Source organism: Streptomyces sp. NPDC041135, from assembly GCF_055592085.1.
The window spans coordinates 1-115,343 of record NZ_JBVIYZ010000003.1 but is presented as its reverse complement, the minus strand read 5'-3'; the positions used below and the strand labels follow the sequence as shown (position 1 = coordinate 115,343).

Below are 115,343 nucleotides of genomic sequence, written 5' to 3'. Positions count from 1 at the left end.
GCCGCGCGTGCCGGGCGTAGGCCCAGGTCAGGAGGAACGTGGTGAGGAACTGGCCCAGGCCTGCCAGCATCCCCACGTTCACCGCGCCGGCCACCGGCCTCGCCATCAGCCCGGGTGCCGTGGTCGCCGTGATCACGTACGCCACGTACCAGGTGAAGAAGAGGGCGACCCCCGGCACCACGAACCTCCGGTACCGGCCGCGCACTTCCTGGAAGGCCGCACTCCGCTGCACCTCGAGATACACGTCCCGGGCCCGCACAGCCGCCCCGTCCCGCTCTCCCCGCGCGGCCGGCACGGCCGCAGCCGGCACACCCGTACCGTCCAGCTCGCCCCAGCCGGACGCCAGCGCGTCGTACCAGGGGTCCTCGTACCTCACCTCGCGGCGGGCCCCGCCGGGATCTTCCTCATGCTCCGCCGACCTCTCGGGACCGTCCCCGACGCCTCGAGCACGACCGTTGCTTGACTGCATGCCCAAGGATGGACAGATCGGGAACATCCGTGACTCTTCTTCCCTCTCCTCTTCACCCCATCAGGTGACTCATCCTGCCGGTGGTCTTACCAGCCCTTTCGCATACGCGTACCGCACGGCCTGCGCACGGTCCTTGAGACCCGTCTTGGCGAAGAGGTTGTTGATGTGTGTCTTCACGGTCGCGGTGGAAACGTGCAGCGCGCGGGCGATCTCCTGGTTGCTGAGGCCCTCGCCGATGAGCACCAGGACCTCGGTCTCCCGCGTGGTCAGCCCGTCGGGCGCTGCGTCGGCCGCCGGTCGCGGTCCGGGCTCCGACAGTCTCTCGAGCAGCCGCCGCTGGATGCTGGGCGACAGGCCGGCCTCCCCCGACAGCACGCTCTCCACGGCCCGCACGATCTCGTCCCCGCCCGCGTCCTTGGTCAGATAACCCCGGGCTCCCGCTCGCAGCGCCGGGAACAGCGACTCGTCGTCCGCGAACGTGGTGAGCACGACCACCTGGGTGCCGGGGTACTCCGACCGGATCCGCCGTGTGGCCTCCACACCGTCGCACCGGGGCATCCGCAGATCCATCAGCACCACGTCGGGGCTGAGTTCGGCGACCAGCCGCACCGCTTCCTCCCCGTCACCGGCCGCCCCGACGACCTCCAGGCCCGGCAGCAGCCCGAGCAGCATCACGATGCCCTCCCGGACCACGGTCTGATCATCGGCGACCACCACTCGCGCCGGCTTCTTCGCCTCCTGGGTCATACCGGCACCCGCAACGTGACCACGAACCCCTCCTCGTCCGGTCCGGCCTCCAGCGAACCTCCCAGCAGTTCGGCCCGCTCCCGCATACCCAGCAGACCGTATCCGGCGCCGGCCCCCGTCAGCTCGCCCGGTCTGCCCCCCGAGTCCCGCACGGCGAGCGTCACATGGTGCTCGGCGTAGTCCAGCCGCAGCTGGACCTTGGCGCCCTGGGCGTGCTTGCGGACGTTCGTCAGTGCCTCCTGCGCCACCCGGCGCACGGCCTGGGACGCCTCGGCGCGCAGAGGCCTGCGCTCACCCGTGACGGTGACCTCGGCACCGGCGGCGCCGCTGACGAGTTCGCTCAGGAAATCCTCCAGGGGCGTCAGCTCACCGCGCAGGGCGGACAGCGCCTGCCGGGTCTCGGCGAGACCGTCGCGGGCCATCCCCCGGGCCGCCACCACCCGGTCGAGGATCTGCTCCCGGTCGGCGCCGCGCTCGATCAGCAGCCGGGCCGCCTCCAGGTGCACGAGCTGTGCCGAGAGGCTGTGGGCCAGCACGTCATGGATCTCCCTGGCGATCCTGGCGCGCTCGGCCAGCGCCGCCGACTCCGCCTCCGCGACGCGCGCGGCCCGTTCCTGGGCGAGGAGTCTTTGGGCGCCGCCCCTCGCCTCGGCGTCCAGCCGCAGGACGTATCCCGCGAGCACCAGCCCGGTGACGGTGGCCGCGGTGGTCAGCCACACCTCGTGGTTGTAGACGGAGAAGCAGGCGAGGGACACGGACGTCACGGGCACCGCCGCGGCGAGAGGCAGCCGCTCCAGCGCCGAGATCCCGCAGCCGCACCACAGCACCAGGGCCGGCGCTCTGAAACCCGTGCTCTGGGCGACAGCGGCGATCACCAGGAGCAGGCTGACGAGTGCCATCGAGGGCAGCAGCCGGTGCGCGAGAGTGGTCCGGAAGAAGGCCCAGGAGACGAAGGCGGCCAGGAGGACTCCGGCACCGGCCGCGATCCCGCCCAGGACACCGACATGAGTGCGGCTGAGAGCAGCCCACAGCAGCATGCCGAGCACCAGCGACCTGACGACCCGGGTGAGCAGCTGCCGGGCGCGGGTGCTCCCCGCGCGTCCGAGTGCCTCGCGGGACGGCCAGCGTGTCCAGGCGGTCACCATCACACCCGCTCCTTCCCGGTCGGGCAGGGCAGGGCGTCACCGTATGTCCAGGCCGGTCCGGCTGCGGGCCTTCCGGCCGGGGCACCTCCGCGGGTGTCGGTGAAGCTGCGCGAGGGGGCGCCCGCGGAGGTACGCACGGGCCCGAGGGAGCGCGCCCGCCAGGTGACGACCCCCGACCGGACCAGCAGAGTGGCCGCGAGCCCGAGCATGAGGGAGGAGCTGTCCTGGCGCACACCGAGCACCACGCCGAGACCGAAGGTGGCCGCGCGCAGTCCCAGGCCCGCGCCCCACACCGCGACGCTCGCCTTGGTGCCCTTGGTCCACACCACACCGTCCGGCGCCGTCCAGACTCGGGTGGTCCACGCCCAGCCGGCTCCCACGGCCAGACCGGTGATCAGCTCGACCGCCAGAAGCAGGGCCGACTCGATGGGGTGACGGTCGTCGAGTATGCCGGGTTCACGCAGGGCCACCACCGCGACGATCAGCGGCAGCAACCACCAGCGACGGTCGGTGTCGACGGGCGCCGCGCGGAACTGCCGCGCGATCACCACGGCGACGACCACGACGATCACCAACGCGTTGACGAGCCCGGGCATCGGAGCCTCCTTGAGCGGAAGGGACGAGCCGGGAGCGAGCGCTTCCGACGCCTTCGAATCTACGGAGATTCGCAGCTCGGCTGATCGGCGCGGGGGTGGATCAAGGGTGGAAAGACAGAGCCGGGAGCGTCCACCCCAGGGTGGAGCAGCACCGCAGTGGAGGAGCACCACTGCGCAAGGGGCGGGGCCCGCCGGGAGCGAGGCCGGCTGACGGCCTGTGCCCAGCACCGCACTCGGCGGCCACCCCTGCCCGGCCTTCAGCGGCAACGCCGCCGCACCGCGCCGCCCTCCCCCGCGCACATCCCGGCCGGGGTGTGCGCGGGACAGCGGCTAGGCGTCGATCCGTGACCGGTCCAGCGTTGCCGCCGAGTTGGAGATGAACTCCTTGCGGGGCGCCACGTCGTTGCCCATCAGCAGGTCGAACACCTGCTCGGCGGCTTCCAGGTCGGAGAGGTTGATCCGCCGCAGGGTGCGGTGGCGCGGGTCCATGGTCGTCTCGGCCAGCTGGTCGGCGTCCATCTCCCCCAGGCCCTTATAACGCTGGATGGAGTCCTTGTACCGGATGTTCTTGCTCTGCAGCTCCATCAGCTTGTCGCGCAGCTCGCGGTCGGAGTAGGTGTAGACGTACTTGTCCTGCCCCTTCTTCGGCTGGGTCAGCTCGATGCGGTGCAGCGGCGGCACGGCGGCGAAGACCCGGCCCGCCTCGACCATCGGCCGCATGTACCGCTGGAACAGCGTCAGCAGCAGACAGCGGATGTGGGAGCCGTCCACATCGGCGTCCGTCATCATGATGATCTTGCCGTAGCGCGCCGCGTCGATGTCGAAGGTGCGGCCGGAGCCGGCTCCTATGACCTGGATGATCGCGCCGCACTCGGCGTTCTTGAGCATGTCGGTGACCGACGACCGCTGCACGTTGAGGATCTTGCCGCGGATCGGCAGGAGTGCCTGGAACTCCGAGTTGCGGGCCAGCTTCGCCGTGCCGAGCGCGGAGTCGCCCTCGACGATGAACAGCTCGCTGCGGTCCACGTCGTCGCTGCGGCAGTCGGCGAGCTTGGCCGGCAGGGACGAGGACTCCAGGGCGGTCTTCCGGCGCTGGGCGTCCTTGTGCTGGCGGGCCGCGATGCGCGTACGGGCGGCGGCGACGGCCTTCTCCATGACGACCCTGGCCTGGGCCGCCGCGTCCCGCTTGGTGGAGGTGAGGAAGGCCTTCAGCTCCTTGGAGACGACGTTGTTCACGATGCGGCGGGCCGCCGAGGTGCCGAGCACCTCCTTCGTCTGCCCTTCGAACTGCGGCTCGGCCAGTCGCACGGTGACGACCGCGGTGAGGCCTTCCAGGGCGTCGTCCTTGACGATGTTGTCCTCGGCGACGCGCAGCAGCTTCTTGGCGCGCAGCACCTCGTTCATCGTCTGGGTGACGGCGCCCTCGAAGCCGGCGACATGGGTGCCGCCCTTGGGGGTGGCGATGATGTTGACGAACGACTTCAGGGTCGTGTCGTAGCCGGTTCCCCAGCGCAGCGCGACGTCCACGCCGAGTTCACGGGTGACCTCGGTGGGGGTCATCTGGCCGTGCTCGTCCAGGACGGGGACGGTCTCCTTGAAGGTGCCCTGACCGGAGAGGCGCAGGACGTCGCAGACCGCCTTGTCGGTGGCCAGGTACTCGCAGAACTCGCTGATGCCGCCGTCGAAGCGGAAGGACTCCTCGCCCTTGCTGCCGCCCTCACCGAGGCCGTACTCGTCGCGGACGACGATGGTGAGCCCGGGCACCAGGAACGCGGTCTGGCGGGCGCGCTGGTGCAGCGTCTCCAGGGAGAGCTTGGCGTCCTTGAGGAAGATCTGGCGGTCGGCCCAGTAGCGCACGCGCGTGCCCGTGCGGTTCTTCGGGATCTTCTTGGGCTTGCGCAGGCCGCTCTTGGCCTCGAACGCGGCGTCCGGGCCGGCCGACGCGAACGCGCCCGGCACTCCGCGCCGGAAGCTGATGGCGTGGGTGTGGCCGCTGCGGTCCACCTCGACGTCCAGCCGGGCGGAGAGGGCGTTGACCACGGAGGCACCGACGCCGTGCAGACCGCCGGAGGCGGCGTACGACCCGCCGCCGAACTTTCCGCCGGCGTGCAGCTTGGTCATGACGACCTCGACCCCGGAGAGGCCGGTCTTCGGCTCGACGTCCACGGGGATGCCGCGGCCGTTGTCCCGCACCTCGACCGAGCCGTCGTCGTGGAGGAGTACCTCGATGTGGTCGCAGTAACCACCGAGGGCCTCGTCCACCGAGTTGTCGATGATCTCCCACAGGCAGTGCATCAGGCCGCGGCTGTCTGTCGACCCGATGTACATGCCAGGGCGCTTGCGCACGGCTTCGAGGCCCTCGAGGACGAGCAGGTGCCGCGCGGTGTAGTTGGAACCGTCCCGGTCTGCTCCTGCCAGCAGCGCTGTGGACGGCACGGACGTATCGGCGGTCACGCGGTTCGCTCCTCGCTGAATTTCAGATGGGCCCCTTTTGGGTAAGGGGCAGGCTTCGGTTGCCGCTCAGAGGGTACCGAGGCCTGGTAGAGCCGTTGTCACGCCACCCTCGTCGGGAACTCAGACTAGTCCAGCCTCGTATGAGTGTTCGATCCTTCGATGGAGTGAAACACACATCACGTTCCCTTCGAGGCATGAACCATTTAGGCTCCGGGCACGTCCTCATGCACAACCGGCAACCCAGCCGGGAGGACAAGACCCGACAGACAGCGCGAAACCGTAAGTACACAAGAGACGCACTACGGCACATTCGCCGCCAACCGGCAGCAGACAGCCGCCCCGAGAAATTTTTTTCGAGGAAATGCCACGAGCGGGAACGTTTTCGGGCTGGTTGGATGTTGACCCTGGTACGACAGCTCGTCGAGCTAGAGAAGAGGCGACGTGACTACTGTTCTGACCCCTGCGAGCCCGCTGACCGCGGCCGATCGCTGCGACCGGTGCGGCGCCCAGGCCTACCTGCGCGTCGTCCTGCTGAGCGGCGGAGAACTGCTCTTCTGCGCCCACCACGGCCGCAAGTTCGAGCCGGAACTCAAGAAGATCGCCGCTGAGATACAGGACGAGTCGGAGCGGCTGACGTCCTCGCCGGCGTCCGAAGCCGCCGAAGAAGAGCGCTGATATCTCGCACCCACGACGAGCCAGCTCCTCCGGCACAGGCCGGTCGACGGGCGGCCACTCCTCCCAGGAGCGGCCGCCCGTCCTCGTACATCCCCCTGGGCCCCGCGTCCGCCGTGGGCCCGCAGAGGGCCTGTCAGGGCTCTTGTGGGCCGCTTTCCACCATGGGCGCCCCCAGCGTCGGCGCGATGGCCGATACGCGGGTGTAGACCCCGGGGCTGCCGGGCTGTCCGCAGCCGTCCCCCCACGAGACCAGCCCGATCAGCCGGCCCCCGGCCACCAGCGGGCCTCCGCTGTCGCCCTGGCAGGCGTCCGGGCCTCCCGCGGTTTCACCGGCACACAGCATGGAGTCGGCGCGGTAGGTGCCCTGAGGACCGCCTGGGTAGGCGCGGGCGCACTGATCGTCGGACAGCACGCGTACGCGTGCGGCGTGCAGCCGACGCGCATAGGCCCCGTCGCCGGTCGTGTCACCCCATCCGGAGACCAGCGCACTCGTCCCGGGCGCGTACGCCGGGTCGCCCGCATCCGCCATGCCGATCACGGCGCCCTGCGGCAGAGGGCCGGCGAGCGTGATCACGGCGAAGTCGCCGGTGTCGCGGACCGCGTCGTAGGCCGGGTTCACCCGGACCTCACGCACGGCGACCTCCTCACCCCGGGCCGACAACAGGTCTGTGCGGCCCGCGATGACCTTGAGGTCGCGCAGCCGTTCCGCAGGCCCGCCCAGCAGCTCCTCGGCCAGGCAGTGGGCCGCGGTCAGCACGGTCGTCCTGCCGACGGCCACACCGCCGCAGAACTGGCCCGCCCGTACTCCCCCGAACCGGTCACGGCTGGCCAGTGCCACCGTCCACGGGGCTTGTGACACGTCGATCGGAAACCCCCCGACGACGATGCCGTCGGCGGCTGCGGGGGCCGCTCCGGTCAGCGGTATCACGGCCATGGTGGCCGCCATGACCAGCGGCCGGACCAGCGCACGGCCAGAGAAACGACGCATGCGGGCTCCTCACTCTCGGGTGGAATCGGAACACCCACAGTCATGCAGAGCGCCGCACGCCGCAGCCCGAAGGCCCGGGTGCCTGGGAGGTACCGGGCCACCTGGGGGGACTGGGCCGCCTGGGGATGCCGCGCCAGGGGGTTACCCGCTCGAGTCGCCAACAGATCACGGCCCTAACCGAGTGGCGGCATCTCGAACGAGCCGAAGGGCCCCGGATTCCCAGATCGACCACCAAGAGGGCGCCGGCGCGGAAGCCACGGGCTCTTTCGTCGGCTCGTCGGCATGCAAAAGCGCCCCTCAACCCGCAGAACAGCAGGTCAAGGGGCGCCTTCGACGCAACGGCCTAGTCGAGGTAGTCGCGCAGCACCTGCGAACGCGAGGGGTGACGCAGCTTCGACATGGTCTTGGACTCGATCTGACGGATGCGCTCGCGCGTGACGCCGTACACCTTGCCGATCTCGTCGAGGGTCTTCGGCTGACCGTCGGTGAGACCGAACCGCATGGAGACGACGCCGGCCTCGCGCTCGGACAGGGTGTCCAGGACCGAGTGCAGCTGCTCCTGCAGGAGGGTGAAGCTGACGGCGTCGGCCGGGACGACGGCCTCGGAGTCCTCGATGAGGTCACCGAACTCGCTGTCACCGTCCTCACCGAGCGGCGTGTGCAGGGAGATCGGCTCGCGGCCGTACTTCTGGACCTCGATGACCTTCTCCGGGGTCATGTCGAGTTCCTTGGCCAGCTCCTCCGGGGTGGGCTCGCGGCCCAGGTCCTGGAGCATCTGGCGCTGCACGCGCGCGAGCTTGTTGATGACCTCGACCATGTGCACCGGGATACGGATGGTGCGGGCCTGGTCGGCCATGGCGCGGGTGATCGCCTGACGGATCCACCAGGTGGCGTACGTGGAGAACTTGTAGCCCTTGGTGTAGTCGAACTTCTCGACCGCGCGGATCAAACCGAGGTTGCCCTCCTGGATCAGGTCCAGGAAGAGCATGCCGCGGCCGGTGTAGCGCTTGGCCAGGGAGACCACCAGACGGAGGTTGGCCTCGAGGAGGTGGTTCTTGGCCCGGCGGCCGTCCTCGGCGATGATCTCCAGCTCGCGCTTGAGCTTCGGCGCCAGCTTGTCGGAGTTCGCCAGCTTGTCCTCGGCGAACAGGCCCGCCTCGATGCGCTTGGCCAGCTCGACCTCCTGCTCGGCGTTGAGCAGGGGGACCTTGCCGATCTGCTTGAGGTAGTCCTTGACCGGGTCGGCGGTGGCACCCGCAGCGGCGACCTGCTGCGCGGGCGCGTCGTCCTCGTCGTCGTCGGAGAGTACGAAGCCGGCGCTCTCGGTGACGGCCTCCGGCTCCTCGCCGGGCTTGACCTCCTCGAGCACCTCCTCCTCGAGGACCTCGCCGTCGTCCTTCTTGCCGGCCGTCTTCTTGGCCGCGACCTTCTTGGCGGTGGCCTTCTTGGCCGGCGCCGCCTTCTTGGCCACCGCCTTCTTGGCGACGGCCTTCTTGGCGGGCGCGGCTTCCTCGGCGGGGTCGACGGCGACCGGCTCGGCGGGGGCGGCCGGGGCTTCGGTGCCGACGGTGGCCTTCCGAGTGGTCACGGTCTTGGCCGGGACCGCCTTGGTGGCGGTGCGCTTGGCCGGACTCTTCGCTGCGACGCTCTTACGGGTGCGCTTGGGCTCCGCGGCACTGACCATCAGCGTCACACCCTCTTCCTCAAGGATCTGGTTGAGGCTGCGCAGTACGTTCTTCCACTGAGTGGCCGGAATCTGGTCAGCTTCGAAGGCCCGACGCACATCGTCGCCGGCGATCTGCCCCTCAGCCTTTCCCCGCTCAATGAGAGCCATGACAGAGACGGACTCGGCGATCTCCGGCGGGAGCGTACGGGATGTGCTGGCCGACACGAACAACCTCTCGGAACGTTGGAAAACGGCTTCCGGCCCCGTCCACGACGGACAGGAACCGACCACCGGCCTTGGGGATGGGCCGACGGCGCGGGCGGGGGCCGGGAAGATGCACAGCGCCTTCTGGGGCGTCCGTATTCCTTCCGCGGCTGTCACCTCTTAGGTCATCGCGCTGCCCCCGCGAGCGTTACGCCCAATCTGCGTGGCCCGAGTCACACCCCGTAAGCGGTCAAAAAATGTCAAACACAAACAGATCGGACAGAACACATCACCTCAACCCTGATCAGAGACCCCCGGGCGGCCTGGCCCTGTCGCACCGTCGGACCCCGCCGGACCTCACTGGTCCGGCAGGGTCCGACGACGCCCGACGAAAGCCGGTTGCCGGGTCCGGCACCGCCACGCGGACGCGACACGTGCCGATCGCACGGTCCTCGGCGCGACTCAGTGCTCGCGCGGCGCGGGAACCACGCGCTCGACCTCGGGGTGGATGGTGAGCAGGTGGCGCATGGCCGACTCGGCCGCCGTCCCGTCACCGGTGCCGAGGGCGTCGACGATGCGCGCGTGCTGCGCCACGGAGGCCTCACTCGGGCGGTCGCAGCCCGTGACCGGGCCCCCGGAGACCTGAAGGGCGGCAGACACGATGCCGGAGAGGTGTTCGAGCATACGGTTGCCCGCCATCTGGATGAGCATGGCGTGGAACTCGGAGTCGGCACGCGAGAAGGTGAGCGCGTCCCCCTGGGCCAGGGCGTGGCTCATGATCTCGACCATGTCGGAGAGGCGCTGCTGCACATCCTCGCGCCCGTGCCCGGCGGCGAGGCGGGCGGCGAGCGGCTCGATGGTCCAGCGCAGCTCGCTCAGCTCCCGGCGCTGGTCGTCGCGCTGCGGCCCGAAGGCCCGCCATTCGATGATGTCCGGGTCGAGGAGGTTCCAGTCGCTCACCGGACGCACGCGCGTGCCGACGTTCGGACGGGCGCTGACCAGGCCCTTGGCCTCCAGGACCCGGAGCGACTCACGGACGACGGTGCGGGAGACCTCGAAACGCTGGCCGATCTCCTCGGGCACCAGCGGACGGTCCGCCCCCAGGTCACCCGAGACAATCATCTGACCCAGCTGCTGGACGAGCTGGCCGTGCAGTCCGCGGCCACGGCTGCCGGCGGTCCGCCGGCCGACACGGCCCAGCTCCGGGTCCGCCGTCTCCCAGGCGGGCGCTCCGACACGGTCGACCATCGGGGCCTCCGCGAAGGGGTAGCGGTCGAGTTCGCCCGGTCCGACCAGACCAGAGTCTGAGGAGCGGGCGGCGGTCATCATGGTGTGCGCAAGGGTACTCACGGATCCTTTGTCGGCGCCGTCTCCAACTCCCTTGAGGTCTTTGGTGAAAAGCACACGAAAGGGTGATCGCTCACCGCGCCGCAATTGACGCCTTATCGGAAAGAAATGGGCGTTCCCCGGGGAGTTGTGCGCACAGAGGGATCGGAATCGCACGGACGGTCGTCATCGGACCCTGGCCCGCAAGATCGTGAACACGTACGCGCACAACAGCGCGGCCAGCGTCAACGCCAGTGCCCCTCCCACGGGTTGGGCCACGACGCGGGCCAGGCCGACCAGGTAGCGCTCTCCTCCGAAGGGCCACTGGAGCAGGAACAGCTGTCGCATGCGCAACGGGAACCCGGCTGCGGCCCGCACCGCTTGACCTCGCAGTGCCTTCTCCGCGAGGGGGACGAGGACCACGGGGACGGCGAGCACCGCGGCGAGCCCGCCCGTGGTCGACCGGAACACACCCGCCGCCAGTACGCCGGCCCATGCGCACCCGACCGTCAGACCGAACCAGCTCGCGACGGCCGGCAGCCAGTCGGCGGGAACGTGCGTGAGTTCCCGTCCGTAGACGAGGTAGAGCGCTTCGGCGTCGCAGCCCAGGGTGAGGAAGGCGAGCAGCGCTGCGGTGGCGCCGGAGACGACGAGTTTCGCGGCGAGCAGCGCCAGCCGGCGGGGCACGGTGCCGCGGTCCGCGGCCAGGGCGGGGTGGCGGAACTCGTCCCCGAACGCCAGCGCGCCGAGCAGTCCCGCCGCCAGTGCCGCCGGCGGCAGCGGTAGCTCCCGCGGCCAGGCGGCGAACAGCCGCGCCGGTGGCGTGTGTCCGTGGCGGGCCAGCAGTACGGCGGTGATCGCGGACAGCGCCAGTACGGCCCCGCAGGTCAGGAAGCCGGTGCTGATGCCGGCGGCGCGCCTGACTTCGTAGCGCAGGGGGCGCAGGGGGCTGCGCGCGATGCGTACGGAGATGGGGGGCGGGAGGGGGGAAGCGGCTCCGAGGGTGGTTACGTCGGCGCGGGGGGACGGCGCGGGCCGGGGCGTGCCGTTGCCCGCGGAGGCGCCGGGCGGTGTGGTCGCCACGGCGGGGGCGGAAGTCTTTCGCGACGCGCCGGGAGGGAACGAGGACGCGCCGGTGCCCGATGCGGCCGGGCAGGTCTCGGGGGCTCGGGCCCCCTCGAGGGTGCGCTCGCCCGCGGAGGTCTGGGATTCCGCGGGCGTGGTCAGGTCCGCGACGCCGTCCGCGACGTCGTCGGACGCCGGGGCCTTCGCGCTCCGCGCGACGCTCGTGTCGTCGAGGTCGTCGAGGTCGTCGGCGGCGTCGGCGGCGTCGGCGGCGTGTTGGAACAGGGCTTGCGGGTCGGCCTGGGCCGGGTCCGTGTCGGCCGCGGCATCGGCGTCCCGTGTCGGCAGCGACTCGGACGACTTTCCGGAACGCGGTCGCCCGGGTGCCGGTCGTACGCCGCCGGCAGGGGCCGGGTCCGCCTGGTCGGTGTCGGCCGCCGCCCGGGGAAGTCGGTCCCCGGCGAGGGACTCGACCGCGATGCGTTCCGCCTCGGCACCGGCCTGCTGATCACCGATCAGCGCCACGCCGCCGGCCCGTACCGCCTCCGTAGTCTGGGAGCCGGCGGCGATCCGCTGCCGGCCGACCAGTGCCGGCTCGCCGGCCTGCCGCTGACCGTCCACCGGGGCGCCGTCCGCGTCTGCCCTCATATCGCCTACCTCGTCGGCGAGTTGGTGGATGAGGACGCCGTGCCGGAACGCGGTCTCGCCGATGTCGGCGGTCGTACTGCCGTACACCGACAGGCGGTTGCCGCCCTCCTGGACGACTTCCACGGAGCGGCGGTCGGCGCGGGCCTCCTTCGTGAGCAGCGCGGCGAGGCGGGCCGCGTGCGGGCTGCGGACGGCCACCCGCGGGCGCAGCCGGGTACGCGCGAACTCCGCGGCCTCCTGATCCGCGACGAGCCGGCCGTGGTCCAGGCTGACGACCCGGTCGGCGGTCCGGGCGGCCTCCTTCGGGTCGGCCGTGGTGAACAGCACCGTGCCGCCCTGCGCCGCGTGCGCCCGCAGCACCCCGTGCAGCCAACGGCTTTCGGAGACGGAGAGCCCGTCGGTGGGTTCGTCCAGGACGAGCGTGTGCGGGTCGGGCAGCAGGGCGCAGGCCAGTCCGAGGCGGCGGTCCATGCCGCGGGAGAGCGTCCCGAGCCGTTCCTCGCGCAGGCTGACCAGGCCGACCACTTCGAGGACTTCGTCGGCACGCCTGGCCGGGACTCCCGCCGCGGCGCACAGCATGCGCAGATGCCCGCGGACCGTGCGCGCCGGATGTCCGGGCACGTCCCCGAGGAGCACGCCGACCTCGCGTGCCGGGTGGGCGACGCGGTGCAGGGGCCGCCCTCTGAAGTAGGTGATGCCCCGCCCCGGTTGGAGTTCGAGCATCAGCCTGAGCACCGTTGTCTTGCCCGCGCCCGCCGCTGCCAGGAGCGCGGTGACATGACCCGCGCGCGCTGCGAAGGAGACGTCGTCGACGGCGGGCGGGTGCGCCTTGCGGGGATTGCTGGTCAGTCCGAAGGCCTCGATCACCTGCAGCAAGATAGCGTGCGATGTCCTATTTTTCTGGTATCACCCGAACTGTACCTTTGTGGCGCCCTTCTGCGTCGTCGGCGTCACACCTCCGGGCGCAGCATCGGCGGGTTGAGCAACGTGGCGCCCCCGGCCCGGAAGAGCTGGGCCGGCCGCCCGCCCTGGCGGGTCGTCGTACCGCCCGTGGGAACGAGGAAACCGGGCGTTCCGGTCACCTTCCGGTGGAAGTTGCGCGGGTCGAGTGCCACGCCCCACACCGCCTCGTAGACCCGGCGCAGCTCGCCGACGGTGAACTCGGCCGGACAGAAGGCGGTGGCCAGGGAGGAGTACTCGATCTTGGAACGGGCCCGCTCCACCCCGTCGGCGAGGATCCGGGCATGGTCGAAGGCGAGCGGCGCCACGGGCTCTCCGTCGGCGCCCGCGCCACCCTGTTGGAGCAGTTCCTCGACGGGAGCCCAGCGCGCGTTGCTGGCGTCGCCGCCCGCGCGGGGTGCCGGCAGATCGGGAGCCAGAGCGAGATGGGCGACGCTGACCACGCGCATGCGCGGATCGCGCTCGGGGTCGCCGTAGGTGGCGAGCTGTTCGAGGTGGGCGCCGTTGTCCTGGGCCGGAGCCGAGGGGTCATGAGCACACAGCCCCGTCTCCTCGGCCAGCTCGCGCGCCGCGGCCTGTGTCAGATCCTCGTCGGCCCGTACGAAGCCACCCGGCAGCGCCCAGCGTCCCTGGAACGGCGGCTCGCCCCTGCGCACCGCCAGCGCGCACAGGGCGTGGCGGCGCACGGTCAGCACGACCAGGTCCACGGTGACGGCGAAGGGCGGGAAGGCTGACGGGTCGTAGGGCATGCGGCGATCATAGTCGTCTGCCTGACGATAAACACTCCCCTCACCGGTCGCAGCGACAGCTGATCCACTGCACCCGGACCGCGGTCCGGCGGTCGGCTCCCCTCCGTCCCGCCGGTCACGTCCGGCCAGGTCACAGTCCCAGCTGGAGGCCGTCCGCGGCCTCCTGGTCACGCATCCCCTCGTTGAAGCCGACCGAATGAGGGCCCGACGGTGCCGGCGCCGGGGTTCCGAGGCCTGGTCGCGGTCGTCGTGACCGGCACGCCTGGGGGCCGGCGGGGCACGGACGGGTCGTGGGGAGTGGGCGGCGTCCTGGTTCCCGCGTGCGGGCAAGGCCGCTGCCGTTCCCCCGGCCGTCGGCGCTCACGTCTCGTCCTCGCCGGCGACCCGGCCGGAGGCCGTGTCCTCGGCGGAGGCACCGCCGCTTCGGGGGTCGGCCGCATCCGCCGTCCGCGGACGGGAGCCGCCCGGTCCCGGGACTCCGGGGCGGGTACGGCCGGACGCCGATGGACGCGGGCGGGAATCGGCCGGTCGCCGACTGCGGTCCGCGCGCGCCGGCCGGGGGTTTCCCGGCTGTCCGTGCCCCGGTCGGGGGTGGCGGCGCCGACGAGCGCGCCAGCCGGGGTTGTGTTCCCGCTCGGACTCTGCGGGCGCACCAGCCACTTCTCCGGCCACTGAGGCCGTCTCCTCCACCGATGCGGTTTCCCGGGCCGCGGCCGCTTGCCCGTGCGGTGCCGCTTGCGCAGCGAGTCCTGTCCCTTCTTCCGGTACCGCTTCCGCGGTGAGCGCCGCTTCCCCGTCCGCTACCGCTACCCGGACGGTGGCCGCCCCACCTTCCCGCACCGCTTCCGCAGCGGGATCCGCTTCTCCACCCGGAGCCCCTTCTCCGCGTCCCTGTCCCGGAGCCCCTTCTCCATCCCGTGCCGTTGTCCTGTCCGGTGCCGTGCCCCCGTCCGGTGCCGGTTCCCGCTCCGCCGTCCGCGCCTGCGCGGGTCCCGGTCGCTCCGCGCGGAGGCAGCGGCGAATCGCCTCCGGGTCAAGGCCCTCGTTGCACGCTTGATGCAACAGGCGGGCGAAGAGGTAGTCGGGGTCGGCGGCCAGGGCCATCGCCAGGGCCTCCCGGGCCTCCAGTTCGTCGTCGATCGACCAGGCCACCCAGCCGGCCAGTGTGAGCGGTGCGGCGGCATGCTCGCCGTACGGGCCCACGCAGCGACGGGCCAGGGCGCGCCACAGCCGCAGAGCGGGACCGGCTTCCTCGCCCTCCATCCAGGCGGCCGCACGGTCCCGGGTCGTACGGTCCTGCAGGCCGAGGATCAGCGTGGCCGCCTCCTCATGTGCGAGCAGTTCGTCGTCGCGCAGGTCCGCGCGGAGGGCGCCGGTCAGGGGCGGGGCGGCGGCGAACCGGCGCATGACCCGCTCGGCGAGGTCGAGGGTCTCCGCGGCGACGCCAGCTCGGCTCGCGTCGTCCAGGATCCGGGGCACCAGGTTCATGCCGGCCGTGTCCAGGGCGACCTCCTGCTCCAGGGCGGCACCGGTCTCCCACGGCAGCAGCCTCGTCCGCAGCTCACGCAGTGTCCCGCGCACCTGGATCCCGGCGTAGGTCGCGGCGGCGGCCAGCACGGACGTGCCGGGCAGGCCCATCGGCGACCCGTCGGCGGGGCAGCAGCCGTCGGTCGGGCAGCAGTAGGACCAGTAACGCCCGTCGGAGATGCAGAGTGCCTCGATCACCGGCACGTCGAGCTGGCCGCACTGGGTGCGCAGCAGCTGGGCGAGCGGCCGCAGCCGGCGCATGACGTCCCGGCCGGTCTCGCCGGCCTCCGGTTCCTGGCAGACGTAGGCGACCATCCGCTCGGGCCGGGTGCCCCTGCGTTCACCGCCCGCGACCAGGCCCTGTGCCAGCTGCCGGGCCGCGGCCTCCCAGTCGTCCGCATTGGCCGGGATACCGAGCCTGGCCCGCCCGCCGAACCGTCCTCGGCCGTCCCGGTCGTGGAGTCCGACCAGGACGATGCTGTCCTCCGGCCGGTATCCCAGCAGGTAGGGCAGGGCGTCGGCCAGTTCCGCGGGGGTTCGCAGGGTGACCTGGGCGTCGGGCCCGATCTGCCCTCCCGGTGACTTGATGCCCTCGATGTCCCTGTTTTCGAAGGGTCCGGTGGTTTCGCTGTGATTCGTCATGCGCCGACGATCTCGCGGATCGCAAAATTCCGCTTGGACCTGTGGATAAGTCGAATCAGGGACACGACAAGGGCACTCCGCGTGTCCACAGCCCCGCACGATTGTCAGCGCCGTCCTGTTGTATGGGAGGCATGGAGCACACGAACAACGCGGATCTGCGGACCCAGGCCGACGCCGTCCTGGCCCGTCTCGTCGGTGACGCCTCGGGCACCGCCCGGCTGCGCGAGGACCAGTGGCGGGCGATCGAGGCCCTGGTCGCCGACCGGCGCCGGGCCCTGGTCGTGCAGCGCACGGGCTGGGGCAAGTCCGCCGTGTACTTCGTCGCCACCTCGCTGCTGCGGGCAGCGGGCAGCGGTCCGACCGTCATCGTCTCCCCACTCCTCGCGCTCATGCGAAACCAGGTGGACGCCGCGGCCCGCGCCGGCATCAGCGCCCGGACGATCAACTCCTCGAACACGGAGGACTGGGACACCATCCAGGCCGAGATCGCGGCGGGTGAGGTCGACGTCCTGCTCGTCAGTCCCGAACGTCTCAACAACCCCGACTTCCGCGACCAGGTGCTGCCCAAGCTGGCCGCGGCCACCGGTCTGCTGGTCGTCGACGAGGCCCACTGCATCTCCGACTGGGGGCACGACTTCCGGCCCGACTACCGGCGGCTGCGCACCATGCTCGCGGACCTGCCGCCGGGCGTACCCGTGCTGGCCACCACCGCCACGGCCAACGCACGCGTCACCGCGGACGTCGCGGAGCAGCTCGGCACCGGTGGCGCGTCGGACGCCCTGGTGCTGCGCGGCCCACTGGACCGGGAGAGCCTGAGTCTGAACGTGCTGCGGCTGCCGGACGCCGCGCACCGCATGGCCTGGCTCGCCGAGCACCTCGACGACCTGCCGGGCTCCGGGATCGTCTACACGCTCACCGTGGCCGCCGCCGAGGAGGTCACCGCCTTCCTGCGGCAGCGCGGGCACACCGTGGCGTCGTACACGGGCAAGACCGAGAACGCCGACCGGCAGCAGGCCGAGGACGACCTGCTGGGCAACCGGGTCAAGGCGCTCATCGCCACCTCCGCGCTCGGCATGGGCTTCGACAAGCCGGATCTGGGATTCGTCGTCCACCTCGGGTCGCCCTCGTCCCCCATCGCCTACTACCAGCAGGTCGGCCGGGCCGGCCGCGGCGTCGACCACGCCGAGGTGCTCCTGCTCCCGGGCAAGGAGGACGAGGCGATCTGGGAGTACTTCGCCTCGCTCGCCTTCCCCTCCGAGGAACTGGTGCGCCGCACGCTGGACGTCCTGGCCCGGGCGGAGGGCCCCCTCTCCCTGCCCGCGCTGGAACCGCTGGTGGAGCTTCGCCGTTCACGGCTGGAGACCATGCTGAAGGTCCTCGACGTGGACGGGGCGGTCAAGCGCGTCAAGGGGGGCTGGATCGCCACGGGGCAGCCCTGGGAGTACGACACCGAGCGGTACGCCTGGGTGGCCCGACAGCGGAAGGCCGAGCAGCAGGCGATGCGTGAGTACGCGGCCACCACCGAGTGCCGGATGGAGTTCCTGCAGCGCCAGCTGGACGACGAGGGCGCCAAGCCCTGCGGCCGCTGCGACACCTGTGCGGGGCCGCGCTTCACCGCCGACACCACCACCGCGGCCGTGGACGCGGCGCGGACCGACCTGGGCCGCGCGGGCGTGGAGGTGGAGCCGCGTCGCATGTGGCCGACCGGACTCCCGGCGATCGGCATCGACCTCAAGGGGCGCATCGCGGCCGGTGAACAGGCCTCCGCCGGACGGGCGCTGGGGCGTTTGTCGGACATCGGGTGGGGCAACCGGCTGCGGCCCCTGCTCGCTCCCCAGGCACCGGACGGGCCCGTGCCGGACGACGTGGCGCGGGCGGTGGTGGGCGTACTGGCCGACTGGGCGAAGGGACCCGGTGGGTGGGCTTCCGGTGGTGAGGGCGGGCAGTCCCGTCCGGTCGGCGTGGTCACCGTGGCGTCGCGAACGCGGCCGCAGCTGATCCACTCGCTCGGCGCGCGGATCGCCGAGGTGGGCCGGCTGCCCCTGCTGGGCTCCGTGGAGTACGCGGGGGACGCGCCACGCGTGTCCCGCAGCAACAGTGCCCAGCGCCTCAAGGCCCTCGACGGCGCCCTGACCGTACCGGCCGCGCTGACCGCCACGCTCGGCGAGGCCGCGGGTCCGGTGCTGCTCGTGGACGACTACACCGAGACCGGCTGGACGCTCGCGGTCGCCGCGCGCATGCTCCGCAGGGCCGGCGCGGGCGCGGTGCTGCCGCTGGTGCTCGCCGTCCAGGGCTGAGCGCCGCCGCCGATGGCCGCCGGACACTGAACACCGCTGCCGGCCGCCCCGTCGCCGCCAAGGGCGGTACGGAGGACGTCCGCGAGCCTTCCAGGGGTCAGGAGGCCGGCCTGTGGGTAGGGATATAAGCCACGCACCCACAGATAACAGCCGGTGGCCCCAATTGCTCGTTGCCGCATCCAAGTTCGGCAGGAAGAATTGAGGTCCGCTCCCCGCACGCCTCGTCCGTGATCCGGTTGGGCTTCTGCTGCGGTGCGCGCCCCCCGAATCCGACCCCGCCCGCAGTGTGGGCGCGTAGCCGAAGGGAGGAACGTGACCTTCGGATTCGCTCCGTCGTCGGCGGCATCGCTGTCGACCTCCGTGTCCACCGCGTCCGCCAGCCGTCTGCTCGAGCCCGCAGAGTGGGCCGCCGCCGGAATTCCGCTGCTGCGCAACCCGCGTGAGGTCGTCAGCGGGCTGCACGCCCGGCATCGGCCGCGGCCGGCGACCGCTGTCGTCGCCGTCCTCGATCCGGACGACCGGCTGCGGGCCAGCGCTTCGTTCACCCGCCGGCCGGCACCGGCCGACGGGTGGATGTTCCGCAACGCGCTGCTGGCACAGCTGCGCCGGGTCATCCCGCACGATCTGCGCCGCCGCACGCCCGTGCGCACCGCCGTGCTGCTCTACTGCCGTGAGGGCGAGGCGCGTTGGACGGAGGAGGACGGCGCCTGGATGTGGGGGCTCCGCGATGCCTGCACCCTGCACGGGTTGCGCTGCGGTGCGTACATCACGCTGACCCGTGACGGCTGGCAGGTGCTCGGCGAAGGCCGCGGTGGGCGCCGCCCCAGCGCCGACTCGGCGCCGGAGCCTTTCGCCACCTCGGAGGTTCCACCCCTGATACCCCGCACCGGCGGCCCGGTGTCGGACGTCCTGCGCCGCGCGGCGGCCCGCTGAACACCGGCCGGCCGGGGTGACGCGGGTACCGCGTACGGGAAGCCTCGCCGCGCGAGCCGTCCGCGCCGGACGCGCCACGCGGTGACGCGGGCAGGGGTGGCGGAGGGTCGAACGCCACGGAAGGCCGGTACAGCCCAGCACCGCCGGAACGGGGGCCTCCCCCGCCCGGGTTCACCGCTCGCCGTCCTGAACGTGCCGCTGGTGGACGCCTCGTACCCGTGTGCGTGACGACGTACCGCGCCTGGGGACGCGTCACGCCGGGGCAGGGTTTCCGGGGCGCATGCGCACGCCCGCTGCTCGGCACCGACCGCCCGGCGGCGGGCGCCTGTCGGGCGACCGGATCGATCCGCAGGGAGCGGTGCGGTGAACGGCCCGGGGCCCCTGTCTCCGCGCGTACGTCGCGTCACGGCGGGATCTCGCGAGCCCGTGCGCCGCGAACTTCCCTGTGCCCCGGGCTCCCTCCGTCCGGCGAGCGGCCGCCCCGCCGTCGGGAACGGCCACCGTCGGTCGTCAGGGCACGCCGAAGGGCGCGCTGTGCACCCGACTCGCGCCCACGGTTGTCTCGGTCACCTCCGCCGCCCGCGAGGGCGCCGGAGGTGGCTCAGACGCCCGCGCCCAGCACCGAGTTGATCTGCTGCGGGTCACCGCAGACGATCAGCAGGGCGCCGGCCCGCGAGAGGGCCAGCGGGAGCGCGGTCCCCGCGACGGAGGCCGCGCCGCCGTTGACGGCGACGACGACCACGGGGCGGGACGCGGCACGGGCGGCCACGGAGGCGTCCGCGTAGAACACGTCGTCACCCGCGTCGTGCTGCGCCCAGTAGGAGGCGTCACCGAACGACAACTCGTGCTCGGCCCACGGGTGCTGAGGTCCGGTGGTGATCACCAGCACGTCACCGGGAGCGCGACCGGCGTCCAGGAGCAGGTCGACTGCTTCCTCGGCGGCGTCGAGCGCACCCTCGGCCGAGGCCGGGATCAGCTGGATCTGGGGAGCCGTCGCCGGAGCGGCGGCAGTGGCCTGACCCGATGGGCCGGGCTTGGCCGGGGCCACGTCACGGGGCGTGCGCTGCACCGGCGCCGTCGGCCGCGGGGGGCCGGGGCGACCGGGACGCGACGGAGCCGCGGGACGGGGGCCGGGTACGGGGCGGGGGGTCGGCGCGGTGCGGCCACTGGCCGGAGTGACGCGGGGACCCTGGGCACTCTCGTGAATCTGAGGCTCCTCGGGAATGAGAGGCATGAGCGATATTTATCAAACGTTGGTGCGACTCGCGTGACCGGGTGGCACGTCAGTGCGAGCGGAACCGTCAGAAGTCGAAGCCGAGCTGACCCTCGATCTCCGGAACGCTTCCGTCCGCCCAGCCGCGGGCCTTCTTGAGGTGCCGCCACCGGGGCAGCGCATCAAGATACGCCCACGACAAGCGGTGGTACGGGGTGGGCCCCCGCTCCGCCAGTGCGGCCTTGTGCACGGGCGACGGATACCCGGCGTTGTCCGCAAATCCGAAGTCTGCATGGTCGGCACCCAGTTCGGCCATCATTTTGTCGCGCTGAACCTTCGCGATCACCGACGCCGCCGCGACGGCCACGCACGACTGATCACCCTTGATCACCGTGCGCACCTTCCAGGGGGCGCCGAGATAGTCGTGTTTCCCGTCGAGGATGACGGCCTCGGGTCGAACGGGCAGCGACTCCAGGGCACGGGATGCGGCGAGCCGCAGCGCGGCCGTCATCCCCAGGTCGTCGATCTCCTCGGGGGAAGCATGCCCCAGGGCGAAGGCCGTCACCCACGTGTGCAGGATCTCGGCCAGTTCAGTACGCCGCTTCAGGGTCAGCAGCTTGGAGTCCGTCAGGCCCTGGGGCGGTCGGCGCAGACCGGTGATCGCGGCGCAGACGGTGACGGGGCCGGCCCAGGCGCCGCGCCCCACCTCGTCGACACCGGCTATGACCCTGGCCCCGGTCGTGGCGCGCAAGGAGCGCTCGACGGTGTGAGTAGGTGGTTCGTACGGCATGGCGCCCTTAGCGTACGCCGCCGGGAAGGCCGGGCGACACCCCGGTTCCCCGGCCGGCGGCACGATCCTGTGCGCGCCTCGTCAGGCACCGCCGGGACGCAGCAGCGGAAGCATGAACTGGTCGATCATCTCGTCGAGATCCCTGTCGTTCCATTCGCTGGTGCACATCTTCGATCGGTACATCATCATCGCCGGGATGGCGTCGAGGACGTAGCCGTTGACCGCTTCGGGACGTGCCTCACCTCGCTCGATGGCTCGCGTGATGACCTCGCGCAGCAGCCTTATGGTCGGCTCGACAACTCCGTCGAAGATCACGTTGTGGAAGCGCTCGGCCTGCGTGGGATCGCATTCGTGAATCACCGCGCGCAGGGCGACGCCAGGGCGCGAGAACATGGCCTGCCGCGCCTGGCGGCACAGCATCAGCAGTTCCTCGCGGACGCTTCCGAGGTCGGGCGCCTGGGCCATCGTCGGCAGGCCGGCCTGCAGCGCGTCGGCCACGAGGTCCTCCTTGGACGGCCAGCGGCGGTAGACGGCGGCCTTGCCGGTCTGGGCGCCGGCGGCCACGCCCTCCATCGTGAGGCCCTTCCAGCCGACCGTGCTGAGCTGCTCCAGCGCCGCGTCCAGGATCGCGCGTTCGAGCACCGCACCACGTCGGCGGGGGGTGGCCGCCGGAGCGGGGGCGGCCGTGCGGTGTGAGGTCATCATTCGCAAAGTCTCCAGCGAGCAGGGGAGGTGGGGATTCCTCATAGCGGTCGCAGCGCGCGCCGACCAAGGGGGACGCGACACGCGTTGCGGGTTTCAGTGAACGCTTGCGTTCACTGTCGGGGACTCACTACCGTTGGCGCGACAGTGAACGCGAGCGTTCACTAACGTCTTCGTGGGGGAACATAGTGACAACCTCTCAACTGCTTCCGGACAACAAACCGGGTTCGGCCCGCAGGCAGGGCCACCCCGGGATCGCGCTCACCGTCATCGCCGCCTGTCAGCTCATGGTGGTACTCGACGCGACGATTGTGAACATCGCGCTCCCGCACATTCAAGAAGCGCTCGCGTTCAGCACAACGGACCTCACCTGGGTGGTCAGCGCGTACACGCTCACCTTCGGCGGGCTGCTGCTCCTCGGTGCGCGAGCCGGTGACATCCTCGGCCGACGCCGCGTGTTCATGACCGGCATCCTGCTGTTCACCTTCGCCTCGCTGCTCGGCGGCTTCGCCCAGGAACCCTGGCAACTGCTCGCCGCGCGGGCCCTGCAGGGCATGGGCGGGGCGATCGCGTCGCCGACCTCGCTGGCCCTGATCACCACCACCTTCCCCGAAGGTCCCGAGCGCAACAGGGCCTTCGGTGTCTTCGCCGCGGTGTCCGCCGGCGGCGGCGCGATCGGGCTGCTGGCCGGCGGCATGCTCACCGACTGGCTGGACTGGCGGTGGGTGTTCTTCGTGAACGTGCCCATCGGCGTGCTGATCGCGGTGCTCGCGCCGCTCTACATCAACGAGTCCGAGCGTCACCCGGGCAGGTTCGACATCGCCGGCGCGCTGACCTCGACGGTCGGCATGGCTTCCCTGGTGTACGGCTTCATCCGCGCTGCCGAGGAAGGCTGGCGCGACAGTCTGACGGTCGGCTCGTTCGCCGCGGCGGTGGTGCTGCTGGTGAGCTTCGTCTTCATCGAGACACGGGCGAAAGAACCGATCACCCCGCTGAAGATGTTCGCCGACCGCAACCGGTCCGGCACCTACGTGATCATGCTCTGCCTGGCCGCGGCGATGTTCGGGATGTTCTTCTACATCGTGCTGTTCGTCCAGAACGTGCTCGGCTACAGCGCGATCGAGGCGGGCCTCGCCTTCCTCCCGGTGACGGTCGCCATCGCCGTGGGCGCGGGTCTGTCGCAGCGCTTCCTGCCGGTGCTCGGCCCCAAGCCGTTCATGACGGCCGGGTCGGCGCTCGTGGTGGTCGGACTCGTCTGGCAGACCTTCATCACCCCGGACAGCTCCTATGTCGGCGGAGTGCTCGGCCCGATGGTGGTGTTCGGTTTCGGCATGGGGCTGAACTTCGTGACGGTGACCGTCACGGCGGTCTCCGGTGTCGCCCCGCACGAGGCCGGTGCGGCCTCCGGGCTGCTCAACGCGACCCAGCAGGTGGGTGGTTCGCTGGGCCTGTCCATCCTGACGACCGTCTTCGGCTCGGCCGCGAAGGACGAGGCGAAGAAGCAGCTTCCGCGGTTCCTCGCGAACGGCACGCCGGAGCAGAAGGCGGAGTTCGCCAAGACCCGGCAGTTGCCCGCTCCCTGGGGACACGAAGTTCTGGCACACGGCATCTCCACTGCGTTCATCCCGGCTGCCGCCATGGCAGTGTGCGCCCTGCTCACCGCCTGGTGGGTGATCAAGGTCCGCAAGAGCGACCTCGAAGCCCTCGCCGGTACGGCCGCCCCGGGGCTCGGCTGACTCGTCCCGCGCCGGGCGGGAGCGGACGGCCGGACCGTTTCCTGGGAACAGGTGGCAGGAGCGCGGGTCCGGTCGCCACAGGTCCCGTCGGGGGCCGTGCGGCCTCCGGCAAGGCCGCCAGGCCCGCGCCGTGTCCCACCCGAAGACGCTCGGGCGGGACACGGCGCGGATACCCGGACAACGGCCACTCCTCACGCAGAGTTCCCGACGGGCGCAGAAAAACTACGGACAGTTTCCGTACGTCGAGGTTGCCGATGGAGGACCGGAGGACCGGCAGGAACGTCGTCAGGCGCCGCCCGGGAGCCAGTCGGGCAGCGTCTCGGTCCGCCGCAGCCACTCGGCGGGCGGGGTGCCGCCCTTGGCCGAGGCGAGTACGCCACCGACGATGGCACACGTGGTGTCCACGTCCCCGCCCACCTGGGCGGTCGTCCAGAAGGCGGTCTCGTAGTCGCCGAGAGCGCGCGCGGCCGACCAGAGCGCGAAGGGAACCGTGTCGTGGGCGGACGTACGGCGTCCGCAGCCCAGCACGGCGGCGACGGTGCCCGCGTCCGCGTAGTCGAGCATGTCCCGGGCGCGCCGCAGGCCGGCGCCGACCGCGCTCTTCGGCACCAGGGCCACCACGCCGTCCAGCAGCGCCTCCGGACCGGGCGGGCCGTCCGGTGAGGCGGCCAGGGCGGCTGCCGCGGCGACGGCCATGGCGCCGACCACGGCCTCACGGTGCTGATGAGTGGGGTAGGCCGAGATCTCAGCCTGGTGGGTGGCCTGCTCCGGGTCGTCCGCGTACCAGGCGCCCAGCGGCGCGATCCGCATGGCCGCCCCGTTGCCCCAGGACCCCTGCCCCTTGAACAGCGCGGAAGCCAGCTCCCGCCAGTCCTCGCCCTCCCGCACCAGCCGCAGCAGCCGGTTGACCGCGGGGCCGTAACCGCGGTCGAAGTCGTGGTGCTCGGCGAAGGAACGGGCCAGCGCGTCCTGGTCGATGCGGTGGTGGGCGGCCAGCACGGCGACGACCGAGCAGGCCATCTCCGTGTCGTCCGTCCACTGCCAGGGACCGGCCGGAATCTCGCGCCGCTTCAGCAGCGGGTAGTTCACCGGGACGAAGAACTGTGAGCCCAGCGCGTCCCCCACGGACAGGCCGCGCAGGCTGGCCAGCGCGCGGTCGAAGCGCTCGGCGGGAGAGGAGTCAGCGGTCATCGCCCTGTCACTTTATCCGTTCATCCAGTACCGCTCCGGGTCCCGCCAGCGTGCGAAGGGCCGGTCGAGTGTGTATCTGCCGTTGTCCCCGAGAACGAGCATCCGCATCTCCGCGTTCCCGGGATTCGACAGGGACTCGAATTCCGCGACCGTCCAGTGGAACCAGCGCATGCAGAACAGCCTCATCGCCAGCCCGTGCGTGACGAGGAGCACGTTGGGCGGATGGTCCGGGGCCTCGAAACTGCGGAACAGGCTCTCCAGGAAGCCGCCGACCCGGTCGTAGACGTCGGCGCCGGACTCCCCCTGGGGAAACCGGAAGAAGAAGTGCCCGTAGGCGTCCCGGTAGGCCTTCTGCAGGCGTACGTCGTCGCGGTCCTGCCAGTTGCCCCAGTCCTGCTCGCGCAGCCGGGGCTCCTCGCGTATCCGTATGAGGTCGGGATCGAGGTGGAAGGCGCGCAGCGTCTCGTGCGTGCGCCGGTACGGGGAGACGTACACGCTCACGCGCTCCCGCCCGAAGACCTCGCGGAGCGTCTTGCCGGTCTCCTCGGCCTGCCGCCGGCCGCGCTCGGTCAGTGCCAGCGCGTGGTCCGGCTGCCGCTCGTACACGGAGTCGTCGATGTTGCCCGTGGACTCGCCGTGCCGGACAAGGACGATGCGCCGTGGTCGTGCCATGTCAGAACCCTAGATCGAGCGACGGGCGGCCGAGCACCCGTACGGCCTCCATACGGCGTAGGTCACACGAATCACACGAATTCCGCACCCGGGTGGACCGAAGACGCCGATCTCCGCGTTGGACATTCAAACTATCCAGGAGGGTTCCAGCTCCACGATGTCCCCCGAGAGCGCCGCGATGTCGGCCTCGGTCTGCGCCCGCAGCGCCAGGCGCTCCACCCGCTCGGTGCGGTACTTCCCGTGCTCCGCGGCCGACCGCCACATCGACAGCACCAGGAACTCGTGTTCGGCCGCCTCGCCGAACATGCCGCGGATCATGCCGGGCGAGCCCGCCATCGCGGGGTTCCAGACCTTCTCCTGCATCAGGGTGAAGTGCTCGACGCGCTCCTCGTGGACCCGGCAGAGGGCCACCCGGACGAGGTCACTGTCCGTGAAGCGCGGCTCGAATCCGGTCTTCACGTCGAACCGGTACTCGAACAGCTTGGCCTGGGCGTCCTTGAAGGTGCCCGACTGGGCGGCCGCCAGGCGGTCGTGCGAGCGGGCCATGAAGGAGTCGTAGAAGGCGCGGCTCTCCCAGAAGGCGAAGATGTGCGCGACACCCGGGCGCTGCCGGCTCCAGCCTCCGCCCTGCCCCCGGAAACCCGGCTCCCCCAGAAGCCCCGCCCATTTCCGCTGCCCGCGTTCGAAACCGCGGCGGTCCACCACGGTGCAGCGAATCCACTTGACCAGCACCGCGCCATCGTAAGGCCATGGGGCGTGGCGGCGGTCACGCTCCGGTGAAGATCGCCCGCGCACGCGCGCGCATGGCACGATGGACAAGCAGCCCTTGCTCGCCGGAAGTTGGGGCTCATGCACCGCTAGGGGGAGGGGACGCCTGGTGAACGGCTTCAGCAAGGGGATCCGCAAGGCCGAGGTCTCGGTGAAGTGGGACCCCAGTCCGGCTGGGCAGCCGCCCACCGACCTGGACGTGATCGCCGCGACGTACGAGACGGGCGATCCCTACGGAACGCCCGCCTACCTGGTGCACTTCGACAGCCGTTCACCGGACGGCACGATCTTCCTCAACCGGGACAGCACGGACGGCAAGGGCTTCGGCTGGGACGAAGTCATGATCCTGGAGCTCGAGCGGCTCGCCGACCGCTACGCACGCGTGGTGGTCGGTGTCGTCATCCAGCAGCAGCCCGCGGAGCGCACGTTCGTGAACGTCCTGAACCCGGCCGTCCGGGTGCGGGAGGGCTACACCGTGCTGGCGGAGGACGACTTCGGCTCCGTCCTGGGGGCCACGGCGGCCACGGTCGCGGAGTTCGCGCGCGACGACGCCGGCGGCTGGAACTTCCATCCCGGCATCCACGGCTTCGAGGACGACCCCGCGGCCTTCACCCGGGTCATGGGCCGCTCCCGCCGGGCCTGACGGCCGGCCGCTGACGGGCCCGGTGACCGCCCGCCCGGCGCGACGTCCCGTCCGCACGCCGTCGGCGCATCCTCAGCCGGCGGTCCAGCCCGGGACCGTCGGCATCACCTGTTCGGCGACGCGCAGGAGCGCCGTGTCGTCGGGCAGTACGTCGTCCTGGCGCCAGATGGAGATCTCGAAGCAGGCCCCGCGGTCCTTGGGGTCCGCGGCGACCAGGACCGTACGGGCGACGCCGCCGGGGCCGGTGCCGACCTTGCCGTCGTGGAGGGTGAAGCCGATGGTCCGGTCCGAGTAGAGGACCGCCGGGTGCCCGGCGACCGTCTTCGGCTGCGCCTCCCGCACGAAGTGGGTCATCTCGGCCACCGACAGGTCCTCGGAGGCGGCGAGCTTCACGGAGTACGTCGCCAGCGTGACCTGGGCCTCCGGGCTCGAGATCTTGGTGCCGCCGGCGAGCGTGATCGCGCTCTCGTTGCCGTCGGCGGTCTGCGCGATCTCCTGCGGCGTGCCCAGCAGCGCCGGCAGATCACTGCGGTTGAGCACGGTGCACAGCCGCGCCCCGGAGACGCGCTTCGCGGGCGCAGCGGTGTGATCGCTGGAGCACACCGCCGGCTCGTCGGTCCGGTTGGCCTGATCCGCGAAGTGCGACTGCGCCCACAGGACGCCGGCCACCCCGGCGAACACGAGCACCGCCGCGGCCGCCTGCGCGCCCGCGTTGATGCTCTTCTCGGTCTCGACGGTTCCCTCGGTCATGTCCCCCACCCCCGGTGTGCGCGCCGGTGCGCGCGCTGCGGGAGCCTAACCGGTGATCGTTTCGACGGAAAAGCTGTTGAAGGACAGGAGAGACGGGGAAACGCCGGGGGCGGCGGGTCCGGATGTCCGGCCCCGCCGCCCCCCGCGGCTGTCTCTCATGCCCAGCGGGCGTACGTGATCAGCTGCAGCCGCTGGTCGAGCCGCAGCCCTCGCAGATGTAGCAGGAACCGGCCCGCTGCATCTTCGTACCGCAGGAGAAGCACAGCGGGGCGTCGGCCTGGATGCCCAGCTGCATCTCCACCAGCTCGGCACTGGTGTGCGCCTGCTTCGGGGCGGGCTCGGCCGCCTCGATCGCGGCCTTCGGGGTGGCGACGGCCTTCAGGTCGGTCTGGCGCGGCGCCGACTGGGCCAGTCCCTCGACGTCGACCTCGTCGTCGGTGGGCTCGTAGGAGCCCGTCTCCAGGTGGCGCTGGCGCTCATCGGCGGAGTGGATGCCGAGCGCCGAACGCGTCTCGAAGGGCAGGAAGTCCAGCGCCAGGCGGCGGAAGATGTAGTCGACGATCGACTGCGCCATCCGCACGTCCGGGTCGTCGGTCATACCGGCCGGCTCGAAGCGCATGTTCGTGAACTTGGAGACGTACGTCTCCAGCGGCACGCCGTACTGCAGGCCCACCGAGACCGCGATGGAGAAGGCGTCCATCATGCCCGCGAGGGTCGAGCCCTGCTTGGACATCTTGAGGAAGACCTCGCCGAGACCGTCGTCCGGGTAGGAGTTGGCGGTCATGTAGCCCTCGGCGCCACCGACCGTGAAGGACGTGGTGATACCGGGACGGCCCTTGGGCAGGCGCTTGCGGACCGGACGGTACTCGACGACCTTCTCGACCTTGGCCGGGACTTCCTTGGCCTTCGCCTCGGGCTTCTTGCCGTCGTCCTTCGTCTTGGCGGACAGCGGCTGGCCGACCTTGCAGTTGTCGCGGTAGATCGCGAGCGCCTTGATGCCCATCTTCCAGGCCTCGAAGTAGATCTCCTCGACCTCCTCGACGGTCGCCGACTCCGGCATGTTGACCGTCTTGGACAGGGCGCCGGAGATCCACGGCTGGATCGCGGCCATCATGCGGACGTGGCCCATCGGGGAGATGGCGCGCTCGCCCATGGCGCAGTCGAACACCTCGTAGTGCTCGGGCTTGAGGCTCGGGGCGTCGATCACATTGCCGTGCTCGGCGATGTGGGCGACGATCGCCTCGATCTGCTCCTCCTGGTAACCCAGGCGGCGCAGGGCCTGCGGGACGGTGCCGTTGACGATCTGCATCGAGCCGCCGCCGACCAGCTTCTTGAACTTGACCAGGGCGAGGTCGGGCTCGAGGCCGGTGGTGTCGCAGGACATCGCCAGGCCGATGGTGCCGGTGGGAGCGATGACGGACGCCTGGGCGTTACGGAAACCGTTCTCCTCGCCGAGGCGCACGACGTCCTGCCAGGACTCCGTGGCGGCGGCCCAGATCGGCGTGTCCAGGTCGTCCACCCGGACGGCCGTGGTGTTGGCGTCGGCGTGCTGCTTCATGACGCGCTTGTGGGCGTCGGCGTTGCGGGCGTAGCCGTCGTACGGACCGACGACCGCGGCCAGCTCGGCGGAGCGCCGGTACGCGGTGCCGGTCATCAGGGAGGTCACGGCACCGGCGAGGGCGCGGCCGCCGTCGGAGTCGTAGGCGTGGCCGGTCGCCATCAGCAGGGCGCCGAGGTTGGCGTAGCCGATGCCGAGCTGACGGAAGGCGCGGGTGTTCTCGCCGATCTTCTGGGTCGGGAAGTCAGCGAAGCAGATGGAGATGTCCATCGCGGTGATGACCAGCTCGACGACCTTGGCGAAGCGCTCGACCTCGAAGGACTGGGTGCCCTTGCCGTCGTCCTTGAGGAACTTCATCAGGTTCAGCGAGGCGAGGTTGCAGGACGTGTTGTCCAGGTGCATGTACTCGCTGCACGGGTTCGAGCCGTTGATGCGGCCGGACTCCGGGCACGTGTGCCAGTGGTTGATCGTGTCGTCGTACTGGATGCCCGGGTCGGCGCAGGCCCAGGCGGCCTCGGCCATCTTGCGGAACAGGGACTTGGCGTCGACCTGCTCGATGACCTCGCCGGTCATCCGCGCGCGCAGACCGAACTTCCCGCCCTGCTCGACCGCCTTCATGAACTCGTCGTTCACGCGGACCGAGTTGTTGGCGTTCTGGTACTGGACGGAGGTGATGTCATCGCCGCCCAGGTCCATGTCGAAGCCCGCGTCGCGCAGGGCGCGGATCTTCTCCTCCTCCTTCACCTTGGTCTCGATGAAGTCCTCGATGTCGGGGTGGTCGACGTCGAGGATGACCATCTTGGCCGCGCGGCGGGTGGCACCGCCGGACTTGATGGTGCCCGCGGAGGCGTCGGCACCCCGCATGAAGGAGACGGGGCCGGAGGCGTTGCCGCCGGAGGACAGCAGTTCCTTGGAGGACCGGATGCGGGAGAGGTTCAGGCCGGCGCCGGAGCCGCCCTTGAAGATCATGCCCTCTTCCTTGTACCAGTCGAGGATCGACTCCATGGAGTCGTCGACGGACAGGATGAAGCAGGCGGACACCTGCTGCGGCTGCGGGGTTCCGACGTTGAACCAGACGGGGCTGTTGAAGCTGAAGATCTGGTGCAGGAGGGCGTACGCCAGCTCGTGCTCGAAGATCTCGGCGTCGGCGGGCGAAGCGAAGTACCGGTAGTCCTCGCCGGCCTTGCGGTACGTCTTCACGATGCGGTCGATCAGCTGCCTGAGGCTGGTCTCGCGCTGCGGAGTGCCGACGGCACCCCGGAAGTACTTGCTGGTGACGATGTTGACCGCGTTCACCGACCAGAAGCCGGGGAACTCGACGCCACGCTGCTCGAAGTTGACCGAGCCGTCGCGCCAGTTGGTCATGACGACGTCACGGCGCTCCCAGCTCACCTCGTCGTACGGGTGCACGCCGGGGGTGGTGTGGATGCGCTCGATGCGCAGTCCCTTGGTCGCCTTGGCACCCTTCGCCCGGGAACCCCGTGCCGGACCGCTCGCCGTCTCTGTCATGCCGCCTCCCTGTACCGGGCAAAAACGCCCTGAAGTGCCCCGATTGTTCCCGTGGCACGGTGTTCTGTATGTGTTGCGGGCGTCTTCACGCTGCCGCCCGCAACAGGTCTCGGTCGCCGCCTACTCGCCGGAACCGGGGACTCCGCCCGGTTTCGGCCTGCCGTCAGTCGGCGGCCTGGGCGGGCACGGGAACCGGAGTGGTCCCACCATGCCCGCGGTCGTCCTGCCGGCTTCCCGCTGCCGCGGTCCCGCGGTCGCCGTCGTCCGCGGCGGGGCAGCGCGTCGCCTCCCTCAGCTCCGCGATGGCGGTCTCGAAGTCCTCCAGCGAGTCGAAGGCCCGGTAGACCGAGGCGAACCGCAGATAGGCGACGAGGTCCAGCTCCTGCAGCGGGCCCAGTATGGCCAGGCCCACGTCATGGGTGGTCAGCTCGGCGCTTCCGGTGGCCCGCACCGCCTCCTCGACCCGCTGGCCGAGCTGGGCGAGCGCGTCCTCGGTGACCGGCCGCCCCTGGCACGCCTTGCGCACACCGTTGATGACCTTGGTGCGGCTGAAGGGCTCGGTGACCCCGGACCGCTTCACCACCATCAGCGAGCACGTCTCCACGGTCGTGAAACGACGGGAGCAGTCGGGACACTGGCGGCGCCTGCGGATCGCCGTGCCGTCGTCGGTCGTACGACTGTCGACGACGCGGCTGTCGGGGTGCCTGCAGAAGGGGCAGTGCATGATCTCCAACCCTCCTCACAGCAGACTCAAGAGCCCCGGGAACCTCAGGGGCCCCTCGAAGCAGCCCCCAGCATAGGCGATGACGGAGCCGCCGCCGACCCGGGTCACCACAACTTGTGGGCCGCTGTGACGATCCAACCACTACATGTGGGACTTGGGAGATACATCTGCGCTACGCGCGTGTCACTGTGGGACAGACCCGCAGGCAGGGCCGTACGGCAGCGCGCGACACACCTGGGCGCGCACGGGCGTGTCGCCGAAGCGATTACGGGGATACCGTGAGCGCCGCACGCAGGGCGCGCGGGGCTCCGGTGCGGAAAGGGGCCCGCATCCAGGACGGCGGGGTTCCGGATGGCAGACTGAGCAACCCCGAAGGCCGCCACCGCGCTTTCCCGGCGGTGAACAGTACAGCAAAGTCCAGCAATGGGCTTTTTGTCCGCAGGTGCAGCGTCAGCTATACACCCAGACACATGATCACGACAGGTTAAGCACGTTTTTTCACTCGAACGTGTGTTTGGCGCAACCTTTCGAAAGCTACTACCGTTGTCCAGCAGGGAGACCATCGAGAGGGGCCGACGTGACCACCACCGCTGACAGTGCCACCATCACTGCCCAGGACCGCTCCCAGGGCCGAGTCGAGCCGGTACATGCGATGAACGAAGCCATGAATCCCGAGGGGCACAAGCGCTCCCTGCCGGGCCGACCTCCGGGCATCCGCGCGGACAGTTCAGGACTCACCGACCGGCAGCGCCGGGTGATCGAGGTCATCCGGGACTCGGTGCAGCGGCGCGGCTACCCGCCGTCGATGCGGGAGATCGGCCAGGCCGTCGGCCTTTCCAGCACCTCCTCGGTCGCCCACCAGCTGATGGCACTGGAGCGCAAGGGCTTCCTGCGGCGCGACCCGCACCGCCCGCGCGCCTACGAGGTACGCGGCTCGGACCAGGCCGTGACGGTGCAGCCCACGGACACCGCGGGCAAGCCCGCCGCGTCGTACGTCCCGCTGGTCGGCCGCATCGCCGCCGGTGGGCCGATCCTGGCCGAGGAGTCCGTGGAGGACGTCTTCCCGCTCCCCCGGCAGCTGGTCGGCGACGGCGAGCTGTTCGTCCTCAAGGTCGTCGGTGACTCCATGATCGAGGCCGCGATCTGCGACGGCGACTGGGTCACCGTCCGCCGCCAGCCGGTCGCCGAGAACGGCGACATCGTCGCCGCCATGCTCGACGGCGAAGCCACGGTCAAGCGCTTCAAGCGCGAGGACGGCCACGTCTGGCTCCTCCCGCACAACTCCGCCTACGAGCCGATCCCCGGTGACGACGCCACCATCCTGGGCAAGGTGGTCGCGGTGCTGCGGCGCGTGTGACGGCCGCGGCGGACGGGCCGGACGGTCTGTCTCCCTGACCGGGCCCCGGAACCACTGCGCCGGTTCCGGGGTCCCGTGCTGTCCGCGCCCGCGCAGCCCCGGGTGCGGCACGGCCGGCGCCGAGTCCGCGCTCAGGCCTCCTCGGTCTGCTTCGCCATCGCGTCGATCGCCGCGAGCGACTTGCGGACCTGGTTGCGGTCGGTGGTGTACCAGAAGTCGGGCAGTGACGTCTTGAGGTAACCGCCGTACCGAGCGGTGGCCAGCCGCTGGTCCAGTACGGCCACCACGCCCCGGTCACCCGAGGCGCGGACGAGACGGCCGGCGCCCTGCGCCATCAGCAGGGCCGCGTGCGTCGCGGCCACCGCCATGAAGCCGTTGCCGCCGGCGTCCTCCACCGCCTTCTGCCGGGCGCTCATGAGCGGGTCGTCGGGGCGCGGGAACGGGATCTTGTCCATGACGACCAGCTGGCAGCTGGGACCGGGCACGTCGACGCCCTGCCACAGGGACAGCGTGCCGAAGAGACAGGTCCTGGGATCGGCCGCGAAGTTCTTGATCAGCTCACCCAGGGTCTCCTCACCCTGGAGCAGGATGGGGTACTCCGGGATGCGGGAGCGCAGCTCCTCCGCGGCGAGCTGGGCGCCGCGCATCGAGGAGAACAGGCCCAGCGTGCGGCCGCCGGCGGCCTGGATCAGCTCGGTCAGCTCGTCGAGCATGTCGGCCCGGTCACCGTCCCGGGCGGGGCGTGACAGGTGCCGTGCGACGTAGAGGATGCCCTGCTTGCGGTAGTCGAAGGGCGAGCCGACGTCGATGCCCTTCCACTTCGGGAGGTCGTCGCCCTCCGCGCCTTCGGGAGCCAGTCCCAGGGAGGCGCCGACGCCGTTGAAGTCCCCGCCCAGTTTCAGCGTCGCGGACGTCAGGACGACCGAGCGGTCCGTGAAGAGCTTCTCCCTGAGGAGGCCCGACACGGACATGGGGGCCACGCGGAGCGAGGCGCCGAAGCGGTCGTGCCGTTCGTACCAGACGACGTCCCACTCGGAGCCGTTCACGATGCGCTCGGCCACGTCGTGCACGGTCTCCACGGAGGCCAGGGCCTGCTTGCGGACCGCGTCCTCGTCCTGGACCGACTTGTCGCGGGTGGCGCCGATCCCGGAGATGACCGTGCGGGCGGCGTCCCGCAGCGCCATCAGGGCGTACCCGAGATCTTCCGGGACCTCTTCCAGGCGGCCCGGCAGGGCCAGCTCCATCAGCCGCTCGAAGCCCTCGGCAGCGGTCTGGAGCTGGTCGGCGGCCTTCTCGTTCACCAGTTTCGCGGCGCGGCGCACCGCGCGGTTGACCTGGCCGGGCGTGAGTTCGCCGGTGGCGACCCCGGTGACGCGGGAGACGAGTTCGTGGGCCTCGTCCACGATCAGCACCTCGTGCTGCGGGAGCACCGGAGCGCCCTCGATGGCGTCGATGGCGAGCAGGGCGTGGTTGGTGACGACGACCTCGGCGAGCTTGGCGCGCTCACGGGCCATCTCCGCGAAGCACTCGGCTCCGTACGCGCACTTCGACGCGCCCAGGCACTCCCGGGAGGACACCGACACCTGGCCCCAGGCCCGGTCGGAGACTCCGGGAGTGAGGTCGTCCCGGTCACCGGTCTCGGTGTCGTCCGCCCAGTCGCGCAGCCGCAGCAGGTCCTGACCCAGTTTGCTGGTGGGCGCGGCGGCCTCGAACTGGTCGAAGAGGCCCTCTTCCTCGTCCTGCGGTACGCCCTCGTGGAGACGGTGCAGACACAGGTAGTTCGACCTGCCCTTGAGCATGGCGAAGTCCGGGCGGCGGCGCAGCAGCGGGTGCAGGGCGTCGACGGTGCGCGGCAGGTCGCGCTCCACGAGCTGGCGCTGCAGGGCCAGGGTGGCCGTCGCGACCACCACACGCTCTCCATGGGCCAGCGCGGGCACGAGGTAGCCCAGCGACTTTCCGGTGCCGGTGCCGGCCTGGACCAGCAGGTGGGAACCGTCGTCGATCGCCTGGGCGACCGACTCGGCCATGGTGACCTGGCCGGGGCGCTCCGTGCCGCCGACGGCTGCGACGGCGGCATGCAGGAGTTCGGGGAGTGAGGGCTTCGTCATAGCGCGACCACCCTACGGCCCGGCACTGACAAACGGGTGAGCAAGGCGGTGGCGGGAGGTGGGCTCACGGCCGGGGACTCCAGGGCGGTAAGGCGGGCCGAGCGGCTCACGCGCCGACGGCGGACGGTTCGGAGAAGGGGATGGGAGGACGAGTCGGTGCGAGGTCGGTGCGGGGTCGGTGCCGCGATCAGCGGGGAGACCGGCGGCGGGACAGCGGCGGAAAAAACTTCTGATGGGTCGGGAACCGGAGCGGATCGCCCTCCGTTCTCACTGTGAACGGCTGATCACTCAGAGCTACATATGAGGGCGTGAGGTCCGGTCCCGGATCATGAGGGCGGCCCGCTTGGCGGGCAGGTCGACCTCGGCGGCGAACCGGAAACCCGCGCTCAGGAAAGCGGACACAGAGGGGGTGTTGCGAAGGTCGGGTTCCGCCACGACCCGTGCGCAGGCGGGTCGCCGGTCGAGGACGAGATCGGCCACGGACCTGAGCAGCGCGGAACCCAGCCCGCGGCCCCGGTCGGCGACGGCGCCGATCAGGAGGTGGACGCCGGTGTCGTGCGGGCGGGCCGGATAGTGGCGGGCGAGCGGGTCGAGGTCCGCCCGGTAGATCTCCCAGTAACTCATCGGCGTGCCGTCCAGCACACCGAGGCACGGCACGCTGCGCCCGTCCCCGTCGAGCTGTGCCCGCAGGTGGTCCTGCGTACGGATCTCGGGTCCGGCCAGTTCCCAGAACGCGGACACGGCGGGGTCGTTCATCCAGCGGTGCACGATCGGCAGGTCGCGCTCGACCCGCACGGGCACCAGCTGGAAGAGACCGGCGGACGTGGCGACCGGCCCCCAGGCACCGACGTCGTCGAGCAGGTCGTCCTGCAGCAGGTCGTCGTCGGCCACGCTCAGGCGGCCGCGGCTGCCCGCGCCGGCCGGCTGTCCGGTGAGGAGAGCGAGGAGTTCTTCGGGCAGCCGCAGGTCCAGCGTGTCCTCGCTGTCCCCGGTGCCCATCGTGTCCGTGCGGAAGCCGGACTCCGCTCCGGTCGCGGGGCGGGCGGAGGCGGAGCGGGCGGAGCCGGCGTCGGCGTCGGCGCTCGCGTCGGTGGGAGGCACGGTGCGCTCCTTTCAGCAGGGAAGGTCGGTTGGGTGGGAGAGGTCGGTCGTGGTCCCCGGAGATGACATGCGGGCGCGGCGAAGGGCGGGGGCGATTGTGCTCAGGAGTAGAGGGGGTTGGCGATGGTGACGTAGACGGACTGGGTGTCGACCGGGCCGACGAGTTCGTCGAGGCCGTGCAGCCGGGTCAGCAGGTTGGCCTTGCAGCGCAGTACAGGTGAGTCGAGCAGGAGGGCGGGCAGGGGCGTGCGCAGTGCGGTGGGACCGGTGGCGATGTCGGTGAGAAAGCGGCGGAAGGCCGCGAGCAGCAGTCGTTCGTCGGCGAGGTGCTGGGAGCCGAGAGCGCCGATCAGACCGAGGACGTTGTTGACGGCGAGGTAGTACGCGAAGCGTTCGTCGGTGACGTCGTCGGGGACGAAGGTGTCGCTGTGGTCACCGATGCCGGGCAGTCGGGCGTCGAGTCCGGCGCGGCGGGACTCGCGGAAGTAGTAGCCCTGGTTGTCGCGGTAGCGGCCGCCGGCCGGCCAGCCGTCGGCGTCCAGGAGGAGCAGCGTGTTCTGCTGATGGGCCTCCAGCGCGATCCCGGCTTCGCTGTCCAGCCACAGCACGGGGCGTACGACGTGCTCCAGGTAGCGCAGGAACCACTCGGTGGCGACGGCGGCGAGCGGGCGGCCGGACCGCTCGGCGAGCCGGGTGAGGATCTGGGCGAGACGCGAGCGGAAGGGGGCTGCGCCGGGCTGCGCGGAGAAGCCGAGGTCCCGTTCGGGCAGGGGCCGGGGCGAGAGGAGCCCGGCGACGCAGGAGACGTCGTCGGCGGGGGTGAACGGGTTGTGCCTGATGACGACGTCGAGCCCGGGCACCGGCTCACCCTCGGGATCGTCGACGGCGAGCCAGGCGGGGTCGCGGACGATGTCGAAGCCGGGGTGTGCGGCCTGCCATTCCTTGCCCAGGCCACCGCGCAGGAGGCGGTGCACCTCGAGGCCGCGGTGCAGTTCCTTGCGGAGGTTCTCCCGGCGGGAGTTGGTGATCCGCAGAGCCAGCGACAGCTTGAGCATCGCGGGGGCGCCGGTCCGGTGGACGGTGCGAACGGAGGATGTGGGGTGCCAGTCGGGACCGCAGGGGCCGAGGTCGCGCAGCAGGCCGGAGCCGAGGAGGGCCGCGGTCCGCGGCCGGTGCCGGACCTCGCGGGCCTGCCAGGGGTGCAGGGGCAGGGCGGCGTATCCGTCGGGCAGGTCCGGTCCGGCACCGGCGAGTCGGCGGATGAGCCGGTCCGCGGGGACGGGGCGGCCGCGCTCGGTCCAGGCCGAGTCGGCCGCGAGGAGGGAGGGGGCGACGGCCATCCAGTGCAGGGGGAAACAGCCGCGCAACTCCGGTGAGTACAGGCGGGCCTCGGACTCGGTCAGGCCTTCGCGGCTCTTCGGGGCCGGGTGCAGGGGGTGGCCGAGGAGGAGCGCCTGTTCGGCGGCGAGGAAGAGATCGGGGCCGTCGGCCGGGTGAGCACGCCGGTCGGTGATGAAGGTGGCGGTGCGGTGCACGGAGTCGGCCACCCTGGCGACGAGGTCGGCGCCGCCGTCCGGGCCGGTGGTCTCCGGGATGGGCGTGGAGCCGTGAGCCGTCGTGGTCGCCTCCCGGGCCAGCAGGGCCGCGAGGGTGACGGCGTCGACCGGTGGGGCGGTCGTGGGGGCGTCGGCCAGGCGTGGCGGCCCGAAGCGGTGCCAGCCGGTCGGCGACCAGTGGTGGACCGGCACGTCCAGGACCGTGCCGGTGGCGGGCAGCGGGATGCGGAGGGTGTCGGCGGCGGGTGCGGGGAGGTTCTTCTCCCGCGCCCAGCAGCGGAGCAGGTTGTCCACGGCGGCGGCCTGGGCGGCCGCGTGGGGGGCGGGCTGCTCCAGGAGGTCGTCGGCAGGTTCGTAGGGCTGTGGCGACGCCGGGATGCGCCGCTTCTGCTGGGGAACCGACTCGGTCGGCGACACGGAGGACGGGTGGGTGCCGTGGTCTCCGTGGTCGTCGGGGTTGTGGGAACTGCCGTGGGGGCTGGGGATGGCGTTCAAACCGGTTCCTCGGGAGCTGGGATCGGGAGGTTCGCTGCCGGCTGCGGCGAACGGAGGTGGCGGGTGACGGACTTGGTGGTCCGCGGGCGAGGCGTGGGTGTCGGTGCAGGGGTCCTGATGGGGAGGTGGCGCGGTGAAGGGTGGGGGGACTGAGATGAGTTGTGCCGCGGAGGGAGCGCACCGATCCGGACACCGGCGTCCGAACCGGAATCGGCACCGGTACCGGAATGGGCACTCGTATCGGCTTCGGTGCCGGTGCCGGGCCGGGAGCCTCGGCGGCGGGGCGCTGCGTGTCCGCGGGCTGTGGTGGCGCCCGGTGTGCCGGCCTGGCGGGGTGGGCGGGGCACCTGGCCTAGGGCGTACCTTCCGCACGGCGGCCCTGCTGCCGGTGTTGCCGCGGCTCGCTCGGCGGTCCGGGCCGGCCTGGCTCCCTCGGCCGTATGGGCTGTTGGGGCTTGGCGGCTTGGGGGGTCTGCTGCCGGGGCCGTGGAGGCTGCGGGCGGTGGTCCGTCCGGTCCCGGGCGACCGCTGCCACCGCGTCGGCCAGGCGGTCCAGTACGGCATCCGCCTGCTCGTCGCTGATCGTGAGGGGCGGCAGCAGGCGTACGACTCCGGCGTGGCGGCCGCCGAGTTCCACGATCAGGCCGCGGCGCAGGCACTCCCGCTGGACGGCGGCGGCGAGTTCCGGGGCGGCGGGGAGCGGGACGCGCGCGGGCTCCATCCCCGGCACCGGCGCACCGGATCCGCCGGGCGGGGCCCCGGTGTCCCCCGGTTGCCGTTCGCCGCCCGGACACCGTTCCCGTTCCTCCTCCCGGTGGTGTTCCTTCGCCGGGTGATGTTGTCCGCCCTCCGGATCGACCAGTTCCACGCCGATCATCAGTCCCCGTCCGCGCACCTCACCCACGCAGGCGAAGTCGTCCTGGAGTGTCCGCAGTTGAGCGAGCATGCGGGCGCCGAGGTCGGCCGCGCGGGCGGCCAGGCCGTTCTCGCGGACGTGAGCGAGGGTGGCGGTGCCCGCGGCCATGGCGAGTTGGTTGCCGCGGAAGGTGCCGGCGTGGGCGCCGGGTTCCCAGACGTCCAGGTCGTCGCGGTAGACGATGACGGCCAGCGGGAGGCTGCCGCCGATGGCCTTGGACAGGACCATCACGTCGGGGGTGACGCCGCTGTGCTCCACGGCCCAGAAGGCACCGGTCCGCCCGACGCCGGTCTGGACCTCGTCGGCGATCAGCGGGACGGACCGGTCCGCCGTGATCCGGCGCATGCGGCGCAGCCAGGCGTCCGGAGCGGGGATCACGCCGCCTTCGCCCTGGACGGGTTCCAGGATCATCCCGGCGGGCAGCGGGACGCCGGACTTGGGGTCGTCGAGGAGGGACTCGGTCAGACGGGCGGCGAGTTCGGCGCCGTGCGGGCCGCCGACACCGAAGGGACAGCGGTAGTCCTGCGGGTAGGGGGCCCGGGCGACCCGTGTGTCGGGGGCGCCGCCGGACGCGGCCAGGGCGTCGGCGGTCATCCCGTGGTAGGCGCCGGTGAAAGCCAGGATGCCGGTGCGCCCGGTCGCGGCTCTGACCAGTTTGAACGCGGCCTCGACGGCGTCCGTGCCGGCCGGTCCGCAGAACTGGACGCGGGCCCGGCCGGCGAGACCCGGGGGCAGGGTGCGGAACAGTTCGGTGATGAAGGCGTCCTTGACCGGGGTGGCCAGGTCGAGGACGGAGAGGGGGGCGCCCGAGTCGAGCACCTTGCGGATGGCCTCGAGGACCACCGGGTGGTTGTGGCCGAGGGCGAGGGCTCCGGCGCCGGAGAGGCAGTCCAGGTAGCGGCGGCCGTCGGCGCCCTCGATGGTCAGGCCGCGCGCCCGCACGGGCACGATCGGCAGGGACCGGGCATAGGTGCGCGCCGCGGACTCACGGGCCGACTGCCGCCTGAGGATGCCCTCGTACGCGGCGCCCGTTCCCCCGCACGTCTCCCCAGCCACCGATTCGGTCACGGCCACGGCTCGCTGTCCTCCCCGCTGTCCGGTGTCCAGAGGCGATCTGATCCGCGGGGACCGGGCACAGGCAGCAGGCCCCCCACCGCTACCAACCGCGTGCCGCTCCTCCGGTTACGGGTTGCACCAAGATCCTTGCCGTCCCAGCGGGGCCCGGCACGCGCGGCGCGGTCCGCGGGCATTCCCTCGCCACCAGGTCGTCGCCGGGCGCCGCCGCGCCCGCGGCACCGGCCCGCAATGCCTCGCCGCCTCCGCTACGGCCTCTGTTGGACGGGTCGTATCGGGGAACCCGGAAGCCCGTTCGGCACCACCACACAGGTTCCACTGGCCTCACACGCAAGGGAGTGCCGCTGATGCACTCGGTGACCAAGGGTCTGCTGGCCGGAGCGGCGGGCACCCTCGCACTGGACGTGATCACGTACACGGACATGGTGATCAGGGGCCGGCCCTCCAGCGGGACCCCCGCCCAGGTCGCGGAGCGGCTCGCCGAACGGGTCGGCGTCGACCCGGGCGACGAGGAGACGGGTCCGCCCCGGATGCAGGGGGCGGGGGCGCTGCTCGGCTACCTGACCGGGCTGGGGGTCGGTGCGGCGTACGGGTTGTGGCGCCGCCGGGGAGGCCCGCTGCCGGTGTGGGCGGCCGGACCGCTGCTCGGGGCGGCGGCGATGGCCGGCAGCGACGTACCCGCCACCGCGCTGCGCGTCACCGACCCCACCACGTGGGACGCGACGTCATGGGTGTCCGACATCGTCCCCCATCTGGGGTACGGGCTGACCACGGCCGCGGTGTACCGGGCGCTGCGCTGAACGGGCGTCCGGCGCATCCGGACCCGGGGGCATCCCCGGCGCTTTTCGGGGCACCCAGTGCCTCGCGACGCCGCCGCGTGATCCGTTCCTCGCCCCGCATCCCGGCGGACCGGCCCCTCGCGGACGCGGCCGCGCGACCAGCACGAGCCCTGCGCCGAGGGGTCGGCGAGTGCTGCCCGAGGCGCTCATCTGTCGGTCATGTGACTCACATGTGGAGACGGTGAGGCTTGTGAACGTCTCAAAAGGGCACTCGGTAGGCCCGGAGCTGCGAAGTGTCCCGTGCGAACCCGACGCGGCACCGGACCGGTCAGGAGGCAAGGGGAGATCGTGACGTTGCGCATCGGTGTAGAAGAAGAGTTCCACGTGCTGGACGTGGAGAGCGGCAGGCTGGTCCCACGGGGCCGAGCCGTGCTCGACCGGCTCGACAGACCGGGATTCACCACCGAGCTGCAGCAGTCGGTGGTGGAGAGCAACAGCCGGGTGCACGACACCCTGGACGGTCTGTACGCGGACCTGTCTGGGGCCCGGCGGGACCTGGACGCGGCGGCCTCCTCGCTGGGCCTCGCCGCGGTCGCGGCCGGCACCGTTCCCCTGGCACGGGTCACCTCCCGGGACGTCACGGCCGACCCGCGTTACCGGCACATGGTCGACGAGTACCGCAGGGTCGCCGACGAGCAGCTGATCTGCAGTGCGCAGGTCCACGTCGACGTGCCGGACCGGGACACCGCCGTACGGGCCATGTGCCTGGTGTCGCCGTGGCTGCCGCCGCTGCTCGCACTGTCCGCCAGCTCACCGTTCTGGCTGGGCTCGGACACCGGGTACGCGAGCTGGCGGACCATGCTCTGGCAGCGCTGGCCCACCGCGGGACCCGCGGGCTGCCACCCCGACGCCGCCTCCTACGACGCGACGCTGGAGGAGCTGATCCGCTCGGGCGTCATCACTGACGCCGGGATGGTCTACCACGACGTCCGGCCCTCCGCCCATCAGCGCACCCTCGAACTGCGGATCTGCGACGCGAGCCCGCGGGTGGAGACGGTCGTCCTGGTCGCCGGCCTCTTCCGGGCGCTGGTGCGGGACGCGTGCGACCGGCTGGCCCGCCGGGACGGGCCGCTGTGCGACGGCCGCCACGAGTGGCTGCGGGCCGCCACCTGGCGGGCCGCCCGGTCCGGCCTCGAGGGACCGCTGGTCCACCCGATCACCCGCCGGGCCGTGCCCGCCCGCGTGGCCCTGCACGGGATGCTGGCCCGGCTGCGCCCGGCGCTGGAGGCGTCCGGCGACTGGGAGACCGTGCGCGAGCTGCTCGGGGAGGCCCTGGCCGTCGGCAGTGCCGCGCACCGGTTGCGCCGCGCGGCCGAGGACGAGGATCTGCTCGCGGCCATCGACCTCATGGTCGCGGAGACCCGTGGCGACGGCCGGTCCGCGGCCGCGCTGTCGCCGAGTCGCGGCACCCGCCGTCCGCGCCCGGTCGCCCGAAGCGCCTGAGCGGCGAGCGGTCCGGCCCGCGCGCCGCCCGAGCAGCACGCGCTGCCCGTACCGGCCCCTCGCACCGGCCGTCACCGCCGCCCCCCGGCGCGGCCGCCACCGCCATCGCCACCGCGCCCCGCGGCCTACGCCATCCGACACCATCGAAGTGCCTTTCCAGGAGAGTCACAGAGCCATGTGTTACGACCCCGCCAGCCCGGCCGCCGCCGCGCCGCCCGTCACCGTTGTCACCGCTGTCACAGCGGCCTCGTCGACCGCCGCCGCCTCACCGACCGCCCCGTCCTCCGCCGCGGACCGGCCGCTGCCGTCGGGCGGCCGAGCGGAGCACGAGGAAGGGAGGTCCGTGCGATGTGCGGGTTGAGCGGCGAAATACGCTTCGACGGCGGACGGCCCGACCTCGCCGCGGTCGAGCGTATGACGGACCGGCTGGCGCCGCGGGGGCCCGACGGGCGCGGACTGTGGTCACAGGGCGCGGCCGCCCTGGGGCACCGCCGGCTGAAGATCATCGACCTGTCCGAGAACGGCGGCCAGCCGATGGCCGACCCGCGGGCGCGCATCGTCGGCGTCTTCAACGGCTGCATCTACAACTACCGTGAGCTGCGCGCCGAGCTGGTGGGTCGCGGTCACGAGTTCTACTCGGACTCCGACACCGAGGTGGTGCTGAAGGCGTACATGGAGTGGGGGACGGCCTGCGTCGAGCGGTTCCTCGGCATGTTCGCCTTCGTGATCGTCGAGCAGGACAGCGGGCGCGTGGTGCTGGCCCGCGACCGGCTCGGCATCAAGCCGCTGTACCTCACGGAGGCACCCGGCCGGCTCCGGTTCGCCTCCTCGCTGCCCGCGCTGCTGGCGGCGGGCGGCGTGGACACGACGCCGGATCCGGTCGCCCTGCACCACTACCTGAGCTGGCACGCCACCGTGCCGGCGCCGCGCACGATCCTCACCGGTGTGCGCAAGCTGCCGCCGGCCACCGTCCGCGTGGTCGAGCCGGACGGCACCCAGCAGGAACACTGCTACTGGCAGCCGGAGTACCTCCGGCGTCCCGAGTACGCGGGGCTGTCGGCGGAGGACTGGACGGACGCGGTGCTGGAGTCGCTGCGCAGCGCCGTACGCCGCCGGATGGTCGCCGACGTGCCGGTCGGCGTGCTGCTGTCGGGCGGCCTGGACTCCAGCCTCATCGTGGCGCTGCTGGCCGAGGAGGGGCAGACGGACCTGGCCACCTTCAGCGTGGGCTTCGAGTCCGAGGGCGGCGAGGAGGGCGACGAGTTCCACTACTCCGACCTGGTCGCGCGGCATTTCGGTACCGACCACCACCAGCTCATGGTGCCCTCCGACCGGGTCTCCACGGCTCTGGACGCCTCGGTGCACGCGATGAGCGAGCCCATGATGAGCCACGACGTGGTCGCCTTCCACCTGCTGTCCGAGCAGGTGGCCAAGGAGGTCAAGGTCGTCCAGAGCGGGCAGGGTGCCGACGAGGTGTTCGCGGGTTACCACTGGTACCCGGACATGGCGCGGGCGCCCCGGCAGCGGGCGGCCGAGGCGTACGCCGGCACCTACTTCGACCGGTCGCACGCCGATCTCGCGCGGATGCTCGAACCCGACGTGCTGCCCGGCCGCGACGTCTCCGGTGACTTCGTGCGCGCCCATATGGCGCTGCCGGGCGCGGAGACCGCTCTGGACGCGGATCTGCGGCTGGACACGCACGTGCTGATGCCCGACGACCCGGTCAAGCGGGTCGACAACATGACCATGGACTGGGGTCTGGAGGCCCGGGTGCCGTTCCTCGACCACGAACTGGTCGAGCTGGCCGCCGCCTGCCCGCCGGAGCTCAAGCTCGCGGACGGCGGCAAGGGCGTGCTGAAGGCCGCGGGCCGCAAGGTGCTGCCGCGCGAGGTGGTGGACCGGCCCAAGGGGTACTTCCCCGTTCCGGCGATCAAGCACATGGCCGGACCGGTCCTGGAGCGGGTCCGTGAGGCCCTCGGCGCTCCGGAGGCCAAGGCACGGGGCATCTTCCGCCAGGAGTACGTGGCCGAGCTGCTCGAGGCGCCCGATGCCCACCGCACCAGGCGAGGGGCGAACACGCTGTGGCAGGTAGCTTTGCTGGAGATATGGCTGCAGACGCACGGAATCCGCTGACCGGCCGCTGGGCGCCCGTCCCCTGGGCGCCCCGGCCGACCGGCCCGCGGCAGGCACAGGAACCCGGCCCCGCCCCGGGGCCCTCCGTCACGCCGCCAGCCGGGACCACCACCCCGGACATGACCGAGGCCGGGCGGCCCTGCCCAGAGGCGGCACACCGCCCGCCGGCCCCGGACGCGGCGCCGCAGGCCCCGTCCGGGCCTGGTCCGGGTCCGGCGCATCACCCGTTCGGCCCAGATCGGCCGCACGCCGCACCTGATGCGGACGCGACGCCGCACACCCCGAGCGCGGGCCCGGCATCCCACCCGCCCGGCACGGGCGCGGCGCTCCGCCCGTCCGGCCCGGGCGGATCCCTCGACCCGTCCGGACTCCCGGACGCGGCGCACCGCCCGTCGGACCTGGACTCGGCACTGCGGCCTATAGGCGCGGACCCGGTGCTGCGCCCGTCCGGCCAGGACTCCCGGCCGCGCCCGGCCCACGCGGCGTCCGAGACCCACCCGACCGGCCCCGACTCCGGGACCCGTCCGGTCGGCGCGGAGGCCGCGCACCGGTCCTTCGGGGCGGACGCGCCGTCCCGGCCGCTCGGCGTCGACGCGGCGCCCCGGGTGCGGACCGTCTCCGCCGTCGGGTTGCCGGACGGCTCGGATGCGGTGCGCGGGCCCGTGACCGGGCTGGGTGCCGGTTCCCGCTCCGGACCGGGCAGCGCCCGTCCCGCGCCGGCGCTGATGATCCTGCCGGACGCGGCGTCCCGGCACGACATGCCGGACCTCGTGACCGCGCACGGCTGCTGGTATCCCTCGATGGACCCCGGCGGCCGGCAGGTGGCCTTCATCTGCGACCGCACCGGCGTGCCGCAGCTGTGGGCGGGACCCGTCGACGGTGACGAGGTGCGTCTGCTGGACACCGATCCGCATCCGGTCAGCGAGGTCTCCTGGTCCCCCGACGGCCGGTGGATCGCCTACACCGTCGCCCCGGGCGGCGGGGAGCACACCCGGGTGCTGTGCGTGCGGCCCGACGGCACGGGCCGGCGCGTCCTGGCGGGCGGGGAGCCGGACACCTCCGCCCACCTGGGCTGCTGGCAGCACGACGGCTCGGCCCTCGCGGTCACCGTCGCCGAGGCACCGGCGACCGCCCGTCCGGGGGACCAGGGTTCCGACCCGCTGCACCTGGCCTTCGACCCGCCGCACCTGGGTTTCGGCGAAGGCGCCGCGACCCCGCCGGCCGGCTGGACCAACCGGGACGGCGCCGCGTACCCGCTGACCGGGCCGTCGGACCGTACAGGACCGTCGGACCGTACGGGGCCGTCGGCGCGGCGCTTCGTGAGCGACTTCGTGGAGGACGTCGCCGCGGAGGGCGGCCTGGCCCGTTCCGGGGAGCCCTCGGCCAAGACGCTGTCCGTGTACCTGCTCGACCCGGAGGGCATCGCCTCCCCCGCCCGGCTGGCGAGTGAGCCCGGCGCGGCGAGCCTGCGGGCGTGCGACCTCAGCCACGACGGCCGGTTCGTCCTGCTGCGCCGGGGACCGCGCGGCCGCCGCGAGGCCGTGGTCGTGCGCACCCGCGATCTGCGGGCCACCTGCGCGCTGCCGGTCGCCGACGGTGATCCGTACATCGGCGCGTTCGCGCCGGACGGCCGGACGGTGTGGCTGCGCAGCGATCACGACCGTGAGTACGCGGCCCTGTGCGCCCTGCGGCTCGGCCCGGAGGGGGAGCGGCTCGGTGTCACGGCCGCCGTCCACCGCGACGGCGCCGGCCTGGAGCTGCTGGCGCTGGACCGGCACGGCGGCGGCGCCGTGCTGTCCTGGAACGTCCGGGGCGTCAGCGAACTGGAGGTCGTCCGGCTGTCCCCGGCCGAGGCACTCGCCCCCACCGCCCCCCACGCCATGGCGACCGCGGCGCCGGAGGACCGAACGGGCACGGGCACGGTCCCGCCGCCCGAAGGCACCGGTACGCCCGCGGCCGGCGCCGGCGTCACGCCCTCACCCCCGCCTCCTTCCTCGCCCTGGTCCGACGGCGTACTGACCGGCTCCGCCCGTTCCGTGTCGCTGCCGCACGAGGTGGTCACCCGGGTGGCCGTCACCGACGACCCGGACGCGCCGGTGGTGGCGCTCTCCGGGTCGCAGCGCCGGCCCGGCGTGTGGTGGCTGCCGCAGGGGGCCGCCCTGCGCACGCCCTGGTCCTCCCGGGACCAGGACGTGACCGGCGGCGGCCGCCCGCCCGTGCGACCGGTGCCGCTGCGGCCGGTGGCGCGCGACGGGCTGCACCTGGGCGGCTGGTACTACCGCTCGCCCGGCCGGGCCTCCCGGGAGGCCGCACCCTGTGTGCTGCACCTGCACGGCGGCCCCGAGGAGCAGGCACGGCCGGAGTTCGACCCGCTGTACCACGAGCTGCTGGGCCGGGGGCTGGACGTCTTCACCCCGGATGTGCGCGGCTCCTCCGGCTACGGCCGCTCCTTCGTGGACGCGGACCTGGGCCGGGGCAGGTTCGCCGCCATCGAGGACGTGGCGGACTGCGCCGCCCACGTCGTCCTGGCCGGTCTGGCCGACCCGCGGCGGCTGGCCGTGATGGGCCACTCCTACGGCGGCTACCTCGTGATGGCGTCCTTGGTCTGGCACCCGGAGCTGTTCCGCACCGGTGTCGCGGTCTGCGGGATGTCGGACTTCTCCACCTTCTTCGCCGGCACCGAACCCTGGCTCGCGCAGTCGGCGGCGCACAAGTACGGGCATCCGGAGCACGACCGCGACCTGCTGCGCGAGCTGTCCCCGATGAGCCGTACGGAGGCGCTGCGCGCGCCGGTGCTGGCGGTGCACGGCGAGCACGACACGAACGTGCCGCCCGGTGAGTCCCGGCAGTTCGTCCGGGCCGCCCGCGAGCACGGGGTGGAGGCGGAGCTGCTGCTCCTGCGCGACGAGGGGCACTACTTCCAGCGGGCGGACAGCCGTCGCACCTTCCGCAGGGCGGCCGCCGACTGGATCGAACGGCACCTCGCGGGCTGACCCCGCCCCGCCGGACGCGGGCGCCCCGGGCGGCGCCGAGCCGCGGACACGGGCGCCGAGTCGTGGACGGGGTGCCAAGTCGCGGACGCAGGCGCTGAGTCGGCAGAGATGATGGCTGGTCAGCCGCTTGTGGCCGAACCGTTGCCGTTCCGTCGGAAGTCCCCCACAGCGACCGCATAGTGTGTGATGCCGTTCCGTCAACGCCGTGAGCCAGGCATGAACTCCCCATGAGTGCGCGCCGGTCGCGCGGCCGCAGCGCCGAGTTCCTTCACAGCAGGGGGAGTCACCACCATGCGATCCATACGGCCGTCCTTCACCGTCCGCCGAGGGAGGGGCGCCGGGCGCGGGACCTTCCCCGCGCTGGCCGCGGTCGCGCTCGCCTCCGCGCTGGCACTCACCGCGACCGCCTGCGACGGGGACGGCGGTGACGACGCCGACGCCAGGCCGACCGCCACCGTGACGGGTGCGGACGGCGGCATCAAGATCCCCGACGACCTCAGGGACAAGCTCAAAGAGCACGGCATCGACATCGACAAGTGGAAGCACGGCGCCTGGAAGAACTGGAACCGGGACGACTGGCTGCGCGAGGCCAACGACTTCGTCAACCCCATCATCAAGGGCCTGTGGGACCCGGACCGCATGCGCGGCGCCGACGACCCCGACCGGGGCGTGGACACCGCCGACATCTCCGGTGACCAGGGCGTGACCGACCCGGCGCCGGCGCCGGTGGAGGCACAGAAGGTGCGGGCGCCGTACCACAGCGCCGCGGCCACGGCCGGCAAGCTGTTCTTCGACTCCCCCGAGGGCACGATGGTCTGCTCGGCGACGGTCGTCGAGGACCCGGCGCACCCGGGCAGGTCCAACCTGGTGTGGACGGCGGGCCACTGCGTGCACGCGGGCAGGAAGGGCGGCTGGTACCGCAACGTCGCGTTCGTGCCGTCGTACAACGACGCGGGCCGTTCGGCCGCCGGACTGCAGGACGCGACCCGGGAAGAGGTCGCTCCGTACGGCGTCTGGTGGGGCGACGGGGCGCAGACCTCGCAGCAGTGGATCGAGCAGGGCGGCGAGACGGGCGGGGAGGGCGCCTCGTATGACTTCGCGGTCATCCATGTGACGCCGGAGCAGGGCAACGGCGGCAAGTCGCTGGAGGAGACGGTCGGTTCGGCGCTGCCGGTGAACTTCGACGCCCCGGCCGTGCCGGACGTGCGCTCCCTCACGGCGACCGGGTACCCGGCGGCGCCGCCGTACGACGGCCAGCTGCTGTACCGCTGCCAGGACGCGCCCCGGCGGCTGTCGATCAGTGACTCCGACCCCACGATGTACCGCATCGGCTGCTCGATGACCGGCGGGTCCTCCGGCGGTGGCTGGGTGGAGACGGGCTCGGACGGCAAGCCGGCGCTGGTGTCCAACACGTCCATCGGCCCGGTGACCGCGGGCTGGCTGGCGGGCCCGCGCCTGGGTGACGTCGCCGAGGGTGTCTACGAGTCGGTCAGCAAGAAGTTCGCCGGCCGGTAGCACGAAGGCCCCGCCCCCTCGGCCGAGGGGGCGGGGCCTTCGCCGTGCGCGGGCCTTCGGCCCGGATCAGGTCGCCGAGGCGGCGGGCGTGTACGGCGTCAGTTCCGCCGCCAGTTCCGCGTGCACCCGGAGCTTGAGCAGGGTGCCCTCCGCGGTGTGCTCCTCGGAGATCACCTCGCCCTCGGTGTGGGCGCGGGCGACCAGCTTGCCCTGGGTGTAGGGCACGAGCGCCTCGATCTCGACCGAGGGCCGGGGCAGCTCGGCGTCGATCAGCGCCAGCAGCTCGGCCATGCCCTGGCCGGTGCGGGCCGAGACCGCCAGGGAGCGCTTCTCGTTGCGCAGCAGCCGCTGGAGCACCAGCGGGTCGGCCGCGTCCGCCTTGTTGATCACGACGATCTCGGGCACGCCGGTGGCGCCGACGTCCCGGATGACCTCGCGCACGGCGGCCAGCTGCTCCTCGGGGGTCGGGTGCGAGCCGTCGACCACGTGCAGGATCAGGTCGGAGTCGCCGACCTCCTCCATCGTGGAGCGGAACGCCTCGACCAGGTGGTGCGGCAGGTGCCGTACGAAGCCGACCGTGTCGGTCAGCGTGTACAGCCGGCCGCTCGGGGACTCCGCCCGGCGGACGGTGGGGTCCAGGGTTGCGAACAGGGCGTTCTCGACCAGGACGCCCGCGCCCGTGAGGCGGTTGAGCAGCGAGGACTTGCCGGCGTTGGTGTAGCCCGCGATGGCGACGGAGGGCACCTTGTTGCGCTTGCGCTCCTGCCGCTTGACCTCGCGGCCGGTCTTCATCTCCGCGATCTCCCGGCGCATCTTCGCCATCTTCTCGCGGATCCGCCGCCGGTCCGTCTCGATCTTGGTCTCACCGGGACCACGGGTGGCGAGGCCGCCGCCCTTGCCGCCGCCCATCTGGCGGGACAGCGACTGACCCCAGCCGCGCAGCCTCGGCAGCATGTACTGCATCTGCGCGAGCGCGACCTGCGCCTTGCCCTCTCGGGACTTGGCGTGCTGGGCGAAGATGTCGAGGATCAGGGCCGTACGGTCGATGACCTTGACCTTGACGACGTCCTCGAGGTGGATCAGCTGGCCCGGGCTCAGCTCACCGTCGCAGATGACGGTGTCCGCGCCGGTCTCGATGACCACGTCCCGCAGCTCCAGGGCCTTGCCGGAGCCGATGTAGGTGGCCGCGTCGGGCTTGTCACGGCGCTGGATGACGCCGTCGAGGACGAGCGCGCCCGCGGTCTCCGCGAGGGCGGCCAGCTCCGCGAGGGAGTTCTCCGCGTCCTGCACGGTCCCGGACGTCCACACGCCGACGAGCACGACCCGCTCCAGGCGGAGCTGGCGGTACTCGACCTCGGTGACGTCCTCAAGTTCGGTGGAGAGACCGGCCACGCGGCGCAGTGCCGCGCGCTCGGAGCGGTCGAACTGGTCGCCGTCCCGGTCTCCGTCGATGTCGTGGCTCCAGGCGACGTCCTCTTCCATCAGGGCATCGGCCCGAAGACCTTCGGGGTAGGCGTGCGCGAGGCGCTTGGCGTCCTGGGAAGGGGAAGAAGAGGAGGTCATTGGTTCCTTACGTCGATGGTTGACCTGTCCGGCCGGCAGCTCCGGCCTTCGAGGGGTACAACGCGCGGGTACCCCGGGAGATTCCCGGGTCCACGCCGCCCGGTCCGCGGCCGACGACACGATGGTCCCACGCGGTGACCCGTCCCGTCACTGCGTTATCCCGGGTCCGACCGGGCCGGCCGGGCCGGCCGGCCGAGGGGCCGCCGGGGAACCGCCGGAAGGCCGAGCGTCATCTGCGGGGCGTCTTCGCCGGCGCGGCCGTACGCCAGTCCGGGTGCCCGGGCATCGGCGGGGTCTTCGCGCCGTACAGCCAGTCCTGGAAGAAGCCGTGCAGGTCGCGCCCGGAGACGGTCTCAGCGAGCCGGACGAAGTCGGCGGTGGTGGCGGTCGAGTCGCGGTGCTCGAGCACCCAGATCCGCTCCAGGCGGTCGAAGGCGCGGGCGCCGATCTCCTGGCGCAGGGCGTACAGCACCAGTGCGGCGCCGTCGTAGACGTTCGGCCGGAAGATGCTGATCTTCTGGCCCGGCGCGGGCGGCTTGGGCAGGGCGGGCGGCCCGCCGGAGGCCCGCCAGCGGTCGGAGGCGCTGTAGGCGGCCTTCATCCGGGCCGCCATGGGCCGGTCGGCCTTCTCCTCGGCGTACAGGGCCTCGTACCAGGTGGCGTGCCCCTCGTTCAGCCACAGGTCGGACCAGGTTGCGGGGCTGACGCTGTCGCCGAACCACTGGTGGGACAGCTCGTGCACCATGACCGACTCGACGTACCAGGCCGGGTAGGCGGGCTCGGTGAACAGGTCCTTCTCGAACAGGGAGAGGGTCTGGGTCTCCAGCTCGAAGCCGGTGTCGGCCTGGGCCATCAGCAGACCGTACGTCTCGAAGGGGAACAAGCCGACCTTGCTCTCCATCCAGGCGATCTGGTCGGGCGTCTTCGCCAGCCAGGGTTCCAGCGCCTTGCGGTCGCCGCTCGGCACGACGTCGCGGACGGGCAGGTCGTGGGGGCCGGTGCGGTGCAGGACGGTGGAGCGGCCGATCGACACCTGGGTGAGTTCGGTGGCCATGGGGTGGCGGTTGCGGTAGGTCCAGGTGGTGTGTCCGCCGGAGCGTTCGACGCCGGCCGGGAGGCCGTTGGCCACGGCCGTGTAGCCGTCCGGGGCCGTGACGTGGATGGTGAACATCGCCTTGTCGGAGGGGTGGTCGTTGCACGGGAAGACCAGGTGGGCGGCGTCGGCCTGGTTGGCCATGGCGAGGCCGTCGGTGGTGCGCACCCAGCCGCCGTCCTGGCCCTTGGCGGAGACGGGGTCGCTGGTGTGCCGCACGGTGATCCGGGTCCAGGTGCCCTGGGGCAGCGGCGTCTCGGGGGTGACGACCAGGTCCTCGCCCGCCGCGGCGAACGCCGCCGGGCGGCCGTCGACGTCGACCGAGGTGACCTCGCCGTGCGCGAAGTCGAGGTTGACGCGGTCGAGCGCGGTGGTGGTCCGGGCGTCGATGACGGTGACGGCCCGCAGCGGCTTGTCGTTGGCACCGGAGTAGGTCAGGGACACGTCGTACGCGGCGACGTCGTAGCCGGGGTTGCCCAGGTTCGGGAAGAGGCGGTCGCCGACGCCCAGGGGGGTGGCCGGGGCGCTCGCGGCGAGGAGGCAGACGGAGACGGCGGCGGCGAGGAGTGCCGCCCGGCGGCGCGCGGAGGTGCCGGTGTCCGGGCGGGGCGGCCGGGTGGTGCGGGGGGTGAGCAGCATGCACCACCGCTACCAGCGCGCACCGGGGCCGCGTGGGCGACGCGCGCCCGGCCCACTCGAACGGGTTGCCCGGGGCGCGTCCTCAGGAGGCCGGTGCCTGGTGCTGAGCCCGGCCGACGTCGTAGACGCCCGGCACGTCGCGCATCGCGCGCATCAGGGCCGGCAGGTGGGCGGCGTCGGGAAGCTCGACGGTGTAGGTGTGGCGGACCTGCTGCTGGGTGGGGGGCTCGACGGTGGCGGAGACGATCTCGGCGCCTTGCAGGGCCATCGCCTCGGTGAGGTCGGCCAGCAGATGGGGGCGGCCGAACGACTCGGCGACCAGGGTGACCCGGCAGGCGGTGGTGTCGCCCCAGCGCACGCCGACCTCCGCGCGCCCTACGCCCTTCATGTGCGCCACCGCGGCGCACTGCGCGCGGTGCACGGTCACCACTCCCCCGCGCACGGCGAAGCCGGTGATCTCGTCGGGCGGCACGGGCGTACAGCATCCGGCGAGGCGTACGCCGGCGCCGGGGCGGTCCACCAGGACGTCGGCGCTCAGGGGGCGCGCGGACGGAGTGACGGGGCGCGAAGGGCGTGCGCCTGGGTCCTCGGCGGTACGGGTGCGGGGCTCGGCCGCGTCGGCACCGGGGTCCGTGCCGGGTGCGGGCCGCCCGGAGCCGGCCGGGTGCGGGTCGGCGGCCGCGTCCGGGCCGCCGTCACCGGCCCCGGTGTCGTCGCCGCCGGCCGGGTGGGCCGTCAGCCAGCGCTGGATGGCGATGCGGGCGGCCGGGGTGTGGGCGTGCTCCAGCCACTCCCGGGACGGCTCGGAGGCCGGGTCCTGGCCCATGAGGAGCTGCACGGTGTCGCCGTCGCGCAGCACCGTGCTGATGGGGGCCAGCCGGCCGTTGACGCGGGCGCCGATACAGGCGTGGGCGTCGTCGCCGTACTGCGCGTACGCGGCGTCCACGCAGCTCGCGCCTTCGGGCAGGCCCAGGGTGCCGCCGTCGGGACGGAAGACGGTGATCTCGCGGTCCTGGGCGAGGTCCTCGCGCAGGGTGGACCAGAAGGTGTCCGGGTCGGGCGCCGCCCGCTGCCAGTCGAGGAGGCGGGAGAGCCAGCCGGGGCGGGTGGGGTCGGCGCGCTCGCCGTCGGCCGGGTCGCCGGAGGCGGCGGCGCCGGGCGTGTCCGAGGCGGCGGTGCCGGAGCCCGGGGCGTCGGAGCCGGGGGCGTAGGGGTTGCCGAGCGCGACCACACCGGCCTCCGCCACCTTGTGCATCTGGTGGGTGCGGATGAGGACCTCGGCGACCTGGCCGTCCGCGCGGGCGACCGCCGTGTGCAGCGACTGGTAGAGGTTGAACTTCGGTACGGCGATGAAGTCCTTGAACTCCGACACCACCGGGGTCAGGCAGGTGTGCAGCTCCCCCAGGACGCCGTAGCAGTCCGCGTCCTCGTTGACCAGCACCAGCAGCCGGCCGAAGTCGCAGCCGCGCAGCGGTCCGCGCTTGCGCGAGACGCGGTGGAGGGAGACGAAGTGCCGGGGCCGGATGAGGACCTCGGCCGGGATGCCGGCCTCGCGCAGGACCTGGCGGACCTCGTCGGCGATCTCCGCGAGCGGGTCGTCGGGGCGGGCCGCGTTCTCGGCGATGAGTTCCCGGGTGTGGGCGGCCTCCTCCGGATGGAGGATGGCGAAGACCAGGTCCTCCAGTTCCGTCTTGAGCGCCTGGACGCCGAGCCGTTCGGCGAGCGGGATGAGGACGTCGCGGGTGACCTTGGCGATCCGCGCCTGTTTCTCGGGGCGCATGACACCCAGGGTGCGCATGTTGTGCAGGCGGTCGGCCAGCTTGATCGACATCACGCGCACGTCGCTGCCCGTGGCGACGAGCATCTTGCGGAAGGTCTCGGGCTCGGCGGCCGCGCCGTAGTCGACCTTCTCCAGCTTGGTGACGCCGTCGACGAGGTAGCGGACCTCCTCGCCGAACTGCTCGCGCACCTGCTCCAGGGTCACGTCGGTGTCCTCGACCGTGTCGTGCAGCAGCGAGGCCGTCAGCGTGGTGGTCTCGGCGCCCAGTTCGGCCAGGATCAGGGTCACGGCGAGCGGATGCGTGATGTACGGCTCACCGCTCTTGCGCATCTGGCCGCGGTGCGAGGACTCGGCGAGCACGTAGGCCCGGCGCAGCGGCTCCAGGTCCGCGTCGGGGTGGTGGGCGCGGTGCGCCTCGGCGACGTGGCCGATCGCGTCGGGCAGCTTGCCGCGCGCGGTGGGGCCGAGCAGCGCGGCCCGGCCGAGCCGGCGCAGGTCGATCCGGGGGCGGGCCTTCCTGCGGGGCGCTGCGGCGGCAGCAGGACCAGGGGTCGCGGGGTTCGTGGCCTCCGCACTCATGGGCACCTCCGGCTCGTGGACCGGTGGACGGGGCCCCAGGGCGTACGCGGCTCAGGGATTGGCGACGTTCCCCCGTCCGTGCCGGTGCTTGATGCTACCGAGCCCATCACGCCCGACCGACCGCCTCTCGCCGAGCGTGAAGCGGATCACCCGTTCGAGCGATGCCCGAGAGGTTTACGTTTTTGCGCCATGCGCTCACCGGTCGTCCGTCGTTTCGAACGGCCCGGGGCGCCGGGAACCGCGGATCGGGGCGTCCTGGGCTGTCACGGCTGCGGTTCGCACGGTCAGCGGGCCGCGTTTTCCAGCCACTCGGCGTCGAGTTCGCCCTCGGCGACGATCACCGCGGGGCCGGTCATCTCGATCTCACCATCCGGTCGCTCGGTGATGACCAGGCGTCCGCCGGGCAGGTCGACGGTGTACGTGGCGGGGCTGCCGGTGACGGCGGGGTCGGCGCCGTCGCGCCGGGCGGCGGCCACCGCGACCGCGCACGCGCCCGTGCCGCAGGAGCGGGTCTCGCCGGAGCCGCGCTCGTGCACGCGCATGGCGACGTGACCGGGGCCGCGGTCGACCACGAACTCGACGTTCACCCCGTCGGGATACGCGGCGGCCGGGGTGAAGGGCGGCGGGGCGAGCAGGTCACCGGCGTGCGCGAGGTCGTCGACGAAGGCGACCGCGTGCGGGTTGCCCATGTTCACGTTGCGCGCGGGCCAGCTGCGCCCGCCGACGCTCACCTCGACCTCGCCCTCGGGCAGGCGGGCCCTGCCCATGCCCACGGTGACGTCACCGTCCTTGGCGAGGTGCGCCCGCTTCACGCCCCCGCGGGTGGCCACGGCGACGTCGCCCTCGCCGGTGTGCCCGGCGTGCTGGAGGTAGCGCGCGAACACGCGGACGCCGTTGCCGCACATCTCCGCGACCGAGCCGTCGGCGTTGCGGTAGTCCATGAACCACTCGGCCTCGGCCGCCATCGCCCGGGCCTCCGGGTGCGCGGCGGAGCGCACCACGTGCAGCACCCCGTCCCCGCCGACACCGGCCCTGCGGTCGCACAGGGCGGCCACGACGGCCGGGGTCAGGTCGAGGGCGTTCTCGGGGTCGGGGACGATCACGAAGTCGTTCTCGGTGCCGTGACCCTTGAGGAAGGCGATCCGCGTGCTCATCCCTCGATCGTACGGGGTGGCCACGACAGCCCGGAGGGCCCCGGGCCCCGGGCAGGGCCTAGCGCAGCCGGGCGACGCGCCATACGGCGAGGACGGCCACGACGGCCACGACCAGCACGTAGGCGAGGACGACGCGCCAGTCGGGGCGCCGTCCGGAGCCCCGCGCGGGCAGGCCCGGCCAGGTGTGGCCCACGCGGCGGGCGGCCATCATGCCCCAGCCGGCCGCGCACGAGCAGATCAGCAGGCCCAGCATGGCGACGACCGCTCCGCTGTCGCCGAAGTCGAAGGCGAGCGGGAAGGCGAACATCAGGGAGCCGACCGCGGCCAGGCCCACGATGGGCGCGAGCTGCCAGATGCGCAGCCGGCGCTGCGGCCGCAGCTCGACCTCGACCTCGGGGCCGCCCGCGAACATCTCCTCGGGCGCCGGGCCGTCGTCGCTCACGCCGGCCGGTGTCTCGTCCGGTCCGTCGGGGCTGAGACGCACCTCGTCCTGATCGTCCACCGGTTCCGGTTCGCCACCGCCGGTGATGCGGTGTTCGGCACTTCGTGCGGTGTCGCGAGGGCCGGCCTCCATCGCCACGCGCCCTCCCAACTAGGACTCCACTTGCGATCGAAGCTCGATGATGGCACGGCGCCACAGGCCGCGATGACCGGCGGCGCATCCCGATGCCAGGACGTGATCAGGCTGTGACCGGTCGTTCGACCAACGCCAGAGCGAGCCGCGGAAGTTCCCCGCGGTCCGCCGCGGCCCCACTCAACCAGTGCACCCGCGGGTCGCGCCTGAACCACGAATCCTGGCGGCGCGCGAAGCGCTTGGTGGCGCGCACGGTCTCGGCCCGGGCCTCCTCCTCGCCGCACTCCCCCGCCAGCGCCGCGAGAACCTGCTGGTAGCCCAGCGCGCGCGACGCCGTACGCCCCTCGCGCAGCCCCTGCGCCTCCAGCGCGCGCACCTCGTCCACCAGCCCGGCCTCCCACATCCGGTCGACGCGGCGGGCGATGCGCTCGTCGAGTTCCGGGCGGGCCACGTCGACGCCGATCTGCAGGGTGTCGTAGACGGAGTCGTGTCCGGGGAGGTTGGCGGTGAAGGGCTGGCCGGTGATCTCGATCACCTCCAGGGCGCGGACGATGCGGCGGCCGTTGCTCGGCAGGATGGCCCGGCCGGCCTCGGGGTCGGCGGCGGCCAGGCGCGCGTGCAGGGCCCCGGGGCCGCGCAGCGCCAGTTCCTCCTCCAGGCGGGCCCGGACCACCGGGTCGGTGCCGGGGAACTCCAGGTTGTCGACGGCCCCGCGGACGTACAGTCCGGAGCCGCCGACCAGGACCGGCCAGCGGCCCTCGGCGAGCAGCGCGTCGATCCGCGCGCGGGCCAGCCGCTGGTACTCGGCGACGGAGGCGGTCACGGTGACGTCCCAGATGTCCAGCAGGTGGTGGGGGACTCCGCCGCGTTCCTCGGGCGTCAGCTTCGCGGTGCCGATGTCCATCCCTCGGTAGAGCTGCATCGAGTCCGCGTTGACGACCTCCCCACCGAGTCGCTGGGCCAGGAAGACGCCCAGATCGGACTTACCGGCCGCGGTGGGTCCGACGACGGCGATGACGCGGGGGGCGGGGGATGCGCTGCTCACGGCACCAGTCTCGCAAACCTCCGGGTGCCGCCTCGAACGAGTTACGTGACGGCACGGTTCCCGGATCGTTGCCCGTTGCGAGGTTCCAGCCGCCCGTTTCGGGAGGCGGTGGCCGGGCGGCGCGAAACGGGCGCACCGGTTGACGCGGGATTTCGCCCGCATGAGTAGCATATGGAGTTGATATGGGCGTTTTTGCACGATTCTTCGGGCGGTCGAAGGCGGCGCAGGACACGGTGGCCGCCGGGGCGCAGGCCGGTACGGAGCCGGTCGGGTCCGAGGCGGCAGAGACGGCCCGGGCGGCCACGGCACCGGTGACACCGGAGGCCGGCCGGACGCCGGAGGTGACGGGGGCGGCCGGGGGCGACGACGCGGCGGCGCGGACGCAGGCCGAGGCGGCGCCCGGGGCGGCCGACGGCGCCGACATCCCCAAGCAGCAGTCCGCCGAGGAGGCGGCCGACAACGAAGCCGGTGAGGGCGCGCACACCTGAGCGCACCGGCCGCGGTGCCGCGCGGGCGAAGGAGCCCGGTGGGCGCGGCCCGGTGCGCAGGAGTCCAGCGAGCGAGAAGGTGCACCATGGGTCTGTTGGACAGCATGAAGGCCAGGCTCGGGCCGGCCAGGGACAAGGTGTCGGACCTCGCGCGCCAGCACGGCGACAAGGTCCACCACGGCCTCGACAAGGCCGCCAAGGCCGTCGACGAGCGGACCAAGGGCAAGTACAGCGACCAGATCCACTCGGGTACGGGCAAGGCCAAGGACGCGATGGACCGGCTCGCGCACAAGGAGGGACCGGGCCCCGGTGCCACGCCTCCCGCGGGCCCCGGCACGACCGCCACCGGCCCGGCCACGCCCCCTGCCGACCCCGGGACGTCCGCCACCGGGCCGGGAACACCACCGCCGATGTCCTGACCGGCACGGCGGCATCCGGCACCCGCGACGGCGGACGGCCGTGGAGCGCTCCGGCTCCCCGGCCGTCCGCCGTCGCGGGTGCCTCAGGACCAGGCCGCCACCAGGTAGCCCACGCCGTAGGGGGCGTCGTCGTGGAGCAGCCTCCCGCTGAGGCCGGCGTCCCGCGCCGCCCCGGCCAGCACCTGCCAGGGCGCCCGGCCGGAAACCTTCAGCTCGCGGGCCAGCCGGGCGTCCAGGGCCTCGACGGCGGCCACGTCCGCGGCACCCAGGGCGCGGGCCGCCTCGGCGTCGAAGGGGGCCGCCCGCTCGTCCAGGTATCCCGGCGCCTTGACCGTGCGGCACGCGCTGGCGTCGCCCATCACCAGCAGGGCCAGCCGCCTGGGCGCGGCGGCGAGGTCCCGTCCGGCGGCGACGCACCGCTCGGGCTCCAGCGGCTCCCCGACGCCCAGTCCCTCGACCGGGGCGGCCGCCCAGCGGGTGCGCTCCAGCAGCCAGGCCGCGACGGCGAGCGACGGCGGCAGTTCCCGCTCCGGGACGGCGTCCGCCGCCTCTCCCAGCCGTACCTCCAGGTCCACGCCGAAGCCCCGGAACGAGCCCCGGGCGCCCTGCGGGTGGGGGCCGCGCCCGTCCGGCCCGGCGGGTCCGACGACCACCAGCCGGTCGGGGCGGGCCGCGGCGAGCAGTCCGAGCGCGTCCGTGCACGCCGCGCGCACGGCGTCCAGTTCGGGGGCGGCGCCCGCGGCGACCTGCGGCACGAGGAGCGGCGGACAGGGGCAGACGGCGGCGGCTACGAGCATGATCGGCAGGGTAGCGCCGGACGGCGGCACGGTGTTACCTCACCGGCCCGGCCAGTCATCTCTCCGCCCTGTGCCCGACCTGGCCAGGATCCGGCCCTAACCCGACGAAGGGTCCTAGTCGCAGCCGCAGCCGCTCGTCGCGGCCGGCAGCGGCTCCGGGGCGCCGATCCGCGGCAGGCCGAGCATGACGCCGGCCGGCCGGCCGGCCTCGGCCTCGTTGCGCTTCTGCCACGCGTCGCCCGCGCGCGTGCGGCGCACGGCGAGGGCCGGGCCCTCGGCGAGCAGGTGGTGCGGCGCGGCGTACGTCACGTCGACCGTGACCACGTCACCGGGGCGCACCTCCTGGTCCGGCTTGGTGAAGTGGACCAGCCGGTTGTCGGGGGCGCGGCCGGACAGGCGGTGGGTGGCGCCGTCCTTGCGGCCCTCGCCCTCGGCGACCATCAGCTCCAGGGTGCGGCCGACCTGCTTCTTGTTCTCCTCCCAGGAGATCTCCTCCTGGAGGGCGACGAGACGCTCGTAGCGCGCCTGGACGACCTCCTTGGGGATCTGGCCGTCCATGGTCGCGGCCGGGGTACCGGGCCGCTTGGAGTACTGGAAGGTGAAGGCCTGCGCGAACCGCGCCTCGCGGACCACGTGCAGGGTCTGCTCGAAGTCCTCCTCGGTCTCGCCGGGGAAGCCCACGATGATGTCGGTGGTGATCGCGGCGTGCGGGATGGCGGCCCGCACCTTCTCGATGATGCCGAGGTAGCGGTCCTGCCGGTAGGAGCGGCGCATCGCCTTCAGGACGGTGTCCGAGCCGGACTGCAGGGGCATGTGCAGCTGGGGCATCACGTTCGGCGTCTCGGCCATGGCGGCGATGACGTCGTCGGTGAAGTCGCGCGGGTGCGGGGAGGTGAAGCGGACGCGCTCCAGGCCCTCGACGCGGCCGCAGGCCCGCAGCAGCTTGCTGAAGGCCTCCCGGTCGCCGATGTCGGAGCCGTAGGCGTTGACGTTCTGCCCGAGCAGGGTGATCTCACTGACGCCCTCGGCGACCAGTGCCTCGATCTCGGCGAGGATGTCGCCGGTGCGGCGGTCCTTCTCCTTGCCGCGCAGCGCCGGGACGATGCAGAAGGTGCAGGTGTTGTTGCAGCCGACGGAGATGGACACCCAGGCCGCGTAGGCGCTCTCGCGCCGGGTCGGCAGGGTGGAGGGGAAGGCCTCCAGGGACTCGGCGATCTCGACCTGCGCCTCCTCCTGGACGCGGGCGCGCTCCAGCAGGACCGGCAGCTTGCCGATGTTGTGGGTGCCGAAGACCACGTCCACCCAGGGCGCCCGCTTCACGATCGTGTCGCGGTCCTTCTGCGCGAGGCAGCCGCCGACCGCGATCTGCATCCCGGGCCGCGAGGCCTTCCGCGGCGCCAGCCGGCCCAGGTTGCCGTACAGCCGGTTGTCGGCGTTCTCCCGCACGGCGCAGGTGTTGAAGACGACGACGTCGGCGTCGCCGTCCGACCCCTCGGGCGCGCGCACGTAACCGGCCTCTTCGAGCAGCCCGGACAACCGCTCGGAGTCATGGACGTTCATCTGGCACCCGTAGGTGCGGATCTCGTAGCTCTTGGGTGCTTGAACGTCCACTACGGGGCTCCGGTCGCTGCTGCTGGTCATGCGTTCAAGGGTAGGTGCTCCCGGGAGGTGCCGGTCCCGGTGCTCCCCGCGCCCGTCAGGGTCCCTCGCCGCCGCGCGGCTCCACGTGGAAGTCGAAGGCGAGCGTCCCGGGATCCAGCGCGGTCGCGCCGCCGTCGACGGTGAGCACGCTGCCGTTGACGTAGGAGGCCGCCGGGGACAGCAGCCAGGTGATCGCCTCGGCGACCTCCCCGGGCTCGCCCGGCCGCCCCGCCGGCAGCAGCCGGGTCGCCTCGGCGTACCCGGCCTCCACGCCGCCGTCCCCCAGCCCCGCCTCCTCCGCGAAGCGCGCCATGCGCCGGTCGGCCATCTCGCTGCGCACCCAGCTGGGGCACACGACGTTGGCCCGCACGCCCCGGCGCCCGTAGTCCACGGCGACGGAACGGCACAGCTGGAGCAGGGCCGCCTTCGACGTGGCGTACGGGGCGTTGCCGGTGCCGTTGCGCAGCGCGGACACCGAGGCCACGCCGACCACCGCCCCCGCGCTGTCGAGCAGATGCGGGATCGCCGCGCGCAGCAGCAGCAACGGGCCGGTCACGTTGGTGCGCATCACCTCGTCCCAGTCGTGCAGCGACAGGTCGCCGACGGCTCCGCCGCGTCCGATGCCGGCGTTCAGCACCAGCCCGTCGAGCCGTCCGTACGCGGTCAGGGCCCGGTCGACGAGGCCCTCGGCGGCGGCCGGGTCACCGACGTCGGACGGGTACGCCAGCGCGCCGGTCTCCCGTTCCAGCTCCCGCAGGGGCCCGGTCCGCCGGCCGGAGACGACCACGTGGTGGCCACGCTCGCGCAGCAGCCGGGCCGTGGCCGCCCCGATGCCCGTGCCGCCGCCGGTCACCACGATCACCCGTCGTTCGTCCGCCACTGTCGATCAGGACCTTTCCTCCCGGGGGCCGGACTGCCCGCGACATTCTAGAAGCCGGGGCACCCGGACACGGGGGGGGTGCCCGTCCCTGTCCGGGCCCGGGCGGGGACACGAGGCGTTCCGGCCAGGTCGCGTGCCAGGTGGCCGGGGGCGCCGGGGAGTTCCTGTGCCGGGCGCCCCCGGCCCGTACTATCGGTGATCTCGTGGGGGGAGTTGGTCATGGGCAGACAGCGCCCTGGCACGCCGACGCTGGAGGAGGTGGCCGCGCACGCCGGGGTGGGGCGGGGCACGGTCTCCCGCGTCATCAACAACGCTGCCGGCGTGCGGGAGTCGACGCGCCGTGCCGTGCAGCAGGCCATCGAGGAACTGGGGTACGTGCCCAATCTCGCGGCGCGGTCGCTGGCCGGCCGGCGGGCCGACGCGGTCGCGCTGGTGATGACGGAGCCGGACTGGCGGCTGTTCGGGGAGCCGTTCTTCTCCGAAATCGCCCGCTCGCTCGGTGACGCCCTGGCCGACACCGGGATGCAGCTGCTGCTCACGCTGGCCCGCTCGGACACCGAGCGGCGGCGGTTCGTGGAGTTCGCGCGCGGCGGGCGGGTCGACGGGGTGCTGCTGATGTCGGTGCGCGCCAAGGACCCGCTGCCCGACATGCTCGCCGAGGCCCGGATGCCGACCGTGCTGCTCGGGCGCCGCTCGGGCGAGGAGTACATCAGCTACGTCGACGCGGACAACGTCGGCGGCGCCCGCAGCGCGGTCTGCCACCTGCTGGACCGGGGCCGCACGGCGATCGCCACCATCACCGGGCCGCTCGACATGTACGTCGCCCAGTGCCGGCTGCGCGGTTACCGGGAGGCCCTGGAGCTGGCCGGACTCGGCGGTGGGCGGTCCCGGGTCGCCGAGGGCGACTTCACCGAGGAGACCGGGCACCGCGCCATGGCCCAGCTGATCGAACGGCACCCGGAGATCGACGGCGTCCTGGCCGCCTCGGACACCACGGCCGCGGGTGCCCTGCGGGCGCTGCGCGAGGCGGGGCGCCGGGTGCCGGACGACGTCGCCGTGATCGGTTTCGACGACTTCTCGCTGGCCCAGCAGACCGAGCCACGGCTGACGACGGTCCGCCAGCCGCTGGAGGAGATCGGCACGACCATGGTCCGGCTGCTCCTGGAGGAGATCGAGGAACCGGCCGTCGCCTGGCGGCACGTGATCCTGCGGACGGAACTGGTGCTGCGCGAGTCCGCGTGACCCGCCCGGACCCGGGGCCCGGGAACCCGTTCGGCGGGCCGGCGCCGGGGGCCGCATGCCCACCCCAGGGCCGACGCCGGAGGCCGCGCTCCCCGCCGCAGTCCGACGGCAGGAGCCACGCGAAGCCGCGCGCCGCGCACCCCGTCGGCGGACGGAGGCCCGGGGCCACGACCCCGCCCGCAGACCGACGCCACGAACCGCCGACCCGGCTCACAGGCCGCCCACAGCGGCCGCACACCCTGCCCGCGAGCCGACGCCACGGCCCGCGTCGAAGCCGCACGCCACGCACCCCACCCGCGGGCCGACGCCGAGAACCGCGCTCCCCGCCGCAGACCACCCGAAGCCGCGCGCCGCGCACCCCGTTGGCGGGCGGACGGTTGGGGCCGCTAAGCCCGCTCACAGGCCGACCCCGGCAGCCGCACACCCTGCCCGCGAGCCGACGCCACGGCCCCGCTGGAGCCGCCGTACACCCCGCCCTCTGGGCCGACGCCGGAGGCCGCGCTTCCCGCCCGCAGGCCCCACGGCAAGGGCCGCGCCAAGCCACGCGTCACGCACCCCGCCGACGGGCCGACGCCCTCTCTCGCCCTGCCCGCCGTGCCGAACCCGGCCCCGCACCGAAGAACCCACCCGTCCCGCCCGGCCGGCTGCCCCACCGCTCCAGCCGGCGGCCCCGCTCCCCCATCTGACGGTCCTGAGCCGCCCCGGCGCGACGGGTCCCCGCACCCCCCAGCCAACCATCTCGCACCGCCCCGCCCCAGACTCCCAGCGCCCCGCCCAACGCTCCGAACGAGCCACTTTCGCCCCCTCCCCCCGGGAGCGCTCCCAGATCATCACGCCCCGGACAGGAATTCGTCTCCCCCCGTGACCTGGCGTTTCGAAATCCCTTCGACATGGCTCGTGTCCGCAGTCTTGTCAGGAACATGGGCCTCTCCCTACAGTCCCTGGCGAGCCAGTAAATGGGAGCGCTCCCATCACATGGGAACGGGAGCGCTCCCGCCTCTCCTCCCCCGTTCTTCCCCGAGAGGACCCGCATGCGACCGTCCAAGCTCCATGCCCACCGAGCGCGTGGCCTGTTAGGCGCGTTGCTCGCCGCGCTCGCCACGCTGGCGGCACTGTTGTCCGCCACCTCGGCGGCGCACGCCGACACCGCGATCTGCGAACCGTTCGGCTCGACCACGATCCAGGGCCGCTACGTGGTCCAGAACAACCGCTGGGGCACCAGCGAGACGCAGTGCATCACCGCCACCGACTCGGGATTCCGGATCACCCAGGCGGACGGCTCGGTCGCGACGAACGGCGCCCCCAAGTCGTACCCGTCCGTCTACAACGGCTGCCACTACACGAACTGTTCGCCGGGTACCAGCCTGCCGGCCCAGCTCAGCTCCATCTCCAGCGCGCCGACCAGCATCTCCTACAGCTACGTGAGCAACGCGGTGTACGACGCCGCGTACGACATCTGGCTCGACCCGACGCCCCGCAAGGACGGGGTCAACCGGACCGAGATCATGGTGTGGTTCAACCACGTGGGTTCCGTGCAGCCGGTGGGCTCGCAGGTCGGTACCGCCACCGTGGGCGGGCGCCAGTGGCAGGTGTGGTCCGGCAACAACGGCGGCAACGACGTGCTGTCCTTCGTCGCCCCGTCGGCCATCACCAGCTGGTCCTTCGACGTGATGGACTTCGCCCGGCAGGCCATCTCCCGTGGGCTGGCCCAGAACAACTGGTACCTGACCAGCGTGCAGGCCGGTTTCGAGCCCTGGCAGAACGGCGCGGGCCTCGCCGTGACCTCGTTCTCCTCCACGGTCAACACCGGTGGCACCAACCCGGGCGACCCCGGGAACCCCGGCACCCCCGGGGCCTGCAAGGTGGCCTACGCGACCAACGTCTGGCAGGGCGGTTTCACCGCCGACGTGACCATCACCAACACCGGCTCCACTCCGGTCAACGGCTGGAAGCTGGCCTTCACCCTGCCCTCGGGTCAGCAGATCACCAGCGCCTGGAGCGCCGGGGTCACGCCGTCCTCGGGAGCGGTCACGGCCACCAACCTGGCCTACAACGGGCAGATCGCGGCCGGGGGCCACGCGTCCTTCGGGTTCCAGGGCACCTACGGCGGCACCTTCGCCAAGCCCTCCGCCTTCAGCCTCAACGGCACCGCCTGCAGCACCGCGTGACGCGGTGACGTACCGGGTGCGGTGTGTGTGACCCGTGCCGCCGCGGCCGCCGCCGCGCGCACCGGTCGCACCCCGCACCCCCTCGATCCCGGGGCCCGCCCGCTTCCTCCACGCCGACCGGGCGGGCCCCGGTTCCAGTCCGGTGCCGTCACCGCTCCCGGCCCCGCTTCCTGGGACCACTCCCGGAAAGGCCCACCCGCATGAGCCTCCCGCTCGTCCGCCGCCGCCCGGCGACGGCCCTGGCCCTGTGCGTCATGACGCTCGCCCTGACCGGACCGGCCGTCGCCGCCCCGGAGCCCGTGGCCGCCTCCGCGGCGGCCGTCCTGCCGTACCAGGACGCCTCCTTACCGGTGGCCACCCGCGTCGACGACCTGCTGTCCCGCATGACCCTGGACGACAAGCTCGGCCAGATGACGCAGATCGACAAGGACTCGCTCGTACCGCAGTCCGACCTCGCCACGTACCGCATCGGCTCGGTGCTGTCCGGCGGCGACTCCACGGTCAGCCCCAACAACGCCCAGACCTGGGCCGACACCTACGACTCCCTGCAGCGCACCGCGCTCACCACGCCGCTCGGCATCCCGATGATCTACGGGATCGACGCCGTGCACGGCCACAACGCGGTCCGCGGGGCCACCCTCTTCCCGCACAACATCGGCCTGGGCGCCACCCGTGACCCGGCGCTCGTGCAGCGCGTCGGGCGCGCGGTCGCCGAGGAGGTGTCCGGCACCGGCATCGACTGGGACTTCGCGCCCTGCCTGTGCGTGGCACGCAACGACCGCTGGGGCCGGACCTACGAGTCCTACGGCGAGACACCCGACCTGCCGTCCGCCATGACCACGTTCATCACCGGTCTGCAGGGCGACACCCTGGGCGCGGGCCCCGCGTCCGTGCTCGCCACCGCCAAGCACTACATCGGCGACGGCGGCACCAGCGGGGGCGTGGACCAGGGCAACACCCAGATCTCCGAGGCCGAGCTGCGGGCGGTCCACCTGCCGCCGTTCAAGGAGGCGGTGCGCCGGGGCGTGGGGTCCGTGATGCTGTCCTACAGCAGCTGGAACGGCGTCAGGTCCCATGCCAACAAGTACCTGGTGACCGACGTCCTCAAGGGCGAGCTGGGCTTCACCGGGTTCGTCGTCTCGGACTGGGCCGCGGTCGACCAGCTCGACGGGCAGAGCGGCTTCACCGGCGCCGAGATCAGCACCGCCGTCAACGCGGGCGTCGACATGGTGATGGTGCCGCAGGACTACAAGAAGTTCCTCACCCTGCTGCGGGGCGAGGTCGGCGCGGGCCGCGTCCCGCAGTCCCGGATCGACGACGCCAACCGGCGCATCCTCACCAAGAAGTTCCAGCTGGGCCTGTTCGAGAAGCCGCTCACCGACCGCTCCTACACGTCCGCGGTCGGCTCGGCCGCCCACCGCACGCTCGCCCGGCAGGCGGTACGCGCCTCCCAGGTGCTGCTGAAGAACGACGGCCACGTCCTGCCCCTGGCGGCGTCGGCCAAGCTGTTCGTGGCCGGGAAGTCCGCCGACGACATCGGCAACCAGAGCGGTGGCTGGACCGTGGGCTGGCAGGGGCGCAGCGGTGCCGTCACCGACGGCACCACCGTCCTGCAGGGCATCCGCGCCGCCGTCACCGACCCCTCCCGGGTCACCTACGACCGTTACGGCAACGGCATCGACTCCAGTTACGGCGCCGCCGTCGCCGTGGTGGGCGAGACGCCGTACGCCGAGGGCAAGGGCGACCGGCCGAACGGCATGGGGCTGGACCAGGAGGACCTGGCGACCCTGGCCCGGCTGAAGGCGAGCGGGGTGCCGGTCGTGGTGGTCCTGGTCTCGGGCCGTCCGCTGGACATCGCCGCGCAACTGCCCGACTGGAAGGCGCTGCTGGCCGCGTGGCTGCCCGGCACCGAGGGCGCCGGCGTCGCCGACGTGCTGTTCGGCGCCTACGCCCCGACCGGCAAGCTGCCGATGACCTGGATGCGGAGCGCCTCCCAGGAGCCGATCAACGACGGCGACGGCCAGAGCCCGCTCTTCCCCTACGGGTACGGACTGACCTACGACGGCACCACCCCGGACCCGGACCCCACCCCCACTCCCACCCCTACCCCCACGCCGACGCCGACGCCGGTGGCGTGCACGGCCCAGTTCCGCACCACCTCGTCCTGGCAGGGCGGCTACCAGGCGGAGGTCACGGTGAAGAACACCGGCTCCACCGCGCTGACGGGCTGGGCGGTGGACTGGGACCTGAACGGGTCCACCGTCGCCAGCCTCTGGAACGGCTCGCTCAGCACCTCCCAGGGCCGGGCCACCGTGCGCAACGCCGCCTACAACGGGGCACTCCAGCCCGGCGCCACCACCTCCTTCGGCTTCACCGCGAACGGCTCCGCGGGCAGCCCCGCCCCGCACTGCGCGGGCAGCTGACCGCACTGCGCCGCGCGCCCCGGCTCCACCCGCCTCCATCCGGCACGACCCGCACCACCCCGGCACCACCTCGTACCGCCCCGCACCACTCCCGCCCGATCCACCGGAAGGAGAACACCATGCCTCGGCACAGCAGACTCGTCTCGCTGGCAGCGGTCCTGTCGACGCTGCTGGCGGCGCTCGGCCTGGCCCTCTTCGCGCAGGGCAGCGCACAGGCCCACGGGGTCGCGATGCTGCCCGGCTCCCGCACCTACCTGTGTTACCTGGACTCCCACACGGCGACCGGCGGGCTGGACCCGACCAACCCCGCCTGCCGGGACGCGGTGGCCAAGAGCGGCGCCACCCCGCTGTACAACTGGTTCGCCGTCCTGGACTCGCAGGCCGGCGGGCGGGGGGCCGGCTATGTCCCGGACGGCACCCTGTGCAGCGCCGGCAACCGGTCGCCGTACGACTTCTCGGCGTACAACGCGGCCCGCTCGGACTGGCCGCGGACCCACCTGACCAGCGGGGCGACCATCCAGGCGCAGTACAGCAACTGGGCGGCGCACCCGGGTGACTTCCGCGTCTACGTCACCAAGCCCGGCTGGTCCCCCAGCTCGGCGCTGGGCTGGGGCGACCTCGACCTGGTCCAGACCGTGACCAACCCGCCGCAGACGGGCTCGCCGGGCACCGACGGCGGCCACTACTACTGGGACCTGAAGCTGCCCTCCGGCCGCTCCGGTGACGCCCTGATCTTCATCCAGTGGGTCCGCTCGGACAGCCAGGAGAACTTCTTCTCCTGCTCCGACGTCGTCTTCGACGGCGGCCACGGCGAGGTGACCGGCATCCGCAACTCCGGCAGCACCCCGACCCCCACCCCGACCCCGACCCCCACGCCCACCCCGACGCCCACGCCGACCGACCCGCACACCGGTTCCTGCATGGCCATGTACTCCGTGACCAACGCGTGGAACGGCGGATTCCAGGGCTCCGTCGAGGTCATGAACCACGGCACGACACCGCTCAACGGCTGGTCCGTGGCCTGGAAACCGGGATCGGGCACCAAGATCAGCAGCCTGTGGAACGGCTCGCTGTCCACCGCGACCGACGGCACGGTCACCGTCCGCAACGTGGACTACAACCGTGTCGTGGCTCCCGACGGCAGCGTGACCTTCGGCTTCACCGCCACCTCCACCGGCAACAACGTGCCCGTCGGCTCGATCGGCTGCGTCACCTCGTAGCCGCCACAGCCGCTCCTGCCCCGGCCTGACCCGTCCCACCCCGGCGCGCTGCCGGTGCCCGTCACCAGGGCACCGGCAGCGCGCTGTGCACACCCCTGCCGGGCAGGCGGTCCGCCGACGTGACGTCCGCGCTGCGGCCCACGCGACCTCCGGCCTGTTCAGGAGCGCGGGCGGCCTGGCAGGATCGCCGTATGTCCAAGGTGTTCCCCCGAATCAGCAGGCGCCGGGCGCTGCAGAGCGCGGCGGCCGGCTTCGTGGCCTTCGGGCTGCTGCTGTGGTGGCTGCTGCCCCTGGGTGAGGAGCCGCCGAGCGGGACCATCACCTTCAGCACGGGCACGTCCCGGGGCGTCTACCAGGACTACGCCCAGCGGCTGCGCCACGAGCTGGACTCGGACATGCCGGGACTGCGGGTGAAGCTGCTCACCAGCGCCGGGTCCCAGGAGAACGTCCGGCGGGTGGCGACCGGGCAGGCCGACTTCACCATCGCGGCGGCCGACGCGGTGGAGGCGTACACGCTGCGCCACGGCAGCGGCGCCGACCGTCTGCGCGGGGTGGCCCGGCTCTACGACGACTACGTCCAGCTGATCGTGGCGCGCGGCTCCGGCATCAGCACCCTGGCGGACCTGCGGCACAAGCGCGTGGCCACCGGGCTGCCCAACTCCGGTGTGCGGCTGATCGCCAACCGGGTACTCAGGTCGGCCGGGATCGACCCCGCGAAGGACATCACCGCGGTGGCCGACGGCATCGACACCGGGCCCGGCCATCTGGAGCGGGGCACGATCGACGCCTTCTTCTGGTCGGGCGGGCTGCCCACGAACGGGCTGGGCGAGCTGGCCCGCCACTTCGACTTCACGTTCGTACCGATCGACGGCGACCTCGTCGCCAAGCTGCACGAGGAGGGCCGGGCGGCGCGCTACTACCGGGCGACCAACATGCCCGAGTCGGCCTACCCGTCCGTCCAGCAGGGCTCCGCCGTGCCGACGCTCGCGGTGTCGAACGTCCTGATCACCCGCGCGGACGTGGATCCCCGGCTCACCGAGTGGGTGACCCGTACGGTGCTGGACAGCCGGGACGACATCGGCGCGCACGTGCACTCCGCCCAGCTGGTCGACGTGCGCACCGCCATCTACACCGACCCGCTGACCCTGCACGAGGGCGCCCGCCGGTACTACCGGTCGGTCAAGCCCTGAAGCCTGGTGCCGCTACCGGGTGCGGGGCACCGACACCGTCACCCGCAGGCCCCGGGGCCGGTGGTGGGCGTAGGCGATGGAGCCGCCGCTCGCGGCGAGCAGGGCCCGCGTGATGGACAGGCCCAGCCCCGAGCCCTTGACGTTCTGGTGGCGGCCGCTGCGCCAGAACCGGTCGCCCACGCGCGCGAGTTCCTCGTCGGTGAGGCCGGGCCCGGTGTCGGTGACCACGACCGTCGCGGTGTCGCCGTGGGCGGCCACGGCGACCTCCACGCTGCCGCCCTCCGGGGTGAACTTCACCGCGTTGTCGATCACCGCGTCCAGTGCGCTGGACAGAGTGATCGGGTCGGCCCAGCCCGTGGTGGCCGGACAGTCGCCGGTCAGCCGGACGCCCTGGGCCCGGGCGGCCGGCGCCCAGGCGGCCACACGTTCCCCGGCGAGCCGGCCGACGTCGGTCAGCCGCACGTCCGCCTGGGCGTGCTCGGCCAGCGCCAGGTCGAGCAGGTCGTCGAGGACCTGCGTGAGGCGCTTGCCCTCGGTGCGGACCGAGGCGATCTCCTCGTTGTCCTCCGGCAGTTCCAGGGCCAGCAGCTCGATCCGCAGCAGCAGCGCCGACAGCGGGTTGCGCAGCTGGTGGGAGGCGTCCGCGACGAAGGCGCGCTGCTGCTCCAGCACGTCCTCGACGTTGTCGGCCATCTCGTTGAACGACCGGGCCAGCCGTCGGAGTTCCGGGGGACCGCCGGCCGCCGCGACCCGGGACTTCAGCCGCCCGGTGGCGATGTCGTGCGTGGTGGCGTCCAGCACCCGCACCGGCTTGAGCACCCAGCCGGTCAGCCGCAGCGCGGCGGCGACGGCGAGCAGCATCGCGGCGACCTCGCCGGCCCCGATGAACAGCCAGCCGCGCAGGGTGCGCGAGCGCATCCCGCCGGTGGGCGAGTCGGTGACCACCACCGCGACGACGTCCCCGTCCCGGATCACCGGCGAGGCGACGACCAGGCGGCTGCGCTCCCAGGGCCAGACCTGCTCGGGGTCGTGGGAGCGCCGGCTGAGCAGCGCCTCCGCGAAGGCGTCGCGCACCTCGCCGGTCTTCGGCAGGGTCCAGGCGGCCGGCGCGCCCGCCATCACCGAGTCGTTGCGGTAGAAGACGCCGGCGCGGATGCCGTAGACCTCCCAGTAGCTGGCCAGTTCGCGCCGCAGGGCCTCCCGGCGCTCGTCGACGACCGTGCGGCGGGAGCCGCTGGGGCCGTCCGTGACGAACTGGGCGAGCGCCGCGAAGCGCGCGGTGTCGTCGATCCGGTCGACGACGACCCGCTGCTGCTGGGCGGCGGCCACGCTGACCGCGAGCGGGAAGCCGAGGGCGAGGAGCACGGCCGCCATCAGGACGATGAGCAGCGGCAGCAGACGTGTGCGCACCCGTCCCCGCTACGCGGCCGGGGCGACGAGCCGGTAACCGACGCCGCGCACGGTCTCGATCAGCGCGGGCATCCGCAGCTTGGCGCGCAGGGAGGCGACGTGCACCTCCAGGGTGCGTCCGGTGCCCTCCCAGCTGGTGCGCCAGACCTCGCTGATGATCTGCTCGCGCCGGAAGACCACTCCCGGCCGCTGGGCGAGCAGGGCGAGCAGGTCGAACTCCTTGCGGGTCAGCTGGACCACCGAGCCGTCCACACTGACCTGCCGGGTGGGCAGTTCGATGCGCACCGGCCCCAGGCGCAGCGCGCTGTCCTGGCCGGGGGCCGCGTCCTCGTGCGCGGTGCGCCGGCTGACGGCGTGGATGCGGGCGAGCAGTTCCCCGGTGTCGTAGGGCTTGACCACGTAGTCGTCGGCCCCGAGGTTCAACCCGTGGATGCGGGAGCGGACGTCGGAGCGGGCGGTGACCATGATCACCGGTGTGCTGGTCCGCTTGCGGATCTTGCCGCAGACCTCGTAGCCGTCCTGGTCGGGCAGGCCGAGGTCGAGCAGGACCACGCCGAAGCCGTCGCCCTCGGGGACGAGTGCCCGCAACGCCTCCTCGCCGCTGCGGGCGTGGGTGACGTCGAAGCCGTGCCGGGCGAGGACCGCGGACAGGGCGGCCGCGACGTGGTTGTCGTCCTCGACGAGCAGCAGTCTCATCCCGGCCCCCTCCGGTTCAGTGGTCGTACGCGGTTCAAGGTTCTACGCGGTTCAGTGGCCGTACGCGCTTCACTGGTCGTACGCGCGTGTGCACCATGCAGTCACGCCGATGAACAAGGACGGCGTCAAGGGGGTTCCGGTTGCCCGGCGCTTCCGTTACCCGGCCGATACGCACACACGGACGCGTCCCTACGACACGTGTCCGATTGCTATCGGATCGTGATGCTCAGATTCCCCTCAGATGTAATGACGCTGGTCACTCGCCCTCACTACTGTCCGTCGAAACCGAGGAGGACGGAGCCTGAGAGCGATGACCGAAGTATCGGTGGCCAAGGAAGACGTGGCCGCGTCCGGCGAACTGGTCGTCCTGAGGAGCGTCAACAAGCACTTCGGCGCGTTGCACGTACTCCAGGACATCGACCTGACGATCGCCCGCGGCGAGGTCGTCGTCGTCATCGGGCCCTCCGGGTCCGGCAAGTCGACCCTGTGCCGCACCATCAACCGCCTGGAGACCATCGACTCGGGCACGATCGCGATCGACGGCAGGCCGCTGCCCCAGGAGGGCAGGGAACTGGCCCGGCTGCGGGCCGACGTCGGGATGGTCTTCCAGTCCTTCAACCTCTTCGCGCACAAGACGGTGCTCGAGAACGTGATGCTCGGCCAGGTCAAGGTCCGCCGGGCCGACAAGAAGCAGGCCGAGGAGAAGGCCCGGGCCCTGCTGGACCGGGTCGGTGTGGGCAGCCAGGCCGACAAGTACCCGGCGCAGCTCTCCGGCGGCCAGCAGCAGCGTGTCGCCATCGCGCGGGCGCTGGCGATGGGCCCCAAGGTCATGCTCTTCGACGAGCCGACCTCGGCGCTCGACCCCGAGATGATCAACGAGGTGCTGGAGGTCATGCAGCAGCTCGCCCGGGACGGCATGACGATGATCGTCGTCACCCACGAGATGGGCTTCGCCCGGTCGGCCGCGAACCGGGTGGTCTTCATGGCGGACGGCCGGATCGTCGAAGAGGCCACGCCCGACCAGTTCTTCAGCAACCCGCGCAGTGACCGGGCCAAGGACTTCCTGTCGAAGATCCTGCACCACTGACCGCCAGTCCCCCGCCCCGGCCGCCCGGTCCGGGCGGACCGCCCTGACCGGTCGGTCCACCTCGACCTCCCGGTCGACCGCGGCCTCCCGGTCCGCCAGGGCCCCTCGGTCCGCCGTGGCCGGCCGGTCCAGGAGGGCCGCCCCGGCCGCCCGCCCGGCCGGCCCCCTCCTCCTCATCAGACGAAGGATGTTCACCATGCAGCTCCGCAAGGTCACCGCCGCCTCGGCCGCCGTGCTCGCCCTCGCTCTCTCCGCCACGGCATGCGGCGGCGACGACAACGACTCGGGCGGTGGTTCGGGCGGCGGGAAGCAGATCAAGGTCGGCATCAAGTTCGACCAGCCCGGCCTGGGTCTGAAGGAGCCGGACGGCTCCTTCTCCGGCTTCGACGTGGACGTCGCCACCTACGTCGCCAAGCAGCTCGGCTACCAGCCGGACCAGATCCAGTGGGTGGAGACGAAGAGCGCCGACCGCGAGAACGCGCTGGCCCGCGGCGACGTCAAGTTCATCGCCGCCACCTACTCCATCAACGACGAGCGCAAGCAGAAGGTCGACTTCGCCGGCCCCTACCTGCTCGCCCACCAGGACCTGCTGGTGAAGAAGGACTCGGACATCGTCAAGGGCACGGACCTCAACGGCAAGAAGCTGTGTTCCGTGACCGGTTCCACCTCGGCGCAGAACATCCAGAAGACGATCGCCCCGAAGGCCAACCTGCGCCAGTACAGCGGCTACTCGGAGTGCATCGCCGGCCTGCAGAGCGGCGCCGTGGACGCGGTGACCACCGACGACTCGATCCTCGCGGGCTTCGCCGCGCAGGACAAGTACAAGGGCCAGTTCAAGCTCGCCGGTCTGAAGCTGAGCAACGAGAACTACGGCGTGGGCGTGAAGAAGGGCGACAGCGCGACCGTCGACAAGATCAACAAGGCGCTGGAGAAGATGGTCTCCGACGGCTCCTGGCAGAAGGCCGTGGACGCCAACTTCGGCCCGGCGAACTACAAGAACGAGCCCGCGCCGAAGATCGGTCAGCTGGTCCAGTAGGGCGGCACCCACGGCCTTCCGCCCGCACCGGGCCGGCCGGGCCCGGCCCGGACGAAGGGCGCGGCCCAAGGGCCCGGCTGAAGGGCCCGGCCGAAGGCCTCAGCCGACGCAGGAATCCGGCAGGTAACGCAGGCTTCCACGGGCGCGCCACCGCCCACCGCTTCCCGGGCGGTGGCGCGCCATGCCCTCCACGTACGCCACACACCCGGAAGCGCGGGAGATCGTGTTCGACTTTCTTGAAGGCTACGACGTCCTAGGGGCGTTCTGGACGACGGTGGAACTGACCGTCCTGTCCGCCGTCGGCTCCCTGGTCTGGGGCACCCTGCTGGCCGCCATGCGGGTCAGCCCCGTGCCCCTGATGCGCGGCTTCGGGACCGCGTACGTCAACATCGTCCGCAACATCCCCCTCACGGTCATCATCATCTTCGCCTCGCTCGGCCTCGCCGACATCTTCGGGGTGACGATGGGCGCTTCCGACGACTTCGACCTCCAGGGCTTCCGCCTGGCGGTGCTGGGGCTGGCGGCCTACACGGCCGCCTTCGTCTGCGAGGCGATCCGCTCCGGCATCAACACGGTGCCGCTCGGGCAGGCCGAGGCCGCCCGCGCGATCGGGCTGAGCTTCAGTCAGACCCTGCGGCTGATCGTGCTGCCGCAGGCCTTCCGGACGGTCATCGGCCCGCTGGCCAACGTCCTGATCGCCCTGACCAAGAACACCACGGTCGCGGCGGCCATCGGCGTGGCCGAGGCCGCGGCCCTGATGAAGACGATGATCGAGAACGAGGCCCAAACGCTGGCCATCGGCGCGGTCTTCGCCTTCGGGTTCGTCGTCCTGACCCTGCCCACCGGCCTGTTCCTCGGCTGGCTCAGCAAGCGCCTGGCGGTGAAGCGATGAGTTCCGTCCTGTACGACACCCCCGGCCCCCGCGCCAGACGGCGCAACGCGCTCCTCTCGGCCGTCTTCGTCGTCCTCCTCGCCCTCCTGCTGTGGTGGATATGGCGGGCGATGGACGACAAGGGCCAGCTGAAGTGGGCCCTGTGGGAGCCGTTCACCACCGGGCAGGCCTGGACGACCTATCTGCTGCCGGGCCTCGGCAACACCCTGAAGGCCGCGGCGCTCGCCATGGTCATAGCCCTCCCGCTGGGTGCGGTGTTCGGCATCGCCCGGCTGTCCGACCACCGCTGGGTGCGCGTCCCGGCCGGTGCGGTGGTGGAGTTCTTCCGGGCCATCCCGGTCCTGCTCCTGATGCTGTTCGCCAACGAGTTCTACGTCCGCTCCACGGATATCCCCAGCGACGAACGGCCGCTCTACGCGGTCGTCACCGCCCTGGTGCTCTACAACGCCTCGGTCCTGGCCGAGGTGGTGCGTGCGGGCATCCTGGCCCTGCCCCGGGGGCAGATGGAGGCGGCGTACGCGATCGGCATGCGCAAGGGCCAGACCATGGCGAGCATCCTGCTGCCGCAGGCCGTCACCGTGATGCTGCCCGCCATCGTCGGCCAGCTCGTGGTCATCGTGAAGGACACCGCGCTGGGCGGCGTGATGCTGCAGTTCCCCGAGCTGCTGAACGCCCGCAGCACGGCAGCGGCCAACTACGCCAACGTCATCCCCAGTTTCATCGTGGTGGCGCTCATCTACATCGTCCTGAACTTCGCCCTCACCTCCTTCGCCTCCTGGCTGGAGGCCAGGCTGCGGCGCAGCAAGCGCGGCACGGGAGCGGTGCTCGGCGCCGAGGACGTGCAGGAACTCAACGCCGCGGAGGTCGGCGGCACCTTCGGCACCGGGGCCGGCGGTACGGTCTGACGCCGCCGGGGCCGACGGCACGCTCCGACGGCCGGCGGCACGGTCCGCGGGCCGGCGGCACGAGCGGCGGCCGGCGACCCGTGGTCCGCGGGCACCGGGTGCGGGTGCGGAGGCAGTGGTCGGGCGGCCACTGCCTCCCCCGTTCAGGTGGCATGATCGCCACGGCCCCGGTCGCTTGACGCAAACACCGCCAATGGGTTGCATACGTTGTGTGATCGTGCACCCCGCTCCACCTTTCTGTTCACCCACGTCCGCCGGCGCATCACCGCGGGCAGGGGGTGCCGCGTCGTGGACCCGGTGATCATCGTCGGAGCGGGGCCCGTCGGCCTGACGCTCGCCCTGGCACTGGCGCGTCAGGAGGTGCCGTCCGTGGTCCTCGACGAGGGCCCGGGCAAGGACGAGCCGCGTCCGGCACGCACGGTCGTCCTGCGCGAGGACACCACCGCTCTGCTGGAGCGGCTGACCGGCACGGCGCTCGGCGAACAGGGCGCGCACTGGGCCGGATGGCGGTCGCTCAGGCGCAGACAGGTGATGCGTGAGATCAGTTTCGCCGACGGTGGCCAAGGGGCCGAGGAAGCCGGCGGACCCGAGGGAACCGGAGGCGGCACCGCCATCGCCGGGACCACCGACTCTCCGGGCACCGATGCCACCGGGATGTCCGCACCGCTGCACCTGGCCCAGCATGTGCTGACCGGTGCGCTGCGTGCCGCCGTCGCGGACGAACCGCTGGTCCAGGTGGCCGTGGACAGCCGCCTGGACGCCGTCGAGCAGGAGCGCTCCGGCGTCAGCGCTCACACGCGCGGCCCCAAGGGCACCTGGTGGCGCGGCAGTTACCTGGTCGGCTGCGACGGCCCCCGCTCGACCGTGCGCAAGCTCCAGGACATCCGCTTCCCCGGCCGTACGGCGGTGGAGCGGCACGCCGTGGCCGCGCTGCGGACGGAACTTCCCTGGCCCGGACGGGCGTTGCTGCACCGGATGCCGCCGTGGCGGACGTCGGGGCCCTCGGCCGGGGAGGTGACCGCCCGGCCCCTCCCGGACGGCGTGTGGCGCCTGGACTGGCTGCTGCCGCCGGGCAAGGACCTGGTCACCCCCGACCTGCTGGTGACCCGCATCCGCGAGACCCTCGCGGGCTGGAACGGCGGCTCCACACCTCCGTACGACCTCCTCGACACCGGTGTCCACACCGTGCACCACCGACTGGCCCGCCGGTGGCGCGTCGGCCGGGTCTTCCTCGCCGGGGACGCGGCCCACCTGCTCGGCGCGTTCGGCACCCAGGGCCTGGACGAGGGGCTCAGGGACGCCGACAACCTGGCCTGGAAGCTGGCCGTGGCCTGGCACCACGGCCCCCGCGACACCCTGCTGGACAGCTACCAGGCCGAACGGCGCGCGGTGATCGCCGCCCGGCTGCGCGCCGCCGACCAGGCGCTGCCGGTGCTGCGCGCCGGTGGCGGACTGCGCAGCTACGTCCCCGGCACGGCCCGGGGCCACGACGCCCTGCTCACGGACGGCCACCTGGGGCGCGGCCCGCTGGGCGCGCCGGGCGTGTACGCCGGTTCACCCCTGGCGCCCGAGCCCTCGGAGGCGGAGATCGAGGTGGGCACGCGGCCCGGGGCACCGGTCGCCGACGTACGGGTCACGGCGGAGGACGGCAGCTTCGTACGGCTGCGGGACCGGCTCGGCCGCGACGCGCTGCTGGTCGTGCTGATCGCGCCGGGCACGGGCGTGTGGGAGCGCAAGCACTGGATGTCCGCCGGGATCATGCCCCGGCTCGCGGCCGCGGTGACCGCCCTGCCGCACCCCGCCGAACTGCTGGTCGCCGAGAGCTACCCGGGCGCGCCGGCGCACAGCGTGCTGCTCGTGCGCCCCGACGGCCACCTCGTCACCGCGCTCGGCGGTGTCCGCCCGGCCGACCTGTACTCGGCGGCCGAGGCGGCGGTGGGTGGCGTCGCGGTGCACGAGGAGGCGCAGGAGGCTGCGCAGGAGGAGGCGCAGGCGGGCTCCGGCGCGCGTTGACCGCGGCTCCGGTCACCCTCCGTCCACATAGTGACGGTGAGTTGACCGGTCTGCACCGGCATGCTGTACTCCGGAACGTGACCGACACCTGTGTGCGCCTGTGGCGGAGGGTCCATATGGACCTCGTCCGCTATGCGGGCTGCGTGTGTCGCCCGTCCTGCTGAATCCGCTTCCGGTTCCGCTTCCGGCCCTCCGGTTTCTTCCGGCCCCGGCTCCCCGGTTCTCTCCGGGTCCCGGCCCGGGCCCGTTCCGGCTCCGTACGGTTCCGGTCCTCCGGTTTCCCTCCGGCTCTTCTCCGGCTCACTGCGGGCGCCGCCGCGCGCCCCCTCGGCGAACGCTTCCCAGGACGGTTCACGTGTCTGCCTCCCCCTCCCCTGCCCCCCTCTCCACCGCCGCCTCCCCGGCCGCTCCTCCCTCCTCCGCGCCCTCTCCGGCTCCGGCCGCTCCCGCCGCCGAGCCGGGCCGCCGGGGCGCCGGTGCGACGCCCACCGAGGCGGACCTCCTCGACTTCGTGCGGCGCACCGCCGCCGACACCGAGCTGATCGCCTCGCTGCCGCTCGACCCGGAGGGCCGTACCTGGGTGCGGCTGGAGGGCCCCGGCGGCAGTGAGGCCTGGCTGATCGGCTGGCCGCCGGGCTCCGGCACCGGCTGGCACGACCACGCCGACTCGGTCGGTGCCTTCCTGACCGCGGCCGGCGAGCTGAAGGAGTACTCGCTCGCCGCCCGTCTTCCCACCGACGGCTGGAAGACCCTGGAACTCACCGACGGCGTGGACCGCGAACGCCGGCTGCCCACCGGCCAGGGCCGCGCCTTCGGCCGCCACCACGTGCACGAGGTGCTCAACGAGTCCCCCGACCGCCACGCGATCTCCGTGCACGCGTATTACCCGCCCCTGCCGCGCATCCGCCGTTACAGCCGCACCGGCCAGGTGCTGCGCCTGGAGCAGGTCGAACGCCCGGAGGACTGGCAGTGAGCGGCACGGACGGACAGCGGGTGGGCATCGACGAACTGCTGGAGCGGGTGCGCACCGCCTACCGGCGCGTCGAGGCCCGGGAGGCCTACGACGCGGCGCGCACCGGTGAGGCCCTGCTGGTCGACATCCGGTACGCCGCCCTGCGCGACCGGGACGGCCTGATCCCCGGTGCCCTCGTCATCGAGCGCAACGAACTGGAGTGGCGGCTCGATCCGCAGGGCAGCCACCGCGTCCCGGAGGCCACCGGGCACGACCTGCGGGTGGTGGTGGTCTGCAACGAGGGCTACGCCTCCAGCCTGGCGGTCGCCTCCCTGCACCAGCTGGGCCTGCACCGGGCGACGGACCTGGTGGGCGGCTTCCAGGCCTGGCGCGCGGCGGGCTGCCCGGTGGCCGCCTGAGTCCGACCGTGCCGGACTCGCCCGGTTCGTTCGGCTCCGCCGCTGTCGGCGCTCAGTCCTTCGCGGTCGCGACCGTCACCGCCCGCACTCGCAACGCCGCGCGTCCCGGCAGGGCGGTGGCGGCGAGGGCGAGGAGGCCGGCGACGGCGACGACGCTCACGTAGAGCAACGGCGTGACGGTGGGAGCGGCGCGGCCCGTCATGCCGACGCTGAAGGCGGTCAGCACGGCGAGGGCGATGCCGCTGCCCAGGGCCGCGGCGAGCAGCAGTACCGACAGCGCCTCGGTACGCAGCATCCGCAGCACCTGCCGGCGGGTCGCGCCGGCCAGCCGGAGCAGCGCGAACTCCCGGACGCGCGCGGAGACCGACATGGCGAGCGTGTTGACCGCGGCGATGGCGGTGAAGGCGAGGACGAGTCCCATGGCCAGGTAGTTCACCTCGGCGTTGGCCTGCTGCCGGTCCGCCTGGAGCGAGTCGGCGGCCGCCGGGGAGAGAATCCGCAGCCCAGGGAACTCGACGAGCGCGGCCGCGAGGTGTGCCCGGGTACGGCTCGTGCTGACCAGGACGGTGGAGGCGAGCGGGTTGTCGACGTGCCGGGCGACGAGGTCGTGCGCGAACGTGAGGTCGCCGAAGCCGAGACCGCGGGCGTAGACGGCGGCGACGGTGACCGTGACGGGCGTGCCGTCGCCGAGCGTGAGCCGCACCGTGCTGCCCGGCGTCAGGTGGTGCTGGTCCGCGGCCAGTCCGCTGACGGCGACGGTGTCCTCGGCGAGCCCGTCCAGGGAGCCGGCGGTGACGCGCGGGTCCCAGGTGCGGGTGAGCCCCGCGGGGGTGACGCCTTGGGCGGCGTACTTGTCCAGGCCGATCCGGACGGTCGTGCGGACCACCTCGGTGACGGCGTCGCCGCCGGTGCGCAGCCGCCGTGCCGCCTCGGCCGGGACCCCCGGTCCCGTGGCGACGACCACACGGTCGGCGGTGACACCCGCACGGGCCTGGGAGCGGGCGGCGTCCCCCAGGGTCGACTGGACGAACAGGACGGTGCAGGTCATGCCGACGAGCAGGGTGAGCGGGGTGACGACGGAGGCCATCCGGGCGGCGTTGCCGCGCAGGTTGGCCCGCGCCAGCCGGCCGCCGGGTCCGGTGAGCCGCAGCGGCCCGGCGAGCAGGAACGCGGCCGCCCTGACCAGCAGCGGGCCGAGCAGCGCGACGGACGTGGACAGCACCACGACGGCGAGGAAGGTGACCGGGGTCGAGGCGGGTTCGGTGCGCAGGGAGGTGAGGACGGCGACGAGGACGCCTCCCCCGGCGAGCAGCAGCAGACCGGCGGCGATACGTCCCCGGGCGGGGCGGGGGCGTTCGCTCCTCGCCTCGGCCAGGGCCTCGGTGGGGCGGATACGGGCGATCCTGCGGGAGGCCACGCGCACGGCGGCCCAGGCCCCGAGGACGGTGGCGGCGAGCGCCGCGAGCGGCGGGGCGAGGCCGGCGGTGTGCTCCAGCGTGCCCGGCACGGCCCCCAGAGCGACGAACCTGGCGTACAGCAGGCCGCCCAGGGGAATCCCGAGGGACGCGCCCGCCGTTCCGGCGACCGTACCGACGATCAGCGCCTCCCGGCCGAGCAGCCCGCGGATCTGACCGGGCGTGGCGGCGATGGCGCGCAGCAGGGCGAGTTCGCGGTGGCGCTCCTGCACGGAGAGCTGGAAGGTGCCGACGACGACGAGTACGGCCACCAGCAGCGAGGTTCCGCCCATCGCGCCGCCCATGCTGACCAGCCGGGTGCGGGCCGCGGCGGCGTCCAGGAACTCGACGGGGCCGCGCGCCTGTCCGGTGCTGACCTGTGCGGTGGTGCCGTGCAGGGTCCGCGCCACCTCCTGGCGCAACCGCTCCGTGTCCGTGCCCCGGGTGGGCAGCACGCCGAACGCGGTGACCTGCCCGGGATGGGCGGCCAGCCGGCGGGCTTCGGCGGCGGAGAAGAACAGCGCGCTCTGGTGGCGCACGTCGGTGGCCGGGGCGGCGATGCCGGTGACGCGGTAGCTGCGCGGCGCCCGCGTCGACTGCACGGTGAGCCGGTCACCGGGCCGGAGGCCGGCCCGGGTGGCGAGGTCGCGGTCGACGACGAGGTCACCGGCCGCCCCGGGCGCGGTCCCGGCGGTCAGCCGGTACGGGGTCAGCGCGGCGGAGGTCCAGGCGTGCCCGTAGGCGGTACGGCCGCCGGTGCCGCCCGGGACCGAGGGCTGCGCCAGGAAGGTCAGTTCGGGCACGACCCGGGCGACTCCCGGAGTACGGGCGAGGGTGGCCGCCAGCCGGGCCGGCAGCCAGGCACGCTCGGCGATGGGCTTCGCCTTGTGCTTGACCTTGGTCCTGCCCTTCTTGTGCTTGACGGTGGTGCGGTGCACGTACTGGTCGGCGGAGACCACGACGGGGGCCGCCGCGTAGCGTTCGGTGCGGATCGTGCCGCGCAGACCGGTGTCGAGGAGGGAGCCGCATGCGGAGATGAGGGCGGCCGCGCACATCAGGGCGAGGAACGCGCCCAGGAATCCGGCCTTGCGGGCTCGAACGGTCCGGAGGGCGTAGCGCAGCAGCATGGATCGGGCTCTCTTCTGTTGTCCGCCGGGTGGCCGGCACCGCCCCGTCCGGGCGCTGTGCCGTGCGTCCAGCCTCGGCCACGCGGCAGCCCGCGGGCATTGCGGTGACCCGGCGTCTTCTGCGGGGGCTAGCCCCACCCCGCGAGCCCTTCGTGCGGGCGCGCCCCAGCCCTGCGGCGGCTCAGATCCCCTCGTCGGGGAAGTCCGTCTCCTCGCCCTCTTCCTCCAGCGCCTGCCGGACGACCCGCAGCGCCATGCCTTCCGGGTAGCCCTTGCGGGCGAGCATCCCGGCGAGGCGCCGTATCCGCTTGTCCCGGTCCAGGCCCCGGGTGGAGCGGAGCTTGCGGGCGACGAGGTCGCGGGCGGTCGCCTCCTCCTGCTCGGAGTCGAGCTGGGCGACGGCCTCGTCGATCAGCGTGGAGTCGACGCCCTTGGTCCGCAGCTCCCGGGCGAGCGCGCGCCGGGCCAGTCCGCGGCCGTGGTGGCGGGACTCCACCCAGGCGTCCGCGAACGCGCCGTCGTTGATCAGACCGACCTCCTCGAACCGGGACAGCACCTCGTCGGCCACGTCCTCGGGGATCTCCCGCTTCCGCAGGGCGTCGGCGAGCTGCTTCCGGGTGCGCGGGGTCCCGGTGAGCAGGCGCAGACAGATCGCCCGCGCCCGCTCAGCCGGGTCCCCAGGGGGTTCCTCCCGCTCGGCCCTCGACAAGGAGGAGGACCCCCCGTCCTCACCGGCCGGCTCCCCGGAGCCGCGCCGGCGTCTCCCGCGGCCGCGGCCACCGCGCGGTCCGCCGCCCGACGGCCCGTCACCGCTGCCGCCGCAGTAGCCGTCGCCCCCGTGGCCGTCGGCTCCGTCGGCGTCCGCGGCCCGGGCCGCGCTCTGCCCGGCGCTCCTCCCCCGTGGAGCACCGGGGGAGACGTCCTCGTACTCGGCCCAGTCGGTTCGTCGCGTCACGGGTCAGCTCTTGGCTGCGGCGGCCTTGGGCTTGGTGGCCTTGGCCGCGATCGCCGGAGCGGGCACCGTCTTGGCGGCGTCGTCGGCGGTGGCGGTCGCCGCGTCCGTGCCCTGAGCGGTGGCGGGCTCCTCGGGGCGGACGCCCACGCCCAGCTTCTCCTTGATCTTCCGCTCGATCTCGTTGGCCAGGTCGGGGTTGTCCTTGAGGAAGTTGCGCGCGTTCTCCTTGCCCTGGCCGAGCTGGTCGCCCTCGTACGTGTACCAGGCGCCGGCCTTGCGCACGAAGCCGTTCTCCACGCCCATGTCGATCAGGCCGCCCTCGCGGCTGATGCCCTGCCCGTAGAGGATGTCGAACTCGGCCTGCTTGAAGGGCGGCGCGACCTTGTTCTTGACGACCTTGACGCGGGTGCGGTTGCCGACCGCGTCGGTGCCGTCCTTCAGGGTCTCGATACGCCGGATGTCGAGCCGCACCGAGGCGTAGAACTTCAGCGCCCGGCCACCGGTCGTGGTCTCCGGCGAGCCGAACATCACGCCGATCTTCTCGCGGAGCTGGTTGATGAAGATCGCGGTGGTCTTGGACTGGTTGAGCGCGCTGGTGATCTTCCGCAGGGCCTGGCTCATCAGGCGGGCCTGGAGACCGACGTGGCTGTCGCCCATCTCGCCCTCGATCTCGGCGCGCGGCACGAGCGCGGCCACCGAGTCGATGACGATCAGGTCGAGGGCACCGGAGCGGACCAGCATGTCCACGATCTCCAGCGCCTGCTCGCCGTTGTCCGGCTGGGACAGGATCAGGTTGTCGATGTCCACGCCGAGCTTGCGCGCGTACTCGGGGTCGAGGGCGTGCTCCGCGTCCACGAAGGCCACCTGGCCGCCGGCCTTCTGCGCGTTCGCCACCGCGTGCAGGGTCAGGGTCGTCTTACCGGAGGACTCCGGGCCGTAGATCTCCACGACGCGGCCGCGCGGCAGACCGCCGACGCCGAGGGCCACGTCGAGCGCGGTCGAGCCGGTCGGGATGACCTCGATGGGCTCCTTGGACCGCTCGCCCATGCGCATGACCGCGCCCTTGCCGAATTGCCGTTCAATCTGTGCGAGTGCGGCTTCGAGCGCCTTCTCGCGGTCGGTTCCTGCCATGGGTTCCACCCGGTTTGCTTGAGTCGATCGCTTCACGTCAAAGACGCTAACGCCTGCCACTGACAATGCGTCCCGACGTCGGCCCGGCCTGTGGATAACTCGGGCACTTCTCCACGCAAACCGTGTCGAAACACCCGTCGAGAGCCTCACCTGAGCCTCGCCTGAACCCTCATAAGAACGGATGTTCGATTTTGGTGTCAAGCGCGCCACGCGGCACCGCCGCGCGGCTGCTCCCGGCGGCGTACGGCGGGTGCCTCCGGGCGGAGGACGACCGGGCGGGCCGCTCCCGGGAGCCTGGGCCCATGAACCGTCCACGCCTCGCCGAACGCCTGTGCCACGCGACCGGGCTGCTCCTCGTCCTCTCCGGCCTCGCGCACCTGGTGGTGTTCGCGGTGGACGGCGGTCCCTGGGACGGCCCCGTCTCCTGGCGCAAGCCCGTCACCTTCGGGCTCTCCTTCGGCGTGACGCTGATCGCGGTCGCCTGGGTCACGTCGTGGCTGCGCGTCGGACCGCGCCTGCGCACCGTCCTGCTCGTCGTGTTCGCCGCGGACTGCGTCGTGGAGGTCGGCGGCATCACCCTCCAGGCGTGGCGCCGGGTGCCCTCGCACCTCGACATGGAAACCCCCTTCGACACGGCGGTGTCGATGACCCTCGCGGCGGGCGGCGCGGTCCTGGTGGTCCTGCTCACCGTCTTCGCGGTGGCGTCCTTCCGGCACCGGCCGGCCGGACCCGCCGGGATGGCGCTCGCGGTACGGTCCGGGTTCGCGATCCTGCTCGTGGCGCTGGCCTCGGGCGCCGTGATGATCGCGCGCGGGGTCGTGCTCACCCGCACCGGCCACCAGGAGGCCGCCTACCGCTCCACGGCCCCGCTCAAGCCGCTGCACGGGGTGAGCCTGCACGCCGTGCTGGTCCTGCCCGCCCTGGCGTGGCTGCTGTCGCGCACCGCGTGGAGCGAGGGGGCGCGACGGCGGATCGTCGCCGCGGCGGCCTGCTGCTACGCGGCCGCCGTCGCGGCGGCCGGGGTCTGGGCGGTGCTCACCCGGTGACCGGGCCTGGAGCACATCACCGCTGCCGAGCGGCGGTCACCCGGCACGCCGTCCCTGCTCGGCGCCCTCAGTCGGCGTCCCGGGCCGGTCGGACGGGACTGCCGGACCCGTCGGCTCCGACGGGTACCTCAGCCGCGTCGGCCTCGGCGGGCTCCCCGGCGTCCGCGGAGGGCTCCGCCGTGTCCGGGCGCCCGGGCCCCGGCCGGCGCGCGCGCCGGAACGGCCCGGGGCCGCCCGGCCCCCGCCCGCGGTGCCCGTGCACGCGCGGGTCGTCGGTGACGGCGTACCGCTTCACGTACGCCCCCAGGAACGCCTGGAGGGTGGCGACCGCGGGGATGGAGATCAGCGCGCCGACGGCGCCCAGCAGCGCGGTGCCGGCGATGACCGAGCCGAAGGCGACGGCCGGGTGGATGTCGACGGTCTTGGAAGTCAGCTTGGGCTGCAGGACGTAGTTCTCGAACTGCTGGTAGATCAGGACGAAGAGGAGCACCCACAGCGCGTACCAGGGGTTGACCGTGAACGCGATCAGCATCGGCAGCGCACCCGCGAGGTAGGTGCCGATGGTGGGGATGAACTGTGAGACCAGACCCACCCAGACGCCGAGCACGGGCGCGTACGGCACGCCCAGGGCCTGGAACAGGACGTAGTGCGCCACCCCGGAGACGAGGGCCATGAGGCCGCGGGAGTACAGGTAGCCGCCGGTCTTGTCCACGGCGATCTCCCAGGCCCGCAGCACCTCGGCCTGCCGGGCGGGCGGCAGGACGGAGCACAGGGCGCGGCGCAGCCGGGGCCCGTCGGCGGCGAAGTAGAACGAGAACAGCGCGACGGTCAGCAGCTGGAACAGGCCGCCGAGCACCTGGGCGGAGACGTCGAGGACACCGGCCGCGCTGTTCTGCGCGTACTTGCGCAGCCAGTCGGAGTGCAGCAGCCCTTCCTGCACGTCCACCCGTCTCAGCTCGGTGTGGAAGGTCTGGTTGACCCAGTGGATCACCGAGTCGAGGTACTGCGGGAAGCCTTCGACCATCTTGATGATCTGACCCGCCAGCATCGAGCCGAGCAGGGTGACGAACCCGGCCGTGACGATCACCAGGCCGAGGAAGACCAGGAAGGTGGCCAGGCCCCGGCGCATCCCGCGGGCCGCCATCCAGCTCACCGCGGGCTCTATGGCCAGGGCCAGGAAGAACGCGATGAGTATGTTGATCAGCAGGCCCGTGAGCTGGTGGAACGCCCAGCTGCCCAACTGGAAAGCGGCTATCAGCGCGAGCGCGAGCACCAGGGCGCGTGGCAGCCAGCGCGGCATGCGGGCGGCCGGGGCGACGGTGTCGCCGGCGGGGGGCCGGGCGGGCGGTGTCGTGCCGGACGGGGGTGCGTGCCGGGCGTCCGGCTCATTTTCGTCAGTGGGTGCCACGGTGCAAGTCTCGCCCACTCAGGCGGCAGCTTGCCGCCGGCCTGCCGTGGCGGGTGCCTTTCAGCGCCTCTCCCCGGGGACGTTCATGACGGAGCAGACCACGCGCCACACCTCCTTGGCGTCCCAGCCCGCGTCCAGCGCCTGGTGCACGGTGCGTCCGCCCAGCTCCGTCATGACGTGGTCGCGCGCGAAGGTGTCGGCGTACCCCGGACCGAAGTGTTCCGCCATCCGCTGCCAGAAGACCGTCAACCGCATGACACCAGTATCCCGCCCCTGAGGGTGGGCCCCGCCCGGGTCCGCTCACCGGGGCCGCACTGCGCCCCTACGGTCTGATCCATGTCCGACACCGGAGCCTCCCCGCTCGCCTCCACGCCCCCGGCGCACTCTCCGCTCTCCCGCGCCGAGCACTTCGTCTGGCTCACCGCGCGCGTGCTGGAGCGGCGGCTGTTCGCCCACCACTTCCTGGACGGCGGCCCCGACCCGGTGGAGACGGCGCTGGACGCCTACCGCAACGAGGACGGCGGGTACGGCCACGCCCTGGAGCCCGATATGCGCGGCCCCGTCAGCCAGCCGCTGCACACCGCGCACGCGCTGCGTGTCCTGGACGCCATCGGCCGCTGCGGCGGACAGCGGGTGGAGCGGGTGTGCCGCTATCTGACCTCCGTCTCGACGGCGGAGGGCGCCCTGCCGGCGATCCGTCCCGGCCGGCGCGGCCGTCCGGTGGCCCCGTTCATCCCCGTGGTGGACAACCCGCCCGGCGAGCTGCTGGCGACCGGCCCGGTGGTGGGGGTGCTGCACCGCAATCAGGTGTGGCACGCCTGGCTGTTCCGGGCCACCGACTTCTGCTGGCGGGCCGTGGACGGCCTGGCCAGCTCCCATCCGTACGAGGTGCAGGCCGCCGTGGCGTTCCTGGACTCGGTGCCCGACCGCGCGCGTGCCCAGGCCGCCGGCGACCGCCTGGGCCGCCTGGTGCGCGAACAGCGGCTCGCCGCCCTGGACCCGGACCGCCTCGACACCTCGCCGGTCGCGTCCGGCTACGCGCCGGGGGAGCATCACTTCCCGTACGACTTCGCGCGGACCCCGGGCTCCCTCGCGCGCGGGTGGTTCACGGACGAGGAAATGACCCGCTCTCTGGACTTCCTCGCCGCCGAACAGCGCACGGACGGCGGCTGGCCGGTGCGCCGGCGCCAGTGGGCTCCGGGCAGCGCGCTGGAGGGCCGCCCCCGGGTGACGATCGAGGCACTGCACACCCTGAGGGCGTACGGCCGCCGCGTGGACTGACCCGGCCCGCCCCTCACCCCGTGAGGGCCCGCACCCCCGCGGTCACGGCCACCGCGGCCGCGACGACCACCAGGAACGGCGCGCGCAGCACCAGCGCCACGGCGGCCGCCGCGAGGCCCGCGGCCCTGGCGTCCAGCACCAGCGTGCGGCCGTCGGCGAAGGTCTGCTGGGCCGTGAGGGCGGCGAGCAGGGCGACGGGCAGCAGGGCGGCGAGCCGCCTGACGAGCGGCCGCTCCAGAGCGGCGGCGGGCACGAGCAGGCCGGCGAGTTTCACGGCGTAGCAGCCGAAGACGGTCGCGGCGACAGCGATCCAGGTGTTCACCGGTCCTCCTCCCCCTCGTCCGCTCCGGCGCCGGCCCCGGCCGAGGGGCCCGGGCCGACGGCCTCGTCCGTCGCCCGCGCCGCGTCCCCCTTCTCCGCCGGTGGCGGCGGTGCCTGACCGCGGTGTCCGGCGCGCCGTCCCGCCACGAACAGGGCGGCCGGGGCCGACAGCGCGGCGACCAGCACCGGCACGCCCGCGGGCAGGACGGGCAGCAGGCCCAGCCCGAGCAGCACAGCAAGGCCCGCGACCACGCGTTCGGTACCCGTCCTGATCATGGGCGCGAGCAGTGCCAGGAAGACGGCGGGCCCGGCCGCGTCCAGCCCCCAGGCGTCGGTGTCGCCGATGGCCTCGGCGCCGAGCGCGCCGAGCAGCGTGGTGAGGTTCCACAGCAGGTACAGGGTGATCCCGGTGACCGTGAAGCCGAGCCGCGCGGCGCGCCGCGTCGGCTGGGCCAGGGCCACCGCCGTGGTCTCGTCGATCACCCACTGGGCGGCGAACGGCCGCACCGCGCGCGGGAGGGCCAGCACCTGCGACAGGCGCAGCCCGTAGAAGGCGTTGCGGACGCCGAGGAAGAAGGCCCCGGCGGCGGCCGTGAGCGGTCCGCCGCCGGCCGCCAGCGCGCCCACCAGGGCGAACTGGGAGGCCCCGGTGAACACCAGGAGGCTGAGCGCACAGGTCTGGAGCACGCCGAGCCCGCTGCCGGCCGAGGTCACCCCGAAGGCGAACCCGGACAGCCCCACCGCGATCCCGACGCCCAGGGCGTCCCGGACGACGGAGGCATCGGGCTTGGCCGCCTCGGGCCGTATGTCTGCTGAAGCTGTTGGTTGTGCCACGCACCGAACGGTACGGGTGTCCGTCAGCCCGGGTCTTGTACGTTCTTGCGCTCGCGCTGGTACGCCCCGGGAGGAACGCCGACGATCCGGGCGAAGTGCCGGTTGAGGTGCGGCTGGTCGGTGAAGCCGACGGCGACGGCGGCCTCGGCCGGTGCGGTCCCGGCGTCCAGCAGCAGCCGTGCCCGGCGCACCCGCGCATCGGTCAGCCAGGCGTGCGGTGGCATGCCGTAGGCCTCGCGGAAGGCGCGCAGCAGCGGGAACGGACTCGTCCCGAGGCCGTCGGCGAGCTGTTGCAGCGTCGGCGGCGCGGCCATCCGCTCCTGGAGGACCGCACGCGCGCGTGCCGCGGTCCGGGCTCCGGCCGTGCGCACGCGCCGCTGCGGCAGCGGGCCGCCGTTGAGCCGCAGCAGCCGGGTCACCGCCACACGCAGCAGCGTGTCGGCGGCCAGCGCGTTGCCCTCCTCGGCGGCGCGCAGCACCTGGTGCACCAGGTGGACGCTGCGGGGGTCGTCGAGCACGGGTGCGGTGAAGCCGGGGGAGCCGCTCAGGGTGGTGGTCTCCGCGGCGATGGCGGCCACCACCTCGGGCGCGGGGTAGAGCGCGCCGTACCGCCAGCCCTCGGGGACGCCCGCCCGGCCGGTGTGCGGGGTGTCGGGATTGACCAGCGCCAGGGTGCCGGCGCCCGCGGCGACGTCCGAGCCCCGGTGGTGGAAGACCTCGACGCCGTCGGCGATGGCCGCGATGACGAAGTTCTCGTGGGTGTGCCGGACGAAGGTCTTGCGGATGTAGCGGGCGCGCAGCAGGTCGACGCCGGGCAGTTCGGCGTACTGCCAGTGCCGCGCCCGCTCGCCCGTAGCCGCCATGTGCCCATTCTCCGCCTCCGCAGTGCCGCGGGCCCGGCCGCCCTCGCGCCCCGGCGCCTCCCGGTCTCCGCTTCACTCGCGTCCACGCAGGTCAGGGCGTTTGTCAGTGGCGGGGTGCAGGATGGACGCATGGTCAGCTCCGCCCACCGAGCCCTCGACGGCTTCTCCCCCGCGACCCGCGCCTGGTTCACGGGGGCCTTCTCCGCGCCCACCGCCGCCCAGGCCGGCGCGTGGCAGGCCATCGGTGAGGGCTCGGACGTGCTGGTGGTGGCCCCGACCGGCTCCGGCAAGACGCTCGCCGCGTTCCTCGCGGCCCTGGACCAGCTGGCCTCGACGCCTCCCCCGGCCGACGCCAGGAAGCGCTGCCGGGTGCTGTACGTGTCGCCGCTGAAGGCCCTCGCGGTCGACGTCGAGCGCAACCTGCGCAGCCCGCTCACCGGCATCCGCCACGAGTCCGTCCGCCTGGGCCTGCCCGAGCCCGAGGTGAAGGTCGGCATCCGCTCCGGCGACACCCCGGCCGCCGAGCGCCGCGCCCTGGCCACGCGCCCGCCGGACATCCTGATCACCACTCCGGAGTCCCTGTTCCTGATGCTGACGTCCGCCACGCGCGACGCGCTGACGGGCGTGGAGACGGTGATCCTGGACGAGGTGCACGCGGTCGCGGGCACCAAGCGCGGGGCGCACCTCGCGCTGTCCCTGGAGCGGCTGGACGAGCTGCTGCCCAGGCCGGCCCGCCGGATCGGCCTGTCGGCGACCGTCCGCCCCGTGGACGAGGTGGCCCGCTACCTCTCGCCCCGCCGCAAGGTGGAGATCGTCCAGCCGGAGTCCGGCAAGGAGTTCGACCTCTCGGTGGTCGTCCCGGTGCAGGACATGGGCGAGCTGGGCGGCGCCCCGGCGGCCGACGCGACCGACGGCGCCGAACGGCCGTCGATCTGGCCGCACGTCGAGGAGCGCATCGCCGACCTGGTGCAGGCCCACCGCTCGACGATCGTCTTCGCCAACTCGCGCCGGCTCGCGGAGCGGCTGTGCAACCGGCTCAACGAGATCGCGTACGAGCGGGCCACCGGCGAGCCGCTGGAGGAGCACCACGCCCCGGCCGAGCTGATGGGCGGCTCCGGCGCGGCCCAGGGCGCCCCGCCGGTGATCGCCCGCGCCCACCACGGCTCGGTCTCCAAGGAGCAGCGCGCCCTCGTCGAGGAGGACCTGAAGGCCGGCCGGCTGCCCGCCGTGGTCGCCACGTCCAGCCTGGAGCTGGGCATCGACATGGGCGCCGTCGACCTGGTCGTGCAGGTGGAGTCCCCGCCCTCGGTCGCCTCCGGTCTCCAGCGCGTGGGCCGCGCCGGACACCAGGTGGGCGCGGTCTCCACCGGCGTGGTCTTCCCGAAGTACCGGGGCGACCTGGTGCAGGCGGCCGTGGTCACCGAGCGGATGCGCACCGGGGCCATCGAGGCCCTGAAGGTGCCCGCCAACCCGCTGGACGTGCTCGCCCAGCAGCTCGTCGCCATGACGTCGATGGACGCCTGGCAGGTGGACGACCTGGTCGCCCTGGTCCGCCGCGCGGCCCCGTTCGCCTCGCTCCCGGAGTCGGCGTTCACGGCCGTCCTGGACATGCTCGCGGGCCGCTACCCCTCCGACGCGTTCGCCGAGCTGCGACCGCGTGTGGTGTGGGACCGCGTCACGGGCGTCGTCACCGGCCGCCCGGGCGCCCAGCGCCTCGCCGTCACCTCCGGCGGCACGATCCCCGACCGCGGTCTGTTCGGGGTCTTCCTCGCCGGTTCCGACCCCAAGAAGGGCGGCGGCCGGGTCGGCGAGCTGGACGAGGAGATGGTCTACGAGTCCCGGGTGGGGGACGTCTTCACGCTGGGCACCAGCTCCTGGCGCATCGAGGACATCACGCGCGACCGCGTCCTGGTCTCCCCCGCCCCCGGGGTGCCGGGCAGGCTGCCGTTCTGGAAGGGCGACCAGCTGGGCCGCCCGCTGGAGCTGGGCCGGGCGCTGGGCGCGTTCCTGCGCGAGGTCGGCTCGCTGTCCGAGGAGGACGCCCGGCTGCGGCTCCTCGCCGCCGGCCTCGACACCTGGGCCGCGGACAACGTCCTGGCCTACCTCGCCGAGCAGCGCGAGGCCTGCGGCCACGTCCCGGACGACCGCACGATCGTCGTCGAGCGGTTCCGGGACGAGCTGGGCGACTGGCGGGTCGTCGTCCACTCCCCCTTCGGCGCCCAGGTCCACGCCCCCTGGGCCCTCGCCCTCGGCGCCCGCCTCTCCGAGCGCTACGGCATGGACGCCCAGGTCATGCACGCCGACGACGGCATCGTGCTGCGCCTGCCGGACGCCGACCTGATGGGCCTGGACCTGCTGGACCAGGAGCCCGCGAAGGCCGGTAGCGCGTACGACAGCGAGCAGGCGCCGGTCGGCGCGGCGGACGTCGGCTTCGACAAGGGCGAGGTCGAGCAGATCGTCACCGACCAGGTCGGCAGCTCGGCCCTGTTCGCCGCCCGGTTCCGCGAGTGCGCCGCCCGCGCGCTCCTGCTGCCCCGGCGCTCCCCCGGCAAGCGCACCCCGCTGTGGCAGCAGCGCCAGCGCGCCGCCCAGCTGCTCCAGGTGGCGAGCGAGTTCGGCTCGTTCCCCATCGTCCTGGAGGCGGTCCGCGAGTGCCTCCAGGACGTCTTCGACGTCCCCGGTCTCGTCGAGCTGATGGGCGACCTGGAGTCCCGCAAGGTGCGCATGGTCGAGGTCACCACCCCCGAGCCATCGCCCTTCGCCCGCTCCCTGCTGTTCGGCTACGTCGCCCAGTTCCTGTACGAGGGTGACTCCCCGCTCGCCGAACGCCGCGCCGCCGCGCTGTCCCTGGACTCCCGGCTGCTGGCCGAGCTGCTCGGCCAGGCGGAGCTGCGCGAGCTGCTCGACGCCGAGGTGCTGACGGAGCTGGAGCGTGAGCTGCAGTGGCTCAGCGAGGACCGGCGCGTCAAGGACCCCGAGGGCGTCGCCGACGTGCTGCGGCTGCTGGGCCCGCTCACCGACGCCGAGCTGGCCGAGCGGGGCGCCGAACCGCAGTGGGCCGCGGAGCTGGCCGCCGCCCGCCGGGCCATCCGGGTCCGGATCGCCGGCGCCGAGCACTGGGCGGCGATCGAGGACGCGGGCCGCCTGCGGGACGCGCTCGGCACGGCGCTGCCCGTCGGGGTGCCCGAGGCGTTCACCGAACCGGTCAAGGACCCGCTCGGCGACCTCCTCGCCCGCTACGCGCGCACCCACGGTCCCTTCACCTCGGCCACGGCCGCCGCCCGCTTCGGCCTGGGCGTGGCCGTCACCGACGGCGCCCTCCAGCGGCTCGCCGCGAGCGGCCGTGTCGTCCAGGGCGAGTTCCATCCGGCGGGCATCGGCCAGGAGTGGTGCGACGCGACCGTGCTGCGCCGGCTGCGCCGCCGTTCCCTGGCCGCCCTGCGGCACGAGCTGGAACCGGTCGCGCCGGCCGCGCTGGCCCAGTTCCTGCCGCAGTGGCAGCACGTCGGCAGGGGCCACGGCCTGCGCGGCATCGACGGACTGGTGCGCGCCGTCGAGCAGTTGCAGGGCGCCTCCGTGCCCGCGTCGGCCCTGGAGAAGCTGGTCCTGCCCTCGCGCGTGGCGAACTACAACCCCTCCATGCTGGACGAACTCACCTCCGCCGGCGAGCTGGTGTGGGCGGGCGCGGGCGCGCTGCCCGGCAAGGACGGCTGGGTCTCCCTGTACCTCGCGGACGCGGCCCCGCTGCTCCTGCCTCCGCCCCACCCGCTGGAGCTGACCGCGCTGCACCAGTCCGTGCTGGACGCGCTCTCGGGCGGGTACGGGCTGTTCTTCCGTCAGATCGCCGACCAGGTGCGCGCCACCACGCACCCGGAAGCCACCGATCCGCACCTGGCCGACGCGGTCTGGGACCTGGCGTGGTCCGGACGGCTCACCAACGACACGCTCAGCCCGATGCGCTCCCTGCTGGGCTCCGGCCGGACCGCGGGCTCCACGGCCCACCGCGCCAAGCGCGCCGTCCCGCGCGGGCGTTACGGCTCCCTGACGACCGCCGCCCGGGCCACCTCCCGCGGCGGCCCGCCCACCGTCGCCGGCCGCTGGTCGCTGCTCCCGGCCCGCGAACCGGACGCGACCGTGCGCGCCCACGCGCTGGCCCGCACCCTGCTCGACCGGCACGGAGTGGTCACCCGGGGCGCGGTCGCCGCCGAGGGCGTCGAAGGCGGCTTCTCCGCGGTGTACCGCATCCTGTCCGCCTTCGAGGACAGCGGGCAGGCCAGGCGCGGCTACGTGGTGGAAGGGCTCGGCGCCGCCCAGTTCGCCATGGACGGGGCGGTCGACCGCCTGCGCGCGGTCTCCAACGCCCGCGAGCGCGGCGACGGCCGGCCCGCACCGGGCCCGGCCGACGGCGGCACGCCGGGCCTCCCCGGCACCGGCGCCCCCGGCTTCGGCCCCGGCGGCGCCCGCGCCGCCGGGGGCGACGGCTCCGGCGGCTTCGCGCGGGCCGGCTCCGCCGCCTTCGGCAGCGACGTCTTCGGGGCCGTCCCGGCGCCGGGCGGCGGCCGCCCGGCGCCCGACCCCTTCGCGGCGGCTCCCGGTGACCGCGCCGCCGCCGGTCCCTTCGACGACGACCCCTTCGACGGCGGCCACGCCTTCGCCGGCCCCGACAGCGACGCGGGCGGGCCGCCCGACGACCATCCCGCCGCCCAGGGCGACTACGTCTCCCCCCGGGATGTGTCCTCCGGCGCCGCCCCGGCCGACCCCTTCGCCGCCCCCGGCTACGGCGGCCCCCGCAGCGGCGGCCCGACGTACCCGTACGGCCCGGGCGGCGACAACCAGGCCTTCGGCGGCCGCCGTACCCGCGCCCAGACCCCCGACACCCGTGCCGTGGTGCTCGCCGCCGCCGACCCCGCGAACGCCTACGGCGCCGCGCTGCCCTGGCCGGAACCGCCGACCGGGGCCGGGCACAAGCCCGGCCGCAAGGCGGGCTCGCTCGTCGTCCTGGTGGAGGGCGAGCTGACGCTGTACATGGAGCGCGGTGGCAAGACCCTGCTGGCCTGGCCCGCCTCCGCGGACACCGCGGCCACCGACGATCCCCGCCTGCGCACGGCGGCCGACGCCCTCGCCGGGGCCGCCCGCGCCGGCTCCCTCGGCACGGTCACGGTGGAGCGCGTCAACGGCGCCTCCGCCCTGACCTCCCCCATCGGCACCCTCCTGGAGGCGGCGGGCTTCATCGCGACCCCGCGTGGCCTGCGCCTGCGCGCCTGAGCCCGGCCCGTGCAGCAGCGCCGCGCCACGCCGCGCTCTCCGGAGCCCCCTCTCCGGAGCCCTCTCTCCGGGCCACCGGCCCGGCCCCCGTGCCGCCCGGCATGTCACCCTTGACCCATGCCTGAAGGTGACACGGTGTGGCAGGCCGCGAAACGCCTGCACGACGCCCTCACGGGCAAGGTGCTGACCAAGAGCGACTTCCGCGTCCCCCGGTACGCCACGGTGGACCTGACCGGCCGGACCGTCCTGGCCACCCTCGCCCGCGGCAAGCACCTGCTCACCCGCTTCGAGGGCGGCCTGACGCTGCACACGCACCTGCGGATGGAGGGGGCGTGGAAGATCTACGGCGAGGGTGAGCGCTGGCGGGGCGGTCCCGGGCACCAGATCCGCGCCGTCCTCGGCACCGACGGCCGCACCGCCGTCGGCTACCGCCTCCCCGTGGTGGAGTTCCTGCGTACCTCAGAGGAGGAGAACGCGGTCGGCCACCTCGGCCCCGACCTGCTCGGCCCCGACTGGGACCCCGAGCAAGCCCTGGCCAACCTGTCCGCCGACCCCGCCCGCCCCCTCGGCGAGGCCCTGCTGGACCAGCGCAATCTCGCCGGCATCGGCAACGTCTACAAGAGCGAGCTGTGCTTCCTGCTCGGTGTCACCCCCTGGCTGCCCGTCGGCGCCCTCCCCGCCGACCACGCGGCGAAGCTGATCGCCCTGTCCAAGCAGCTTCTCGAGGCCAACCGCCACCGCCCCGTCCGCAAGACCACGAGCCTGCCCCACCAGGACCTGTTCGTGTACGGCCGCGCCCGCCGCCCCTGCCTGCGCTGCCGTACCCCGATCCGCGTCGCCGACCAGGGCGACGGCTCCCAGGAGCGCCCCACCTACTGGTGCCCGTCCTGCCAGGCGGGACCGGCGCCCGCACCCGGGTCACCGCAGCGGTGGAAGGAGCGCTACCAGCGCTCGGTCAGGTGACGGCACCGGTGTCCTCGGCCGTGACCGCCCGCCTCCGTCGCGCCCCCGCGGCCCCGGCCGCCCGAGTCCTGGGGACCGTGTGCACCGGCAGCAGGCTCAGCCCCCACCCGCCGGCCACGACGGCTCCCTCGAGCACCCCGGTGTCCGCCCCGAGCGTGATCCGCAGCACGGCCCACCACCACACGGCACCGAACCCCAGACCGGCCCCCCAGCGCACTGTCCGACCCACCATGGCCGCCACCTCCAGCCGGACGCCGCAACGCCACCGCGCCCGGACCGGCGCGCTCGCCCGAACCCCCCGCCCCGCCTCTCCCGGGACCTCCTCCAGGCCGTCCCCGGACCTCCTCCAGGCCTTCTCCAGACCCCGTGGAGGCCGTGTCCCGGAGCCTCTCCAGGCCCGCCCCAGGCCTTCTCCAGGAGGGCTCGAGGGGTACTGCGGATATCCGCTAGGCGTTCTCCGCCTGGAACATCCAGTGGTGCTTCTCCAGATCCGCCGTGACCCCGATCAGGAGGTCCTGGGAGACCGGGTCCGGCGCCTCGGTGGCCGTCACCCGCTGCCGCATCCGCGTGATCACCGCGCCCAGCGCCTCGACCAGCGTCCGTACGGCGTCCGCGTCCTTGATCCAGCCGGCCGGGGTCGGCCCGATGCCGCTGCCGGAGGCGACCGTCTGCACGCGGCCGTCCGGCGGGACGCCGAGCGCGGAGGCCCGCTCCGCCACGGTGTCGGTGTGGGTGCGGGCACTGGTGACGACCTCGTCGAGCTGGAGGTGGATCGACCGGAAGCGCGGGCCGACGACATTCCAGTGCACCTGCTTGGCGACCAACGAGAGGTCCACCAGGTCGACGAGCGCGCCCTGCAGCGCCTCGGACACGGTCTTCAGGTCCGTGTCGGACAACGGGCTCTTCACGACGTACATGCGCACTCTCCGCTGCTCGGGCTCCGCGATGTCCCCTCCACCATGACCGGACCCCCGCACGGCGGCAAACGGACACCGGGGGACGAACACCATGGCCCGGACGCACGAAAGCCCCAGCAGCGCCTCTCCGTTCCAGCGGAGAAGCCCTGACCGGGGCCTCGACACAGGTGGCGTCGGCTCGGCCGCCGCGCCCTGGCGGACGCCTAGGCGGCCACACCCACCGGCGTCACGCGGCGACCACGTCCACCGCCTCGGCGGGCGCCTTGATGGTCACCCGTTCCGGTGGCACACCGGCCACCGACACGGAGCCCAGCATCGGGCGGACCGGCGTTGGCACGGTCTCGGTGGCCGCGGCGGACCGGGCCAGTTCGGCGAGCGCGAGTTCGTCGCTCACCTCACGCATGAGTTCGGACATCCGTACGTCCAGCGCGTCGCAGATGGCGGCGAGCAGTTCGGAGGAAGCCTCCTTCTGCCCCCGCTCCACCTCGGAGAGATAGCCGAGTGAGACTCGGGCGGACGAGGAGACTTCGCGCAGAGTACGGCCCTGGCGTTGGCGCTGCCGACGCAGCACGTCACCCAGCAGGCGACGGAGCAGAATCATCGGTGGCTCCCTCCTCGGACCGCGTAGCCGCATCCTTCACGCCCCACCGTACCGCCTTGCGCCGCGGCCGTGCGGGGAGCGATGTCGTGTTCACTCAGGGCTGCAAACATCAAAACCCCCCGTTCCGTTCCGTATCCTGTGCCCGCTCATTCCCGGTGTGTTCGCCCGCCAGCTCCCTCATGAGCAGGGCGAGTACGCTCCGTACACTCTCCATACGAATTTCCGCACGGCCGCCGTTCAACCGCAGACCCCGGACTTTTCCGCCACCGGCAGAACCCGCGACGCCGGCGAAGGGCCCGTCCACGGCGACGTACACCGTCCCGACGGGCCGGCCGTCCTGCGGCTCGGGGCCGGCGACCCCGGTCGTCGCGATGCCCCAGTCCGCCCCGAGCGCCTTGCGGACTCCGGCCGCCATCTGGGCCGCGACCTGCGGGTCCACCGCTCCTTGCCGGGCCAGCAGTGCGGCGTCGACGCCCAGCAGCTCGTGCTTCAGCGCGGTGGCGTACGCCGTCACCGATCCGCGGAAGACCTTCGACGCCCCGGGGACCGCGGTGATCTCCGCCGCCACCAGACCACCGGTGAGCGACTCCGCGACGGCGAGCGTCTCGCCCCTCACGGTCAGTAGTCGCACCAGCTCGGTGGCCGGGGAGTTCACGCTTGCGTCTCCTCCAACGCCGCGGCGCGCTCGGCGATTCCCCGCCGGCGCAGCACAATGGCCTGTCTCACATAGTCGAGGCCGGTGACGACGGTGAGGACGACCGCCGCCGCCATCACCCAGAACCTCATGGTGGCCAGCCATCCCGTCAGCGCCAGGATGTACATCCCGACGGCCACGCCCTGGGTGAGCGTCTTCAGCTTGCCGCCGCGGCTGGCTGGGATCACGCCGTAGCGGATCACCACGAAGCGCAGCAGCGTGATGCCGAGTTCCCGGCCGAGGATGACGCCCGTCACCCACCACGGCAGGTCGCCGAGCGAGGACAGGCAGATCAGCGCCGCGCCCATGATCGCCTTGTCGGCGATGGGGTCCGCGATCTTGCCGAAGTCGGTGACCAGGTTGTAGGTGCGCGCCAGGTGCCCGTCGAACAGGTCGGTGATCATGGCGACGGCGAAGGCGGCCCAGGCGAGCGAGCGCCAGGCCGGGTCGTAGCCGCCGCCCGCCAGCATCAGCGCCACCAGGCCCGGCACCAGGAGCAGCCGGAGCATGGTCAGCAGATTGGCGACGTTCCACACGCTGGCCTGGTTGACGGCCGCGGCCGCCAGCTTCCCGCCGCGCGCCGGCCGGACGCCGTCCTGTTGCGCGCCGGCGGCCGGTTCCGGCCCGTCGAAGGGCGGTGCGGCGGGGCCGTGGACCTCGGGGGCGGCGCCGTCGGTGGCTGCGGAGCCCGGGGCGCGGGGCGCGCCGGACGGGCCGCCCGCGGCGGATGCCGGGACTCCGGTCATCTGCCCGCCTCCTCACTACACTCCGACGAGTCCGCGAGGGGCTCGGCCACCAGGTCGACGCCTTCCGTGCCGACCACCTTCGCCTCGACCATACGGCCGACGCGCAGGTCCGCGCCGCTCGTGAGCAGCACCTGGCCGTCCGTCTCCGGCGCCTGGTGGGCCGCGCGGCCGCGGACGCCCTCCTCCTCGTCGACGGACTCCACGAGGACGTGCACGGTGTCGCCCACGCGCTCCTCGGCCCGCTGCGAGACGAGCTCCTCGGCGAGCCGGGAGACGCGGGCGAGCCGCTCGGCGACGAGGTCGGGGTCGAGCTTGTTGTCGTAGGTGGCCGCCTCGGTGCCCTCCTCGTCGGAGTAGCCGAAGACGCCGATGGCGTCCAGGCGGGCTCCGGTCAGGAAGCGCTCCAGTTCGGCCAGGTCGGACTCGCTCTCGCCGGGGAAGCCGACGATGAAGTTCGAGCGCACGCCGGCCGTGGGGGCCTTGCCGCGGATGGTGTCGAGCAGTTCCAGGAAGCGGTCGGTGTCGCCGAAGCGCCGCATGGCGCGCAGCACGTCGGGCGCGGAGTGCTGGAACGACAGGTCGAAGTACGGGGCGACCTTCGGCGTGGAGGTCAGTACGTCGATCAGACCGGGTCGCATCTCGGCCGGCTGGAGGTAGCTGACGCGCACCCGCTCGATGCCGTCGACGTCGGCCAGATCGGGCAGCAGCGACTCCAGGAGGCGGATGTCGCCGAGGTCCTTGCCGTAGGAGGTGTTGTTCTCGGAGACCAGCATGATCTCCTTGACGCCCTGCTCGGCCAGCCAGCGGGTCTCGTTGAGCACGTCGCTCGGGCGGCGCGAGATGAAGGAGCCGCGGAAGGACGGGATGGCGCAGAAGGAGCAGCGCCGGTCGCAGCCGGAGGCGAGCTTGACCGAGGCGACCGGGGCGCCGTCCAGCCGACGGCGCAGCGGGGCGCGGGGCCCGGAGGCCGGGGCGAGGCCTTCCGGGAGGTCGGCCGGGGCGTGCCCGGGCAGGGCCACCTCGGCGGCCGACTGCTGGCGCTCGGCCGGGCTGATCGGCAGCAGCTTGCGCCGGTCGCGGGGGGTGTGGGCGGCGTGGACGCCACCGGACAGGATGGTCTGCAGGCGGTCGGAGATGTCCGCGTAGTCGTCGAAGCCGAGGACGCCGTCGGCCTCGGGCAGGGCCTCGGCCAGCTCCTTGCCGTACCGCTCGGCCATGCAGCCCACCGCCACGACGGCCTGGGTTCTGCCCTGTCCCTTGAGGTCGTTGGCCTCGAGGAGGGCGTCGACGGAGTCCTTCTTGGCGGCGTCGACGAAACCGCAGGTGTTGACGACGGCGACGTCCGCCTCCGCGGCGTCCTCGACGAGGTCCCAGCCGTCCGCCTCCAAACGGCCTGCGAGCTCCTCCGAGTCCACCTCGTTGCGGGCGCAGCCAAGAGTGACGAGTGCGACGGTACGGCGTTCAGGCATGGGCTCAAGACTACTTCGTCCGACCGGCACCCCACGTCGACGGGGTTGGCCGGTGCGGGCCGATCCCGTCACACCGCCCCGGTCGTACGGCCGGGGCGGCGGGCCGCTCAGCCGACCTCGGGGTCGCCCTTGGTGTAGGTCAGCCGTTCGACCGAGCCGGGCCGGAAGGCGTCCTCGATCTTCTTGCCGTTGACGTAGAGCTGGATCGCCCCGGCGTCACCGAGGATGAGGTTGATCTTGGAGCTGTCCTGGAAGGTCTTGGTCTCGCCCTTCTTCAGCAGCCCGTCGAACAGCATCCGGCCGTTGTGGTCCTTGGCCGAGATCCAGCTGCGTCCGCCGGAGGCGCTGACCTGAACGGTGACCTTGTCCTGCGGGGCGGCCGCGATGGCGCTGTCGGAGGGCTCCGGGGCGGGCACGATCTTGGTGCCGCGCGGCTTGGGCGTCGTGGTGGACTTCCCCGTGGTCGCGGTGGCGCCCTCGGCGACCTGCGACTTGCCGTCGTTGCCGCTGCCGCCGCCCTTGAAGGCGGTGAACCCCACGAAGCCGATCACGGCGACGATCGCCGCGACCATGGCCGCGGTCCAGTTGGGGCCGCGCCGCTCGGGACGGATCCGCTCCGCCTCGAACAGCGGCGCCGCGGGGGTCGGCGCGGGACGCCCGCCGTGCTCGGCGTCGTACTGCGCGATCAGCGGCTCGGGGTCGAGGTGGACGGCCCTCGCCAGGGTGCGCAGGTGGCCGCGGGCGTAGACGTCACCGCCGCAGGGGGCGAAGTCGTCCGCCTCGATGGCGCGCACGATGGCGATGCGGACCCGGGTGGCACTGCTGACGTCGTCGACGGTGAGCCCGGCCGCGACACGGGCCTGCCGCAGGGTGCGGCCGACGGAGGGGCGGGCTTCCTCGGACACGTCGGGGAACGGACGCTCGTCTTCAGGGGAGTTGCCGATGGACACGGGGGCGCCTTTCGAGCGTGTAGCCACCTGTGCTGGACGTTCAGTCTAGGGGGGGTACGAAAGGAGGGGGCAACCGGACGGTGAAGCTTTGTACGCCATCGGTATGGCCGGACACACCGACGACGGGTCAGGTCAGGCCCGAGGCAGCGGCCGTACCTGTTCTCTCGCTCACGTTGACGTATGCCCGGGGAAAAGGGTTGTGTGCCGTTCCCTAACGAGTGGATCACGGCGATGCCGCCGCCCGGCGCAGACCCGCCCGCCGGACAGCTCATCTGCCTATCCCTCAGACTCCCCCCGGATGACGGCGAGCACGCCGTCCAGGTCGTCGGGCTTCACGAGAACGTCACGTGCCTTGGACCCCTCGCTGGGTCCGACGATGTTCCTCGACTCCATGAGGTCCATCAGCCGGCCGGCCTTGGCGAAGCCGACGCGCAGCTTGCGCTGGAGCATGGACGTCGAGCCGAACTGGGTGGAGACGACCAGCTCGGCCGCCTGGCACAGCAGGTCGAGGTCGTCGCCGATGTCCTCGTCGATCTCCTTCTTCTGCTTGGTGCCGACGGTGACGTCCTCCCGGAAGACCGGGGCCATCTGGTCCTTGCAGTGCTGGACGACGACCGCGACCTCTTCCTCGGTCACGAAGGCGCCCTGCATACGGGTCGGCTTGTTCGCGCCCATCGGCAGGAACAGCCCGTCGCCCTTGCCGATCAGCTTCTCGGCGCCGGGCTGGTCCAGGATGACCCGGGAGTCGGCCAGCGAGGACGTGGCGAAGGCGAGCCGCGAGGGCACGTTGGCCTTGATCAGGCCGGTGACGACGTCGACCGAGGGGCGCTGGGTGGCGAGCACCAGGTGGATGCCTGCCGCGCGCGCGAGCTGCGTGATGCGCACGATGGAGTCCTCAACGTCACGCGGGGCGACCATCATCAGGTCGGCCAGCTCGTCGACGATCACCAGCAGGTACGGGTAGGGCTGAAGCTCGCGCTCGCTGCCCTCGGGCGGCTTGACCTTGCCCTCGCGCACGGCGCGGTTGAAGTCGTCGATGTGCCGGTAGCCGTAGGCGGCGAGGTCGTCGTAGCGCAGGTCCATCTCGCGCACGACCCACTGCAGGGCCTCGGCGGCCCGCTTGGGGTTGGTGATGATCGGCGTGATGAGGTGCGGGATGCCCTCGTAGGCGGTCAGCTCCACCCGCTTGGGGTCGACGAGGATCATCCGGACGTCCTCGGGGGTCGCCCGCATCATCACCGAGGTGATCAGACAGTTGATGCAGGACGACTTGCCGGACCCGGTGGCGCCGGCGACCAGGATGTGCGGCATCTTCGCCAGCGAGTGCATGACGTACCCGCCCTCGACGTCCTTGCCGAAGGCGACCAGCATCGGGTCGTCGTCCTCCGCGGACTCCGCGAGGCGCAACACGTCGCCGAGGTTGACCATCTCCCGGTCGGTGTTGGGGATCTCGATGCCGACCGCCGACTTGCCGGGGATGGGGCTGATGATCCGCACGTCGGGGCTGGCGACGGCGTACGCGATGTTCTTGGTCAGGGCGGTGATCCGCTCGACCTTCACCGCGGGGCCCAGCTCGACCTCGTAGCGCGTGACCGTCGGCCCGCGGGTGAAGCCGGTCACGGCCGCGTCGACCTTGAACTCGCTGAAGACGGTGGTGAGCGAGGCGACGACCGCGTCGTTGGCCGCGCTGCGCGCCTTCCCGGGGCCGCCCCGGGTGAGCAGGTCGAGCGAGGGCAGCGCGTAGGTGATGTCGCCGGAGAGCTGGAGCTGCTCCGCGCGCGCGGGCATCTCGCGGGGCGCCTCCGGGGCCTTCTTGGTGAGGTCGGGGACGCTGCCGGTGCCGAGCTTCTCCTGCTTGGGCCGCGCAGCGGGTACGGGCGTCGGCGTCCGCACCGGCGCGGGCGCCGGCGCGGCAGCGGCCGAAGGCGTGGACGTGGGCACCGGGGTGGTGTCCTCGCGTTCGCCGGCGCTGACGCCCTGGGTGAGGTCGGCGACGACCGGGGAAGGCGGCATGCCGTGCAGGACCGCGCCGTCGAGCGCGGCGGCGGCGGCCGCGGCGACGTCCACGGCGTCCATCCGCCGCTGCATCTCGGGCTGCGGCACCGCCGAGCGCCGGGGACGGCCGCGGCGCCGGGAGAGGGCCTCCTCCTCGGCCTGCCCGGGGTCGTACGCCGGGGGCGCGCCGGAGCGCCGGCGGGGGCGCGCGGGCAGCGCCTCACGCCACTGCTCGTCGTACCGCTCCTCGTCGTCCCCGAACTCCGCGTCCTCGTACACCTCGCGGTCCGGCAGCAGGCCCAGGCTCACGCCGAGCGCGCGCAGCCGCTGCGGGATGGCGTTGACCGGGGTGGCCGTGACCACGAGCAGCCCGAAGACGGTCAGCAGCACCAGCAGCGGTACGGCGAGCACGTCGGTCATCGTGTAGGTCAGCGGCGTCGCCGCGCCCCAGCCGATGAGGCCGCCGGCGTCCCGTATGGCCTGCATGCCGGCGCTGCGGGCGGGCGAGCCGCAGGCGATGTGGACCTGCCCGAGCACGCCGACGACGAGCGCGGACAGACCGATGACGATGCGTCCGTTGGCCTCCGGCTGTTCCGGATGCCGGATGAACCGGACGGCGATGACCGCCAGCAGTATGGGCACCAGCAGGTCGAGGCGGCCGAAGGCGCCGGTCACCAGGATCTCCACCAGCTCGCCGACCGGACCGCGCAGGTCGGCCCAGGTGCCGGCGGCGACGATCAGGGCCATGCCGAGCAGCAGCAGCGCGACGCCGTCCTTGCGGTGGGCCGGGTCGAGGTTGCGCGCCCCCTGCCCTATGCCGCGGAAGACGGCGCCGACGGCGTGCGCGAGACCGAGCCAGAGGGCGCGCGCGAGCCGGTAGACGCCCCCGGTGGGACTGGCCACCGGCCGGGGCGGCGCGGCCTTCCGCACCGCGGCCTTCCGCACCGCGGCCTTCCGGGCGGGCGCCTTCTTGGCCGGGGCCCTTTTCGCGACGGCCTTCTTCGCCGGAGCCTTCGCGGGAGCGGCCGCCTTCCTGGCGGGCTGCTTCTTGGCTGCGGAGGGACGTGAGGCCATGGGTGTGAGGTTACCGGTGGAGACGGCAGGGGACACGTGTGCCCACTGCTTCACCCGTTCGTGTCGCCCCTGCGGGGGCCGGAAACTGACGCGGTCTCACCGGCGACGGCGCGCGCACCGCAGGTCAGTTCTGCGTCGACACCTGCGGGCCGCCTCCGCCCGTGCCCGGCTCCAGCGCGTCGAGCGCGCGGCGCAACCCGGTGAGCTTGCGTTCGAGATGGGCGGCCGTGGCCACCGCCGCCGCGTCCGCGGAGTCGTCGTCCAGCTGCTTCGACAGCGCCTCGGCCTGCTCCTCGACGGCCGCGAGCCGCGCCGACAGCTCGGCCAGCAGCCCGGCCGACTCCTTGCCCGCGCCGACCTCGCCCCGGCCGCCGCCCTCCAGTTGCAGCCGCAGCAGCGCCGCCTGCTCCCGCAGCTGGCAGTTCTTCATGTACAGCTCGACGAAGACGGAGACCTTCGCGCGCAGCACCCACGGGTCGAACGGCTTGGAGATGTAGTCCACCGCGCCCGCCGCGTACCCCCGGAAGGTGTGGTGCGGGCCGTGGTTGATCGCGGTGAGGAAGATGATCGGGATGTCCCGGGTCCGCTCCCGCCGCTTGATGTGCGCCGCCGTCTCGAAACCGTCCATGCCCGGCATCTGGACGTCCAGCAGGATGACCGCGAAGTCGTCCGTGAGCAGCGCCTTGAGCGCTTCCTCCCCGGACGATGCCCGCACCAGCGTCTGATCGAGCGCGGAGAGGATGGCCTCCAGCGCCAGCAGATTCTCCGGCCGGTCATCGACCAGGAGGATCTTGGCCTTCTGCACCATGGCCCGCCCTCCTCGCCCCGGCGATACACCGGGTGCCGCCCCTTGGGACGACTCCCTTTCGCCGCCCGTCCTTGTGCCGGTCATGGTAGCCGCACCCCGCCTGTCGCCACACCCTGTCACCGAGATGTCACTGTCCACACAGCTGAAACGCAACGGAAGACCACAAGGTTCCCCGCATCCCGCACTTCTACACGGTCGCGGCCGGCCCCGGTCGACAACTCCACCTGCGTACCGAAGGTTCCCACACCGTTCACATCCGGTGCCTCCGCCTCCGCCGCCGCCCGTCCCGTGCCGGTCACTCCCCGCTCATCCACTGCTGCATCACCGACAGCAGATGATCGGGGTCGACCGGCTTCGTCACGTAGTCGGACGCGCCGGACTCGATCGCCTTCTCCCGGTCGCCCTTCATCGCCTTCGCGGTCAGCGCGATGATCGGCAGCCCGGCGAACTGCGGCATCCTGCGGATCGCCGTGGTCGTCGCGTAGCCGTCCATCTCGGGCATCATGATGTCCATCAGCACGACCGCCACGTCGTCGTGCTGCTCCAGCACCTCGATGCCCTCGCGGCCGTTCTCCGCGTACAGCACCGACAGCCCGTGCTGCTCCAGCACGCTGGTGAGCGCGAAGACGTTGCGGATGTCGTCGTCGACGATCAGCACCTTCTCGCCCGCGAAACGCACCCCGCGCTGCGACTGCACGGCCGTCTCCTGCTGCTGGTCGGCCGCGAGCGTCCACTGCTCGGGTCGCTGCTCCAGCGCCGGGGCGTTGCGGCGCCGGCGCCGGAACAGCGCCGCGGGCCCGTTCTGCGTGTCCCGGTACGACCTGACCTCCGCCGGCGTCTCCACCCGGCCCCCGGACAGCCCCGAGGACGCCTGGAAGTCGGTGGCCGCCACCAGGTCCCCGGCCTCCAGCGCGGGCAGGGACTGCTGGTAGCCCTGCGGCGGGAGTTCGCTCGGGTGCAGCGGCAGGTACAGCGTGAACGTCGAACCGCGCCCCGGCTCGCTCTGCGCGTGGATCTCACCGCCGAGCAGCTGCGCGATCTCCCGGGAGATCGACAGCCCCAGGCCGGTGCCGCCGTACTTGCGGCTGGTCGTGCCGTCGGCCTGCTTGAACGCCTCGAAGATCACCCGCATCTTGCTGGCCGCGATCCCGATGCCGGTGTCGGTCACCGAGAACGCGATCAGCGGGCTGCCCGGTTCGGCGAGCGAGCCGGCCTCCAGCAGCTGCTCCCGGATGCCCGCCGGCACATCCGTGCCCGCGGGCCGGATCACCAGCTCCACCGACCCGGAGTCGGTGAACTTCACCGCGTTCGACAACAGGTTGCGCAGCACCTGCAACAGCCGCTGCTCGTCGGTGTGCAGCGTGGCGGGCAGCTCCGGCGAGACCCGCACGGACAGGTCCAGGCCCTTCTCCGCCGTCAGCGGCCGGAACGTCGCCTCCACGTAGTCCACGAGCTGGACGAGCGCGATCCGCGTCGGCGAGACGTCCATCTTGCCCGCCTCCACCTTCGACAGGTCGAGGATGTCGTTGATCAGCTGCAGCAGGTCGGACCCGGCACCGTGGATGGTCTCGGCGAACTCCACCTGCTTCGGCGAGAGGTTGCCCTCCGCGTTGTCCGCGAGCAGCTTCGCCAGGATCAGCAGCGAGTTGAGCGGCGTCCGCAGCTCGTGCGACATGTTGGCGAGGAACTCGCTCTTGTACCGCATCGACACCGCGAGCTGCTCCGCGCGCTCCTCCAGGACCTGCCGCGCCTCCTCGATCTCGGTGTTCTTCACCTCGATGTCCCGGTTCTGCCGGGCCAGCAGCTCGGCCTTCTCCTCCAGCTCCGCGTTGGACGCCTGCAGGGCCTTCTGCCGCTGCTCCAACTCCGCCGACCGCTCCCGCAGTTGCTCGGTCAGCTCCTGCGACTGCTTCAGCAGCTGCTCGGTCTTGGTGTTGACCGAGATGGTGTTGACGCTGGTCGCGATCATCTCGGCGATCTGGTTGAGGAAGTCCTTCTGGATCTGCGTGAACGGCGTGAAGGACGCCAGCTCGATCACCCCGAGCACCTTGCCCTCGAACAGCACCGGCAGCACGATCACCTGTGCCGGCGGCGCCTCCCCGAGCCCGGAGGAGATCTTCAGGTAGCCGCTGGGCGCGTTCTCCACCAGGATCGTGCGCTTCTCGTCGGCCGCCGTACCGATCAGCCCCTCCCCCGGCCGGAACGACGTCGGCATCGAGCCCATCGAGTAGCCGTACGAACCGAGCATCCGCAGCTCGTACACGTCCTCCCGGTCCGCCCTCAGGTCCTTGTCGACCAGTGGCATCGCCAGGAAGAACGCGCCGTGCTGCGCGGACACCACCGGGGTCAGCTCGCTCATGATCAGCGACGCCACGTCCTCCAGGTCCCGGCGGCCCTGCATCAGCGCGGAGATCCGGGCCAGGTTGCCCTTGAGCCAGTCCTGCTCCTTGTTGGCGATCGTGGTGTCGCGCAGGTTGGCGATCATCTTGTTGATGTAGTCCTGCAGTTCCTGGATCTCGCCGGACGCGTCCACGTCGATCTTCAGGTTCAGGTCGCCCCGGGTCACCGCGGTCGCCACGCGCGCGATGGCCCGCACCTGCCGGGTCAGGTTCCCGGCCATCTCGTTCACCGACTCGGTGAGGTCGCGCCAGGTGCCGTCCACGTCCCGCACGCGTGCCTGGCCGCCGAGCTGGCCCTCGGTGCCCACCTCACGGGCCACCCGGGTGACCTCCTCGGCGAAGCTCGACAACTGGTCGACCATCGTGTTGATCGTCGTCTTCAGCTCGAGGATCTCACCGCGCGCGTCGATGTCGATCTTCTTCGTCAGGTCACCCTTGGCGATGGCCGTCGTGACCATGGCGATGTTGCGCACCTGGCCGGTCAGATTGGACGCCATCTGGTTCACCGACTCGGTGAGGTCCTTCCACGTACCGGCCACCCCGGGCACGTGCGCCTGGCCGCCCAGGATGCCGTCCGTGCCCACCTCCCGGGCCACCTTGGTGACCTGGTCGGCGAACGAACTCAGCGTCTTCACCATGGTGTTGATGGTGTCGGCGAGCTGCGCCACCTCACCGCGCGCCTCGATCGTCACCTGCCGGGTCAGATCGCCGTTGGCGACCGCCGCGGACACCTGGGAGATGTTGCGCACCTGCATGGTCAGGTTGTTGGCCATCAGGTTGACGTTGTTGCTGAGGTCCTTCCAGATGCCGGTGACGCCCGGCACGTGCGCCTGGCCGCCCAGGATGCCCTCGGTACCCACCTCACGGGCCACCCGCGTCACCTGCTCGGCGAAGCTGGAGAGCTGGTCCACCATCGTGTTGACGGTCGTGACCAGCTCCAGGATCTCGCCCTTGGCGTCGACCGTGATCTTCTTCGACAGGTCGCCCTTGGCGACCGCTGTGGTGACCTCGGCGATGTTGCGGACCTGAATGGTCAGGTTGTTCGCCATGAAGTTCACCGACTGCGTGAGGTCCTTCCAGGTGCCCGCCACCCCCTGCACCTCGGCCTGGCCCCCGAGGATGCCCTCGGTGCCCACCTCACGGGCCACCCGCGTGACCTCCTGGGCGAACGACGACAGCTGGTCCACCATCGTGTTGAGGGTGTTCTTCAGCTCCAGGATCTCCCCGCGCGCGTCCACGGTGATCTTCTGCGACAGGTCGCCCCGCGCGACCGCCGTCGCGACCTGGGCGATGTTGCGCACCTGCGCCGTGAGGTTGCCGGCCATGCCGTTCACGGAGTCGGTCAGGTCCCGCCACACCCCGGCCACGCCCGGCACCTGCGCCTGACCCCCGAGGCGGCCGTCGGTGCCCACCTCCCGGGCCACCTTGGTGACCTGGTCGGCGAAGGCGGACAGCTGGTCCACCATCGTGTTGATGGTGTTCTTCAGCTCCAGGATCTCCCCGCGCGCGTCGACGTCGATCTTCTGCGACAGGTCGCCCCGCGCCACCGCCGTCGTCACCTGCGCGATCTGGCGCACCTGGGAGGTCAGGTTGCCCGCCATGAAGTTGACGGAGTCCGTCAGCTCCTTCCAGGTGCCCGACACCCCGTCCACCCGGGCCTGGCCGCCCAGCCGGCCCTCCGTGCCCACGTCCCGCGCCATCCGGGTCACCTGGTCGGCGAAGCTGGAGAGCTGGTCCACCATCGTGTTCACGGTGTTCTTCAGCTGGAGCATCTCGCCGGAGACGTCGACGGTGACCTTCTGGGAGAGGTCGCCGTTGGCCACCGCCGTCGTCACCTGGGCGATGTTGCGCACCTGGCCGGTGAGGTTGCGGAACGCGGTGTTGACGGAGTCCGTCAGGTCCTTCCACGTGCCGGCCGCGCCCGGCACCTGCGCCTGGCCGCCCAGCTCGCCCTCGACGCCGACCTCCCGCGCCACCCGCGTCACCTCGGCACCGAACGACGACAGCTGGTCCACCATGCCGTTGACGGTGTTCTTCAGTTCCAGCATCTCGCCGGCCACGTCGACCGTGACCTTCTGCGACAGATCACCGCTGGCCACCGCCGTCGTCACCGCGGCGATGTCGCGCACCTGCGTGGTCAGGTTCCGGAAGACCGTGTTGACCGAGTCCGTCAGGTCCTTCCAGGTGCCCGCCGCGCCCGGCACGTTCGCCTGGCCGCCGAGCCGCCCCTCCGCGCCGACCTCGTTCGCGACCCGCGTGACCTCGTCAGCGAAGATCCGCAGCGTCTCGGTCATCTGGTTGATCGTCTCGGCCAGCTGCGCGACCTCCCCGCGCGCGGGCACGGTCACCTTCCGCGACAGGTCACCGCTGGCCACCGCCGTGGTCACCTGCGAGATGCCCCGCACCTGGGCGGTGAGGTTGCCCGCCATCGTGTTGACGGAGTCGGTCAGCTCCTTCCACACCCCGGCGACCCCCGGCACCTGCGCCTGGCCGCCCAGGATGCCCTCGGTGCCCACCTCACGGGCCACCCGGGTCACTTCGGAGGAGAACGAGGACAGCTGCTCCACCATCGTGTTGACGGTGTTCTTCAGCTCCAGCATCTCGCCGGCCACGTGCACGGTGACCTTGCGCGACAGATCGCCCCGGGCCACCGCCGTCGTCACCAGGGCGATGTCACGCACCTGGGCGGTCAGCCGGTTCGCCATGGTGTTGACCGACTCCGTCAGGTCCTTCCAGGAGCCCGACATCCCGCGCACCCGGGCCTGCCCGCCCAGCTTGCCCTCGGTGCCCACCTCGCTGGCCACCCGGGTCACCTCGTCGGTGAACGTCGACAGCTGGTCGACCAGGTTGTTGACGGTCCGCCCGACCTTCAGGAACTCACCCCGCAGCGGATGCCCGGTCCCGTCCGGCGCCTGCGTGCGCAGCTCCATCCGCGGCGACAGATCGCCCTCGGCGACCGCCGTCAGTACCCGGCTGACCTCGGACACGGGCCGTACGAGATCGTCGACCAGGGCGTTCGAGGCGTCGATCGCGGCCGCCCAGGAGCCCTCGCAGGCGCCCGTCTCCAACCGCTCCGTGAGCTTTCCCTCACGGCCCACCATGCGCCGCACCCGCGACAGCTCGCCCGTGAGGTGCAGATTGCGGTCGGCCACCTCGTTGAAGACGGCCGCGATCTCCGAGATCACGCCGTCGCCGGACACCGTCAGCCGCCTGCGGAAATTCCCGTCGCGCATGGCCACGAGCGCCACCAGCAGCCGGTCCAGGGCCGCCGTGTCCACCGCGGTCGTCCCGCCGCGTTGCTTGCCCAGGGACTGTCCGCCTTTCGCGCGCGTCTTCGTGGCCCGCGTCGCTGCGCCAGACTCCACTGTGTCCCTCCCGCAGGGGTCGACCATTGCTGTGCCCGGGTGTCCGCCCGGCCTGCCGCGCACCCGGCATACCGGTTTACCGCGACGTACCCGTTACTCGTGCGTATCACTGCCCGCCCGGTTCCGGCCGCACCCAGGGCTGCTGCCCAGCGTTCCCGCAGCCCACTCACCCGGGCCTGACCTTCACCGCAAGCCTGCCCAGTGTTTCACCCCGGCCGAACCAGGCCATAACAGTTCGGCAGCTTCGCACATCGTCCGCACACCCTGGGGGCGTAAACACCCGCGACCGGCATCCGCCCGGACCGCGAAGGTAAGTAACCTTGCATGCGGCTGTCCAGCCGCACCGGTCCGTCCGGCCTGGGCGGTGGCACGAGCACGAGCGGGCATCGGAGGGGCGGCCGCAGACCATGACCACCGGAGTCATCCCCGGGGGACACCCCCCGGAGCCACGGCCGACGGGCGAGCTGATGCCGCAGCAGCGGCGCGAGCCGGACGGCCCCCCAGACCTGCATGCCGACAACCGGCCGAGGAGTTCTGTGATCACCGCGCGCGCGGCCGCCAGCTTCGAGCCCGTCGGGCGATCCGTCGCGACGGCCCGCTCCTTCGTCCGCGACACCCTCCAGGGCTGGGGCTTCGCCGACATCGTCGACGACGCCGTGGTCCTCACCAGCGAACTGGTGACCAACGCGGTGGTCCACGCCGGCACGCACGCGGACGTCCTGTGCCTGCGCAGCGACGACGGCGTACGCGTCGAGGTCGCCGACCGCTACCCGGAGCGCGAGGTCCCCCTGCAGGGCGCGGCCGACACCATGGGCAGCCCCGACCGCGAGGGCGGCCGCGGCCTCCAGCTGTGCGCGGCCCTCGCCGCCCGCTGGGGCGTCGAGTACACCCCCACGCACAAGACCGTGTGGTTCCGCCTCGACCTGCCCGAACGCCCCGTCGGCACCCGCGCCGCCGGCCCCGCCCTCCCCGCCGACCTGCTGCCGCTCACCGACGGCCGGGTCCGCGTCGCGGTCGTCCAGATCGACCGCAAGGGCACCCTCACCTCCTGGAACGAGGATGCCGAGGACCTCTTCGGCTACCCCGCCGACCAGGTCACCGGCAAGCCGCTCACCGACTTCGCGGCCTGGCCGCACACCCCCGGCACCGGCACCGGCATCGCCGAGGCACTCCAGCTCTCCCGCTGGGAGGGCAGCTACGGCGTACGCGGCGCCGACGGCCGCGTGCTCCCGGTCTACGCCTCCCACCTCCGGGTCCGCGACACCGCCGGCGAGCCGTCCACCGTCTGCCTGCTGGTCCGCGACGACGAACGCGCCGTGCTGCAGTCCCCGGCGCGCGTCCCGTCCTCCGACTCCGCCGCGACCGCCGACGGCCAGGGCACCGACCCCTTCGAGCTGTTCATCGGCTCCCCGGCCCCCGACGACCTCGACGGACTCCTCCAGCGCACCGTGGAGCGCGCCCGCGACATGCTCGACGCGGACGCCGCTTTCCTGCTCCTCGCCACCGACGACGAGACGGAGCTGGAGGTCCGCGCCTCCACCGGCCTGCCCTCCGCCCGCCAGCGCTTCGCCCGCGTCCCCGTGGAAGCCGGCCCCGGCCGCTACGGCTCCGCCCGCATGCCCGCCGTCCACGACGACCTCACCGCCGTCCCCGGCGCCGTACCGCTGCTGACCGGCACCGGCATGCGCTCGGTCGTCACCGTCCCGCTCAAGGTCGAGGGCCGCCTCACCGGCTCCCTCGGCGTCGCGGCCGAAGCACCCGGCAGGTACTCCAACGAGGAGGCGCTGCGCCTGCAGTTCGCCGCCGACCGCATCGCCCTGGCCGTCGAGTCGGCCCGCCTGGGCGAGCTGGAGCGGCTGCGCCGGGGCTCGCTCAGCTTCCTCGTGGAGGCCTCCGACCTGCTGGCCGGCACCCTGGACCGGGACCAGACCCTGGCCTTGATGGCCCAGATGACCGTCCCCACCCTGGCCACCTGGTGCGCCGTCTACACCATCGCCGACCAGGCCTCCGAGCCCTATCTCTCGTACGTCCTGCACGAGGACGAGGAACTCATCGACGGCATCAAGTCACTGCTGTCGAAGATCTCCCCGCCCGACCCCGTCCCCACCCCCGGCGCCCGCGTCTGGTCGGCGCCCGGTGATGTGGCCCACCGCGCCGCCCTGCGCAGCTCCATGCGCAGCCTCGGCCTGACCGGCGGCTCCACCCACCAGGTCGCCTCCGGCATCGGGCCGACGCTCGCCACCGCCTCCGCGGTGGGCGGCGAGACCGTCGTCCTGCCGCTGGTCGCCCGCAACCGCGTCATCGGCATGCTCACCCTCGGCAAGCCCACCGACGAGCACTTCCGCCAGGAGATCCTGGAACTGGCCGAGGACCTCTCCCGCCGGGCCGCCCTGGCCCTGGACAACGCCCGCCTGTACTCCGAGCGCACCGCCATCAGCCAGGCCCTCCAGCGCAGCCTCCTGCCGCCCGGCCTGCCGCAGATCGACGGCGTGGAGGTGGAGGTCATCTACCGCGCGGCCGGCGAGGGCAACGAGGTCGGCGGCGACTTCTACGACCTCTTCCCGATCAGCGACGACGCGTACGGCTTCGCCATCGGCGACGTCTGCGGCACGGGCCCCAACGCCGCGGCCGTCACCGGCCTGGCCCGGCACGCGCTGCGCCTGCTGGCCCGCGAGGGCCTCAGCGGCCCGGCGGTGCTGGAGCGCCTGAACTCCGCGATCCTCGACGAGGGCGACCGCAGCCGCTTCCTCACCCTGCTCTACGGCGAGCTGCGCCCGCAGGCCGACGGCAGCGCCGAGCTGAAGGTGGTCTGCGCCGGCCATCCGCTGCCGCTGCGGCTGCGTCAGGACGGCACGGTCGAGGCGGCGGCCGAACCGCAGCCGCTGCTGGGCGTCATCGAGGACCTGGAGCTGTACGAGGAGACGGTCACCCTCGACCCGGGCGACGTGCTCCTGTGCGTCACGGACGGCGTCACCGAGCGCCGTGAGGGCACCCGCATGCTCGGCGACGACGGCCTCGCCGACGTGCTGACGACCTGCACGGGCCTGACGGCGGGTGCGGTCGCGGCGCGGATCATGCGCGCGGTGGAACGCTTCGCCTCCGACGCCCCGTCCGACGACATGGCCATCCTCGCGATGCGGGTCCCGGGCCTGCCCACGGAGTGAGTCCCGCGGGGCTCGCGCGGATGTCCGCGTGAGCCTTGCGGGCATCCGCAAGCAGCAAAAAAGCCCCGCCCGGAATCGGGCGGGGCTTTCGTGTCGGAGCCCCCAAACGGAATCGAACCGTTGACCTTCTCCTTACCATGGAGACGCTCTACCGACTGAGCTATAGGGGCCTGTCGCTTTCGAGGGTTTTCCTCGCGGCAACGGAATAGATCATACCCTGAATGACCCGGAGTTCCCAAACCCGTTCGCGGGTGATCAGAAGGCGGGCTGGAGCAGTCCGCCGAGCGCGTTGCACGCCGACACGATCCGCTGCATCTCCCGCTTGGTCAGCACGGCGTCGACGGGCAGCGCGAGGGTCTCGTCCGCGGCCCGTTCGGTCTCCGGCAGCGCCACGCACCGACGGAAGCCCGGCAGGCGGTGCACAGGTGTCTTCACCGGCACCCGGCACTCAACTCCCTTGGACCGCAGGGCATGTGCGAAGGCGTCCCGGTCCGGCCGGCCGTTGCCGGGCACCCGCACGACGTACTGCTGGTAGGTGTGTCCGGCACCGCCGTCGGGCGTGCTCACGCCGCTCAGCCTGGCGTCCAGGTAGGCGGCCCGCTCCCGACGCCGCGCCACCTCGTCGTACGGCGCCTCGGACTCCGCGTGTTCCAGCACCAGCAGCCCGTGCCGCTGCCCGAGCGCGTGCAACCGCCCGATGTCGGCGCGCCGTCCGAAGCGGTGGACCACAACGACGGCCGCGGTACGGGCGGTCAGGGCCGTCTCCACGGCGGACGTCTCGAGGCAGTACGTCACCGGGTCTATGTCGGCGAACACCGGGAGCGCACCGGCCAGTGTGACGGCCTCGGCGACCTCCACGTTGCCGAACGCCGGTACGACGACCTCGTCCCCGACTCCGACGCCGGCGGCCCTGAGCAATGCAGCAGTACCCATGGGGTGGATGCTCCGGGCGCAACGTGAACATGGGGTGACGTAAACGAAAAAAGGGTTGGACCCCGAACCGAAGTTCAGGGTCCAACCCTTTATCAAAGATTGTTCGGCGGTGTCCTACTCTCCCACAGGGTCCCCCCTGCAGTACCATCGGCGCTGTGAGGCTTAGCTTCCGGGTTCGGAATGTAACCGGGCGTTTCCCTCACGCTATGACCACCGAAACACTATGAAACTGTGAACAACACCGGGCACAACACGGCTGTTCGTGGTTTCAGAACCAACACAGTGAACGCGAGCATCAATGGACAAGCCCTCGGCCTATTAGTACCAGTCAACTCCACCCGTTACCAGGCTTCCATATCTGGCCTATCAACCCAGTCGTCTACTGGGAGCCTTACCCT

At 72.6% G+C, this 115,343-nt stretch carries 84 protein-coding genes, 1 tRNA gene, 2 rRNA genes and 1 pseudogene (1 of these 88 running past the window's edge); 31 read left to right on the top strand and 57 right to left on the bottom strand.

What is annotated here, in order from left to right:
- From ACZ6CZ_RS08820 to ACZ6CZ_RS08800, 5 genes are all read right to left on the bottom strand, one after another.
- A protein-coding gene (locus tag ACZ6CZ_RS08820) for a DUF485 domain-containing protein (protein ID WP_469016815.1) crosses the window boundary here: on the bottom strand, nt 1–469 show its 5' portion. Its footprint begins 80 nt before the window's first position; 469 of the gene's 549 nt are visible here — the first part of the coding sequence; the start codon lies at nt 467–469; the stop codon falls past the left edge of the window.
- Between the two features lie 69 nt (nt 470–538).
- Nucleotides 539–1,216 (bottom strand): response regulator transcription factor, encoded by a 678-nt coding sequence (locus tag ACZ6CZ_RS08815; RefSeq protein ID WP_469016813.1) that lies wholly within the window; start codon nt 1,214–1,216, stop codon nt 539–541.
- Nucleotides 1,213–2,361, bottom strand: a complete 1,149-nt coding sequence (locus tag ACZ6CZ_RS08810; RefSeq protein ID WP_469016810.1) for a sensor histidine kinase — start codon at nt 2,359–2,361, stop codon at nt 1,213–1,215. Before ACZ6CZ_RS08810 ends, ACZ6CZ_RS08815 begins: the two co-directional genes overlap by 4 nt.
- Nucleotides 2,361–2,957 (bottom strand): DUF1453 domain-containing protein, encoded by a 597-nt coding sequence (locus ACZ6CZ_RS08805; protein ID WP_469016807.1) that lies wholly within the window; start codon nt 2,955–2,957, stop codon nt 2,361–2,363. Before ACZ6CZ_RS08805 ends, ACZ6CZ_RS08810 begins: the two co-directional genes overlap by 1 nt.
- Nucleotides 2,958–3,287: 330 nt before the next feature.
- Complete coding sequence (locus tag ACZ6CZ_RS08800) at nt 3,288–5,411, bottom strand: DNA gyrase/topoisomerase IV subunit B (protein ID WP_469016805.1); 2,124 nt, start codon at nt 5,409–5,411, stop codon at nt 3,288–3,290.
- A gap of 441 nt (nt 5,412–5,852) precedes the next feature.
- Here ACZ6CZ_RS08800 and ACZ6CZ_RS08795 point away from each other — a divergent pair, with 441 nt between their 5' ends.
- A complete protein-coding gene (locus ACZ6CZ_RS08795) occupies nt 5,853–6,086 on the top strand; it encodes a DUF7455 domain-containing protein (RefSeq protein WP_469016802.1) in 234 nt (77 codons plus the stop codon).
- Between the two features lie 133 nt (nt 6,087–6,219).
- Here ACZ6CZ_RS08795 and ACZ6CZ_RS08790 read toward each other — a convergent pair whose 3' ends face one another.
- The 6 genes from ACZ6CZ_RS08790 to ACZ6CZ_RS08765 all read right to left on the bottom strand — a co-directional run bounded on the left by ACZ6CZ_RS08790 (nt 6,220) and on the right by ACZ6CZ_RS08765 (nt 15,861).
- Nucleotides 6,220–7,074 (bottom strand): S1 family peptidase, encoded by an 855-nt coding sequence (locus ACZ6CZ_RS08790; RefSeq protein ID WP_469016798.1) that lies wholly within the window; start codon nt 7,072–7,074, stop codon nt 6,220–6,222.
- A 343-nt stretch (nt 7,075–7,417) separates the two neighbouring features.
- Nucleotides 7,418–8,965, bottom strand: a complete 1,548-nt coding sequence (locus ACZ6CZ_RS08785) for an RNA polymerase sigma factor (protein ID WP_469016795.1) — start codon at nt 8,963–8,965, stop codon at nt 7,418–7,420.
- Nucleotides 8,966–9,406: 441 nt separating this feature from the next.
- Nucleotides 9,407–10,294, bottom strand: coding sequence for a FadR/GntR family transcriptional regulator (locus ACZ6CZ_RS08780; protein ID WP_469016792.1), 888 nt, complete (start codon nt 10,292–10,294; stop codon nt 9,407–9,409).
- A 162-nt stretch (nt 10,295–10,456) separates the two neighbouring features.
- The gene (locus ACZ6CZ_RS08775; RefSeq protein ID WP_469016791.1) at nt 10,457–12,850 is read right to left on the bottom strand and encodes an ABC transporter ATP-binding protein; all 2,394 of its coding nucleotides are present in this window, start codon (nt 12,848–12,850) and stop codon (nt 10,457–10,459) included.
- 83 nt (nt 12,851–12,933) lie between these two features.
- Nucleotides 12,934–13,692 (bottom strand): NUDIX hydrolase, encoded by a 759-nt coding sequence (locus ACZ6CZ_RS08770; protein ID WP_469016788.1) that lies wholly within the window; start codon nt 13,690–13,692, stop codon nt 12,934–12,936.
- A 360-nt stretch (nt 13,693–14,052) separates the two neighbouring features.
- Entirely contained in the window at nt 14,053–15,861 is a 1,809-nt protein-coding gene (locus ACZ6CZ_RS08765) for a DUF4192 domain-containing protein (protein ID WP_469016785.1), read from the bottom strand.
- 131 nt (nt 15,862–15,992) lie between these two features.
- On the opposite strand from ACZ6CZ_RS08765, the gene ACZ6CZ_RS08760 reads away from it, so the two are divergent.
- On the top strand, nt 15,993–18,158 hold the full coding sequence (locus ACZ6CZ_RS08760; protein WP_469016782.1) for a RecQ family ATP-dependent DNA helicase: 2,166 nt from the start codon (nt 15,993–15,995) through the stop codon (nt 18,156–18,158).
- 312 nt (nt 18,159–18,470) lie between these two features.
- The gene (locus tag ACZ6CZ_RS08755) at nt 18,471–19,091 is read left to right on the top strand and encodes a hypothetical protein (protein WP_469016780.1); all 621 of its coding nucleotides are present in this window, start codon (nt 18,471–18,473) and stop codon (nt 19,089–19,091) included.
- 601 nt (nt 19,092–19,692) lie between these two features.
- Here ACZ6CZ_RS08755 and ACZ6CZ_RS08750 read toward each other — a convergent pair.
- The 3 genes from ACZ6CZ_RS08750 to ACZ6CZ_RS08740 all read right to left on the bottom strand — a co-directional run bounded on the left by ACZ6CZ_RS08750 (nt 19,693) and on the right by ACZ6CZ_RS08740 (nt 21,799).
- Complete coding sequence (locus tag ACZ6CZ_RS08750; RefSeq protein WP_469016778.1) at nt 19,693–20,325, bottom strand: hypothetical protein; 633 nt, start codon at nt 20,323–20,325, stop codon at nt 19,693–19,695.
- A 67-nt stretch (nt 20,326–20,392) separates the two neighbouring features.
- Nucleotides 20,393–21,094, bottom strand: a complete 702-nt coding sequence (locus tag ACZ6CZ_RS08745; protein ID WP_469016776.1) for a ribonuclease HII — start codon at nt 21,092–21,094, stop codon at nt 20,393–20,395.
- Between the two features lie 81 nt (nt 21,095–21,175).
- The gene (locus ACZ6CZ_RS08740) at nt 21,176–21,799 is read right to left on the bottom strand and encodes a TetR/AcrR family transcriptional regulator (RefSeq protein ID WP_469016773.1); all 624 of its coding nucleotides are present in this window, start codon (nt 21,797–21,799) and stop codon (nt 21,176–21,178) included.
- A gap of 185 nt (nt 21,800–21,984) precedes the next feature.
- Between ACZ6CZ_RS08740 and ACZ6CZ_RS08735 the strand changes: the two genes are divergently transcribed.
- The gene (locus tag ACZ6CZ_RS08735) at nt 21,985–23,532 is read left to right on the top strand and encodes an MFS transporter (protein ID WP_469016772.1); all 1,548 of its coding nucleotides are present in this window, start codon (nt 21,985–21,987) and stop codon (nt 23,530–23,532) included.
- 285 nt (nt 23,533–23,817) lie between these two features.
- On the opposite strand, the gene ACZ6CZ_RS08730 is transcribed toward ACZ6CZ_RS08735, so the two are convergent.
- The 3 genes from ACZ6CZ_RS08730 to ACZ6CZ_RS08720 form a co-directional block, all read right to left on the bottom strand.
- On the bottom strand, nt 23,818–24,723 hold the full coding sequence (locus tag ACZ6CZ_RS08730) for an ADP-ribosylglycohydrolase family protein (protein ID WP_469016769.1): 906 nt from the start codon (nt 24,721–24,723) through the stop codon (nt 23,818–23,820).
- Between the two features lie 12 nt (nt 24,724–24,735).
- The gene (locus ACZ6CZ_RS08725; protein WP_469016767.1) at nt 24,736–25,395 is read right to left on the bottom strand and encodes a histidine phosphatase family protein; all 660 of its coding nucleotides are present in this window, start codon (nt 25,393–25,395) and stop codon (nt 24,736–24,738) included.
- A 126-nt stretch (nt 25,396–25,521) separates the two neighbouring features.
- Nucleotides 25,522–26,127 carry a YdbC family protein gene (locus tag ACZ6CZ_RS08720; RefSeq protein WP_469016764.1) on the bottom strand — a complete coding sequence of 202 codons (606 nt, stop codon included), beginning with the start codon at nt 26,125–26,127 and terminating at the stop codon, nt 25,522–25,524.
- A gap of 145 nt (nt 26,128–26,272) precedes the next feature.
- On the opposite strand from ACZ6CZ_RS08720, the gene ACZ6CZ_RS08715 reads away from it, so the two are divergent.
- Entirely contained in the window at nt 26,273–26,806 is a 534-nt protein-coding gene (locus tag ACZ6CZ_RS08715; protein ID WP_469016761.1) for a TerD family protein, read from the top strand.
- A 72-nt stretch (nt 26,807–26,878) separates the two neighbouring features.
- Here the strand turns inward: ACZ6CZ_RS08715 and ACZ6CZ_RS08710 are convergent, their stop codons facing one another.
- The 3 genes from ACZ6CZ_RS08710 to nrdR all read right to left on the bottom strand — a co-directional run bounded on the left by ACZ6CZ_RS08710 (nt 26,879) and on the right by nrdR (nt 31,347).
- Nucleotides 26,879–27,556, bottom strand: a complete 678-nt coding sequence (locus tag ACZ6CZ_RS08710; RefSeq protein WP_469016758.1) for a DUF6215 domain-containing protein — start codon at nt 27,554–27,556, stop codon at nt 26,879–26,881.
- 178 nt (nt 27,557–27,734) lie between these two features.
- Complete coding sequence (locus ACZ6CZ_RS08705; RefSeq protein ID WP_469016755.1) at nt 27,735–30,623, bottom strand: vitamin B12-dependent ribonucleotide reductase; 2,889 nt, start codon at nt 30,621–30,623, stop codon at nt 27,735–27,737.
- Between the two features lie 163 nt (nt 30,624–30,786).
- Nucleotides 30,787–31,347, bottom strand: a complete 561-nt coding sequence (gene nrdR / locus ACZ6CZ_RS08700; RefSeq protein WP_469016753.1) for a transcriptional regulator NrdR — start codon at nt 31,345–31,347, stop codon at nt 30,787–30,789.
- 577 nt (nt 31,348–31,924) lie between these two features.
- Between nrdR and lexA the strand changes: the two genes are divergently transcribed.
- On the top strand, nt 31,925–32,704 hold the full coding sequence (gene lexA, locus ACZ6CZ_RS08695) for a transcriptional repressor LexA (protein WP_469016750.1): 780 nt from the start codon (nt 31,925–31,927) through the stop codon (nt 32,702–32,704).
- 131 nt (nt 32,705–32,835) lie between these two features.
- On the opposite strand, the gene ACZ6CZ_RS08690 is transcribed toward lexA, so the two are convergent.
- The 4 genes from ACZ6CZ_RS08690 to ACZ6CZ_RS08675 all read right to left on the bottom strand — a co-directional run bounded on the left by ACZ6CZ_RS08690 (nt 32,836) and on the right by ACZ6CZ_RS08675 (nt 39,954).
- Nucleotides 32,836–34,812: an ATP-dependent DNA helicase gene (locus tag ACZ6CZ_RS08690; RefSeq protein WP_469016747.1), complete on the bottom strand. Its 1,977-nt coding sequence runs from the start codon at nt 34,810–34,812 to the stop codon at nt 32,836–32,838.
- A 294-nt stretch (nt 34,813–35,106) separates the two neighbouring features.
- Nucleotides 35,107–35,913, bottom strand: coding sequence for a GNAT family N-acetyltransferase (locus tag ACZ6CZ_RS08685; protein WP_469016745.1), 807 nt, complete (start codon nt 35,911–35,913; stop codon nt 35,107–35,109).
- Between the two features lie 101 nt (nt 35,914–36,014).
- Nucleotides 36,015–37,964 carry an IucA/IucC family protein gene (locus ACZ6CZ_RS08680; protein ID WP_469016742.1) on the bottom strand — a complete coding sequence of 650 codons (1,950 nt, stop codon included), beginning with the start codon at nt 37,962–37,964 and terminating at the stop codon, nt 36,015–36,017.
- A gap of 352 nt (nt 37,965–38,316) precedes the next feature.
- Entirely contained in the window at nt 38,317–39,954 is a 1,638-nt protein-coding gene (locus ACZ6CZ_RS08675; protein ID WP_469016740.1) for a diaminobutyrate--2-oxoglutarate transaminase family protein, read from the bottom strand.
- Nucleotides 39,955–40,301: 347 nt separating this feature from the next.
- Between ACZ6CZ_RS08675 and ACZ6CZ_RS08670 the strand changes: the two genes are divergently transcribed.
- The 5 genes from ACZ6CZ_RS08670 to ACZ6CZ_RS08650 all read left to right on the top strand — a co-directional run bounded on the left by ACZ6CZ_RS08670 (nt 40,302) and on the right by ACZ6CZ_RS08650 (nt 48,877).
- Entirely contained in the window at nt 40,302–40,754 is a 453-nt protein-coding gene (locus ACZ6CZ_RS08670; protein WP_469016738.1) for a hypothetical protein, read from the top strand.
- 327 nt (nt 40,755–41,081) lie between these two features.
- Nucleotides 41,082–42,236, top strand: coding sequence for a carboxylate-amine ligase (locus tag ACZ6CZ_RS08665; RefSeq protein WP_469016736.1), 1,155 nt, complete (start codon nt 41,082–41,084; stop codon nt 42,234–42,236).
- Between the two features lie 348 nt (nt 42,237–42,584).
- Nucleotides 42,585–44,369 (top strand): N-acetylglutaminylglutamine amidotransferase, encoded by a 1,785-nt coding sequence (locus ACZ6CZ_RS08660; protein WP_469016733.1) that lies wholly within the window; start codon nt 42,585–42,587, stop codon nt 44,367–44,369.
- Nucleotides 44,370–45,094: 725 nt separating this feature from the next.
- Nucleotides 45,095–47,362, top strand: a complete 2,268-nt coding sequence (locus tag ACZ6CZ_RS08655; RefSeq protein WP_469017876.1) for a S9 family peptidase — start codon at nt 45,095–45,097, stop codon at nt 47,360–47,362.
- A 291-nt stretch (nt 47,363–47,653) separates the two neighbouring features.
- On the top strand, nt 47,654–48,877 hold the full coding sequence (locus ACZ6CZ_RS08650; RefSeq protein ID WP_469016731.1) for a trypsin-like serine peptidase: 1,224 nt from the start codon (nt 47,654–47,656) through the stop codon (nt 48,875–48,877).
- Between the two features lie 66 nt (nt 48,878–48,943).
- Here the strand turns inward: ACZ6CZ_RS08650 and hflX are convergent, their stop codons facing one another.
- From hflX to miaA, 6 genes are all read right to left on the bottom strand, one after another.
- A complete protein-coding gene (gene hflX / locus ACZ6CZ_RS08645) occupies nt 48,944–50,440 on the bottom strand; it encodes a GTPase HflX (protein ID WP_469016729.1) in 1,497 nt (498 codons plus the stop codon).
- Between the two features lie 229 nt (nt 50,441–50,669).
- Complete coding sequence (locus tag ACZ6CZ_RS08640; protein ID WP_469016726.1) at nt 50,670–52,172, bottom strand: M1 family metallopeptidase; 1,503 nt, start codon at nt 52,170–52,172, stop codon at nt 50,670–50,672.
- 82 nt (nt 52,173–52,254) lie between these two features.
- Nucleotides 52,255–54,531 (bottom strand): RelA/SpoT family protein, encoded by a 2,277-nt coding sequence (locus ACZ6CZ_RS08635; protein ID WP_469016723.1) that lies wholly within the window; start codon nt 54,529–54,531, stop codon nt 52,255–52,257.
- A 284-nt stretch (nt 54,532–54,815) separates the two neighbouring features.
- Nucleotides 54,816–55,685 carry a diaminopimelate epimerase gene (gene dapF, locus ACZ6CZ_RS08630; RefSeq protein ID WP_469016721.1) on the bottom strand — a complete coding sequence of 290 codons (870 nt, stop codon included), beginning with the start codon at nt 55,683–55,685 and terminating at the stop codon, nt 54,816–54,818.
- A gap of 58 nt (nt 55,686–55,743) precedes the next feature.
- Nucleotides 55,744–56,259 (bottom strand): hypothetical protein, encoded by a 516-nt coding sequence (locus ACZ6CZ_RS08625; RefSeq protein ID WP_469017873.1) that lies wholly within the window; start codon nt 56,257–56,259, stop codon nt 55,744–55,746.
- A 106-nt stretch (nt 56,260–56,365) separates the two neighbouring features.
- Nucleotides 56,366–57,304, bottom strand: coding sequence for a tRNA (adenosine(37)-N6)-dimethylallyltransferase MiaA (miaA, locus tag ACZ6CZ_RS08620; RefSeq protein WP_469016718.1), 939 nt, complete (start codon nt 57,302–57,304; stop codon nt 56,366–56,368).
- A 182-nt stretch (nt 57,305–57,486) separates the two neighbouring features.
- Between miaA and ACZ6CZ_RS08615 the strand changes: the two genes are divergently transcribed.
- Together ACZ6CZ_RS08615 and ACZ6CZ_RS08610 are read left to right on the top strand one after the other, a co-directional pair.
- Complete coding sequence (locus tag ACZ6CZ_RS08615) at nt 57,487–57,792, top strand: hypothetical protein (RefSeq protein ID WP_469016716.1); 306 nt, start codon at nt 57,487–57,489, stop codon at nt 57,790–57,792.
- A gap of 86 nt (nt 57,793–57,878) precedes the next feature.
- Nucleotides 57,879–58,211: an antitoxin gene (locus ACZ6CZ_RS08610; protein ID WP_469016714.1), complete on the top strand. Its 333-nt coding sequence runs from the start codon at nt 57,879–57,881 to the stop codon at nt 58,209–58,211.
- An 83-nt stretch (nt 58,212–58,294) separates the two neighbouring features.
- Here ACZ6CZ_RS08610 and ACZ6CZ_RS08605 read toward each other — a convergent pair whose 3' ends face one another.
- The 3 genes from ACZ6CZ_RS08605 to ACZ6CZ_RS08595 all read right to left on the bottom strand — a co-directional run bounded on the left by ACZ6CZ_RS08605 (nt 58,295) and on the right by ACZ6CZ_RS08595 (nt 61,529).
- A complete protein-coding gene (locus ACZ6CZ_RS08605; protein WP_469016711.1) occupies nt 58,295–59,008 on the bottom strand; it encodes a class III extradiol dioxygenase subunit B-like domain-containing protein in 714 nt (237 codons plus the stop codon).
- A gap of 114 nt (nt 59,009–59,122) precedes the next feature.
- Nucleotides 59,123–60,649 carry a tRNA (N6-isopentenyl adenosine(37)-C2)-methylthiotransferase MiaB gene (gene miaB / locus ACZ6CZ_RS08600; RefSeq protein ID WP_469016709.1) on the bottom strand — a complete coding sequence of 509 codons (1,527 nt, stop codon included), beginning with the start codon at nt 60,647–60,649 and terminating at the stop codon, nt 59,123–59,125.
- A 55-nt stretch (nt 60,650–60,704) separates the two neighbouring features.
- Nucleotides 60,705–61,529 (bottom strand): SDR family NAD(P)-dependent oxidoreductase, encoded by an 825-nt coding sequence (locus ACZ6CZ_RS08595; RefSeq protein WP_469016707.1) that lies wholly within the window; start codon nt 61,527–61,529, stop codon nt 60,705–60,707.
- A 219-nt stretch (nt 61,530–61,748) separates the two neighbouring features.
- On the opposite strand from ACZ6CZ_RS08595, the gene ACZ6CZ_RS08590 reads away from it, so the two are divergent.
- The 5 genes from ACZ6CZ_RS08590 (at nt 61,749) to ACZ6CZ_RS08570 (ending at nt 69,772) form a co-directional block, all read left to right on the top strand.
- Nucleotides 61,749–62,771 carry a LacI family DNA-binding transcriptional regulator gene (locus tag ACZ6CZ_RS08590; RefSeq protein ID WP_469016704.1) on the top strand — a complete coding sequence of 341 codons (1,023 nt, stop codon included), beginning with the start codon at nt 61,749–61,751 and terminating at the stop codon, nt 62,769–62,771.
- Between the two features lie 1,031 nt (nt 62,772–63,802).
- Nucleotides 63,803–64,939 carry a glycoside hydrolase family 12 protein gene (locus tag ACZ6CZ_RS08585; protein WP_469016702.1) on the top strand — a complete coding sequence of 379 codons (1,137 nt, stop codon included), beginning with the start codon at nt 63,803–63,805 and terminating at the stop codon, nt 64,937–64,939.
- A 200-nt stretch (nt 64,940–65,139) separates the two neighbouring features.
- Complete coding sequence (locus ACZ6CZ_RS08580) at nt 65,140–67,362, top strand: glycoside hydrolase family 3 N-terminal domain-containing protein (protein ID WP_469016699.1); 2,223 nt, start codon at nt 65,140–65,142, stop codon at nt 67,360–67,362.
- Between the two features lie 119 nt (nt 67,363–67,481).
- A complete protein-coding gene (locus ACZ6CZ_RS08575; protein ID WP_469016697.1) occupies nt 67,482–68,582 on the top strand; it encodes a lytic polysaccharide monooxygenase in 1,101 nt (366 codons plus the stop codon).
- A 191-nt stretch (nt 68,583–68,773) separates the two neighbouring features.
- On the top strand, nt 68,774–69,772 hold the full coding sequence (locus ACZ6CZ_RS08570) for a TAXI family TRAP transporter solute-binding subunit (protein WP_469016694.1): 999 nt from the start codon (nt 68,774–68,776) through the stop codon (nt 69,770–69,772).
- 12 nt (nt 69,773–69,784) lie between these two features.
- On the opposite strand, the gene ACZ6CZ_RS08565 is transcribed toward ACZ6CZ_RS08570, so the two are convergent.
- Both ACZ6CZ_RS08565 and ACZ6CZ_RS08560 read right to left on the bottom strand, forming a co-directional pair.
- Nucleotides 69,785–71,182, bottom strand: a complete 1,398-nt coding sequence (locus tag ACZ6CZ_RS08565) for a sensor histidine kinase (protein ID WP_469016692.1) — start codon at nt 71,180–71,182, stop codon at nt 69,785–69,787.
- Nucleotides 71,183–71,191: 9 nt separating this feature from the next.
- Nucleotides 71,192–71,878 (bottom strand): response regulator transcription factor, encoded by a 687-nt coding sequence (locus ACZ6CZ_RS08560; RefSeq protein WP_469016689.1) that lies wholly within the window; start codon nt 71,876–71,878, stop codon nt 71,192–71,194.
- Between the two features lie 310 nt (nt 71,879–72,188).
- On the opposite strand from ACZ6CZ_RS08560, the gene ACZ6CZ_RS08555 reads away from it, so the two are divergent.
- From ACZ6CZ_RS08555 to ACZ6CZ_RS08520, 8 genes are all read left to right on the top strand, one after another.
- Nucleotides 72,189–72,965 (top strand): amino acid ABC transporter ATP-binding protein, encoded by a 777-nt coding sequence (locus ACZ6CZ_RS08555; protein WP_469016687.1) that lies wholly within the window; start codon nt 72,189–72,191, stop codon nt 72,963–72,965.
- 196 nt (nt 72,966–73,161) lie between these two features.
- Nucleotides 73,162–74,001 (top strand): glutamate ABC transporter substrate-binding protein, encoded by an 840-nt coding sequence (locus ACZ6CZ_RS08550; protein ID WP_469016685.1) that lies wholly within the window; start codon nt 73,162–73,164, stop codon nt 73,999–74,001.
- Nucleotides 74,002–74,224: 223 nt separating this feature from the next.
- Complete coding sequence (locus ACZ6CZ_RS08545; RefSeq protein WP_469017870.1) at nt 74,225–74,893, top strand: amino acid ABC transporter permease; 669 nt, start codon at nt 74,225–74,227, stop codon at nt 74,891–74,893.
- The gene (locus ACZ6CZ_RS08540; protein WP_469016682.1) at nt 74,890–75,798 is read left to right on the top strand and encodes an amino acid ABC transporter permease; all 909 of its coding nucleotides are present in this window, start codon (nt 74,890–74,892) and stop codon (nt 75,796–75,798) included. The genes ACZ6CZ_RS08545 and ACZ6CZ_RS08540 overlap by 4 nt, the downstream gene beginning before the upstream one ends.
- Before the next feature lie 288 nt (nt 75,799–76,086).
- The gene (locus tag ACZ6CZ_RS08535; protein ID WP_469016680.1) at nt 76,087–77,811 is read left to right on the top strand and encodes an FAD-dependent monooxygenase; all 1,725 of its coding nucleotides are present in this window, start codon (nt 76,087–76,089) and stop codon (nt 77,809–77,811) included.
- A gap of 77 nt (nt 77,812–77,888) precedes the next feature.
- Nucleotides 77,889–77,975 (top strand): putative leader peptide, encoded by an 87-nt coding sequence (locus tag ACZ6CZ_RS08530; protein WP_313960178.1) that lies wholly within the window; start codon nt 77,889–77,891, stop codon nt 77,973–77,975.
- 191 nt (nt 77,976–78,166) lie between these two features.
- Complete coding sequence (locus ACZ6CZ_RS08525) at nt 78,167–78,784, top strand: cupin domain-containing protein (protein WP_469016677.1); 618 nt, start codon at nt 78,167–78,169, stop codon at nt 78,782–78,784.
- Nucleotides 78,775–79,182 carry a rhodanese-like domain-containing protein gene (locus ACZ6CZ_RS08520; RefSeq protein ID WP_469017867.1) on the top strand — a complete coding sequence of 136 codons (408 nt, stop codon included), beginning with the start codon at nt 78,775–78,777 and terminating at the stop codon, nt 79,180–79,182. Before ACZ6CZ_RS08525 ends, ACZ6CZ_RS08520 begins: the two co-directional genes overlap by 10 nt.
- A gap of 52 nt (nt 79,183–79,234) precedes the next feature.
- Here ACZ6CZ_RS08520 and ACZ6CZ_RS08515 read toward each other — a convergent pair whose 3' ends face one another.
- The 3 genes from ACZ6CZ_RS08515 to recA all read right to left on the bottom strand — a co-directional run bounded on the left by ACZ6CZ_RS08515 (nt 79,235) and on the right by recA (nt 83,849).
- The gene (locus ACZ6CZ_RS08515) at nt 79,235–81,763 is read right to left on the bottom strand and encodes an ABC transporter permease (RefSeq protein WP_469016675.1); all 2,529 of its coding nucleotides are present in this window, start codon (nt 81,761–81,763) and stop codon (nt 79,235–79,237) included.
- A gap of 181 nt (nt 81,764–81,944) precedes the next feature.
- A complete protein-coding gene (recX, locus tag ACZ6CZ_RS08510; protein ID WP_469016673.1) occupies nt 81,945–82,718 on the bottom strand; it encodes a recombination regulator RecX in 774 nt (257 codons plus the stop codon).
- Between the two features lie 3 nt (nt 82,719–82,721).
- Nucleotides 82,722–83,849 (bottom strand): recombinase RecA, encoded by a 1,128-nt coding sequence (recA, locus tag ACZ6CZ_RS08505; protein ID WP_469016670.1) that lies wholly within the window; start codon nt 83,847–83,849, stop codon nt 82,722–82,724.
- A 302-nt stretch (nt 83,850–84,151) separates the two neighbouring features.
- Between recA and ACZ6CZ_RS08500 the strand changes: the two genes are divergently transcribed.
- Nucleotides 84,152–84,895: a hypothetical protein gene (locus ACZ6CZ_RS08500; protein WP_469016667.1), complete on the top strand. Its 744-nt coding sequence runs from the start codon at nt 84,152–84,154 to the stop codon at nt 84,893–84,895.
- A gap of 67 nt (nt 84,896–84,962) precedes the next feature.
- Here ACZ6CZ_RS08500 and ACZ6CZ_RS08495 read toward each other — a convergent pair whose 3' ends face one another.
- Nucleotides 84,963–86,303: an AI-2E family transporter gene (locus ACZ6CZ_RS08495; protein ID WP_469016664.1), complete on the bottom strand. Its 1,341-nt coding sequence runs from the start codon at nt 86,301–86,303 to the stop codon at nt 84,963–84,965.
- Nucleotides 86,304–86,363: 60 nt separating this feature from the next.
- Nucleotides 86,364–86,558 (bottom strand): DUF3046 domain-containing protein, encoded by a 195-nt coding sequence (locus ACZ6CZ_RS08490; RefSeq protein WP_469016662.1) that lies wholly within the window; start codon nt 86,556–86,558, stop codon nt 86,364–86,366.
- Between the two features lie 81 nt (nt 86,559–86,639).
- On the opposite strand from ACZ6CZ_RS08490, the gene ACZ6CZ_RS08485 reads away from it, so the two are divergent.
- Nucleotides 86,640–87,584, top strand: a complete 945-nt coding sequence (locus tag ACZ6CZ_RS08485) for a hypothetical protein (RefSeq protein ID WP_469016660.1) — start codon at nt 86,640–86,642, stop codon at nt 87,582–87,584.
- A 13-nt stretch (nt 87,585–87,597) separates the two neighbouring features.
- On the opposite strand, the gene ACZ6CZ_RS08480 is transcribed toward ACZ6CZ_RS08485, so the two are convergent.
- From ACZ6CZ_RS08480 to ACZ6CZ_RS08470, 3 genes and pseudogenes are all read right to left on the bottom strand, one after another.
- The gene (locus ACZ6CZ_RS08480) at nt 87,598–87,906 is read right to left on the bottom strand and encodes an AzlD domain-containing protein (RefSeq protein ID WP_469016658.1); all 309 of its coding nucleotides are present in this window, start codon (nt 87,904–87,906) and stop codon (nt 87,598–87,600) included.
- The gene (locus tag ACZ6CZ_RS08475) at nt 87,903–88,739 is read right to left on the bottom strand and encodes an AzlC family ABC transporter permease (protein ID WP_469016655.1); all 837 of its coding nucleotides are present in this window, start codon (nt 88,737–88,739) and stop codon (nt 87,903–87,905) included. Before ACZ6CZ_RS08475 ends, ACZ6CZ_RS08480 begins: the two co-directional genes overlap by 4 nt.
- Nucleotides 88,622–89,602 (bottom strand): annotated as a pseudogene (locus ACZ6CZ_RS08470) (AraC family transcriptional regulator); the annotation flags it as partial. The gene ACZ6CZ_RS08475 and the pseudogene ACZ6CZ_RS08470, both read right to left, overlap by 118 nt.
- Nucleotides 89,603–89,731: 129 nt before the next feature.
- Between ACZ6CZ_RS08470 and ACZ6CZ_RS08465 the strand changes: the two are divergent.
- Both ACZ6CZ_RS08465 and ACZ6CZ_RS08460 read left to right on the top strand, forming a co-directional pair.
- Entirely contained in the window at nt 89,732–94,867 is a 5,136-nt protein-coding gene (locus tag ACZ6CZ_RS08465; RefSeq protein ID WP_469016652.1) for an ATP-dependent helicase, read from the top strand.
- A 117-nt stretch (nt 94,868–94,984) separates the two neighbouring features.
- Complete coding sequence (locus tag ACZ6CZ_RS08460) at nt 94,985–95,830, top strand: Fpg/Nei family DNA glycosylase (RefSeq protein WP_469016649.1); 846 nt, start codon at nt 94,985–94,987, stop codon at nt 95,828–95,830.
- Here the strand turns inward: ACZ6CZ_RS08460 and ACZ6CZ_RS08455 are convergent.
- The 10 genes from ACZ6CZ_RS08455 to ACZ6CZ_RS08410 all read right to left on the bottom strand — a co-directional run bounded on the left by ACZ6CZ_RS08455 (nt 95,823) and on the right by ACZ6CZ_RS08410 (nt 110,848).
- Nucleotides 95,823–96,062 carry a hypothetical protein gene (locus tag ACZ6CZ_RS08455; protein ID WP_469016647.1) on the bottom strand — a complete coding sequence of 80 codons (240 nt, stop codon included), beginning with the start codon at nt 96,060–96,062 and terminating at the stop codon, nt 95,823–95,825. The two genes, ACZ6CZ_RS08460 and ACZ6CZ_RS08455, sit on opposite strands and share 8 nt — an antisense overlap.
- 214 nt (nt 96,063–96,276) lie before the next feature.
- Nucleotides 96,277–96,747 carry a Dps family protein gene (locus ACZ6CZ_RS08450; RefSeq protein WP_469016644.1) on the bottom strand — a complete coding sequence of 157 codons (471 nt, stop codon included), beginning with the start codon at nt 96,745–96,747 and terminating at the stop codon, nt 96,277–96,279.
- Nucleotides 96,748–96,973: 226 nt separating this feature from the next.
- Nucleotides 96,974–97,348 (bottom strand): helix-turn-helix domain-containing protein, encoded by a 375-nt coding sequence (locus tag ACZ6CZ_RS08445; RefSeq protein WP_469016641.1) that lies wholly within the window; start codon nt 97,346–97,348, stop codon nt 96,974–96,976.
- A gap of 109 nt (nt 97,349–97,457) precedes the next feature.
- Nucleotides 97,458–98,003, bottom strand: a complete 546-nt coding sequence (locus ACZ6CZ_RS08440) for a CinA family protein (RefSeq protein WP_469016639.1) — start codon at nt 98,001–98,003, stop codon at nt 97,458–97,460.
- Nucleotides 98,000–98,788: a CDP-diacylglycerol--glycerol-3-phosphate 3-phosphatidyltransferase gene (gene pgsA, locus ACZ6CZ_RS08435; RefSeq protein WP_469016637.1), complete on the bottom strand. Its 789-nt coding sequence runs from the start codon at nt 98,786–98,788 to the stop codon at nt 98,000–98,002. Before pgsA ends, ACZ6CZ_RS08440 begins: the two co-directional genes overlap by 4 nt.
- Nucleotides 98,785–100,257, bottom strand: a complete 1,473-nt coding sequence (gene rimO, locus ACZ6CZ_RS08430; RefSeq protein ID WP_469016634.1) for a 30S ribosomal protein S12 methylthiotransferase RimO — start codon at nt 100,255–100,257, stop codon at nt 98,785–98,787. Before rimO ends, pgsA begins: the two co-directional genes overlap by 4 nt.
- A 107-nt stretch (nt 100,258–100,364) precedes the next feature.
- Nucleotides 100,365–101,207 (bottom strand): helix-turn-helix domain-containing protein, encoded by an 843-nt coding sequence (locus tag ACZ6CZ_RS08425; protein WP_469016632.1) that lies wholly within the window; start codon nt 101,205–101,207, stop codon nt 100,365–100,367.
- 276 nt (nt 101,208–101,483) lie between these two features.
- Nucleotides 101,484–104,276 carry a DNA translocase FtsK gene (locus ACZ6CZ_RS08420; protein WP_469016629.1) on the bottom strand — a complete coding sequence of 931 codons (2,793 nt, stop codon included), beginning with the start codon at nt 104,274–104,276 and terminating at the stop codon, nt 101,484–101,486.
- A 124-nt stretch (nt 104,277–104,400) separates the two neighbouring features.
- The gene (locus tag ACZ6CZ_RS08415; RefSeq protein WP_469016627.1) at nt 104,401–105,084 is read right to left on the bottom strand and encodes a response regulator; all 684 of its coding nucleotides are present in this window, start codon (nt 105,082–105,084) and stop codon (nt 104,401–104,403) included.
- Nucleotides 105,085–105,379: 295 nt separating this feature from the next.
- On the bottom strand, nt 105,380–110,848 hold the full coding sequence (locus tag ACZ6CZ_RS08410) for a HAMP domain-containing protein (RefSeq protein ID WP_469016624.1): 5,469 nt from the start codon (nt 110,846–110,848) through the stop codon (nt 105,380–105,382).
- 407 nt (nt 110,849–111,255) lie between these two features.
- Here ACZ6CZ_RS08410 and ACZ6CZ_RS08405 point away from each other — a divergent pair, with 407 nt between their 5' ends.
- Nucleotides 111,256–114,012, top strand: a complete 2,757-nt coding sequence (locus ACZ6CZ_RS08405; RefSeq protein WP_469016622.1) for a SpoIIE family protein phosphatase — start codon at nt 111,256–111,258, stop codon at nt 114,010–114,012.
- A 97-nt stretch (nt 114,013–114,109) separates the two neighbouring features.
- Here the strand turns inward: ACZ6CZ_RS08405 and ACZ6CZ_RS08400 are convergent.
- The 4 genes from ACZ6CZ_RS08400 to ACZ6CZ_RS08385 all read right to left on the bottom strand — a co-directional run.
- A tRNA-Thr gene (locus ACZ6CZ_RS08400) sits at nt 114,110–114,182 on the bottom strand.
- 85 nt (nt 114,183–114,267) lie between these two features.
- Nucleotides 114,268–114,930 (bottom strand): DegT/DnrJ/EryC1/StrS family aminotransferase, encoded by a 663-nt coding sequence (locus ACZ6CZ_RS08395; protein WP_469017864.1) that lies wholly within the window; start codon nt 114,928–114,930, stop codon nt 114,268–114,270.
- A 116-nt stretch (nt 114,931–115,046) separates the two neighbouring features.
- A 5S ribosomal RNA gene (gene rrf / locus ACZ6CZ_RS08390) occupies nt 115,047–115,163 on the bottom strand.
- An 80-nt stretch (nt 115,164–115,243) separates the two neighbouring features.
- A 23S ribosomal RNA gene (locus tag ACZ6CZ_RS08385) occupies nt 115,244–115,343 on the bottom strand; the annotation flags it as partial.

Bases quoted from the DNA above. Each gene is read 5' to 3' on its own strand.
- ACZ6CZ_RS08815 (WP_469016813.1), bottom strand. From the start codon at position 1,216: ATGACCCAGGAGGCGAAGAAGCCGGCGCGAGTGGTGGTCGCCGATGAT.
- ACZ6CZ_RS08810 (WP_469016810.1), bottom strand. From the start codon at position 2,361: ATGGTGACCGCCTGGACACGCTGGCCGTCCCGCGAGGCACTCGGACGC.
- ACZ6CZ_RS08805 (WP_469016807.1), bottom strand. From the start codon at position 2,957: ATGCCCGGGCTCGTCAACGCGTTGGTGATCGTCGTGGTCGTCGCCGTG.
- ACZ6CZ_RS08790 (WP_469016798.1), bottom strand. From the start codon at position 7,074: ATGCGTCGTTTCTCTGGCCGTGCGCTGGTCCGGCCGCTGGTCATGGCG.
- ACZ6CZ_RS08770 (WP_469016788.1), bottom strand. From the start codon at position 13,692: ATGCCCTACGACCCGTCAGCCTTCCCGCCCTTCGCCGTCACCGTGGAC.
- ACZ6CZ_RS08765 (WP_469016785.1), bottom strand. From the start codon at position 15,861: ATGACGAATCACAGCGAAACCACCGGACCCTTCGAAAACAGGGACATC.
- ACZ6CZ_RS08760 (WP_469016782.1), top strand. From the start codon at position 15,993: ATGGAGCACACGAACAACGCGGATCTGCGGACCCAGGCCGACGCCGTC.
- ACZ6CZ_RS08750 (WP_469016778.1), bottom strand. From the start codon at position 20,325: ATGCCTCTCATTCCCGAGGAGCCTCAGATTCACGAGAGTGCCCAGGGT.
- ACZ6CZ_RS08745 (WP_469016776.1), bottom strand. From the start codon at position 21,094: ATGCCGTACGAACCACCTACTCACACCGTCGAGCGCTCCTTGCGCGCC.
- ACZ6CZ_RS08740 (WP_469016773.1), bottom strand. From the start codon at position 21,799: ATGATGACCTCACACCGCACGGCCGCCCCCGCTCCGGCGGCCACCCCC.
- ACZ6CZ_RS08730 (WP_469016769.1), bottom strand. From the start codon at position 24,723: ATGACCGCTGACTCCTCTCCCGCCGAGCGCTTCGACCGCGCGCTGGCC.
- ACZ6CZ_RS08725 (WP_469016767.1), bottom strand. From the start codon at position 25,395: ATGGCACGACCACGGCGCATCGTCCTTGTCCGGCACGGCGAGTCCACG.
- ACZ6CZ_RS08710 (WP_469016758.1), bottom strand. From the start codon at position 27,556: ATGACCGAGGGAACCGTCGAGACCGAGAAGAGCATCAACGCGGGCGCG.
- ACZ6CZ_RS08705 (WP_469016755.1), bottom strand. From the start codon at position 30,623: ATGACAGAGACGGCGAGCGGTCCGGCACGGGGTTCCCGGGCGAAGGGT.
- nrdR (WP_469016753.1), bottom strand. From the start codon at position 31,347: ATGCACTGCCCCTTCTGCAGGCACCCCGACAGCCGCGTCGTCGACAGT.
- ACZ6CZ_RS08690 (WP_469016747.1), bottom strand. From the start codon at position 34,812: ATGACGAAGCCCTCACTCCCCGAACTCCTGCATGCCGCCGTCGCAGCC.
- ACZ6CZ_RS08670 (WP_469016738.1), top strand. From the start codon at position 40,302: ATGCACTCGGTGACCAAGGGTCTGCTGGCCGGAGCGGCGGGCACCCTC.
- ACZ6CZ_RS08660 (WP_469016733.1), top strand. From the start codon at position 42,585: ATGTGCGGGTTGAGCGGCGAAATACGCTTCGACGGCGGACGGCCCGAC.
- ACZ6CZ_RS08655 (WP_469017876.1), top strand. From the start codon at position 45,095: ATGATCCTGCCGGACGCGGCGTCCCGGCACGACATGCCGGACCTCGTG.
- ACZ6CZ_RS08650 (WP_469016731.1), top strand. From the start codon at position 47,654: ATGCGATCCATACGGCCGTCCTTCACCGTCCGCCGAGGGAGGGGCGCC.
- hflX (WP_469016729.1), bottom strand. From the start codon at position 50,440: ATGACCTCCTCTTCTTCCCCTTCCCAGGACGCCAAGCGCCTCGCGCAC.
- ACZ6CZ_RS08640 (WP_469016726.1), bottom strand. From the start codon at position 52,172: ATGCTGCTCACCCCCCGCACCACCCGGCCGCCCCGCCCGGACACCGGC.
- ACZ6CZ_RS08635 (WP_469016723.1), bottom strand. From the start codon at position 54,531: ATGAGTGCGGAGGCCACGAACCCCGCGACCCCTGGTCCTGCTGCCGCC.
- dapF (WP_469016721.1), bottom strand. From the start codon at position 55,685: ATGAGCACGCGGATCGCCTTCCTCAAGGGTCACGGCACCGAGAACGAC.
- ACZ6CZ_RS08625 (WP_469017873.1), bottom strand. From the start codon at position 56,259: ATGGAGGCCGGCCCTCGCGACACCGCACGAAGTGCCGAACACCGCATC.
- ACZ6CZ_RS08615 (WP_469016716.1), top strand. From the start codon at position 57,487: ATGGGCGTTTTTGCACGATTCTTCGGGCGGTCGAAGGCGGCGCAGGAC.
- ACZ6CZ_RS08610 (WP_469016714.1), top strand. From the start codon at position 57,879: ATGGGTCTGTTGGACAGCATGAAGGCCAGGCTCGGGCCGGCCAGGGAC.
- ACZ6CZ_RS08605 (WP_469016711.1), bottom strand. From the start codon at position 59,008: ATGCTCGTAGCCGCCGCCGTCTGCCCCTGTCCGCCGCTCCTCGTGCCG.
- miaB (WP_469016709.1), bottom strand. From the start codon at position 60,649: ATGACCAGCAGCAGCGACCGGAGCCCCGTAGTGGACGTTCAAGCACCC.
- ACZ6CZ_RS08590 (WP_469016704.1), top strand. From the start codon at position 61,749: ATGGGCAGACAGCGCCCTGGCACGCCGACGCTGGAGGAGGTGGCCGCG.
- ACZ6CZ_RS08585 (WP_469016702.1), top strand. From the start codon at position 63,803: ATGCGACCGTCCAAGCTCCATGCCCACCGAGCGCGTGGCCTGTTAGGC.
- ACZ6CZ_RS08580 (WP_469016699.1), top strand. From the start codon at position 65,140: ATGAGCCTCCCGCTCGTCCGCCGCCGCCCGGCGACGGCCCTGGCCCTG.
- ACZ6CZ_RS08575 (WP_469016697.1), top strand. From the start codon at position 67,482: ATGCCTCGGCACAGCAGACTCGTCTCGCTGGCAGCGGTCCTGTCGACG.
- ACZ6CZ_RS08570 (WP_469016694.1), top strand. From the start codon at position 68,774: ATGTCCAAGGTGTTCCCCCGAATCAGCAGGCGCCGGGCGCTGCAGAGC.
- ACZ6CZ_RS08560 (WP_469016689.1), bottom strand. From the start codon at position 71,878: ATGAGACTGCTGCTCGTCGAGGACGACAACCACGTCGCGGCCGCCCTG.
- ACZ6CZ_RS08555 (WP_469016687.1), top strand. From the start codon at position 72,189: ATGACCGAAGTATCGGTGGCCAAGGAAGACGTGGCCGCGTCCGGCGAA.
- ACZ6CZ_RS08550 (WP_469016685.1), top strand. From the start codon at position 73,162: ATGCAGCTCCGCAAGGTCACCGCCGCCTCGGCCGCCGTGCTCGCCCTC.
- ACZ6CZ_RS08540 (WP_469016682.1), top strand. From the start codon at position 74,890: ATGAGTTCCGTCCTGTACGACACCCCCGGCCCCCGCGCCAGACGGCGC.
- ACZ6CZ_RS08515 (WP_469016675.1), bottom strand. From the start codon at position 81,763: ATGCTGCTGCGCTACGCCCTCCGGACCGTTCGAGCCCGCAAGGCCGGA.
- recA (WP_469016670.1), bottom strand. From the start codon at position 83,849: ATGGCAGGAACCGACCGCGAGAAGGCGCTCGAAGCCGCACTCGCACAG.
- ACZ6CZ_RS08500 (WP_469016667.1), top strand. From the start codon at position 84,152: ATGAACCGTCCACGCCTCGCCGAACGCCTGTGCCACGCGACCGGGCTG.
- ACZ6CZ_RS08490 (WP_469016662.1), bottom strand. From the start codon at position 86,558: ATGCGGTTGACGGTCTTCTGGCAGCGGATGGCGGAACACTTCGGTCCG.
- ACZ6CZ_RS08485 (WP_469016660.1), top strand. From the start codon at position 86,640: ATGTCCGACACCGGAGCCTCCCCGCTCGCCTCCACGCCCCCGGCGCAC.
- ACZ6CZ_RS08465 (WP_469016652.1), top strand. From the start codon at position 89,732: ATGGTCAGCTCCGCCCACCGAGCCCTCGACGGCTTCTCCCCCGCGACC.
- ACZ6CZ_RS08460 (WP_469016649.1), top strand. From the start codon at position 94,985: ATGCCTGAAGGTGACACGGTGTGGCAGGCCGCGAAACGCCTGCACGAC.
- ACZ6CZ_RS08455 (WP_469016647.1), bottom strand. From the start codon at position 96,062: ATGGTGGGTCGGACAGTGCGCTGGGGGGCCGGTCTGGGGTTCGGTGCC.
- ACZ6CZ_RS08450 (WP_469016644.1), bottom strand. From the start codon at position 96,747: ATGTACGTCGTGAAGAGCCCGTTGTCCGACACGGACCTGAAGACCGTG.
- ACZ6CZ_RS08445 (WP_469016641.1), bottom strand. From the start codon at position 97,348: ATGATTCTGCTCCGTCGCCTGCTGGGTGACGTGCTGCGTCGGCAGCGC.
- pgsA (WP_469016637.1), bottom strand. From the start codon at position 98,788: ATGACCGGAGTCCCGGCATCCGCCGCGGGCGGCCCGTCCGGCGCGCCC.
- rimO (WP_469016634.1), bottom strand. From the start codon at position 100,257: ATGCCTGAACGCCGTACCGTCGCACTCGTCACTCTTGGCTGCGCCCGC.
- ACZ6CZ_RS08420 (WP_469016629.1), bottom strand. From the start codon at position 104,276: ATGGCCTCACGTCCCTCCGCAGCCAAGAAGCAGCCCGCCAGGAAGGCG.
- ACZ6CZ_RS08415 (WP_469016627.1), bottom strand. From the start codon at position 105,084: ATGGTGCAGAAGGCCAAGATCCTCCTGGTCGATGACCGGCCGGAGAAT.
- ACZ6CZ_RS08405 (WP_469016622.1), top strand. From the start codon at position 111,256: ATGACCACCGGAGTCATCCCCGGGGGACACCCCCCGGAGCCACGGCCG.